Below are 115,343 nucleotides of genomic sequence, written 5' to 3' on the forward strand. Positions count from 1 at the left end.
GCAAAAACTGGTTTGAGATCAAACCAGACGAACTCAGTAGCTTGGATATCTCCAAATATCGTTTCAAAAGAGAATCGGGCTCTGTGACTTTACTTGATGATATTCGAAAAATCTACAATGGAACTATGCCTCCCCACTTAGCCAAGATTCCAGATAGTGCCTCTGTTTTAGTTTATCGGAACAATGAAAAACAACCTAAAGGAGCTGTGGCCGCTATGTGCTATGCTACCTATGATACGGAAGATAGAGAGGTAAGTAGATTACACAGGGCTTCCATCATACCTCCGTTTTTCAGAAGAAAGTATAGCAGCACAGTAATCTCAAAGTATTTGAATAAGTTAAAGCATGGTAATGTACAAATTCAGATTTCCACAACTCCCTTAAGCCCAGACTTAGGTCTGTTTGACTTTCCGGACCTTCAGTTCAATAACGATATAGTTCTGGGATGCGAAACCTCCAGTAAAGCCAATCTTCGCGTAGAAAAGCAAAAACTTGGAATGGAAAGGAAGAAATTATTGCTTTCGCCCAAAGTCGGTTTTTATACCAATGCTCCATTTACCAGACAATATATACTTGTGCCAGAAACCATACACAACAGCTTCGGCAACGAGAAGTATTTCTTGAAAGACCTTGCTGCCATGGTAGATAAAATGCACCCCACGAGCTCGGGATGGAAACCCATAGTTGTACCGTATGATGATAGAAACAAAACCAATTCCTTGGATATTGGCCTAGAAATTATTTCAAAACTAGGTGAAAACACCACTATGATGCTGGAAGGTTATGCTGTAGTAATCCTACCAAGCCATTTGGAGAGAAATAAAAAGATGCATGATGAAACCGCTGCATTGGTAGTCTCGGAATGCTTGAATGATTACAATGTTAGTGCGAGCATTATGCACACCAGAATACTCGAAAAATGTTATGGGCATGAAGAGGTAAATGGGGAGTCCAAGTATTATATCAAAAGAGGTGAAAACAAAAAACTTGAAAGGCTATATCAAGGTTACCTTTTTGGAGTGGCCGTTAACCAGGTTCTTCTCAACAATGAGCGGTGGCCCTTTATTCTAGCCACCCCTCTCCATGCCGATTTGGTAATTGGAATTGATGTTAAGCAACATATAGCCGGATTCACATTTGTAGATAAGTATTCTAAGAACATTCTACCCGCTTGGGACAAATCACAGAACAAGGAAAAGCTTTCTTCAGATCAAGTGAGCCGGATTCTTGTTGAAAATATCACAAAATTTGCGGAGTTCTCAGATCAACCAATCAAAACAATCACTTTCCATAGAGATGGACGCATCTTTCAAACCGAAAAAGCGGGTATAGAGAGCGCTATCAAACTTCTAGTTGAAACAGGAACCTTGCCTCCCGACACCTCATATACAGTTGTTGAAATACCAAAAAAATCCAAAGTGCCTTTCCGCTTATTTGACGTCACAAAAACTTTTGACATCTGGAAGGAACATGAGGACAATGGCAAAGTTCTTAATCCTCAAATGGGAACCTATGCACTCCTTAACGATTATGAAGCCTACGTATGCACTACAGGCAGGGAGTATAGTAAAAAAGGAACTTCCAAGCCATTATACGTAAAACATGTTTCTGGTTCTATGCCTTTCAAAAATGTACTGGAGGACATATTCTTTTTATCTCATCTTGCCTATACCAAACCTGATGACTGTTCGCGAAACCCAATAACCATCAAAATGACGGACAGGAGAATCAACCTTTTGGGGAGTTCCTATAATTCTCAAAAGATCAATTTAATGAAATCCATTAATCAATAGACATACAGACATGAGTGATACAGGATTGAATGCCAATATCTACTACTTGACAAGTAAGTACTTGGGACTACTTAACGACTTTATGATCGCCATAAAGAACAACTCAGAAAAAGTGCCTGCTGAGAAATATAAGGAAGTTAAGGAGTTGTTTGAGAAGCTCAAAGACGATGAGAGCATTGACCCGAGAATTCAGGTGTTAAGTGTGATAATTGAGGCTGAGCTGAGGAAAAAGAACTTCTCGAAGTCCAAGTTTTTTAATGGCATTGCGGCTGATATCAATCAAAAAAAATATGAATCGCTATCCAAGAACTTACACCATGTTGTCAATGCCTTAGACAGTGAATATTCTCATGCCTTGGCTAAAATGAGCAAAGAATCATGACTGAATACATTGATGGTGCAATAATGGAAAGCATCCAAAAATCGAGAATACTCAAAAGTAAGTTCCCCAGAGCTAAGGAGTTGAGCTTGTATTTTGACCCATTGATCGCTAAAGCTATGGTCGAAATTGAATTGATGATAGACAGGCTTTCAGCTTTGCTTTACAATCAGGACTATTCGAAACCACAGAACTTACTACATAAATTCAGCAAGTTCAAATCCATATTGAGCGAGCTTCACGTTTTGGAAAATGTGATTGTCGCAGCCATTAGCCGAAAACATGATGATGATGAATATGTCAACAAGCTGGTAAGACGCGTTTGTTCAGAAATCGAATACCCTATTCAGCCCCCTGTGGTTTCGTGCCTTTCACAGCACTATTATAGAATTTTTCCACAGTATAATTTGATGTGCATGCCGCTGTTGGAAGCTGACTTCCTGCTGCATCTTCCAGATCTCTACCACGAGCTTTGCCATCCTCTCATATCAGTGGATAACCCTACTACAGAACCTATAAGGGTCAGTATGGGGCAACTCAATCGAGATATAAAAAAACACTTTACCCAAGAGATTGCCCGGCTTAAGTTGAATAAGTTCGGTGATGGCAATAACATACGCCCTTATTATATCTGGCGTGACAGCTGGATAGAAAGCTGGGCTGAGGAGTTTTTCTGTGATCTGTTTGCCACCTATACTCTGGGGCCAGCTTTTGTCTGGAGTAATCTTCACATGTGCGCGAAAATGGATTGGAATCTTTTTGGAGTTCCTTACTATCAAAAAACCTCTCATCCACCAGCTGGTGCGAGAATGACCACTATGTTTCATGCACTAGATTTAATGGGCTTTACTCAAGAGAAAGCAGCAATAGAAAAAGAATGGAATGACTTTGTTGGAGTTCTGGATATTTCTCCCGAAACCGAATATCATATTGCTCTACCTGATCATTTCTTAAAAAGTGCAGCTACTTATTGCCTGGAAGGCATTAAAGCGCTTGGGTGCAAGATAGCTTCTGACAATACAGATACGCTGATAATAGACACATTGAATACTGCCTGGAAAGAGTTTTGGAAAAACCCCACTGGCTTTCCTGAACATGAACAGAAAATGGTTAGCTTATTAAAGAAGGAAGTATAGTTAAATTTATCCTTCATGATGAGTATTGGAAATTGATTTATATAAGGAGCTTCTATAAAAATGAACAATACGGAATTTGATGCTGCATTTGACTTTGTGGAAAACACAAACCTATCCTTTTTTCTCACCGGAAGGGCAGGTACAGGAAAGTCTACTTTCCTAAGCAAAATCACCCGCAAAATAGACAAGAACTTTGTTGTTTTAGCCCCTACTGGAATCTCTGCCCTTAATATAAAAGGGGTTACCATCCATTCGTTTTTTCAATTTCCACCAAGACCTCTTTTACCCAAAGACAAAGGAATTAAGACCTTTTGGGAGGGTTCGGAGAAGAGAAAGCTAATTGAATCACTTGACACATTAATTTTAGACGAAGCTTCAATGGTCAGGGCAGATGTGATTGATGCCATTGACTTTTCTTTACGGAAAAATGGAGGAAACCCTAATTTGCCATTTGGAGGTAAGCAGATAGTCTTAGTAGGTGACTTATATCAACTTGAACCAATCGTTCAAGGGAAAAATGAGGAAACGCAGACACTTAATGAGATTTATGGAGGGCTACGTTTTTATCAAGCTCATGTTTTCAGGCATTTAAAACTGTTTACTATCGAGTTAAAAGAGGTATATCGTCAAAAAGACCCGCTTTTTGTAAGCCTTCTTGATAAGATTAGAACTAAAACATTAACTAACGCAGAACTGGATCAATTGAATTCCAGAGTTCTACCGGTGCCAATCTCAGAAACTGGAAACCACATTTTAACTCTCACCACAAAGCTTGACGCTTCCCAAAAGATCAATCAATCCAAATTATCAGAACTTGATGGAGAATCGCGGCTTTACAGAGCGGAAATATCAGGTAATTTTGATTCAGTGGCGTATCCCTCTGACTTAGACCTTAAGTTAAAAATTGGTGCGCAGGTCATGTTTATTAAGAATAATCCAGAAGGTCAATGGGTCAATGGATCTTTGGGCATAGTCGCTGGATTATCCGACTCCATCATTAGAGTAGAGTTGGATCATGGTGGTATGTGTACCGTAGAAAAAGAAGTATGGGAGAATGTAAAATACAAGTTCAATAAAGATACGGGCAAGGTAGAACAGGAAGTGGTTGGTTCCTATAAACAATTCCCACTAAAGCCATCTTGGGCAATCACTGTTCATAAAAGCCAAGGCATGACCTTTGAAAGATTGAGGGTGGATTTTGGTGATGGTACCTTTGCCTATGGTCAGGCCTATGTTGCCTTAAGTAGAGTGACATCTTTTGAAGGGCTGTATTTGAGCCAGAAGGTTCAATTCTCTGATATACAGGTTGACAATACGATAAAAGACTTTCTCAAGAATTCGGCAAGCGACAAACTGGAATCATTCAATATTGAGGGCAAAAGGCAGTATGGCTTACTTAAGTATACAAATCCAATTTTAGTAGGAAATCATTACCTACACAATGCTTTAAATGACATAATTAAATCAGATTACACAAAGGGTTATGAACACCTTTTGCAGGCCTTTGCCTACACTTCAAATGATCAGGACTTCGTAAGAAATAATATCTTTTTGAATTTATTGTCGAAAGCAAGTGAGGCCATAAACGCCTCTTCACAGACGAGTAAACCATCATATAGGCTAAACCTCTTAAGCGGAACAGTTCAGTTTTTATCTGGAGAACATAGCTCAGCCATTCAAACCCTTAGACCCTGTTTGAAGCACGATGACTGTAGTATTGCACATTACTTTATAGCCAAGAGCCTATGGTACGCTAAGGAATTTGTTGAGTCATTAGAAATCATAGACAAGGCACTAAGCCTCATCCAAAATTCAAGAAACTTTTTTCAGAAGTCGCTGATTCTAAACCCTTATCTAATGGAGAATGAAGAAAACGATCTGATAAGCAAAAGCCTTTCCTTAGAATGTAATTTGATGGCGATTAATCTTGATACCACTAACATAGAAGCTTATAAGGAGCTTAAAGCCTTCTTAACTAGAGAAGGTCTTAATATTCAACTTCCATCGGTTGAGATATTTGAAAAAGAGATCCACAAAGAAAGCCTTGATCAAATCTTTTTTGACGATCTAATACAGTCCGTAAAGAAGCACAAGCGTAAACTAGTTCAGGCAGCTTCAAAATCTGATCGGTCAGTGGATGAAACCGGTTTAATAGACCAAACAGAAGTGTACCAAAATCTTGACATCGAAGAGTTAGATGATGATGTTTCTGAAGAAGAACTGATGGAAGATATGTTAGACGAATTTTCGGATGATGAATCTAGCGAAGATTATTAGTTTGTCGGATTACAAAAGAACAAACGAAAAGCTAGATGACCTTCAGAACCCATTTGTCCGAATAGAAATTAACTACATTTGCTGTTTCAGATGCTTTTAAAGCGTCTTAGAGCACTAAGTTAACATGTCTTTGAAATATTATATAATCTCCCTAGCCTTTCTAAATCTGCAAGAAAAAGGTTCGACATTAGTTCGGTTGGGGCTACAGAGAAAAAAGCCGATCAAATGATCGGCTTTTTTATTATATATTATTCAGCTTGGCCCTCAGCCCCAAAAAGACATCAGCAACCCTCTTAGCACTAAGTTTTTTCTTGACAGTCGGCTTTATCTGGATTAACGAACCCATCAATTAGCTATAGATGCAAAACCCATTGTTTAAAGTGAATTATTTGGTTAATCATCTTAAATTTAGACATGGACAAATCAAAGATGGATAGCAACCATGTTAAGCCCCCTATTTCGTTAAGAAAATCAGGATCTGTGAAAGTGGCCAGTATAGCCAATTTTTTATCACAAGAGGAACGCGATACTCTTTATTCAGCAGTATGCATTGAACAAGAAGCATTTCACGCCCCGAAACTTCCAGGAATGAATGATACGCTAACAAAATATCTTGAAATCAACTCAATAATAGGCGCAAACAAAAAAGCTGAGCTTGTTCAGCAAGCCGCCAATACATTAACCAAACGGATCATCGAGCAATTACCAGATCTCTGTGAAACATTAGACATTCATCCATTTCAAGCCTCCAACATACCTTTAACTTTTATCAGCGGCCTCCATGGCCACTCTGGGGATCCCCATCAAGACACCATAGATTCTCGAAACCAAATTTCCATTCTCTATTATTTTCATAAAGAACCAAAAATGTTTCAGGGAGGCGACCTTAACATCTACGCTCCTGATGCGCAGGCTCAAAATGGTTATTGTGAAAAAGCACTTTTTCAAATAGAACAGGACGACAATGTTCTTGTAGCGTTTCCTTCTCAAACTTTTCACGGAGTAAGCGAAGTCCAATGTAATTCAACTGACTTTGCCGATGGACGCTTTGTCGCTGTAGCATTTCTTAGTGCATAACTGTAATTAGCACTTCAACTCGTGATGACATATCTAGGTTGATCTTTTTTAAGATCGTTAATTCTTAAAAGCAACCAAAAACAAGCCTTTCCTCACCTTCCCTACAGAACAGCACAATTTAATTCTGCAGAAATGGTACCTTTCTTTGAAAAATCAGAAAAATACAAACTCATAACATGATCAAAAATACCAGTCTACCCCTAAAGCTCAAGTCTAGAGCAGTCAACCTAAGCAGCCTTATCTTTCTTGCTTTCATTTTTATAACATTGACACAGGCGAACTCCTTAAGCGCTCAAAAGAAAAGCGGAGGCCTTGCCTTGTATACATTAAGAGAGGCTATGGGTGAAAATCCAAAGGAAACCCTGAAAAAGGTAGCCGATGCCGGTTATGCTTATGTGGAAGATGCCGGCTATAGAGAGGGCAAATTCTATGGCATGGAGCCTGCTGAATTCAAGGAATATTTGAATAGCCTTGGCTTGAAGCCCATGAGTACTCACCAAAGAGTGGCTTCATTAGAAGATGCCGATCAGGCCATTGCAGATGTGAAAGCAGCTGGCTTTAAGTACTTTGTAGTGCCTTCTCCGCCAAGAGGTTTCTTTGAGAGAAACCGGGAGACTGGTACCACTAAGCTTGGTGGTCAGCAGAAGGAGTTTGCTGATTTTTTAAATGCCTTAGGCCAAAAGTGTAAGGCAGCTGGTTTGGAGCTTTTGTATCATAACCATGATTTCGAATACAAACCGAGCGAAGAAAATGTGGTATTAATCGACTACTTGCTTGAAAACACCAGTCCGGAGTATGTCAACTTTCAAATGGACTTGTATTGGGTAACAAGAGCCGGGGCCGATCCTTTGAAGTACTTCAACAAATACTCTGGCCGCTTTAAGACCTGGCATGTGAAGGATATGGATTCACAGGAACGTTTTGCGCCTGTAGGTCAGGGAACCATAGACTTTGGCCAAATTCTTAAACAGAAGAATAAGGCAGGAATGGAGTATTATTTTGTGGAGCAAGACAGAACCTTCGATGACCTTGAGCCGCTGGAAGCCATTAAAATCAGTAAAGAGGGCCTAAAGAAGTATGGCTTTAAATAAAATGCGGGAGTAGAAACTTATAACAGATGTAGTGCGTTCACTAGTTTGAATTTCTTAATTTTGAGATATGTCAAATAAGATCGAACGTTCTGTGTCTGAATATAATAGTGAGCTCAAACTAAAGGGCTTTAACGTTTTTCAGATCGAGGCTGATGAAAGTGCTACTAAGACTTATAGCCGAAAGGATTTCTACAAAATCTGTCTGACAAGTGGCAAAAGTATGATTCACTATGCCGACAGAAGCTTTCAGCACGAGGGCACTGTTCTTTTCTTTGGCAATCCACACATTCCGTATTCCTGGGAGACCTTATCTACTTCGTATACAGGCTATACTGTATTATTCTCAGAAGAATTCTTAAACCTTTCCAAGCGTTCCGAAATACTTCAGCAATCGCCCTTCTTTAAAATTGGAGGCACTCCAATTCTCAACATTAATGCTGAGCAAAGAGAGTCTCTTAATATGCTTTTCCGCAAGATGATTGAGGAGCAGAAGTCTGACTATCATCTTAAGGATGAGGTGATTCGAAATTATATTCATTTGATTTTGCATGAGGCCATGAAGCTTCAGCCTTCCGAAAGTATAGATCAAAAGAAGAATGCTTCTTCCAGACTTACTTCGGTTTTTTTGGAGCTTTTGGAGCGTCAGTTTCCGATAGAAACGGCTGATAAACCACTTAAACTGAAGTCTGCTCAGGACTATGCCAATAATCTCGCGGTACATGTCAATTATCTGAATAGAGCGGTAAAAGAGGTAACAGGAAAATCTACCACCACGCACATTACTGAGCGGGTTTCTAATGAGGCCAAGGCGTTGCTTCAGCATACCAATTGGAACATCAATGAAATTGCTTTTGCTCTTGGTTTCGAACACCCTTCTTACTTCAATAACTTCTTTAAAAAGCAGACGGGGCTTACTCCCAAGACGGTAAGGCTGGTAGAAGTTTGAAATTCTTAGAAACTGGTTTGAATATCATTAACCTCTGAGCTATTCTGGTCGGTAACTTTGCTTAATAATTTAAGCAATGAGTAACCGACAAAAGTTATCCGATCACAGCATCTTCCAACGGTTGAGAAAGGGAGAGTCTATTCCGATGGATGATCCTGAGTATGGCCTCATTGGCAGAGCAGTGAACAGAGCTATGTTCTTGAGCAAGAAGCTCAATGCTGCTCAAAGTGTAAATGAGGTTCGGGATTGCCTGGCTGAACTGATTGAAAATACGGTCGATAGTTCAACCACCTTGTTCATTCCCTTTTACACAAACATAGGCATCAACATTACCCTGGGTAAGAATGTGTTCATTAACCATGCCTGCAGCTTTCTGGATTTAGGAGGAATTGTCATTGAAGATGACGTGATGATTGGCCCCAGAGTCAATATCACTTCTGAGAATCATCCTACAGACATTTCGACCAGAAAAACCATGGTGCCAGCTCAGGTGGTTATTAAAAGGAATGCCTGGATTGGTGCTGGTGCTACCATTTTGCCGGGAGTTACTGTCGGAGAGAATTCTGTGGTGGCAGCAGGTGCAGTGGTGAACAAAGATGTGCCAGCGAACACAGTTGTAGGTGGCGTTCCTGCAAAAATCATTAAAGAATTAAAACCATAACCTTAGTCATATGAGATACACAAAAGCATTCATCGCACTATTGATTTTAGGACTGTCTTCTTGTGCTTCACAGAAGGCAGATACTCAAAAAGCCGAGACATCGGAAGCCGAAGAAATTGACTTCATTTTCCCGAAGGGACGTCAAGGATCGTCAGCAACTTTTACGGGTGCTGCATTTAATTATCCATTGGTAATGGATACTGCCTTAACCACTATGGTGGGTAATGTCTACTTCGAGCCGGGAGCTCGCAGCAATTGGCATACCCATCCTGCCGGGCAGATTTTGATTATCACTGACGGAAAAGGTTATCACCAAATAGAAGGTGAGCCAATTCAAGAGCTTAAAAAGGGAGATGTGGCAGTTTGCCCTCCAAATAAAAAACACTGGCATGGAGCTAGTCCTGATACAGGGATGCAGCAAATCTATATGCTTCCTAATACAGAAAAGGGAGTGGTAACCTGGATGGAGGCTGTAACAGACGAACAGTATTCGGGAAATTAATCGACAGTGTTTGGAGGTTTTGGTGGAAGCAGACATCCATTAAAAAGAAGAGATTTTAGAAAAGATTAAAGAGAGGAAAAATGATTTTACAAGAGAATTTTAAACTGTCAAATGGGGTAGAAATCCCTAAACTAGGATTAGGAACCTGGTTTATTGCTGATGATAAAGTGGCCGATGCAGTGAAGGAAGCCGTGAAACTTGGCTATAGACACATCGATACTGCTCAGGCATATCAGAATGAAAGAGGAGTTGGCGAAGGTGTTAGAAATTGTGGGCTGAAAAGAGAAGATCTTTTCGTTACCACCAAGCTGGCAGCCGAAATCAAGGCTTACGAAGAAGCGGTGAAGTCTATTGATGATTCATTGGAAAGAATGGGCTTGGAATACCTTGATCTGATGATCATTCACAGCCCAAAACCCTGGAGAGAATTCATGGGTAAGGAGCGTTTCTTTGAAGGAAATCGTGCTGCCTGGAAGGCTTTGGAGGAAGCTTACAAGGCAGGTAAACTAAAGGCGATTGGAGTTTCAAACTTCGGGAAAGAAGATTTGGAAAACATCCTTGAGTCATGTTCAGTAGCACCAATGGTGAACCAGGTACTGGCGCATATAGGTAATACTCCATCTGACCTTATCCGATTCTGTGAGAAGAATGACATTTTGGTGGAAGCCTATTCTCCAATCGGTCATGGTGCGTTGATGAAAAATGAAGAAGTGAAGGGAATTGCAGCGAAATACAATGTTTCTGTGCCGCAATTGGGCATTCGCTACGACCTGCAATTGGGATTATTGCCGTTACCAAAAACAGCGAACCCTGCTCACATGAAAACCAATGCTGACCTGGACTTTGAAATATCTGCTGAAGATATGGCCACACTAAAGTCTATGGACAGAATTGACTATGGTGAAGCCAGCATGTTTCCTGTTTTTGCCGGTTAAGAGTTAAATTGATTTATCAGAAATGCCGCCACTCATTACAGTTGGAGGCTATGACAAAACTAATTCGTTATGAAAATTATAAAAAACGAAAGTCTTCCTTCCTTCAAAGGACCGGAAGATTGGTTTACAGGATCAGTGAGAATTGATCCGTTATTTCAAAAAGAAGAAGCTACCAAAGCAGCTGGCTCATTGGTCACTTTTGAGCCGGGTGCCCGAACAGCTTGGCATACGCACCCTGCCGGCCAAACCCTGATCGTTCAGACAGGCCTGGGTTATGTGCAGCGTGAAGGTGGGCCAATTGAAGAAATTCGCCCCGGAGACATCATCTACTTTGAGCCAAACGAAAAGCATTGGCATGGTGCCTCTGCGAAGAAAGGGATGAGTCACATTGCCATTCAGGAAGAAGTAAATGGAAGTGTAGTCACCTGGATGGAACACGTAACAGACGAACAGTATAAGAAGTAAGTTATGCCACATTTTGAGATTAAAATGCTCGGAGGTAAAACTGAAGAGCAGAAACAAAAACTGGCAAGGGAAGTCATCAAAGCCGCACAAAGTGTGATTGGCTTTGGTGATGAATCTTATTCTGTTACCATCGAAGATTTCACTATGGAACAATGGAAGGATAAGGTTTATCCTGATGATATCATGGGCCGAAAGGACATCCTTTATAAGGAGCCCGGTTATAAAATGTAAGGAGGGGAAATGAGTGAATTATCGAACACTTTAAGTGTTGATGAAATAGAGCAAATTGCTGCGAAGGACGATTTTAAGATCGCGCCTTATCGGGCAGATGGAGAAACCTTTGGTACACTGACCTGGATTTGGTCAGTGGCGGTAGAAGGTAAGCTTTATGTGAGAGCATATAATGGTACCAGTTCTCGCTGGTACAAGTCGGCCATGAGCCAGAAGTTGGGGAAGATTACCGGAGCCGGACTCGAGAAAAAAGTAAGCTTTGAACCGGTGAGTGAGGCAAGCCTCAATGAGAAGATAGACGATGCCTATCGTCAGAAATATAGCAGCAGCCCCTACCTCGGCTCAATGATCAGCCAGAGGGCAAAGGCCGCCACGGTGAATATACTTTCCGCAGAATAGCTGAATGATTAAGGAAAAGCAGCAGGGTCTCGTAGCCATCGTTACGGCCAATGTCATTTTCGGTCTGAACACTCCTGTTACCAAGGCATTGATGGATGGTTGGATGACTCCCGTGGGTTACACGACTACCCGGATGGTTTTTGGTACAGTAGTGTTTTGGCTTGTTGGGTCTTTTGTAAAAACCGAAAGGATCGAAGCAAAGGATCTTTTGACCATTATGATAGGTGGTTTGATGGGTTTCATTGGTACCCAGCTGTTATTTTCTCAGTCCCTGACGTATACGACCCCTGTTACATTTTCATTGTTGATGGCCATTACTCCGGTAGTGGTGTTGGTGCTCTCAGCCTTGTTTTTAAGGGAAGTTGTACCGCTGAGAAAAGTCTTGGGGATAGTGATCAGTATTTCAGGAGCAGCTTTAATTATACTGCTGAGTGGCGCCCGTGGCGAAGGAGGAAGTAACAATACGCTGGGAATTGCATTTGCAGTGATGTGCATGTTTTGTTATGCCGGCTATTTGGCTCTCACCCGAAAAATATCAGTCAAATATCATCCGGTTGCTATTGCTAAATGGATGTTTCTGGTTTCAGCTGTGGCCGCCATTCCCATGAGTTTGGCTAATCCTGAGTTGCAAACCATTTATAGTGATGCCGGGACTGTTTCGGCCTATGGGTTACTAATTTTCTCCTTACTCTTTTCAACTACCCTGGCTTTCTTTCTAATGCCTTATGCCTTAAAAAGGCTTGAAGCCAGTGCCGTCAGTATTTTCATGAATTTGCAGCCAATTGTGGCCTCTTCAGTAGCTATTATAATTGGTCAGGACCTATTGACCTGGGAAAAGCCGGTTGCGGCCGTGCTGGTGATTATCGGGGTTTATTTGGTCACCAAAAAGAAGGCCCAGCCGAAGCCGGGTATACCTGCATAATGTAGCCTACTTCAAATGCTTATTTAAAAAGGCAATCACTTCTGTCCTGATTTCATCCACGTCATACATTGGCCCAAAGTGCGGGGCATCCTTAACGATGGTTATCTTATTGTCCACTTTATAATGGCTCAGCCAGGCACTGAATAACTTCGACTGCTTGTTAGATACAATATTGTCTTTCTCTCCATGATAGATAATAAATGGAGGGTCGTTGGCATCTATGTAGGTGATGGGGCTGGCAGCTTTGGCCAGGTCAGGTCTTTTCAAAGGCTCAGCGCCAATCAATATGGCTTCAGGCGATTTTGGGTCTTCATTACCTGGCAAAAGAGTCAAGTCGGTTGGGCCGTAGAAGTCTACCACGGCTTTGTATTCAAATGGTCTGTAGGAACCATTAAAGTATAAGTTCTCTACCTTATTGTTTTGAGAGGTTCCCATTAGAGAGGCTAAATGTCCGCCAGCTGAAAAACCCATCAAAGCGAAATTTTTTGTGTCTAAACCATACTTGGCCGCATTGTCATATAAGAAAGAGACAGCCTTATTGCAGTCTTGCAAAATGCCGGGGAAAACGGCATCCTGTGCAAAGCGATAATCGATGGAGGCTACTGCCATTCCGTTGTTCAGCATAGCCGCTACAGTTTGGGGCATATAGCCCATGTCCGAATACTTATCGTTGCCAATCCATCCGCCACCGTGAATGAATATTACTAATGGCATTTTGTTGGAAGCATTAGCCGGTACATAGATATCGAGCAAATGCTTCTTCAGGGTGTCATTGTTGTAGGGGATATTTCCATGGATGACAGTACCCTCCGGAAGCCTGTCTTGTATTCTTTTTGGGGTGGTTTGAGCCATTGCCGAATGGCAAAAAGTAATGGCCAGAGCGAAGAGAAAAAATCGTTTCATTATCATTTGAATTTTATATGTTTTTCCGATTGGGTGTAGTAGAAAAGTAGTCAATTATCTCTACGGAGTGCTTTTCATTTTTATAGCTGGCAATTGTTGGTTCCCGATGGTCTGAAATGCTTTTCCTTCAATACAGTTCAGTATGCCTGTTTTTTATCCATTTACCGGTTGCTCAGCTCCTGCTTTTTTAAATGATGCTCCCAAGGTTTGAATTATATAGCCAATGGTTTGAAAAGCTTAATCACCTGGGCGAACTGATTGCGTTATAACATCAGACAATACAAGGTCTCTATCGGCCGGATTGAAAATGAAATTATAGCAATCATGAAATACAAATTAATCTTATCGCTTGTGGCAGCCATGGTGGCTATCCCGGCATTTAGTCAAGAAGAAAACATAAAAAGAGCTGAAATGAATAGAAAAGCAGATGAATACATTTTCGAACTCAGTGAAAATGTAAGTAGACAAAAAGTAGAGTTTACAAACCGTTATGGAATTACCCTTGTGGGTGATTTGTATACACCTAAAAATGGTGGTAATGCGCTGCCGGCATTGGCTATTAGTGGCCCTTATGGAGCAGTGAAAGAACAGGCTTCCGGTTTATATGCCAACCAAATGGCAGCGCGTGGTTATGTGGTATTGGCTTTCGACCCTTCTTACACTGGTGAAAGTGGAGGGGAACCAAGATTCGTGGCTTCTCCAGATATTAATACGGAAGATTTTAGTGCGGCAATCGACTTTCTTGGTTTACAGAAAAATGTAGACAGACAAAGAGTTGGTATCATTGGCATATGTGGTTTCGGAGGTTTTGCCTTGAACGCAACTGCGGTTGATAAAAGAGTAAAAGCTGTGGCAGTAACCAGTATGTACGATATGTCCAGAGTAACTGCCAAAGGCTATTTCGATTCAATGACTCCTGAGCAACGCACTCAAATGTTGGAGCAAATGAGCCAGCAACGTTGGGCCGATGCTGAGGTTGGAAAACCAGCATTGTCTGGTCAGGGTTTACCAAGTCAGATTACAGGTAATGAGCCTGAGTTTGTTCAGGGTTATTTCGACTTTTATAAAACTGACAGAGGTTTCCATCCAAGATCAATCAACTCGAATGGATCGTGGACAGCGACTAATGCATTTTCTTTGATGAATATGCCAATTTTGACTTACATCAAGGAGATTTCTCCACGTCCGGTATTGATTATTGCGGGTGAAAATGCACACTCAAAATACTTCAGTGAAGCGGCTTATGAAGCGGCCAATGAGCCTAAGGAGTTAATGATCATTCCAGGCAAGGTACACACTGACTTGTACGACAGACTTGATGTGATTCCATTCGATAAGCTGGCGTCATTCTTCAAACAGAATTTATATAATTAATTAGCTGTTGAATTGGAGCCACGGCCGTTTTGGTTGTGGCTCCTTTTTACATATCACATCTTGGGATATTACAGTCTATCTATCCATAACATTAAGCTACTCCATGATAACCTATATACTAAAATCCGGAAATCCAGTCTCAATGGCACATCCGGATATGGGGCAACTGGCCGATACAGCTTATGAAGCATTCAGTATCCTAAATAGATTCAACCAGACATTCGATCAGAAAGAGGCCAGATCAGTTTTGGCTGAATTGATTGGGAAAGAGGTGACTGATTCTACCACAGTTTATCCGCCATTTCACACTAACTATGGTAAGAATATCTCTTTGGGGAAAAATGTATTCATCAATCACGATTGCTCCATACTTGATCTGGGAGGAGTAGAAATTGAAGACGATGTAATGATCGCCCCGAGAGTAAGTATTACCTCTGAAAATCACCCGATCAAAAATACAGAACGCAAAACCCTTGTTCCGGGAAAAGTGGTGATTAAAAGGAACGCCTGGATTGGTGCAGGCGCTACGATTTTGCCTGGAGTTATTATTGGAGAAAACTCGGTAGTGGCGGCCGGAGCAGTAGTCACTGCTGATGTGCCAGATAATACCGTGGTGGTGGGTATTCCGGCAAGAGCTGTTAAAAAGACAATTTAGATCGGCTCGGCTTGATTAGAAAATAGCAGCTTATTGATTAACGTTGGAATCTACTCCATTTAGAAAATCCTCTATCCGTTTGTCTAACTCCCCGGCTTTTTCAGCGGTACAGATTCCGGAAATAGGGAGTGCTACCAGGTGTCGGAATAAGTGAGTCAAGGAGATGCCATGCATAAAATTAACCGCGTCAGAATAGCTCAGATCCAGTCTATGGAAGTAGATTTTGGCCACCAATTTCAGATCGGTTTCAGGTTTTATCCAACCCTTGCTTTTTGCTTCTTCCAGCATTGGCACTACAAAATCTTCCAAAATGGTTTTGCGGAAGGAAATCAATAGTTCAGAAATCTTATTCGAATACATATCTATGGTATGGAGGTATACCAATTCGAAGTGGGTCAGTTCTTTCAGAATGTGATAGTAGATATGAGAAATCTTGATCAATGCGTCTTCTTCACTGTCTGATATGGCTTTGAATTGACTAAGTAGCTGTTCTATTACCCTTGTTGTTCCGGAAGTAAGGAGTTCTTCTTTGCTGGTATAATATTGATAGAGTGTCTTTTTGCTCATGCCCATTTTCTGAGCAATGTCATCCATGCTGGTACTCCTGATTCCGTATATGCGGAATAGCTCTTGAGAATTGCTTAAGATTTTTTCTTTTAAATCTTCGTTCATGACACTCTATTCATAATTGGGCTTATTAAGACTCCTCTCCCAAAATCTTAAATACCATGCCTTCCATTTCATCTGATACTCTCAATTGACACGCAAAACGACTATTGTCTGTTGCATCTGGCAGCGTATCGAGCATATCATATTCCGGATCTGATCTTTCCGGGAGGTTTTCTCCGCCATTGAGCACTTCAACATGGCAGGTGGCACAAAGCGCCATACCACCACAGGTTGCCAGAATGTTATACTCACTGGCCTTCAGTACTTCCATAAGGCTTAGACCCATATCTGTAGGCAATTCCAAGTCTTGCCTTTCACCGTTTCTGTCTTCAATAGTAATATTGACCATTTCTAATATTTTAAAAAGCCTGAACTCCGTTAACGGTAGTGTATTTGAAACTTAGCTTTTGCTCCGGGTAAACATATTTGAAAGCGCTTTGCGCCATTAGAGCAGCTTCGTGAAAGCCACAAAGTATTAATTTGAGCTTGCCTGGGTAGGTATTGATGTCTCCAATGGCAAAAATGCCCGGCACATTGGTAGAATAATCGAAAGTATCTACACTAATGGCAGACTTGTCAATATTCAGCCCCCAATCTGCAATTGGTCCCAGTTTTGGGCTTAGTCCGAATAGAGGAATGAGGTAATCTGCCTCGTGAACAGTCTCAACTTTATCGGCATCTGCAATGGTTACTTCCTGCAAGCGCTCTCCTCCACTGATTTTAACAATGTTGGATTTCAGGATAAGGTTAATCTTTCCTGCATTAGCCAGATTGAAAACCTGTTCTGCCGAATCGGGAGCTCCCCTGAATGTTTCATTGCGGTGAACCAGCGTGAGCGATCTTGCGATTTCCGCCAAATGGATAGTCCAGTCTAGGGCAGAATCTCCACCACCGGCCAGAATAATGTTCTTGTCTCTGAACATTTCAGGGTCTTTCACCATATAGGTTACCCCTTTGCCATTTTCAAAATCTTCCAGGTTTTCAATAGCCGGTTTTCTTGGTTCAAAAGAGCCAAGACCTCCTGCAATAACTATAACTTTTGATGCCACCTGAGTGCCCTCATTGGTGGTGGTGATAAAACTTCCGTCATCGAGCTTTTCAACACTCTCCACCCTTTCACCCAGGGAATAGGTAGGATGAAATGGCTCAATCTGAACCAAAAGGTTTTTGATGTGATCCTGAGCCAAAACTCCCGGAGAACCCGGAATATCATATATGGGCTTTTGAGGATAAATTTCTGAAAGCTGACCGCCCACCTGAGGAAGTGCGTCTATCAGATGGCACCTCATTTTAAGAAGACCGGCTTCAAATACTGCAAATAGGCCAACGGGACCAGCCCCGATGATGCAAATGTCTGTTTGTTTCATGTATTAATCTATTCTGTTAGGCCCCTGCATTAATAAGCCTATCATGAGCTCAAAGCGTTTCTGATAGTCCTCTTTAATGTTTTCCTGCTCATCGAAGAGTTGACTTCTCTGAATAGGCAGGCTAAAGGGCAGTGTCCAAGCTCTTAATGATTTGGCTACCGCATCCATGGCATTTATTCCCTGCATGGCCTGCACACCATCGGCCCAGCATACCAAACCAATCATTTTTCCGGTGAGGTAAGGTTGTGGAAGTTGTGCACCGTACTCCAGCCAATCCAGACAGTTTTTCATGACCCCCGTCATACTGCCATGATAAAGAGGGCTCAGCCAAATGTGTGCATCTGCCTGACGAAAAAGCAGGTTCATCATTTCTACTGATCTGGGTGTCTGGGTAATGGATAAATCAAACAAGGGAATGCTTGAATCTGCGATGTTGAAAATCTGAGGCTCAACCCCTTTTGCTTTCAATTGCTCAGCCAGATGACTGCTTATGCGCAAGGGAGTAGAGTTCTCCCTTCTTTCTAGTGCGCCATTGAAAATAAGTACTTTCATGGTCTAGGTTTCTGAGTATTAATCACTTGAGTATTACATGTTGGCTGTTGATCTGCTCTTCCAGATTACTTTTGGCAGACCCGCTTCTCCGTACATGAGACTTTGAACAATAGGGTTGAGTTTTTCAGTCATAGTCATGAACAGCGATGGATTCATTCCGGTTCTCGAACGTACCACTACTTTTTTATTTTTCAGTTCGCTGAGGTCGGCCAGCTGAATATTCTCTTTCCAAAGCATCAGATCTAGCTCGTTTGTATTGCAGTATTCGAAACGGCAGTTCACTTCTGCGAGTTTAGTGGAAATCATCATGTATACCCAGGGTGGAATAATGGTGTCTTCTGAGCAGCCAATGGCCACTGCTTTGTTGCGGAATTTCTCCCAGTTAAAATAAGCTAAGGTGTCTTTGAATTCCTTTTCCCTGATAATGAGGCCTTGATAAAGAAAACCTTTCAGGTCGAGAAAAATACTTTTCTCTTTTGGAGCATAGTCTATCAAATCAACTGTGGTAATACCTGATGACATGACTTTGTTGATAAAGCTTGAAGGATCCATAATGTATAGATTTGATGTGATGAGAAGGAACGTGTGTGAATTGGAAGGAGGAAACTGAAATGGGGAAGAAGCAGGCAAACCTTCTGTTCGGCCAACCCTTCACCCATTTGTATTCGCAACTTTGTTATCCCAGTTTGGAAATAACTTCTTCATATTTCTTCTCTACCGCTTCCCAGTTCAGTACTGACCAGAAGGCGTCCAGATAATCGGCTCTTTTGTTCTGATATTTCAGATAGTAGGCATGCTCCCAAACATCGGCACCAAGAATGGGGAAGCCCTGGTTGGTGATGTTGGTGTCCATTAGAGGGTTGTCCTGATTCGCAGTTGAGGCCACTCCAATGGTACCATTATATTTCACAAACAGCCATGCCCAACCAGAACCAAATTGAGTCATTCCGGCTTGCTTGAATTGCTCTTTGAACTTGTCTAAGCTTCCGAATACTGTATTGATCTCGTCAGCCAACTTACCTGTAGGTGCGGTTTTAGGGATTGGAGACAGAATCTCCCAGAAAAGAGAGTGGTTGTAGTGTCCGCCACCGTTGTTTCTAACTGCAGGGCTGTATTTGCTAATGTTGCGAAGAATGTCTTCCAGACTTTGGTTCTCACCTTCCGTACCGGCCAAAGCATTGTTCAGATTGGTAACGTAAGCCTGATGATGACGTTGGTGGTGAATGTTCATTGTCTCTGAATCGAAATGAGGTTCCAATGCATCTGCAGCATATGGAAGTTCGGGTAATGTATAACTCATGATTTTATGTTTTAAGTGTTACTAAATCAGTGATGCAAATCTATGCAGCACACTTAATAAAACAACCATATACTTGTTAAATTAGTTCTACAGTTTTTCAATACCTTATTGATTTTGGCAATGAGAGGCTTTTTTTGAATCAATTGTGTCTATATTTGGTTACTTTTGAGGTTGAATAAAACAAATAGTGAATTGGAAAATAAATCAACAGCAGACAGAATACTCATCCTTCTTAAGATGAATGAAGAAATGACCAGCTCAATTCTGGCTGAAGAGTTGGACATATCCAAAGAAGGTGCGCGCCAGCAACTCTTGAAACTAGAGGCTAGGGGTTTAATCAAAAGCTTCAACAAAAGCGAGGGCGTTGGTCGTCCTGTTACTTACTATGCATTAAGTGAAAAGGGACTGTCCCGATTTCCAGATTCGCACGCCCAGATTACAGTAGAATTACTCCGATCTATCAAGAGCCTGTTGGGAGAAAATGCACTCAACCTTCTTATCAGTGATAGGGAGAAACAGACTTTCAGCAGATATGATAAAGACCTGAAGGGCTTATCTACTATTGAGGCCAGACTGAAGAGACTTTCAGAATTGCGATCAGAGGAAGGCTATATGGCCGAGTGGAAAGAGGAGGAAGGAACTTACTTCCTGGTTGAAAATCACTGCCCTATCTGTGCGGCAGCCACGGAATGTCAGGGTTTCTGTCGGGCAGAACTCAAGAACTTTCGTGATTTGATGGGAGAAGACTATCAGGTGGAAAGAGTGAAGCACATTATCTCCGATGGTCAGAGATGTGTTTATAAGATTCGGGAAAAGGCTGTTACGGTTTAGTCCATTCATCACTTCTCATTCAGTATTGATAATAACAGTGCTACACATGCAGCGGCTTATTTTAGTATTATTATCAACAGCACTTAATCGGTAGAAAGGTGCTAATTTTTCAAACTAACATTGACCTATGAAAAAGATTATATCCCGAGCCTCAAGTCTATTGTTTGTGGCTCTTGTTTTATTGTCATCTATGAGTGTGTCCAAGGCTGACCCAATGAATTCAGAAAAGGAAAGTTTTAAGGTAACACTAGTAGATGCTGAGAATGGTTCATTTTCTGTAAGTCCTGCGATTCCGGCAGACGGCATGGTAGAGGCCGGTACAGAAATCACTATCACTGCAAAGCCGTCTTCTGGTTATAGTCTCGATGTAATTTATCATACAGTTAAAGGTGGCATGTGGGGAACTACCAGCTACGAGTTTTCGAGTCAAAAACAAAGATTACAGTTGACAAGGAGATGACCATAGGTGCTACTTTCATTCCTTCGGAGCTGGTTAGTAACCTCAAAATCAAGCGAGATGTGGTATTTGCTAAGCCGGGAGTAAAAACCTTAAAGTACGATGTGTATTCTCCGAAGGGAGCCAAAAACCTGCCGATGATTGTCATTATTCACGGTGGAGGCTGGTCTTCGAACAATGAAGATATTATGAGAGGCTTGGCTTGGGAGCTGACCAAAGGTGGTCAGTATGTGGTGGCCAGTGTTGATTACAGATGGGTGAATAAGGGCGATGGTGATGCAGAGCCTAATTACATGCATGAACTTTTGGAAGATGTTTTTGGAGCGATTGCTCATATTCAGGAGCATGCTTCTGAGTATGGAGGAGATGCCAACAGAATAGCCGTAACTGGCGATAGTGCTGGTGGTCATTTGTCTGCTGCGGCAGCAGTCTTCACCACAAAAATTGGTGATGGCGGATACGGTGAGAACGGTTCTTTCGAGTTTATGCCTACCTATTTGCCAAAAGGTAAATCTGCGGATCAGGTTCAGGCACAGATGACTCATGCCATTAAAGCGGCAGCGCCAAGCTATGGTGTGTTCGATGTAGCTCCACTTGATCAGTTCATTCAACAAAAGGAATCTGCTTATAGAGATGGTTTGTCTCCGATCAAAGCCGTACCTCAGGCAAGCGAAAGAGAAGTGCCTCATTTCTTGGTTAGAGGTACTGAAGATGGATTGATTCCTCATGCTGCTGTTCAAGCTTATACGGATAAATTGAAAACAGCTGGACAGAGAGCTGAGTATCTTCAGGTCGAAGGGGCTGGTCATGCTTTCTTCGATTGGAAGCCTGATGCCAGAACACGTGCTACTTTTGAGAAATACGGAGTGCCGTATGCGGCAAAGATGAAGGCCTTCTTCGACAGCGTATTTTATTAAAATCTCGTGAGGAGTTGAATCATCAGAGTCCTAAAAAGAGACTCTGATGGAGATGCGGATATTTATCGAATAACAAAAAAGGAAGGGGTGTGCTACTTTAGTACCCCTTCCTTTTTGAGTTAAAGCGGTTTGTATTCGAAGTTTTTGAATTTCACTTTGCCATTCCCTAAGGCTGTTAAGCCAATTCTCAAGCTCATAAATCCACTAAGTATATTATGGTGATAAGCGGAAGACTCAAATGAGTTTTCAATCTTGGTCCAGCTTTGTCCATCCAGACTGAAGTACATATCTACAGTGCTGTTTTCGTTCTTCAGTTTGAGGTAGGCATGCCTGTCAATAACATCTTCCTCTGTTCTGAACTGCCAGCCTCTGAGGTTTGCCAGCACATTTTTCTGGTCTGCCAGAATGCCCGAAAAGGCATTGTCATTGTAAAATAGAATCAGACCACCGATAGCATCGCCTTCAATCTCTAGCTCTACTTCTGCCGTGTAGTCATGGTCTGAAGGAATGTAGAGCATAGGTAAGGAGCCGGCAACAGAGTTTCCCTTTCCTTTGATGGTAATGCCGTCATTGTCCAGACCTACTCTGTCTTTATCGTAACCGCCAAAGAACTTCCATTGAGGGTTTAATTGTCCAGTGTTAAAAGGATCTAAGAAGCTTGTATTCAAATGTTGCTCCATACCATCCGGTAGCTCAATGGGTTTAGTAATTTCAATTCCTTCAGGAATTTTGTACCAGCCATCTGCAGTCCACTCAATAGGGACCATCATGGTTTGTCGGCCCATGTTGTAGTGTTCTTTTTCGTATCCATGGAAGATCATCCACCAATTACCATCGGCATCATCCAATACAGTTCCATGCCCGACAGACCACCAGGCTTCTTCGCTGGATGCGGTTCTTAAAACAGGGTTGTGTGGAGAGTTTTCCCAAGGACCCAAAGGCGACCTGGACCGGGCAGAGATAACCATATGTCCTGTGGCAGGGCCGGCAGTTCCACCTTCTGCCACGGTTAAATAATAGTATTCTCCTCGCTTGAAAAGTTTAGGGCCTTCCATGCAGAAACATTCGATAGACCATTTTCTTGGAATAGGCCAGCCATCGTAAACATGTTGAACCTCTCCGGTGATAGACAGGCCGTCTTTAGAAAGTGGAACATAGCTGCCGCTGCTGAAATAGAGATACCGGTTACCAGCTTCATCCACCACATGGCCCGGATCAATCATGGTAACATCCAATTGAATCGGGTCGCTCCAGGGGCCTTCAATGGAATTGGCCCAGATAACATAATTGGTATTGCTGGCGGGGAAGTAGATATAGTATTTGTTGTCGTATTTCACCAGTTCCGGTGCCCAAACTGAGCCCACATATTTATTCAGTGAGTTGACAACCGGAGTCCAGTTGAGCAAATCTTTGGAGTGCCAGATAAGCAGACCAGGATAGTATTCAAATGAGGAGTGAACGATGTAGTAATCTTCCCCATCTCTCAGAATGCTAGGATCTGGATAGTCTCCAGGGAATATCGGATTTTCAAAGGTTAATGCTGATACTTCCGTGTTCTCTTTTTGCTCCTTTGTGCAAGCCGCGAAAGCCAACGTAAAAGTTAGCAACGCTATGGCAAGTATTTGTTTCCTCATTTGTAAAGTCATCCCGAAAATTAAGTAATAGTTGTTTCGGTGAGGGGGCCTATTTGTTTCCAACAAGGTACTACAATGTCTGAGTTCTCTTTTTATACTTACTATAGTAAGCGTAAATGATTCCACTAAGTAACCATGCCGGCAAAGTGAGGAACGAAAGGAATACTCCCATTTGCACCGAAATCACATAGAATAAGACTACACTTCCAACCCAGGCAAATAGCACGGTTCCGTTGAACTGTTTACCGTTTATTTCAGCATGAAGCGATTTGAAGCCCCACTTTTCTGCAAGGAAGTAATCAAAAACGATGATGGCTCCCATTGGGGCAAGAATAAATCCGTAAACCGCTACAAAGTCTAATAACTTCATGGCGAAGGCCGGGAATAAACCGGCAATGGTGGCTAAGCTACCTGCGATGATGGTCACCCAGAAGGTTGAAGCTTTTGGAAGGATGGCCTGGAAAGCCAGCCCTGCCCGGTAAATGGTTGGGTTGGCCGTTGTCCAACCGGCAATAATAACAGCGATAATTCCGAAGATGCCAATGGCATTATAGGCTAAAGGCCCAGGAGCCACTGAAGGAGCCTGTCCACTGGCAAGCATGGCTTGTGCTTCAGGTTCTTTCAGGTATACAGCGTAAAGGAGTGCAGCGGCAATCCAGGCCATAAAATGGCCTACATACATACCGGCCGAGGTTGTCCAGCCAGCCCTGGCTGATTTTGCATATCTGAAAACAGAAAGATCTGACATACCAATGTGCATGGCACCATTACAGAACCAAGACCAGATGGCCACATGCCAGAAAGTATATTTAATCTGACCTGGGAATGGCTCAGAACCTTCGCCCCAAATGGCCCAGAAATCAGAGAATGAATGCACATCCAGTTGGCCAAGCGCTACAATTCCGCAAAGCAAAAATGCCAGTACAATGAATGGAGAAAGCACATTGGCTACTTTGGCCACTGTGGCATAACCTCTGGCGGCTACAATCGAAATTATAGCACCAACTGCCAACACAATTACTACCCAGGTAATGCCATTCGGCATGGTGTCTGTGAGCTTAGGCATGGGCATATCGAATGGAATACCTACCGCAGTGGCGGAAACTGTAACCATGGCTCCGGCCAGGAAACAGAAGAGAATTCCGTTGGCCAGATTATAGAAAATCACCAGTTTCTTTCCGCAGATTTTTTCCAGCTGATAGTAAAGCGTGAGTTTTCTGTCTACAGCTATTTTGGCGGTTAAATACCTCCAGGTAAGAACTGCCAGAAAGTTACCAACCAACAAACCAATAATCAGGTCGAAGGCGCTCACCCCTGCCGTAAGGAATAATGGTCCGATCACGAACTCGGTTCCGGCTGCATGCTCTCCGGCATACATACCCAAAAAGCTCTTCCAGCCTTTCCATGCCCTTTGGGGCACCGGTTCTCTTTCAAACTCTTCGTTGGCCTGTGGTTTAGTTGATTCTGTCATAGGTTTAAGGTTTAAGTAGATGATTTGGAAGGTCTCCTGTGTTCTCGCAGCAAACCTGTTGCATGACCTGCTGTAGTTGTTTCTTGAGAATTTGTATGGTATGCAAGCCACCTTTCTTTCCAAGTGCCCCTACACCGTACATAAATGATCTGCCCAGAAAGGTAAAGTCGGCTCCGTAAGCCAAAGTATTGGCAATATCCGGCCCTGTACGAATGCCACTATCCATCATAATGGTAGTCTTATCTCCGTATTTGGCGGCAATTCTTTTTAATGGATTAATGGTGGATTCACCCATGTCCAGCTGACGGCCCCCGTGGTTGGAAACCAGAATGCCATCCAGCCCCCAGTTGATCGATTTTTCAGCATCCTCTTCTGTGGCTACACCTTTGATCACCAGTTTGCCCTTCCACTTATCGCGGATGGCTTTCACTCTTTCTTCATTGAGCTTACCATTGAAAGTTTTGTTCATGAATAGTCCCAGATGCTTGAGGCTCATTCCTTTTGGAATGTAAGGTTTGAGTGTTTCGAAATTGGGTTGGCCATGAGCCAGAGTCGAAAGCGCCCAGTTTGGTCTGCTGGCAATTTGCATCATGTTGCGCATGGTCATTCTCGGAGGAATGGCCAGGCCATTTCTGATTTCCTTTGACCGATAGCCGAAAGAGGGGACATCTGCCAGGATGACCAGAACCTCTATGCCGGCCTCGGAAGCACGTCTCAAAATATCGTCTCTCAGAGTTTCTTCTGCCGGATGGTAAAGCTGAAACCAGGCATTGCCTTCCGTGATTTCGGCCACTTTTTCAATACTGGCAGTCCCCACTGTACTTAATGTGAATGGGATATTCTCTTCGAACGCAGCTTTGGCCAAAATTTCCGTAGCTCCAGGCCATATAAGTCCTTGCAAGCCGATGGGAGAGATACCAAAAGGGGCTGAGTATTTTTTGCCGAAGAGCTCAGTTTCCAGACTGATGTTTTTGTAGTCCCTCAGGTAATAAGGTTGAAGCTGAATATCCCTGATTTCTTTGGTGTTTCTGTGGAGGTTCACCTCAGCATTACAGCCACCATCGAGATAGTCGAAAGCGAAACCGGGAACTCTTTTCTTTGCCCTTTCGCGGAGGTAAGGAATGTCGGGAAATCTGGAATCTATGTGGTCACTCATGGCTTCAAATAGTTTGGCTTTTTAACTCTTTCCAGCTTTCAACTTTTTCAGGTGAAGCAATAGTCAAAGCGGCTCCCAGGGCCGATCCGACAGGAAATTGAGCGGGTATAAATTCTAAATTAGGTAATCCCTCCTTTAATAGATTGATGAAGATTTCATTGTCTACAAAGCCACCATCAATAAAAACAGTCTTGATCGGGGAGTGTCCGATGGCTCTTTTAATAGATTCTATCTGAAGCAGGCAAAGCTCAATGAGCAGCTGATGATAAGCTGTTTTAAATGAACCCAATGATTCCCAGCAGGCTTTAGCTTCACCACCTCCTAATGAGAAGCTGAAGTGTTTTTTGAAGTTTCCCCTCAACTCTTCAACCAGGGCTGAATCATATTTGACGTGCTTATATTCATCTTTCTTAGTGCCGAAATTGGCAGAAAGTGATTGCACCTGCTGAGCATGTTCATTGCCCAGAAACAAACGGGCAGCTTTCACTTTTCTGCCGTCTGGGCCCATAAACATGAGGCAGTCGTTTTGCAGGTCTTCAGCACTGAGTGCATTTTCCTCAAAAGGATTCAAAGAGATGTTCCAGGTGCCTGTTGAAAGCAACAAAAAGGGCTCATCATTGAGATAGATATAGGGCAGAAGGGCAGCAGAGCTGTCATGAATTCCTGTACCTATTCTGATGTTTTTACCAAAAATGTGTGCTTCAGCTACCTCAGTTTCTGTTGTAATTGGCGCCAGTTTTTCTGTAAGACCCTCACTGTAAACCCAGTGGTGATAGTCATGCTTTTGGAAATCCCAAAGCATGGTATGACAACCAATACTTGTGTAATCGCTCACTGCCTTTTTCCCGAATATAAAGCTCAGGTATTGAGGGAAGTGAAGCGACTGACTTACTCCTGAATAATCGTCATTTCTAAAATTACTCAACCAAAAAAGTTGTAGTCCGGAGTTGAGCATACCCAAATAGGGCGATGCCGTTTCCTGAGACAGCTGCCCGGTATTTCCATATTTTTGGATGAGCAGATTTTCGGCTTCTTGAGAAAATGCCTTGAGGTAATTGTATAGAGGCATTGAAGGCTTTCCATTCCTATCAATATGAACCAGACTTGCTCCATAGGCGGAGAAATTCATGGCAGTTATCTCAAATCGACCTGAATTGATAATCTTTTCAGCAGTTCGGTTCATCCATTCAGAAATGGCCTGAATGTCATCGCATGGATATCCATCTTCATCGGTTATCTCCTTAATGACAATGGACTCTTCATGCACCACACTGAAAGTGGCATCGAAGACCAGACATTTTTTATTGGTCTTACCGATGTCGAAGATCAGGATAGCTTCATTGCTCATAGGCTACAAACCGGTTGCCACTACATTTTTGCCGCGCTCGGCAATCAATTTTTCTCTGATAGACTGGCTTCTGTAGAACGAAATCGGATCTATTGCGCCACCATTTAGCCTTCTCACTTCTGCCAATATTGGTCGAACATCTGTTCTGTAAGCTTCCTGAAGAATGTCTTGTGCACGGGCAACATCATTATTCATTTGAGCTTCGGTGAGGGCTTCACGATCTACAATCAGGGCCTGGGCATAAGCCAATCTGATCGCTTCAAGCGACTGCATCAAATCTTCCAGTGGGTCTTTCAGGTTGTGGCTGGCATCAATCATCCATTCAATTGGAGGGTTACCGGCCATGTTGTTGCCCATTCCGTCTATAATTTCATTACAGATCAGGAAGAGCTGGAATGGCTTAATGCTACCACAGGTCAGGTCATCATCACCATACTTGCTGTCGTTGAAGTGGAAACCACCTAATCTACCCCTCATGATAAGGGTTGAGACAATCTGCTCAATGTTCGTATTGGGCAAATGGTGACCCAAGTCAACCAGGGTATAGGCCTGCTTACCGCAGCCTTCTGCCAGCATCAATGAAGTGCCCCAATCTTGAATAACAGTTGAGTAGAAATAAGGCTCGTAAGGCTTATATTCTATCAACATTTTCCAGTCGGTTGGTAAGCCTTCATATATCTTATGAAGCAAGTCTTCAGTATTTCTGAAGGCTCTTCTGAAGTTGTTCTGCCCGGGGAATGAAGTACCATCGGCCAACCACACGGTAATGGACTTACTGCCCAGCATTTCGCCATACTTAATTACCTCCAGGTTATGCTCAACAGCTAGGTTTCTGGCCATGGAATCGTTAGCACACAGGGAGCCAAATTTATATGTATGAGGTTGATCCCGCTGATCCTGGAAGGTGTTCGAATTCACAGCTTCGAACTTGATGCCTAGTTCACTGGCTTGCTGCTTTCTGGCTGCTGCATCTTCCGGAATATCCCATGGAATATGAAGCGATACACTGGAAGTGGCCTGGGTAATGCTGTGTAGCATCCCTACATCGTCCAGCTTGGCTTCTAATGTTCCGGGTTCTCCTCCAATGGGAAATCTGCCGAAGCGGGTGCCTCCAGAACCCAGTGCCCAGCTCGGAATGGCTACTTGTAGCTCATGCAGCTGAGACATTGTTTTTTGAACATCTATACCCCTTTTTTCAAGGGTTTCAGCAAGAAAACCGAACATCCTTGAATGTTCAGTTTCCCCACGTTGATTATATTCTTCTAGTAAATCCTTACTAATTCTCATAGAAAAGCGCTTTAGCGGGTAAATGCTTCAGGCATTCCGCCATCTACGTTAATAATGTTTCCGGTTGTTCTGGTTAGGGTAGTAACAGAGGCAAATACTGCATTTGCAATATCAGACGGCTTAATGATTTCATTCATCAGGTTGCGTTTGGCATAGAAAGCAGGTAGTTCTTCCACAGTAATGCCGTAGGCTTTTGCTCTACCTTTGGCCCAGTCACCTTCCCATATTTTGCTTCCAATAATTACTCCATCCGGATTAACTGTATTTACTCTGATTTTCTCAGGGCCTAATTCAGCGGCTAATAAGCGAGTCATGTGTTGTTGGGCTGCTTTAGCAGTTCCATAAGCCACATTATTTTTACCAGCCACGAGTCCGTTTTTGCTGGCAATGCTAATGATGTCTCCGCCTAAACCCTGAGTTCTCATAATGGCTACCGATTTTTGAGCCAACAGGAACTGACCTTTTACCAGTACATTCTGAAGAAGATCCCAGTCATCGAGAGTAGTCTCATGCAACGGTTTTGAAATAGCTAAACCAGCAGAGTGAACCAGAATATCAACTCCACCAAAAGCCAGGCAGGCTGCCTTCATGGCTTGTTCGATAGACTTTTCATCTGTTACATTAGACACGGCATAAATGGCCGCATCCTTAGAGAAGCCACTTTTTGCCTCTACCAGTCTGTCTTCGTTAATGTCGGATAGTACAACAGTAGCACCTTCTGCTACGAGTTTTTCGGCAATAGCTTTACCTATTCCGCCACCAGCTCCGGTTACGAATGCAACTCTTCTCGATAGCGGTTTTTCAGGAGGCATTCTTTGAAGTTTGTCTTCTTCAAGCTTCCAGTATTCTATGTTAAAGGCCTCTTGTCTCGATAATGCTGTATATGATGAAATAGCCTCAGAACCACGCATTACATTAATGGCGTTGGTATAAAATTCAGAAGCTACTCTCGCGGTTTGCTTATCCTTGGCAAAGGAGAACATACCTACGCCCGGATATAGAATAATCACAGGATTAGGGTCTCTCATGGCCGGGCTGTCCGGATGTTTGCAGGTATTATAATACTCTGCATATTCCTTTCTGTATTTCTCAAAAGCCGGCTCCAATTTGGTTTTAACAGCAGCAGGATCACTCAAATCTTCATTAGCATCCAGCTCCAGAACCAAAGGTTGAATTTTCGTTCTCAGGAAGTGGTCTGGGCAAGAAGTACCCATAGGAGCCAGTTTGTCAATGTCGTGGCTATTGACGAACTGAAGCACTCTTTCATCGTCAGAATAATGGCCAATCATTGGCTTTTCGGTAGAGCACAAACCTCTCAAAACCGGAGCTATTTGTGCTGCCTGATCATGTCTTTTGGCTTCTTCCAGAGATTCTACTCTTGAACCACCAAAAACATGTCTGTCTTTTCCTTCTCTATCGGCAATGTATTGTGAAGCGGCTTCAATCACTTCAAGGCTGTTCATGTAGCACTCATAAGAGGTATCTCCCCAGGTGAACAAGCCGTGGCTTCCCAAAACAATGCCTCTGATTCCCGGATTATCGTTCAGACATTTTTCCAGTTGAAGACCCAGGTCAAAGCCTGGTCTTTGCCAGGGAACCCAGCCCATGCTGTCTCCCCAAATTTCTTTTGTAATGGCCTCGCTGTCTTTTGCAGCAGCTACAGCAATCAATGCATCAGGATGCAGGTGATCAATGTGTTTGAATGGCAACAGGCCATGTAAAGGTGTGTCTATAGAAGGTGCCTTGCTATCTAAATCATACAGGCAGTGATAGTACAGAGGAACGATTTCATCTTCGAACTCGATTCCCCTGTAAACGTTCTTCAAATTGTGAATTTTGTCTACATAAAGACCTGCAATTCCCTTTCGAGTAAGTGTACCGATGTCTCCACCGGAACCTTTAACCCATAACACTTCTTTTTCTTCTCCCGTAAGAGGATCCTTTTCGAAGGTCTTGCATGAAGTGTTACCTCCACCATAGTTGGTAAGTCTCAGATCTGCTCCAAGTACATTTGATCTATATAAAAATAGAGCCACTTCATCGTTAGCGATTTCCTTAGCTTCTTTGTCATCCCAGAGGTAGCTGACGTGCTCGAATTGTTTTTGAGAAATTAGCATTTAGTCAGAAATATTTAGTTTTGAAGAGGATTTTAGCAACTAACCCCGTCTGAGCTAGTTGGTCAAATCCGTTAACTTAAAAATGATTGCATGAAAATTCACTCTCAATAATTATGTTTCATTATGAATTTTCAGATTGTAAGTTTAGCGGTCGATTGTGAGTCAACCGTTATGAACCGTCATGAACGCAATCAAAGATTTTGTATTTAAGTTACGCCTAAAGGAATTTATATCATGAGTACTTCACCAGTATTTCAGTATATACTACTAGATGATCAGTCAGCTACGCCAAAATATCAACAACTTGCCAATTCTATTATTGAAGGAGTGGCCTCTGGAAAGATTCCAAAAGATCAAATTCTGCCCTCATTGAATGAATTGAGTTTCGAACTGGAAATATCAAGAGATACCGCAGCGAGAGGCTATAATTACCTGAAGGAAATTGGAGTTTTGGGTTCGGTTCCTGGCAAAGGGTATTTTATTCGTAGCACAGATATTAACAAACAGCTCAAGGTTTTTCTCTTATTCAATAAACTGAGCACCCATAAAAAAATCATTTATGACGCGATTGTATCTTCATTGAATCACAGAGCAGCCATAGAACTCTTTATTTACGATAACGATTTTTCATTTTTCAAAAAGCTACTCTACAGTAAGAGAGATGGTTACACTCACTATGTAATAATCCCCCATTTTTTAGAAGGTGGAGAGAATGCTCATGAAGTGATAAACACTATTGATAAAGACAAACTGATTCTTCTGGATAAATTACCTACTCAGGTATCTGGAAAGTTTGGCGCGGTTTTCGAAAATTTTGAAAAAGATATTTACGGAGCCTTAAAACAAGCCTTAGGCAGGCTATCAAATTATCAAACCATCAAAATTATTTTTCCAAATTACTCTTACTACCCAAAAGAAATCCTTCAAGGTATTTCAAACTTTTGCGATACCTATGCATTTCAATACAAAGTGGTCAATAATGTGAGTGATGAAGAAATCAACCCTGGTGATGTCTTCATAAACCTGATGGAAGATGATTTGGTAACACTGGTAGAAAGAATTCTCAATACAAACCTAAAGGTAGGGCAAGATGTTGGAATCATATCATACAACGAAACTCCCTTAAAAAAAATCATATTGGATGGTATCACCACGGTTTCTACTGATTTCAAAACTATGGGGGAAAAAACCGCTGATGTAATTTTAAGTGGAAGCAAAGACCATATTGAAGTTCCTTTCAATCTTACCCTAAGACCGTCCTTATAGCAAAACATTAGGTTTATTAATCTTCAAAAGCCACACATTTTACGCGCTCTTAGCAATAGCTTTCATTATGGAAAAACTAAGTCAAAAGGGCTATTCTCATCCGTTTTTTAATCAATTCGGTCTCTCCTCCTTACCCTTCTTTAAATCAGAATGCCACTTTGATTGAGACTACTAAAAAACGGATGATACAAAATAAAAACAAGCTTTAACCCCAATCAGTACAGTTCATTATGGCTCAATACAGACCATGATAGTTAGTTAGGCAAACGTTTGCAGTTTGCGCTAGACGCTTAGGTCTATCATTAAAAAAACAAATAATCTGTATGGCTAGAATTTTTACGAAGAGGTGCCGGAGCCTTGTCTTCTTGGCATTTTTGCTGACAAATTTTTCGCTAGTAACACACGCTCAAACCCTGAGCGTTTCGGGTAAAGTTACAGACGAAAAAGGTTTGGGAATTCCGGGAACTAACGTTTCAATAAAAGGAACCACCAATGGTGTATTTACGGAATCTGACGGAAGCTATAAAATCGATGTTGATCAAAATGGAACCTTGGTGTTTTCATTTGTAGGATACATTACTCAAGAAGTAGCAGTAAATCAGAGACCCACAATAAATATTATTTTAAAAGAGAATACCCAAACACTAGAAGAAGTAGTAGTAATGGGCTATGGATCTCAAATTGAAACGCAAGTAACTGGCGCGGTTCAACAATTGGATGCCTCCGAACTAAAAGACCTTCCTGTAGCTCAGGTTTCACAAAAGCTACAAGGCCGAATGGCAGGTGTCCAAATTAATCAACAAACCGGAAAGCCTGGTCAAGGAATGAATGTCAGAATTCGAGGAGCTGTTTCAATTCTCGCTGGCAGTGATCCACTTTATGTGGTAGATGGCTTCCCGATTGCAGGTGATATTAACAATCTTAATCCAGATGAAATTGAATCCATTTCTGTTTTGAAAGATGCTGCATCCACTGCACTCTACGGCTCTAGAGCAGCAAATGGTGTTGTGCTTATTACCACTAAAAAAGGTAAAATGGGTTCTACCAGCATAACATTGAGTGCCTATACTGGTTTTCAGAAGGTTCCTCAAAAAGGCAGACCTGACTTAATGAATGGAGAAGAGTATGCCCAATTCAAAAAGGAATCTTATGAAGATTTAGGGTTGACCGTTCCAGAACCTTTTCAAAACCCAGCACAATATGGTGAAGGTTATGACTGGTATGGAGGGATGCTTCAAGTAGCCCCTATCCAAAATTATAGTGTTTCATTAAACAGTGGCGGAGAACGTTCCAGAACCTCTGCAGTATTAGGTGTATTTGACCAAGATGGTGTGATGAAAAACTCTGGATACACGCGCTATTCACTTCGGGTAAATACAGACTTTGAAATTAATGATGATGTATCAGTAGGTTTTAATGCCGCTCCAACTTATTCGATCAACAATATACCTAGTTCTGACGGTGCCTTTTATGCAACTAATGTTAATGCTGCTGTTCCCGGTGGGCTGTTGTTTAACTCAATGCTTACCTGGCCCATTCTACCTTACGAGAATAAAGATGGTACTTTACCTTTAACGGCTTATATTCCCGGAGTTAGTGCATTCCCAACACCAAACTGGTACAGGGCTTTAAATGAAATCACCAATGAAACCAAAACCATTAGGTTACTTTCCAATGCCTATGTGCAATATACTCCAGTTGAAAATGTAACCGTTAAGTCAACTTTCAATATTGACATGAGCAATGCGGCTTTCATGAACTTTCAGCCGAGTACAGCTTCAACCATTTTTACATCGCTACCTCCAGTTGTGGCTACATCTCTTAGAAGAAACAACAACTATCTTTCATGGCTTAATGAAAACACCATTACCTATGTAAAAAAAGTAAATGATCATTCATTTGATGTTTTAGGAGGATTTACAATTCAGAAATTCAGAGGTGAAACCGAGCAACTTAGACTTACAAATTTTCCTGACGACAGAATAAGAACCATAGAATCAGCAATTAACATTGACAGAACCCAGTCTTTCTCTGATGTTCAAGAATGGAGTTTATTATCATACCTAGCTAGAATGAACTATAGCTTTAAAGGTAAATATCTGTTGACCTTAGCCATACGTAGAGATGGTTCTTCACGATTTGGATCAAATAACCGATGGGGTAATTTTCCCTCTGCATCTCTAGGCTGGATCATTTCAGACGAGGAGTTTATGCCTGCAAAAGAAGCAATCTCATTCGCGAAAATAAGAGCTAGTTATGGAATAGTTGGCAACAACAATATTGGTAACTATACTCAATATGCCACTGTAAGCACTACAACCAACTCTGTATTTGGTGGTGTTATTGTTCCTGGAGCGAGCGTTGTTTCACTTTCAAATAATAATTTAGGATGGGAAACGACAAAACAACTCGATATGGGATTGGACCTGGGTTTCTTGGATGACAGAATCACCTTTGGCTATGACTACTATTTAAAAAATACTTCCAATCTACTTTATAATGTTGCAATTCCTCAAGAGTTAGGTTTCACCAACTTTAATGGAAACATAGGAGAACTAAAATTCTGGGGACACGAATTCACCGTGAATTCTAAAAACTTAGTAGGCGATTTCACCTGGACCACAAGTGCCAACTTATCTGTAAATAGAAATGAAGTTGTAGAACTATCTGATGGTGTAGACAGAATTTATGGTGGAGCTGGTAACTTCCAAACGGTTACACAAGTAGGCTCACCAATCGGTCAGTTCTGGGGGCTTATCCATGAAGGTGTTTATGTTGATCAGGCAGATTTCGATGGTTCACCAAAAGCCGATGCTTCTGAAGTTGGAACTGCAAAATACCGCGATGTAAATGGAGACGGTCAAATAACCTATGGAGGTGGTGAAGACGACAGAACTTTCATAGGTAACCCTTTCCCAGACTTCATCTACGGAATCACAAACACTTTCTCATATAAAAATTTCGATTTAAGTATTGTGGCCTCTGGTTCTCAAGGCAACGATGTTTTAGTAATGACTGAGCAAGGAACAACTAATTTGGATGGCCCCTTCAATGTACTTAAAGGAGTAAAAGACAGATGGCGTTCCCCCAGCAACCCAGGAAACGGGAAGTATGGTAAAACAACTTCCGCCACTTGGATGGAAAGAGACTGGGAAAGCACCAGATTTGTTAGTGATGGCAGCTACCTAACCATCAGAAATATAACTCTTGGCTATAATGTACCAATCACTAGCCAGTTTATTCGCTCTCTCAGAGTATATGGTAGCATTCAGCAGGTATACACTTTCACCAAATATCGTGGCTCAAACCCAGAAGTAAGTGCATCTTCTCAAGGTACCACCCCTACCGCATTAGCATTGGGAATGGATTGGGGTACTTATCCTGTTCCAAGAACATACACTTTCGGGCTAAACTTGGGGCTCTAAGCCCCAGCGATAATGTTTAAATCATTAATTCGAAATCATGAAATATCATAAAATATTATTTGGTTCTGCTATTGTGGGATTCACGGCATGTAGCAGCGATGACTTTTTAAGCTTGCCCTCTGAAACCGATTTGGTAACCGAAACCTTTTTTCAGTCCCAAGCGGATTTTGAAAAAGCAGTGAACGGGGCTTATGCCCCACTTCAAAATGTCTATAATGATGCTTGGGCCATGGGAGAAATGCACTCTGACAATGCCCACTTCTACTTTAACCCAAGCTACAGAGCAGATATTGACGAAGAACAAATTGCTAGTTTTATCTATAACCCGGCAAGTGGCTTGGTAACAGTAAAATACACCGCCAATTACCTTATCATTGCTAGAACAAACGAGGTAATAGACAAAATTGAGGGAGTGGACTTTGACCAAAATGTAAAAGATAACCTTAAAGGTCAAGCATACTTTTTGAGAGCTTTGGCATACTTTGATTTGGTACAATACTTTGGTGAAGTGCCATTGCATTTAACTCCAGTTTCATCGCTTGATGAAGTTGCTCTACCTCCTTCTCCTATAGCAGATATTTATGCACAAATTGAAAGCGATGCTTCGCTAGCGGCCTCATTGCTTCCTCCTAAATCTTCTCAAGACGCAGGAAGAGCTACGGCAGGTGCTGCAAACACACTTTTGGGCAATCTCTATTTGGTAATGGAAGAATTTTCTTCTGCAGAAACTGCCCTAAGAGCTGTTATTAATTCAAGCGAATATCAGTTGCTAAATAATTATGCCGATGTATTCGACCCTAATAATAAGAATCATAGTGAATCGGTTTTTGAAGTTCAGTATAAAGAAGGAACAGAAGGGTATGCTAGCAATTTCATTTATTCATTTATTCCTCAACCCGTAACTGCTGCTGAGTTAGGCGTTATTTTTCAGAATTATGGTGCAACACCTTCCAATATTCAAGCATTGGCTCAGGAATCCTTCAATGCCCCCACACCAGACTTGATTCAAGCTTACGAACCTGGGGACACTAGGTTAGATGCTTCGATTGGATATGGAATGGCAAATGGAAAAAACTATCCATTCATTATCAAATACTTAAATGATCACGCCACGAGCAACATCACCAATGATAACTGGCCTGTTTACAGATATTCTGAGACATTATTGCTTTTAGCAGAAGCTTTAATTGGCCAGAATAAGGCAGCAGAGGCTCTTCCCTTTATAAATGAAGTAAGAGAACGAGCAGGATTAGCCGATATCACTTCTACGGCAAATCTCGATGCAGCACTTCTTCATGAACGTAGAGTAGAACTGGCGTTTGAAAACAAAAGATGGCTGGATTTGGTCAGAACGGAGAATGCAGTCGATGTAATTTCTGCCTATGGAGCTAGGGTAAAAGCTAATCCTCAGGACTACTACTACCCAACTGGGTTTTCTCCTGTTCCAGCTTCATTTACCGATATACAACTCACATTCCCACTTCCGGCAAGTGAATCTCAATTAAGTCCTTATTTCTAAATCAGGATGTTGTGTTAAGCAAAAAAAGGCTGTCTTTTTAAAGACGGCCTTTTGCACTATCAAACTCACCTTTTAAATTATAGTTACTTAACATTTACCAATGAATAAGCTATTTAAACTAACCCTGTTCTTCGTTCTAATTCTCGGACAAAGTCTTCACGGTCAAGAAATCCGTGAAGATTTACTTCAAAATCCATGGAAAGCCCGATGGATCACCGGACCTGGAGATATCACAAACCCTTACAGAATCGCATCAGACAAGTCTTTGAAAGAGTACGCTGTATACAAATTCAGAAAGACTTTTAATCTCAATTCCAAACCAGGATCTTTTGTGGTTCATGTTTCAGGAGATAACAGATATAAACTCTACGTAAATGGAACACAGGTTGTACATGGACCCGCCCGTGGCGATTTATATTTCTGGAATTTTGAGACAATAGACATAGCACAGTATTTAAAAGCCGGATCAAACGTGGTTTCTGCTGTTGTATGGAATGATGGCGAAGTAAAACCTGAGGCTCAGATTACTTATCTAACCGCATTTATTCTTCAAGGAGACACCGAAAAAGAAGAAATTATCAATACTGATGATAGCTGGATTACTATAAAGGATGAAAGCTACCAGCCAAGGTCAGTAAGTGTTCCGGGTTACTATGTGGCCGGTCCGGGTGAGTTTGTTGATATGAACAAACATGTTGAAAACTGGACCGATGCGAGAATAGATGAGTTAGGTTGGTCGAAAGCGCGTAGCATGGGAGCCGGAACTCCAAAAGAAGCCGCAAGAAATGGTAGAGGCTGGATGTTGGTGCCATCGCCAATTCCTCATATGGAAATGAAAATGGAAAGACTTCAGTCTACCAGAAAAGCGACTGGTGCACAGGTGCCTTCAACGTTCCCTGCTCAGAAAACGAGCTTTACTATTCCTGCCAATACTACTGCTACCATTCTTTTAGACCAAGGACATTTGACTAATGCTTATCCTACCATTGAGTTTGGTGGAGGCAAGAATGCCGGAATTAAAATGGCTTATGCAGAAGGGCTTTATGCCCCGGGTCAAAATGGGCGTCCGGGTCCAAAAGGAAATAGAAATGAAGTCGAAGGAAAAATCTTTATTGGAAAAGCAGATAGCGTTGTCTCGAATGGAAAAGCAGATCAGAGCTATACACCTAACTGGTACAGAACTTACAGATATCTTGAACTTTCAGTGAAGACCGGAGCTGAACCGCTAACTATCAAAGATCTTTATGGAACGTTTACCGGCTATCCATTTCAAAAGGTTTCTAATCTGGTTGTTGATAATGATGACATGCACAAAATTGTTGAAATAGGCTGGAGAACAGCCAGACTATGTGCACATGAAACCTATATGGACTGCCCTTACTACGAGCAATTACAGTATATAGGTGATGCCAGAATTCAGGCCTTGGTTACCATGTATAATACGAAAGACCACAGGCTTGTTCGCCAGGCTTTGGATCTGATGGATCATTCAAGACTTCCTGAAGGAATTACTTTGAGCCGTTATCCAACTGATCTGGATCAACAAATCACTACTTTCTCATTATGGTGGGTAGCGATGGTTTATGACTACTATATGTATGGTAACGATCCTGAGGCCATAAAAAAACTGCTTCCAGGCACACGTCAGGTCATGTCTTTCTATGAAAGATATCAGTTGGCAGATGGTTCTATTAAGGACCTTCCTTACTGGTTGTTTACCGACTGGAACAGTACAGAGGGTTGGGATTTCGGCCAGGCTCCAATTGGTGAAAACGGTGAGTTTTCCGTGCTGGACCTGCAACTTATTTATGTGTTGAGACTTGCAGCTGCTGTAGAGAAAGGTGCGGGAATCAATGAATTAGGCCAAGACTATCTAGACAGAGCAGATCAGCTTGAAGCTACTGTTAAAAGAAAGTACTGGGATGCTGCTAAAGGTCTTTTTGCCGATACAGAGAAGCATGATCTTTACTCTCAGCATGCCAATTCATTGGCTATTATCTCTGGCGTTGTAGAGGGTGCCGAGGCCAGAAGCATTGCTGAAAAGATGCTTTCAGACTTATCAATTGCACCGGCAACCATTTACTTCAAGTTTTACCTGCACCAAGCTCTGACTATGGCGGGATTGGGTAATGACTACTTGAACTGGTTGGATATATGGAAAGAGAACATAGATATGGGACTTACCACCTGGGCCGAGACTTCTGAAGTAAGCACTTCAAGATCAGATAGTCATGCCTGGGGTTCTAGCCCTAACATTGAATTCTACAGAATTATCTTGGGTATAGATACTGATGCGCCTGGCTTTGCAAAAGTAAAAGTAGAACCTCATTTAGGTGATCTGAAATCTATCTCTGGAACAATGCCTCACCCTAAAGGAGACATTGCTGTATCGTATAAAGTGAATAACAACAAGCTTTCAGCTGAAATAAACTTGCCTTCAGGAGTTGATGGAACCTTCGTTTGGAAGGGCAAAACACACAGCTTGAAAGCTGGAAAAAATTCATTCAGTCTATAAAATGAAATAAGCCGTCAGCAAATGCTGGCGGCTTGTCTTACTCAATCACTATAAGGGCCCAAATTGCTAAAGGTTAGCTTATAATCTTCCTACGGCTCTCCACATTTTCAATTCTTCGGAGAACCTGTCTTTAATCACTTCACAGTTTTCATCGATTCGCATGGTTGCTCTGTCGTTGAGTGTGTACTCAGGCCAGTTGGGCACTCCCTTGGCTGCAGGTTTACCTGTTTTGGCAAAGGTGGCCCAGAGCTCAGCCATTTTTCTTGAGGCTTCGAATCTCTCAGGTCTGCTTCCTCCAAAGCCCATTCTTGGTTGTTCCCCTTCCTTAGGCGGAACCTCATTGTTGAACTTAAAGCTGATGTCCATGGCATGTGGGGTACCCATGGCGTAGTCTGTACCCGGAATCTTCATGTCGGACTTATAACCGAAGTTATAGAGGTAAACAGGGGCGCCCTCTTCTTTCGCCTTTTTCTCAGCAATTTCTATGGAGCCTAATCCCATCATTACAATGGAATTAACTGCCACCAGAATATCCGGTGCAGAAGCATTTGGTCTGGCTTTTCTGTAAGTATCAATAATGGTCTGCGCATCTGATCCAAACTGAGGTTCCAGCTTTGCCTTCAACCCATCAAAATCTATTTTAAATGATTCTGTATCTCGTCTTTCCCAGGCAAAGAAGGTGAACTCATCTTCGTTCCAGCCTACCATGAGCGGTTTGTTCTTTGAGAACTCAGGCGGGGTAGGATCAAAGGGATCTTTTGGCAGCACCAGGCCATCTACTACGGGGCCAAAACCACCTGCTTTGGGCTCAGTAATTCTTCCGGCTCTTTTGGCAATAAAAGGAGGTACAAACGGCATGTTAGACTGAATAGCATGGAGTTCCATAGGAGGAACTTCCAGCAACTTCTTCCAATTGTTTTTGGAGATATTCAGCTTTTGAAGCACCATTTCGGTGGTAGCTGCGGCCATTTCCAAAGTACTCATTCTTACCCCCGGCCCACTTTCTATGGACGCCTTATTGAAATAAGGTGCGGCCTCCGGCATAGCATACAGGCAGGAAGTTTTAGCTCCACCACCCGACTCACCGAAGATCATCACGTTGTTGGGGTCGCCACCAAATTCAGCAATATTTTCATTCACCCACTTCAGTCCGGCTGCAATGTCCAGCATGCCCATATTGCCCGATTCGGCATATTCTTCACCGGCCAGTTCGCCAAGGTACATGAAGCCCAATAGGCCAAGCCGGTGATTGGTTTCTACTACCACCACATCGAAATTTCTGGCCAGGTTGCTACCATCCTGTCCGCCAGCCGCTCCGGAGCCAATCACAAAACCACCTCCGTGACTGTAGAACATCACTGGTCGCTTCTTATTATCATTGGCTGGTGTCCACACATTGAGGAAGAGGCAATCTTCTGCCGGGGCAGGCTCACCTCTTCTTGGTGGTTGAATAGATGGTGGTCCAAACTCAAGTGCATCCCTTACCCCTGTCCATGGTTGCAGAGGGGCAGGTCTTTTAAATCTTTGGTTTCCTGAAATCTTTCCGGCATAAGGAACCCCCTTAAAAAGGTTTACACCCTCAATTCTGGCTCCTTTTACTGTACCATACACCGTCTTTGCTTCCACAAAATCTGCGGTGCTGAATAATTTTGAGATGGAGCTGAAAGGCAGGGCAAGTGCACCCGAAGTGAGTGCCATCTGATATAAAAATTCTCTTCTGTTAGAGTTCATGCGTCTTAAAAATGGTCAACCTGAAATCAATTAAGGCAATTCAAATGCTTTAACAGTGATGAGCTTTGCTGACTCAGGTCTGACTTTATTTGATGTAAATGATATCGTTCGATAGTTCAAATTCATAGGTTCCTGAACCAAGCTCGAATTGAGCCACCTGAACATTATTTCTAGTGGTTTTACCAATGAATTCAACTCCTTCTGCACTGGAGAAATCGTTCACCTTGTTACTCACAGGAAGAAACAGTGTAGCGCTGGTATTGGCCGGAACCGTGGTCCTGTACAGGGTAATATCTCCCTGGTTGTTTTGTTCCCAGGCACTTTTCACAACTTCGTAATTCGACTCGTAGCTTCCTTCTAAAGCGGTAAACTTTCCTCCCGCCTGAGGCTGCAATACAAAATGCTTGTATCCCGCTTCTCCATTGGCATGGTCACTGGCTATTCCCAGTTGATACTCATACATCCATTGCCCCACAGCGCCTAAAGCAAAGTGGTTGAAAGAGTTCATGAAGTTCTGATTGTTCACTTGAAAGGCAGCTTCATAACCGTTCCATCTTTCCCAGATAGAGGTGGCACCCATGGTGACAGGGTAAAGCCAGGAAGTATAATCTGTGCTGGAGAACAGTTTGTAAGCATCTTCAACATTTCCGGCCTTGCTGAGGGCAGGCAGAATGTTGGGGGTACCCGAGAAACCTGTGGTGATGGTGTATGGGAGGAAATCTTCTGGTTTGGCCGGGCTTCCGCCAAAGCTGAATCCGGTTGATTCGGGATACTTAACTCTACTGCCATCCAGGTGAGTATTGCTTTTGGATGGGTTGGCCGTAAGTTCTGCCAGGTAAGCTTCTGCTTTGGCTTTATTGGCATCGCTGAACGCATTGAAGTTCAGCGGTGTGGCATAGGAGGTTTGCGAGTGTATGATGGTACCGTTGGCGTCTCTCGTTCTGCCGGTTTCCGGATCCACATACACCTGGTTCCATTCTGCTTTTGCCTTGGCATGGCGATCTCTTAAGGTAGCGGCATAGTCATCTCTGCCAACGGCTTCGGCCATTACAGCGGTCACTTCCATCATATAAATGTAAATGGCATTGTTGGCTAACTGAGATGGTGTCCGGCTGTCCATAGCCAGCCAGTCGGCTAATCCGGTCGTTTTCGAGGAAAGGTAGGTGTATTCATTACTGAAGTCATAGTGATCCATTCCATTCAGCCAGGCCATCATGGTTTCCATATTTTCTTCAATGATCTGCGTGTCGCCATATTGGTTATAGAGCTGCCAGGGCACCTGACAAACAGCAGCGGCCCAGGTGGTACCGTCTGCAAACTGTGTTTCATCGGCCATGTTGAAGGTAGGCACAGTGCTGCCAATTCCACCGGCTACATCGGTTTCGCTACCCACTCCCTGATCGTCTCTGAGTGCCACCATCCATTGTCTGAAGAAGTTTCGGACATCTGAATTATAGGTGGCGGTTCTGGTGTATGCCTGGGCATCGCCTGTCCAGCCCATGCGCTCATTTCTCTGAGGGCAGTCGGTAGGGATAGTGAAGAAATTCCCCAACTGGCTGCGCTGAATATTGCTGAACAGCTGATTGACCAGCTGACCCGTTGTGCCATCTGAAGTAGTGGCATGATAAGTTCCGGCCTGTAGTTTATCGGATGAAAGCACAATGCCTTTCACATTTTCCAAAGGCAGACTTCCCTGATGTCCGGGAATGGTGATTTCTATGAACTGATAGCCCCTGAAAGTGGTGCTGGGTTGAATAGTCACTGCCTCGCTGTTTTTAGCGGTATAGAAGTCGGTAGACATGGCAGCCCGGTAAGTTTCGGTCAAAATTCGGCCGGCAATGTCTTTTCCATTGCTTCCATATAAGGCCACATATTCTGGCTTGTCGCCAGCCAGTCCGGGATATACCTGTTCGCCATATCGGATAATGACTTCATCACCTTCACTCAACCAACCGGCCGGGATGCTGATGGAGGGCACGCCCACCATATTCACGCCCATGTCATAGGTGTAAGTGGTTTCATCTTCACTATGAATTGGCATCAATTGCTGAGCCCTTAAGGTTTCAGCCACTCTTACGGGCTGGTCATAACGGGCCATCAGGTCGAAGTCTATCCAATCTCTGGGTTTCACTACTTCTGCGGCCAGCCATTGGCTGTCATCATAGGCCGTAGTAGCCCAGCCATTCACGTTTCCGTCTACTGAAATAGCCGCTTCCTTTTGAGCATTGTATCGTTCGCCCTGGAAGAAACTTCCGTTTTCAATCGGTCCGTTTTTGTAAACTTTCCAGGTGGAAGGGTCGGTAACCACCGTCTGTCGGCTGCCATCGCTGTAGGTAATGACCAGCTTGGATAATAGTGCTTCGGTGTCTCCGAAGAAGTTGAGGTTAGCAGGTGTAAAGGTCATGTAGCCTGTATACCAACCCGGATTGAGAATAGCGCCCATGGCGTTTTCGCCACTTCGCACCATGTGGGTAACGTCATAGGCCAGGTAGCCTAAGGTTTCTCTGAATTGAGTGTCTCCTGGCCCGAACCAGTCTTCACCTACCTTCTCACCATTGATGAACATTTCATTCGAGCCCATTGAGGTGACATAGAGTTTGGCCTTTTTGATCTTCTTGCCTGAAGTGGTTTCGAACTCACTTCTCACCATGGTTAATGAACCGTGACTTGGATCGGCATAGGCAACAGAAAGTGTATTGGAGTTGTTAGCGACAGTAATGGTGCTTCCATTTACTGAAACGCCTTCCAGGTCATCGAAAATGGAGTAACCATCCCCGGTATTCGCGTCAAAAGCTACATTGTTGTTCGGATTGCTTCGGCCCTCATAAGTTATCTGGTAGTTAGTGAATTCTACCTCACTACCCGGTTCGCTTCCAAAACCAATTGAGTTCAGGTTAGGAAAGGTGCCATAGTTATTTCCGCCACCGGCAGAGTTGAGCGTGTGGAAAGCCAGGCGGTCGCGGTATTCACCTTCAGATCCGGTAAAGAAACCTGAACCACCTCTTCCGGCCGATGCAGCCACTGTACGGAGTGTTTCCCCGTCAATTTCTATCATGATGTTACTGGCCTCTACATAAATGGCCAGCTCGTGAACATTGTTCTTATTTCGTGGAGTGATGATCTGGTTAATGTTTGTCTCAGGGAAGGTTTTTGAAGAGATTGATTTGAAAGGAACATCGGCTTTATCTTCTTTGGAGTGGCCCACCCGATAGAAATTCAAAATGGCACCCTGCGCTTTTCCTACTCCGGACAAATCCAGCTCAACCCGGACGTAGTTTTCTCCGCCTACTCTTTCGTTGTTCAGAAAGCTATTGTTATAGCGGAAGTCATTCGCGCCAAAAACCAGCGATGCTTTGTCTCCTTTTTTAATCTGGAAATTGGTTTTGATTTCGAAAAGGATGGCAGAAGCAGCATCAAGAATCAGATCATTGCTTCCCACGAATTGGGCTCCATTCCAGGCACTTAGTTCAGGGTTCATGAGACCTGTTTCGAAGTAAGATTTCTCCTTGAATGTTTTGTCATTGGCATCCCAGACCGTTAGTTCCCAGCTATAGGCCGATTCGGCTTTGAGCGCCTGCCCGTCATAAACAATTCCCTGAGAAAGGCCGCTGTCCACTTTTTTGCTGTCCCAGACCACCATATTGGTCTCAGAGTTTTTCACCACAATCTGATAGGCATTCTGTTTTTGTCCTTTGGTGTCGGACTCCATTTGCCAGCCGAATATTGGATGCTGATCTTCAATGGCCAGCGGCTCTACATTGTACTGTACCCTTAGATGGGTGATTTCAGTGGAAGTGCTGGTACAGGAGACTACAAAAAGTAGAACGATAAGGCCGGTAAAGGCACTTTTGAAGGTTGATAGATTCATGGGTGATGAGTTCTGTGAATATTCAAAACAGCAAAAAAATACGGATTAACTGTTCTGAACTGGTGTGAACCTCAATTGAATAATGGCATTCAAAATTATCAATCTACATTCCATCGAATGCATAAAAATGAAAAACCACCCGCTTCTTACGGGTGGTTTTTTGTACTGCGAGTTCTTTAGAAAAGGTTAACTAAAAAAAGCATTAATGAGATCTTTTTGACTCATAGCAACATAACTTGTTAAATGAGCTAAAAGATTGAGCATATAGGCTGGCATATGGGTTTCAGTAATAATATAATTTGGAAACATACTGTGCACTGGATTCTCCCCTTCTTTATTCAATTCCTTAGCATTTTCGGCCATATACTTCTTTACATCTTCATTTTCTCTTACTGAAGAATCTAGCTTATCAAAAAAGCCATTGTATGGGCCATAATGAACAAGCAATAAATCAACTTTGCGAGCGCTGATACCAAACCAGTCGTTTTGCAATACCGACATTTGCTTCTGCTCAAATACAGAGACCCCATTGTAGTTGTCGCAATTACTCCAAATAGTTTTCAGAAAGTCTTCAAAACCATCTGATTCAAAAATCTGGTTTTTCATAAAGTACCTCAATTCAGTATCCAATTGCTTATCATCTAAGTCTGAATATTTATGATAGCCATCACTTAAGTTTCTGTCTTTAGCTTTTTTACCACTTTGGTATGGTGTATAGCCGAAATAAGTTGGAATCCATGTATCTACAATCACATTCATAAAACCAACCTCTGAGTTGTTTGTATCTCGGCTTACGCTTCGTAGAGCGTTCACAAAAACCAAAGCTTTATCAATGTCATCATAAGCAAGTGCATTCAACAGGCCATTATCTTCAATAGCTCCACCATCAGCAAATTTGGTTAAGGAACTGTTTGGCTTTGCTTGCTGTGGCGACCAATAATTGTATGAAGGATCCATACCACCCAACTTAGGTAAGGCTGTAGCAAAGAAGGCGCTACTATTTGCTGTAATATCGGTTAATGAAAAAAGATCGTCTTGCGGAACGGTCACCCCTACCTGACTACCATCCTTCACAGGATTCAAACTATTGAAGGCATAACTTGACACAAGGCCACCACCTACTGGTTGTCGGGCATCTCCAGTTGACTTATCGGGCACCCCAATATTACTGGCAAAAATTCCTGTACCAATGGCAGTAGACTGAACCGAAGCCAGCATATTACCCGATTTTTCTGATCCTTCTTCACCAGTAGTGGTAGGATCTATAAACATCGAAGTATTACAGAGATGATACGGACGCTTCAAATGTTTGTCATCTTGCTGAGCATACATAAAACAAGGAATATTAGCCAGTTCAGGATTATCCTTGATCACTGTCTGTCTGTGATTTTCATCATAAGCAAACCAGTTCGTAGCAATGTGATAATTAGGCTTATCCGTACCGATAATCAACTTGTTAGCCGATCCCAAACCAAAAGGTTGAAGGATGTACTTGGCAATTAAATAATTCCAAACCTTGTAGTCAGGAAATTCCTTGTCCATCAAAAGAACAGCTGCCTCCTCGGCCATCGATTCCCATTTGATGCCCTCTGCGGCCACAGCTTTTCCCATGTAGTTGGTGCCAATCGCACTGAGGTCATTTTGTTCGCCATTACTGCCATCCATTCTCAATTGTGAAGGATCTGACACGTAAGTTCCAAGCAACTCATCATCTGTAATATGTTGAGGTAGATAAGTAAAAAGAACAGTAGCCCAACTTCCTCCTGAAACAGTTGAAATGGTTCTAGCTTTATCCAGAACGCCCATTTCTTTTAGCGCTCTCAATTGCCCCAAAGTTGACATCATTGAAACGGAACCACCACCAGAAATACAGATTGCCACATTGCCGGGGGTTTCTCCTGGATCGACAAAGTCAGAGATCTTTCGCGGTGTTTGTGTAGGCATTAAATTGCCTTTGATCGAAAGGTTTACAGTGTTTTGATTATTAGAGTCCATTATTAAAAAATTTAGTGATCATTGTGAAATTCATGAAAAAACATTGAAATCAATCAATGATTACCCTGCATAATTCAGCCAAACCTGTGTAAATACCTGCCAAATCACGTATTTCTACGCAGGCCGAAAACCATTAAATTCTTATGAGAAGAGGGAAATTACACTTGAGCTTTGATCCAAGCCTTGGGAGTCATTCCAGTCGACTTTTTGAAGAACTCATTGAAAACAGACTTAGAGTTGAAGCCACTTTCATAGGCTATTCCAAGAATAGTGAGGTGCTTATTTTCGGGGAGAAGCGCCATTCTTTTGAAGGTCTCCAAACGGAATCCGTTGATGTACTCATTGAACCCTCGCCCCAAACGTTTATTGATTAACCAAGACAGCTTATTGGGATGTAATTCCAGCTTTTCGGCAACCATGCTTAAACTGAGCTGAGGATTTAAGAACAGAGTTTCTTCGTCAATACAGTTTGTCAGCTCATCAATATACAAGTCGCATTCTTTCTCGCTGAGCATATCACTAGCATGCGTTTCTTGTTCAACAGCTTTAGGACTTACACCTTCGCCTATAAAATGATTTTTAAGGAAAATAAAATCTTTCTGAGCGTTTAAAGGCTTCAGCATAGGATCGTTCATAAAGTTGATAAACTGTCCAGCTCTTCGTTCTACAGATGATTTTAAATCAGCCAGAGCTTGGTTCAGATCACCTTGAATTACGAGACCATAAGTAGCCAATCGCTCCTCATTGCTCTGCCAAACGGATTCATTTTTATCGCCCTTCTGCAATCTCCAAAGTTGAAATAAATCATGTTGAAGCTTGTTTGGCAAACTCTGTACAAACGCCTGAAAGTTATCGTCTTGTTGAAGCTTCATCAGAGACAAAGCTTTTAATACTTGAGCCTTTTCGCGGTTTTCATCCAAAGAAAGACACTGATTCAAACTGAGTACAGCTTTGCTAAAATCTCCCTTCAAATAGAAACTTGTAGCCTTCACCAAATGATGATTCGGTGAATTCGGGCTCAAGACCAAAGCCTTTTCGATGCATTCCAACGCTACTTTGAAATTTCCTGTGGCGTTATAGAGCTCTGATTGAGCCTGCAAGGCATCGGCATAATTGGGGTTCAAACTCAAAGCCTTTTGGAAGAACTTTTCAGAAGTTTCAAACTCCCACTTTCCCAATAAATGGAAAATGCCTTTAGTGTAGTGATACTCCGGAATATAAGCATGCTCCTCTCCCAGTTTGCTCATAAAATGGTGCGCCATAAACAAACCTTTCAGCCTGTCCATCAAATTCCACGAAGCCATATACACAAAACACTGGCTGATGGCCAAATACGGCATTGGATAATTAGGGTCTTGCGAAATGCTTTCTTTGTACGCTTTTAACGCCTTTTGAAGACTTTCATGTGTCCATTGAAGCTGGAAATACCGCCCCTTCAAATAACTATTGTAGGCATCTAAATTAGAAGTTCGAGCCGTAATCAGTTCGTCTTCAATAATCATATGGCCGAAATCTTCACGAATTCGCTCGGCAATCAAATGACTGATTTCGTCTTGCAAATCGAAAATATCGACAACGTTTCTATCGAAACTCTGTGCCCAAATTTGGAATCCAGAATCGGCTTTAATCAGCTGCGTGGCAATACGAACCCGGTCTCCTGCCCGCCTGACGCTACCTTCCAAAACCGTTGAAACACTCAATTCTTTGCCTATTTGGCGAATATCGAGTTGAGTATTTCTATAACCAAAAGAAGAAGTTCGCGATGTCACCTTCAAACCATTAATCTTACTCAGAGCATTGATGATTTCTTCAGAAATACCATCCGCGAAATACTGGTTCTCGGGGTCGGAACTCGTATTGTTAAAAGGCAAAACCGCTATGGATTTCTGGTTGATCAACGTGGACATTACTTACACTAAAAAATTAAGGTTGCTATAAAAATAAACCTTCAATGGTATATCAATACTTATTATTTAATTTCATCATTCAATATACCACAAACCATGAAGGTAGACCAATTCAAACTTTTTCAGCAACAATTTGAGTACCTTAAAGAAGACATCGCAGACAAAACCAAGGCCTCGATGATTCTACTTTTTACAAGCAGGGCAAATTTAGAAAATCCTGACTGGTTTGGCCTACTTCAGGGTCAATATCCCAATTGCCCAATCATTTCATGTTCCACTTCTGGTGAAATATATGAAGCTGATGTTTTTGATGATTCGCTTAGTGCAGTGGCCATTGAATGGGAGAAAACACCATTTGAGATTCATTCCATCAACTTGAGTGAACATGAAAACAGCTTTTCTACAGGAGCTCATTTGGCTCAGAAATTTAAAACCGAAGACCTTAAACACATTTTGCTCTTCAGCGATGGTTGGCTGGTAAACGGTGCTGAACTGATTCAAGGGATGTACAGCAAACTTCCTTCAGAAACGAATATCACAGGCGGAATGGCCGCAGATGGCGCCAACTTCGCACAAACCTTAGTCGGTCTTGATCGCAATATTTCTGAAGGAAACGTTGTGGCAATTGGGCTTTATGGAGAAAATATCGAAGTGGGATTTGGTTCACACGAAGGCTGGAATGAATATGGAAACCCTTTAAAAATCACCAGATCCGAAGGAAGGGAGATTTTTGAACTCAACGGAAAAAGTGCTTTAAAGGAGTATAAAGCCTATTTAGGAAAAGATGCCGATGGACTTCCTGGTACAGCGCTTCTCTATCCATTGGCGGTTACCGAACCTGAAAGCGAAAACCATGTGGTACGGACGGTTTACAACATTGACGAACTTAATGGCAGCATTATTTTGGGTTCTGAAGTGAATGAAAAAGCTCAAGCTCAGTTTATGAAAGCTAAATTTGACAACATTCTTATCGGAGTCGAAAAAGCGGCTATCGAAGCTCGTCAAGATTTAAGCTCCGAGCCTCAGCTGGCTTTAATTGTAAGCTGCATTGGCCGAAAGCTTCTTTTCGATCAACAGATTGACGAAGAAATAGCGAGCACAAAAGCGCATTTGGGAAATGACACTTCTATTATCGGGTTTTACAGCTACGGAGAAATTTGCCCGATTCGCAAAGCCTTAGCCGAACTGCATCACCAAGCTTTAACCATTACTACTTTGGTAGAAAAGTAATCATTTCAAAATCTCAATGGATCTTAAAAACTCCACCGTTTCCAGCATAGTCTTCTGAAAGTTTTCGGTGTTTTTGTAATTGAAGAAGCCGTGCCCAACGCCTTCGTAAAGTTTCAGTTCACAGGTATTTCCAGCTCGTTTCATAGACACAGCAAAATACTGAGCCGTTTCCAGTGGGATTAAATGATCTTTTGTACCGATAAGAAATAGAGTTGGCGGCAAATCAGCACTAATATTATGTAGGGGCGAAAATTCTTTATAAGCTGCATCAATTCTTTCGAAACCATAACCAGCAGGACCATTGTCAATTACCGGATTGAAGAGCAGCATTGCATTAGGTTTGCAACTGATAGAAAGATCATCTGAAGCATCGTTAAAGCCATCAATCATGGCAGTAGCTGCAGCCAAATGGCCACCTGCAGAAGCGCCAGCCGCCACAATTTGATTGGGATCAATTGAGAACTGTTCTGCGTTCTTCCTTACAAATCGCATGGCAGATTTGGCATCTTTCAGCGATTCGAAGGGCGTAGTATGATGCTTCGTTTCTATTCGGTAATCTGCCAGAAAACAGACCATCCCCTGTTCTGCTAAATATTCGGCCTGATGTAAAAACTGAGAGCGATTTCCGGTTTGCCAACCTCCGCCAAAGAAGAAAACTACAGCTGGGTATGTTTCTGTGCTATCGAAATCTGCAGGTTTAAGAACTTCCAGGTAGAGCTTTGTGGTATCCGCCTGTTTGTATAGAACCAGATCATTCTGCGCAAAACTTACCGAGCCTGAAAGGATCAGGATAAGGAATGTTAGAAGCCTCAATCTTTTGTGCATTCGCCTTTATTGAGATACCGGATAAAATAGGCCTTGCTAAAACATAAGGCCTATTTTTCCGGCATGACATACTTTTTCAGTTAAGAACCTGCGTATATAATAGTGCCAATTCCGGCCACGAAAAGGATAAACATCAACGCTAAAAGCATATTGATTTTGCTCGAAGCTCCTTTGAATTCTTTCCAAACAAACACACCCCAAAGTGCAGCAATCAAAGTGGCTCCTTGGCCAAGTCCGTAAGAGATGGCAGCACCAGCTTTTCCGGCTGCAATCAAGTTGAGCGAGTTACCCACTCCCCAAATCAATCCACCTAAAACACCCACCATGTGAATGCTGAATTTCCCACTGAAATATGCTTTGTAATTGGTTGGCTCTCCGCTGATCGGTTTCTTCATCAGAATGGTGTTGAAAACGAAATTACTGGCCAGAATTCCAAGAGAGAAGATCACCACTGCGGTATAAGGCGTCATTTTGCCCACTTGAGGATTCACGAAGTTGTCCAAATCCATAGACACCGCGATAAACTTGTAGAAGAACGACATGAGCAAACCACCAACAATAGAAAGCATAATTCCCTTCTTAGTTACGGTTTGGCCTCCACCAGACATTTTTCTGTATGAAAACGCATTCACCAAAATGGCTATGGTGATCATTAGAACGCCTAAAAAGAGGAACATTGGATCACCTTTTTGCGCTCCGATGTAGTTGACGATTACACCAACCACCAAGGCCAAACCAATCCCGATCGGGAAGGCTACTGACATACCGGCAATGGCAATGGCTGCCGAAACCAAGATGTTGGCCAAATTGAAAATGATTCCTCCTAAGAAGGCACTGCCAATGTAAGACATGTCGGCTTGAGATAAATCTTCAAGGAAAGGTCTTCCTACATCGCCAAAGCTTCCCAAAGTGAAAGCTGAAATGAGCGAAAGCAGCACTATGCCTATGACATAGTCCCAGTAAAACAGTTCGTAGCGCCAGGTTTTACCGGCAAGCTTTTGAGTATTGGCCCACGATCCCCAGCAAAACATGGTGATGACGCAAAAAACAACGGCCAGCGAATAACTTTCTACAACAAACATTTCTGATAATATTTTGAATAAAAATTGATTTCTATTTGACTTTAAATGGCCCTGTGTAGTCAGGGTTTTCTTCCATCATTTTAGCCGAAACATCTTCTCTCCAAGCCTGCAACATATCTCTCAGCTCATCTACTTTTTCAGGCATTTCTTTAGAAAGATCATGCATTTCGCCAATGTCTTCTTTCAGGTTGAAAAGCTGAACGGTATTGTTTTCATAGTACTCCAGCAACTTGTAATCGCCAAAGCGAACAGCACCTCCAGGGCTTTGCATACCGTGATTACTGTAGTGTGGAAAATGCCAGAACAGCGGATGCATTTCTCCCTTGCCTTCACCTCTTAAAACTGATGCGAAACTGTGCCCATCTTTCGTTTGTTTTTGCTGAGCCGGAAGACCAAGCATATCCAAAATTGTTGGGTACAAATCTGGAGAAGTAACCGGCAGATTAACAGCTTCCTGATGCTTAATTTTGCCCGGCCATTTCACGATAAGCGGAACGCGAATTCCACCTTCATACAACCAACCTTTCGCGCCTCTTAATGGCAGATTCGAGGTTGAAAAAGCTTTATCCAGGTTTTTAGGATTAATCTGACGTTCAGGATCGTAGTAATTTCCAGCAGCCATTCCTCCGTTGTCGGAATAGAAAACCACCAAAGTGTTTTCAGCAATACCGAGTTCTTCGAGTTTCGCCATTACGCGACCAAGGCTTTCGTCCATGCTTTCTACCATGCTTGCAAACTGCACATTGTCCTGATGCTGTTTGATTTTCACCATGTTATTCGGCAATACACCATACCCTGAATATTCAGAATCACCGAGCAATTCCACCTTTTCCTCATAAGAGAAATCAGGTTGAACATCTGGATTTTCTTCTAAGATATAAGCTGGAGAATCGCTTTCCTTCTGGCTAGCCAGCTTCCCTTTGTACTTTTCTACCAAGTCTTCCCTTCCCTCAATCGGGTCGTGAACGGCAAAGTGAGAAAGGTACAGGAAGAAAGGTTTGTCCTTATTTTCTTCCATATATTGAAGAGCTCTGTCGGTCAATTTATCGGTCAAATATTCACCTTCTTTTCCTTCGAGACCTTCCAGTCTGAAAGGCGCATGATAAGTCAGCGGCCAGCCTTTGTTCCAATCAGGAACCTGCAAATCGAAGCCCTGAGAAGTTGGTCCATAAGGATCTTCACCCAAATGCCATTTCCCCATAATGGCCGTGCTGTAACCTTGATCTTTCAGCGCTTCGGCCAAAGTGTACTCTTCATCTGGCAATTGCTGATTAATTGGAACATTCAGCAGTTTCTGAAATGGAAAATCCTGACGACCAGGCAACCAGTCTGTTAAGTTCACAGAAGCCGGATATTTGCCCGTGAGAATACTGGCGCGGGTTGGTGAACAAACGTGCGCAGCGGCATAGGCATCGGTAAAACGAACTCCTTCTGCAGCCATTCTATCGATGTTTGGCGTTTCGTAGAACGAACTTCCATTCACTCCAATATCGCTCCAGCCCAAGTCATCTACCAGAAAGAACACCACATTGGGTGGCTGAACTTGTTCTTCTTTCTTATCACACTGCAAAACGAGCAGCGCCACTAGTAGTACCGAGCATTTCTTCAACAGACTTCTCTTCATTTCCTCGATCGTTCAGGTTAACAATTCAATTAAAATTTAATCTCGTATGGCTTGTCATCGTAGATGACCGCATACAGCACTTCAATCTGTGCGTAATCCACAGGATTCAGCGTTTTGATCACCACTTTGTGCTTACCGCGTGGCAATTGATATTTCCAGAAAGGAGTGAATCTTCTTTCGTTGGTAATGGTCGGGATTTTAGCTTTTTCAACAAGCTTTCCATCGATGTACATTTCGGTTTCGAAAACCATGTTCTTCTTCCCGTATTCCTTGATGTTTGGAGGGCCAGCTAAAGCGAAACCAATGCCTTCGAACTCGAATGAAATTTCAGATTTTGAAGTTTTAGGCACCACCTGACGAACAGGATAATGGCCTTCGAAAGCAACTTCCAGAGGAATTTGAACAGACTTCTGTACTTTGATTTCTACTTCATCACCAGCAGTACTTCCACCATTGCGCTCGATCATATCCATGGCATGACGGAAAGACATATCGTAAGCATCGAGCAAGGAGATTTTAGTACCCATAAAGTGCTTGTCTTCTATTTTTTCAATGCCTTGAGTCCAGAATTCCGGAATGCTATTGTAGCCTTGAATTGCGGCCAAAATTCCACCTGCAGTAGCTGGGTTACAGTCAGCATCATCACCACATCTGGTAGCGATTTCGAAGGTTCTGGTGTAGTCGCCATTTCCGTAAAGAAGGCCAACTAATACCCAAGCCGCATTGATTTTCGCATCGATATTGAAAGGTTTGAAAACCCCTGTTGGCGAACCAATATCGCCTGACCATTTTCTGCTGGTTTTGAACCAGGTTGCTTTCCAGTCGTCAGGATTTTCTTCGTGCCATCTAATAACATCGCTCATGCATTGAGCGAATTTACTTTCAGGAGGAAGCACTTTTAGTGACTCTTCCACAATCCATGGAATGTCTTCCAAGCCATCACTAATCAAAGCATGAGCGTACAAGCTGGCTACGAAAACACCACCATAATAGCCATCTCCATAGTTCATAATGTGCCCCACTTTGTCGCAAATATCCACAGCAGAATTCACCATTCCGGGAGACATTAAACCTGCAAAGTCTGCTTCAATTTGAAAGTCGATATCATCGGCACAAGGGTTGTTCAACCAGTGACCTGATTCAGGTGGAGTCAATCCATTCAGGATGTTGTAACGGGCAGTTTGGTTAGCAAACCAAAGTTTATAATCTGCATGAGCGAATGAGTTGGCAAAAGCCTGAGCTGGCGCATCAACTCCTTCATCTTCAATCACCTGCATAAAGCTTAGGTCCATGTAGATGTCATCGTAAGTACCAGGCAAATCGCGGTACATATTCGACATGGAAGAATCGTTCCATTCCAGTTTCTGGTAGTCTTGAATGTAGGTTGAATTGTATTTGAACTCAGCTGGCAAACCGAAGGTAACCCCAATGGTTTGGGCAGCCCATGCTCCTTTGATTTTATCTTGAAGCACCGCTTTGCTCATCTTTATTTTGTCTGGAACAGACGTTGCAGTGCTGGTTTCCTTTTCCTGTTTCTGGCTACCACAGCCCATCAAAATCAGGATGATTGCCAGAAGGTTTAGTTTTCTCATAGCTCGATAATTAAATGTCTATTTGATGATGAGTTTGGCCGAGGCTTTTCCTCTTGGCCTAATGATATAGAGGCTCGGTTTTAAGCCAGAAACATTAATTTCTGGACCTTCTCCCGCTAAAACCAACTCTCCTTTTTGATTGAAAATATGAACCGGAGTATTCGCATTAATTCCTTCGATATAAATCATATCCTTGGCTGGGTTGGGATAAAAGCTATAGGCAGGTTTCTTTTCAGCCAAAAGCGTTGCGTTGGAATCGTTTGCTGCCGAGCCCGTAGGAATAGGTAGGAAGGTAGGTGTGTTCAAGTATTCGATTTCCGGTTTCATAATGGTTCGCCAGTCACGTTTGCCAACCTGAACTTTATCCAAGAACATCCAAGCGGTTTCGTAGCCTCTGAACTTGACTTGGTAATTGTCCGATGTACTTCCCGTTAACGGAGCTGAAGTGGTGTACCATTCCCAATTCGTAGTTAGGTAAACTTCACCCACATTCATCCAGTCATTATTGTCCGTATTTTGCACCCAAGACACTAGCTTTTTACCATCTGCTGTGGCTCTAGCCCAAAAGCTAACGGTTACATTCTGTCCATTATCCAAGTGAAATTTTTCATCGGCTTTGATAATATAATTACTACCTCCGCCCATATCAGTAACTACTGAACGAAGCCCTTTGCTACCGCCTGTTCCCAAGCCGCTGCCGATGGTTACTACCTGATCCGTAGTTTTTGGAACGCCAGACCAGCCACCGCTTTCCATATCGCCCGTGGTGATATAATTGATGTTGGTAAGTAATTGATCGTTGAAAACCACATTATCGAAAACAAACCCGTTGAAGAAGTCATTAGGATCGGTGCCTATAAATTGGTTGGTGAAGTCGGTGCCCATGGTCATATCCACATCCCAATCTTTTAAGTAGAGACCGTGAACATCTGAATCTGTAAATGGATCGGGAGCCATGTTGAAAACAATCGGCACTGGGTTTTCAGTTACCACATCTTCAATCAGCCAATTTTCAACCAAAGCATAGCGGCCAGCATCGTGATAATGGTTGCCTACTAAGCTTAAAAGTGCGGTATTAAATCTTGGTTTGTCCCATTCTGCACGAAGAACATCCACCCTTTTGATTTCAACATCTTTACTGGTAGAACCGCCAACAGCGCCACCCCAACCCATTTGGATAATGCCACCATTGTTGAGTTGCCAAACCACCATATCTTCGAAAGTGATGGAATCGCGGTAGACTTTAATGGCGTCATCATTGGCCCAAATAAAGCTTTTGCTAACCGTAGAACCTTTGAAGGCAGCAATTCCATCGCAATTGTATACCCAGCCACCAATTACTTTGGTGTAGCTCACATCATTGTCCGTTCCGATTAAACGAACGGCAAAATATTTAGGATCGGCCACCACTAGCCCTTCAATAGTAATGTTGTTACTACCATTAATTGCCTCCACACAATGGGTCTCTCTATAGTTGAATTTGTATGATGAAAGCACTCCCCTTCCGTAAATCTTCACATTAGGATTAGCATCCATCTTCAGTGCTCCATACACCCAAGCACCATCTTCGAAATACACATTTTTGATATGGCTGGGAATATCGAATTCTCCAATATCATGAACTCCTCTTCGGAAATAAACTCCATTATAGCTGGTCGGAATAGAAGCCACATCTGAGGCATCGGCATCATACAAAACCAAGTAATCAGGATCGGATTGGCTTGGGATGTCAGTCTCTTCCGGATCTGCAAAAATCACCAATCCGTTTTTATAGCCATTGGCACCAATTTCCACAGAATATTGGCCAGGCTCGGTAATGGTAAACGAAACCACATTGCCACTTGTAGTGGACGTAATGCCATGCCTTGAAGGCAGAATCCGAACCGTTTCTCCACTCACCGGAACTTTGGTCGTGTTGGTGACTTTTACATGCACGGTTATTGGGTCGTCAAAACTGAACTTGGCCCAGTTGATAGTTCTACCGGCAAAAAGATCCAAAGGGCCTTTATCTTTCGATTCCATATTCTGATATCCCAACTGATATGCTGGTGCAGAATTTCGGAATACATTCACCGGCCAAGACTTTCCGTTTTGGGCCACGGTAACTTCATAAATCCCTGATTGATTGACATCTTCATAATCAACAGGGCCAATCTGAACGTCATCGATATACATGGTTCCTGTGTTATAGCCTCTGAATTTAAGCTTATAATTATTAGAAGTTTGTGAGCTAACGCTTACCGTAAAAGTGTACTGTTTCCAGCTTGTAGTGAGGTAAGCATCCCCGAAATTCATCCATTGAAAACCATCAGATTCTTGAGCCCAAGGTTGCAGACGCATATTATCTACCGAACCTTTTGCCCAAAAACTAACCGTGATTTTATCACTTTGGGTCATGTGAAAGAGGTCGTCACAACGGAGAATGTAATAGCTATCTCCGCCCATATTGCTGGTCGAAGTCACATAGCCGGTGGTTCCGTCTAGTCCTTGGCCAGATGAAAATGAGGTACTAAGGTTTGTATTGCCAGGCACACCACTCCATCCACTGCTTTCCATATTCCCTGATGTGATGAAATTGTATGTTTGCCCCGAAGCCGTTGTTATTGACAGCCACATGGCCAAGGCGAGCATACAAAATCTCGAATAGTTTGATGATTTTTCCATAGTTGAGTTATCGGTTAAGTGAGTTTAATTACATCGCGTTCTTATAATTTAGGCGGGTTTCAGATTTGATTTTTTCGTTTTCAGACATGAGCATTTTCACTTCTTCCACCGTAGGAATTGAAGGCTGAGCGCCCATTCGGGTTACGCAAAGAGCGGCCGCAGCAGAAGCGTATTGAGCGGCTAGCGGTAGTGAATCGCCATGACTCAATCGAGCGGCTAAGGCTCCACAAAAAGTATCGCCAGCAGCAGTGGTATCAACCGTTTTCACTTCATAGGCTGAAATGAATTCGTACCCTGATTTGCTCTGAATAATGCTTCCCTTTTTACCCAGGGTAAGAATCACATGCTTCACACCTGTATTCAGAAGATCGGTGATCAATGCATTTTCGCCTTCGGCAGAAATCTTGCGTTTGGTGATGGTTTCAATCTCCGTTTCGTTCACTACCAGAATGTCTACATACTGGCAAAGCTCATCGTCAATGGCCATGGCAGGCGCCACGTTCAACATTACTTTCACCTTGTGTTGCTGAGCGAGTTGGCAAACTCTTTTCACAGAATCGTATGGAATTTCCATTTGAAGCAGAACAATGTCGGCAGAGGCAATTTCTCCTTCCATCCGCTCTATGTACTCCACCGACAATTCTGCATTCGCACCGGGAATTACCACTATGGTATTTTCCCCTTCATCGTTCACCATAATCATAGCAGTGCCCATGGGCACGTCATCTACAATGGACGAAGAAGAAACATCTAGCCCTTGATCTTGAAAGTATTCTAGGGTGTTTTTGCTGTTCGCATCCTGACCCAGGCAGGTAATAAACTTCACATCGCCCCCTAGGCGATGAGCAGCCAAAGCTTGGTTGGCTCCTTTTCCTCCGGGAACTTGACTGAACGAATTTCCAATGATGGTTTCTCCAGCCAAAGGAAGTTTATTTACCTGAGCGATTAAATCTGAATTCGAACTACCTATTACTAATATCTTACTCATTATCTGGTTTCTTTTCTCTAAAAATCAATGACTTACTTACTCTCTTTGACTTGGCCGGATTTCACTCCTTCAATCAATTTTTTCAGTTCCTTTACTTTTTTAGGTTCTTGTTGGTAGAGGTTGTTTTGCTCCATAGCATCGGTACTGATGTGGTATAGCTGATTCTCGAAAGCACTTGGGCCTTCAGGAAAATAGGTTTCGGGCCACATGCCTTTTGGCGAAGCTTCAATCAGCTTCCAGTTGTCTTTAAAAGCTACCATTGCACCACTGGCTCCGCCCACTAAAACCATAGATTCCCGAACCTGAGGGGCGTTGTTGTTTTTCAAATTGGAAAGGAAACTGTAGCTGTCTTCACCTTGGCCGGCTGCCAATTTGGAGTTTGTAGCATCGGCAATAGTTGCCAATAAATCCACTGTAGTGATGGTATTTGAATTTACCTTACCCGGCTTTATATGTTCTGGCCAACGTACAATAAATGGCACCTTGAAGCCGCCTTCCCATGAATCGGTTTTGAAGCCTAGATTGTCTCCTGCAGCTTTATGACCATAGGTGTACCAACCTTTACTCCAGATTTTATTGCCTTTTTCATTGATCAGCTCAGGTTTGTAATCGTCAAAATATGTTTCGTGAAGCCCTTCTCCAGCATAATCTTCACCTTGATAATTATCTACCCAAAGCGCAGGATCACCCGGACGAGGCCCGTTATCGGAAGTGAATATGAGCATGGTGTTATCGTAAACGCCATTTGCCTTAAGCGCCTTTACAATTTCACCCACCGTCCAGTCAAGCTCCACCACAATATCTCCACGCAAGCCGGCCTCACTTTTACCCTTGGTAAAAGTTGGAAGGGCCGGCCGGTGGATCGCGCTTGTAGGAAAATATAGGAAAAGCGGTTGATCTCTTTTTTCGGCAAAATGCTCGTTGATTACACTTACCGCTTTATAGGTTAAATCTTCATTGATTTTATTGATATGCCAGTTGGGCGCTCTTTCTGCAGGACCATAGTGGTCGTATTCTTTTTCAGGAACTGAAGGAGCCATTACCACATGATCATTTTCAATAAAGGCGTAAGGCTGCATGTTGTTGGAACCCGCCATTCCATAGAAATAGTCGAAACCTCTATCGTTTGGCCCATTTTTAATCGGCTTATCGAAATCGATATACCTATGCAAGTTGATATCCCATGAATTGAAAACCGACTTCTCTGCATCTTCAGGCGCAGAATCATTCAATGGCCAATCCATTCCCAAATGCCATTTCCCCACAGCCGCGGTATAATAGCCTTGGTCTTTCAGCATTGATGCTATCGTGGTTGTTCCTTCATCGATCAGTGGTTTTTCATAATATTTCAGAACACCAAACTTGAGTCGGGTTCTCCAAGAATAGCGCCCTGTAAGAATGCTATAGCGCGAAGGAGAACAAATGGAGGAAGAAACGTAGGCATCGGTAAACCTCATTCCTTCTTTAGAAATTTGATCAATTTCTGGTGTCTGAATCTTTTCAGCACCATAAGCACTGATATCGCCATAGCCTAAATCATCGGCCACAATCAATACAATATTGGGTTTCGACTGTGCTTTTTTCTGTGCGGCACTGGCGATAATTATGGCCATGAAAACAAGTGAAAGCGAAAGGCCTACCTTTCCAAACCTTGTTTTAAAGAAGCTATTTTCTGTTCTTTTCATCTTCTACCTTATTGCTTTTCATGTTCAAAAGCACCCAAATCCACCGCTTTAGTGGCACTGATGGGTTTATTATTAAAATCTACTTTATAGCCTAAAGGCTGACCCTTTTCTATGGCCATACTTGTAGATTGAATTGCATAATCGTCCGGTGAGTTGGCTTGTGTATAATTTTTGAACTGCGGATTACCAAATACAGGCAACGCTCCTGGTCCTTCAAGCCCAATGTTCAGTGTATCTGCTGCAGCGAAAAAGAGATTGTTTTCTATAATGTTGTGAGGTTCGGCATTGCCCAAACGCCCCAAATTGAAAATCGGGATATTTTTTTCCGTCACTACAATGTTGTTTCTAATGTAGTTTTGGCCGTTGTACTGCGTAATGTTGAATACCCCCCAATCATTCTCGTTTATCTTTCTGCGAACAATGGTGTTATTATCGATTTCGAAACCAGCACCACGCCAAAGCGCCACAAACTGCTGAAAATCATCACTGATATTGTGATGAATTTTGAAGTTGATGTACTCCGGATTTTGTTGAACGTCCGTCCAAGTAACTTCCAAAAAGCCTTGGTTATCGCGCGTATAATTGTGGTGAATCGAAATATCCGACTTTGGTACTCGTGCATCGTCAATTTCAATGGCACTTCCATCTGCTCCACCACCATAGCTGTTAGGCCCCCAGGTGATATTTGGATTTATGGCACTATAATTAACAATCGTATTGTGGCTAACCTCTTGATGGTCTCCACTGAGCCAAACGCCAATCGGACCCCAGCTCCATTCCTTCAACACACGATTACAGTCATGAATATAGTTATCTTCTATCAAGGCAAACGGCCCATAACTTTTCACCCCAACTCCGCAATCTTCTATTTCATTATGTTTCACCACACAATGGCTGGCCGACCTATCGATATAGATTGCTCCCAATTCCCACATGGTGAGGAAACCGCCCGTTTCGGACGGCAAATCGGCAGGTGTCCCATGGAAATACAAATCTTGTACAACCAAGTAATCACCTTTTAGGCGAATGCAATTGCCGAATTCCTTTTCTGCTTCGTTAAATAATGGATTTGTGAAACTTGGCGCAGGTTGACTGTCATCTCCATAATCATCAAACACAATCGCCTGCAATGCACTACCTGAAGCCGAAATGGTCAAAGTTCCGTTGTATTCCGAACCTCTTTTGAACCTTACTGAATCGCCAGGAACCAAGGTGGCTTCTTCCACTCGTTGCAGTGATTTCCAAGGCCTATCCTGAGAAAGTCCATCATTCTGATCGCTTCCCAATTCACTATCAACATAGTAAATATGAGTGAGTACATCTTCCGAAGGACGATCGGAACAACCGAAAATCAGAAGCACTAAAAGGCAATATGTGGCGCGCTGCCAAAGCATGTTTTTAACTGAAAGTTGAGGTTTTGGCGGAGCCATTGCGCCCCGCCACATCCAATTGATTGTATTAATTATGAGAGTTCTTAGTATCCATCGTTTTGCTGCAAATTCGGGTTGGCAGCTAAAGCAGTACTCGGAATCGGCATCAATTCAGTGTATGATCCTAGGTTAGCAGGCTTGCCGAACCAGGCGTTTTGCCATTTCCCAAAGCGAATCAAATCTTGACGTCTGTGACCTTCCCAAGCCAATTCTCTTCCTCTTTCGTCAAGCAATTCGTCAAGCGTAAGTGTGCTTGTGGTATAATCGTGATCTGCATTACCAAAAGCTCTTTCTCTTACCTGATTCACTAAATCAACGGCATCGCCAGTGGCCGTTCCAGCATTTTGTCTCATCGACGCCTCGGCTTTCATCAAAAGCACATCGGCATATCTAAGAAAGATCCAGTCGTTATTCATAGACTGTTGTTTTTGAAGGTCTCTGGTAAATTCCCATTTCGCCATTCTAGCACCTTGAGCTTCGCCTGCAGTTTGCAAGCCATCAATTTCTGGCGTAAAAGTCAGGATGTCCCCCGAAGAGTTTTTCAATGGATTTCCATTCACATCGTATTGAGGACCAACCAACCAGCTTTTGATTCTATCATCTTCCTGCGTATAAAGGTTGTAGAACGACTTAGTTGTGCTTACGCCATTCCAAATAGGAGCTGAATAGTTATACACAGGACCAAACGCTGGGTGAAGCGTCATAGAGTGCACCATCCATCCCCAACCTTGCAGCCTGTCGTAAGGCATAGCAAAAATGGTTTCTCCAGAATTCTGATTTTCGATAGAGAAATTAGCGAAGTAGTCAGACTCTAATTTATATCCACCATTAGAAATCACCTTGTCGCACATGGTGGCAGCTTTGTCGTACATTGGTTGACCTAACCATTTTTCAGCATTCAAATACATTTTGGCCAAAATGGTGTAGCCCACCGCTTGCGTACATCTGCCGTAATTTTCAGTAGTCGGGTGCTCATCTAACAAAGGCGTGTTTTCAATAAGCTCTTGCTCAATAATTTTGAAAGCTTGTTCACGGCTCAGTTGCTCTGGCAAATCCGTATCGGTGAATTCCAGAGTTACAGGAATATTGCCGAACAAATCGATAGCGATGTAGTAGTTGTAAGCTCTTAAAACTTTCAGTTCTGCAATGAATTTTGCCTTAAGTGCCTCATCTACGGGAGCATTTTCAATTTGATAAATGATCTGATTACTAGCGGCTATGGTTTCGAAACAGAAATCCCAAGAACCGAATACCGTTGGCAAAGTTGGCAAAAAGGCATGCTGATTAGTTTTCAAGAAAACACCGTTGTTTTTCAAGAAAGCGCCTTTGCTTCGGTATGGTGCAACGGCCTCATCGGTACTGAGCACTTGCGCGCCCCAAAGTCCCCACAGGTTAGAACCACGATATTGCATGGTTGTGTAGGCATTTCCCATGGCCTGAATAATCTCTCGTTCGTTCTTGTAGAAATTATCTTCAATGAGCGTATCGTAGACTTCCTCATGTAAATCTGTACAAGATTGATTGATCAACAGAAAGCCAGTTAACAATAGGTAAATGATCTTTTTCATGTCTCAGTAGATTTAAAATTTGAGGTTTACGCCTAACAAATAAGTTCGGGTATATGGGTAGTAATTCAGGTTATTGGTTCCCGAAGTAGACGTACTCGTGTTAAAGTCAGGAATAGCGTATTCCGGATCGGCCCCTGAATAATCGGTAATGGTGAGCAGGTTTTGACCTGTTACGTAGAACCTGATTATTTGCGAGTTGCCGATTGGCAGGTTGTAACCCAAAGTCAGGTTATCTAGCTTAATGAAAGAAGCATCTTCGATATAGCGTGAATCATAACGTTGAATTCCGGTGAATTCTGGATGATCCAATTGAGATCGAAGAATGTTACCACCAGCAATAAATGGCTGCCAGTTTTCTTTGAATAACCTTTCGTAATTCAATGCGCTTTGGCCAAATGAACCTCTGAAGAAGAAATTCAAATCGAAGTTTTTGTACTTCAAGGTATTGCTCCAACCCATGGTAGTTACCGGGTATTGATTACCCACCACAGCGCGGTCAGCTTCAGAATCCACATCCACAGTACCATCTCCGTTTACATCTTTATAAACAGGGTCTCCATTATCGTCAACACCATCATAAATCGGGGCAACCCAGTTTCCTACAGATTGGCCTTCAGTCACCAACTGTGTCCAGGTTCCTGCCGCAGGCGTTATTTTCAAGTATTCTAATTCATATCCTCTTGAAGGATCTGAAAAAGCAATCATTTTATTGCGATTGTGAGCGTAGTTCACAGAAGTAACCCACGAGAAATCCCCTGTATTTACGGCTTGAATATTCACTTGGAATTCCACTCCGTTGTTTCTCATTTTACCTACGTTGGCATAAACATTATTGAAAACATTTGGAGGAACAGGCACCGCATACCACCATAATAGATCGGAAATATTTCTTTGGTATACTTCTACATTACCGGAGATTTTGTTTTCGAAAATCCCGAAATCAAGTCCAAAGTTTAGCTCCGCTTTTCTTTCCCATTTCAAATCAGGATTTGGGTTACTAGCAGGCTGATAAGCATTCACAAACCTTCCGTTATAATAGAATTGGCGGTCGCTCACGGCCAATCTTGAAAGCGATAGATAATTCGGGATATCTTGGTTACCCGTAACACCATAACCCACTCTCAATTTCAAGTTCGAGAGCCACGATAAATCTTTGGTAAATTCCTCTTCATTGATTCTCCAACCTGCACTAACCGCAGGGAACACACCCCATTTGTTATTATCTCCGAAACGGGAAGAACCTTCGTATCGAACAGAGCCTGACAACAAATACTTATCGTTGAAATTGTAAGAAGCTCTACCATAAAAACCGATAAGTTTATTCGAGTTTTTGTAAGAATCTACAGTGGCCAAACCATCCAAAATGGCCATTCCAGCACCAATATTGTGGTAAGAGAAATCGTCTACATCAAAGTTGTAATTGTTGATAGAGAAGCCTTCGTTTACATTTTCGAAGTAAGAATAACCCGCAAGAATATTGAAGTTATGTTCGTTGATGCTGAAGTCGTAATTCACATCAGGCTCGAAAAGCACATTGTAGTTTGAAGCTGTGGAAACGGTTGCATCACCATCCGTACCAACATTTGGATAGAAGCGTGTAAGGTATTGCCCTTCATCGGTTCTTCTGCTGTTGTAGCTAAATCTGGTTCTGAATTTTAAGCCTGGAAGAATTTCGTACGAACCATTGATATCGCCAGTAACAAACCCTGCTTTACTTTCATTGGTGCGCTCATTGAGCATGGCCACCGGGTTCAAAAATCCATCGGCAGAAATTACGGTGTAATAACCTCCGTGAGCAACATCATTCGGATCGTAAATAGGCTGGGTTGGGTTTCGCGAAAGCGACTGACTGATTACAGAATTGCTTCCTCCTCTATTTCTTTTGATATCTGAATAAACCAATTTGTAGTTCAGGCTCAGCTTGTCGTTTAAAGCCGTTTGGTTTACAGAAATACTTGGCGTAATAATTCTTGAACCTGTGTTATCAATCAGTCCTTGATTGTCTTTAATATAAAGATCGGCTCGTACACTTACGTTTTTCGATCCGCCCGAAGCAGCAATACTATAGTTTTGACTGATTGGGTTTCTTGTAACCTGATCGAATGCATTCGTACTTTGGCCAGCATCGAGCGATGAAGCTAAGTTTGGATAATAAGTATTGATTGCATCTCTGTATTCTTCAGGAGAAAGGTAGCGGTTCTGCTCAGAAGCCTTTTGAGTAGACACGAAAGTTGAGAATTCGAAATTCAACTTCTCTCCCTTTTTGGCCTTTTTCGTAGTGATCAAAATCACACCATTTGTAGCTCTTGTACCATAAATCGCAGCGGCTGAACCGTCTTTCAACACGTCCATCGACTCGATTTCGTTTGGGTTGATCAAGTCCAATGAGTTGGTCCAAATCGCTCCATCAACTACAATAAGTGGGCTTTTGCCTCCAGAAAGAGAGTTCAAACCTCTCAATCTAACCTGAAAACCTCCATTGGGGTCTCCACCATTTCCTCTCACAATATTCAGCCCAGGCACCTTGCCCTGAACCAAGGACATAGGACTAAGCATATCTCCTTTGTTAAAGCTTTCTTCGCCCACAGAAGCCACAGCTCCCGTAATTTCCTTTTTGGTAGTGGTATTATAACCTACTACAACCACTTCGTCTAGTTCCGAAGTAGCCATTTTCATGGTTACATTCACTGTAGTGCGGTTATTCACATTAACAGACTGCGAAACCATACCTACAAAAGTGAATTCCAAAACAGCGTTGGGAGAAGAAACATTCAAGCTATACTTTCCATCTACGCCTGTAACCGTTCCGTTTGAAGTCCCCTTTTCAAGAATAGAAACACTCGGCAGCGTTCCTCCTTGCTCATCGGTGACCGTACCTTTTACGGTCAGCTCTTGCGCACAAACGATTTGTGCAAAAAGAAGAAAAACAACAGATAACATTGCTCTCCATCTGTAAAAGTCTCGTATCATATTCTTTAAGATTACTAGGTAAAAAACCTCATTAAAAGCTTTTAAGAACTTATTTTATAAAAAATCAAAGCACTCAACAGCAAGAAATCCCGGATTGTGAAGCCAATGTATAGGAATAAAATGAATTGCGCAAACGTTTGTTCAAAATAGCGCAAAAGTTTCTTTTAACGGTAAGTACCAGTGTAGATATTTGCTCGCAGATGGCTCTAATCCCGAAATAATTGATTAATATATTATCAGATTGGTAAATAAACGTTCTGCAATGCAAACCATAGCACAACATTTTGCGCTCTTATTTGTGCATAATTGGAGATAACATTTACTTTGTGTCAGTTAAGCCCCTAACTAATTTTTAATGAGAAAACCCGGCATTAAGGATATTGCGAAGGAAACCAACCTTTCTGTATCTACCGTTTCGAGAGTTATTAATGGAAAAGCCAAAGAGTTTCGCATAGGCGAAAAGTCACAAAAGCTTATACTCGATGCCGCCAAAAGGCTTAACTACAGCCCCAATCATGCGGCTGCCATGCTAAAATCTGGCAGAAGCCAAACCATAGCTTTGGTGGTTCCAACGCTTAGCAACCCCTTTTTTGCCAGCCTTGCCAGTGAAATCAATAAAGATTTGAGAGAACAAGGCTATACCACTATTCTGAGCGAAAGCGGAGAAGATCTAACCCTTGAAAAGGAAATTCTAACCACACTTCTTTCACGTGATATTGAAGGCCTAATACTTGTACCTAGCGGAAAAGAATACGATCACATCATTGCTTTGCAAAAACAGGGGCTTCCCGTGGTTTGCATGGACAGATACTTCGATCAACCGGATTTACCCTATGTTTCTACCGACAATTATCAAGGCGCATATGAGGCCACGAAACTATTAATAGAAAATGGCCACAGGAATATTTTGGGAATTCAAGGCGTAAAAAACTCAGTCCCCAACCAACAGCGTGCTCTTGGATTTCAAGCGGCACTAAAGGACGCTGGCATCAACCAAATCAGAATCACAGGTAACGATTTCAGTGTTCAAAACGGCTATCTCGAAGCCAAACTGGCATTTCAGAGCCCAAATCCGCCAACTGCCATATTTGCTTTCAGCAACACCATTGCTTTGGGCTGCCTCAAAACTTTGAAAGAAGAACAATTAGAAATCCCGGAAGATGTATCGCTCATTTGCTTTGACGACCACCCATATCTTGATTTCCTTTCTACCCCACTCACCTGTGTAGTTCAGCCCGAAAGCGACATTGCAAGGCTATCTACCAGGTTTTTATTTTCCATCATCAACAATTCACCACTTGAATCGCGACAAGTACTTCTTCAACCTCAGATTAAAGAAAGAAAATCGGTAAAGCGAATTTCTTAAAGTTCTCAACCCCCCAGAAAGGGACACTATATTCTCATAGAACAATCTGTAGCAAACGTTTTCTATTAAAAGGAGAAATCGCAGAACCTTTATTGCCCCATAAAGTGTTTTCGAATCATCACATCTATCTCCCATTCATTAATGACAATTTCTAAGTCTCAGGTGTACATTCTGGCTTCAGCAGCTGGAATTAGCGTAGCCAATATTTACTACAGCCAACCCATCCTTTCCGTTATCGCTAACGATCTTGGCTTGAAAGAAGGAGAAGCCGGTAGTCTTCCCATATTTTCTCAGGCGGGTTACGGTTTAGGGCTTTTACTGCTTACTCCACTGGGCGATAAAATGGATAGAAAGAAACTGATTATCATCTTTCAAATCCTGCTCATCGCCACACTAATGGCCATTACGATGGTGCAAAACATCTATTTTCTCTATCTGCTCAATTTTATGATTGGCTTTTTTGCAGTGGCCACTCAAATCATCATGCCATTTGCCGCTTCAATGGCCGGCAATGCAAAAGGGAAAATTGTGGGCATTGTTTTCACCGGGGTTTTGGTAGGTATTCTTGGCGCTAGAACTATCAGCGGTTTTATTGCCGAACAATGGGCTTGGCAAGACGCATATCTGGTTTCTGCGGTCATGCTGGCCATTACCAGTGTTCTAATTGGGATGTTTTTACCTTCAGCAAAAGGAACTTATCAAGGCTCATACGGTTCTTTAATTATGTCTTCCATTGGCCAGTTGAAACGTTTCGCTACCCTAAGAAGATCAGCAGGTATTGGCGTTTTGGTTTTTGGCGCATTTTGCTCCTTCTGGACCACCCTTACCTTTCACCTTTCGGGAGAACCTTTTCAATACGATAGCAACACGATTGGGCTGTTCGGGATTTTAGGCATTGGAGGTGCCTTGATGGCTCCTATTTTCGGAAAAATGTCCGACAAACATAGTCCTTCCAAAATTCAGGTTTGGACGATTTCTTTGGTACTGATCAGCATTGCTGCTATTGCTTTTCTACCCACAGAAATAGCCGCGTTTGTGGTCGCCATTATTTTGTTGGACGTGGGCGTTCAAGCCACTCAAGTAATCAATTTAGCGACCAATTACACGCTTGACGAAACCGCGCACAGCCGAATCAACACCATCTATATGACACTGATGTTTATAGGCGGAGCCATTGGAACCTTTGTAGGTGTAAAAGCTTGGCAATGGTACGGTTGGGCAGGCGTTTGTGCTCAATTGGCCATTTGGTGTTTAGGCGCTTTGTTGATTGCCTCATTTTCAAAAAGAAAAACTCACATAAACTCATAAAAAATGAAATACAATTACATAGGAAACACCGGGCTGATGGTTTCGGAACTCTGCTTTGGTACCATGACTTTCGGTGGGCAAGACGCAGGCATGTGGACGAACATTGGCCAGCTTCAGCAAAAAGAAGTGAATGAAATGTTGAGCGCGGTAGTAGAATCGGGCATCAACTTTATCGACACGGCCAATGTCTATTCTTTTGGTCAATCGGAGCAACTTCTAGGACAAGGATTGATCGACTTGGGTGTGAAACGCGATGAAATCGTAGTCGCTACCAAGGTTTTAGGTCGAATGAATGACAAGCCCAATAGCACAGGGCTTTCTCGCTACCATATTTTCAATTCTGTTGAAGCCAGCTTGAAAAGGCTACAGATGGAATACATCGATGTACTTTACGTACACGGTGTCGATCCAAAAACTTCTTTGGAACAAATCGTAAAATCATTGAACGACATTGTTGAAAGTGGAAAAGTGCGATATATCGCCATTTGCAACTGGCCTGCCTGGATGGTAGCCAAGGCTCAAGCAATCGCTCATTTTAATGGCTGGCAGAAGTTCATCGGTTTGCAATATTACTATTCAGCGGTAACCCGAGACATTGAACACGAACTGGTTCCTATGGCCGAAGACCATCAATTGGCCATTTTTCCTTGGAGCCCATTGGCTGGCGGCTTTCTTTCAGGGAAATTTACCAGAGAAGGAAGCAAGGAATCAGATTCCCGCAGAAGCAAGTTTGATTTCCCTCCTATAGACAAGGAAAAGGCTTACGATTTGGTAGATGTCATGGCTGATTTGGCAGAAAAACACAACGTTACCACAGCTCAAATTGCTTTGGCTTGGGTACGCCACCAAAAAGGTATTACCAGCACAATTATCGGAGCCAAAACGCTGGAACAGCTGAAATCGAACATCGAATCTACTAAAATCGAATTGACCGCTGAAGACCTTCAGAAAATCAATGAAGTGAGTCCGTTACCCAACCAGTATCCAGGCTGGATGGTAGAAAGACAATCTTCTTATAGGTTATAACACCATTGAGCCTTGCCAATTCTTTTTTGGCAAGGCTCAATCTACTCTATCAGAATTTTAATAGATCCTTCCGTGTTTTGACTTTGAACCTTCAGTAAATAAAGCCCAGAAGGCATGGATCGAACATCGAGCTCAATCACCTCAATGGATCGATTAGCAAAAGCATTAACATCCTTTAAAACTTTCTGCCTCCCATTTAATGATTGAAGTGTGATTTTCACCTCTCCCTTAAATTCAGTCGACAACTTTACCCTAAGAAAATCTTTTGCCGGAACTGGAAAAACCTTCAATTGAGGGGCTTCCGCTAAAACATCAATTCCTGTAACAATATCTTCAATCTCAATTGCCATGGGCTCAGAATACACAAGCCCACGAGAATTTTCAGCAGATATTATCACCTCTAAAATATCCGAGTCAATCCCCTCCAAGCTCTTTGCCAAAAGAAGTTGCCCTTCATTATTTTTCAAATAAGCCGCATCTTTTCCTGCTATTGAGTAAACATATTTTTCCTCTTCCGGTCCACCATCAACTCCCAGTATGCCCACAATAAACTCTAATGACTTATTTCGCTTCACTGTATGAGACGACAGCGAAATATCAAGAGAAAGGTCTAACTCTTCAAAAGAAGCCTTCCAAAGGCCGTCTCCGTCAAGTCCCGCATACATATCTTCTTCAAATTCACAAAGTGAAAACACTGCTGAGCTACCCTCCGAATTCACATCCATCCTGTACCAAGAATCACCCTTATCCTTAGTATAAAAAACTCGTCCTTGCGCAGTACCCACAAATAGAGTTGATCCCTTCACGAATAAAGAACTGATATGAGAGTCCATACTTGGCATTCTACCCTGAGGGCTCCAGTTATGTCCCCGATCACTACTGACAAACAATCCATTCCTTTTAGTACCAGCGAACAAAACCCCATTCAAAAACTCTAGTTGTGTTATGACGTCATTGGGTAAGCCATCGCTGGCTTTAATCCAACGTCCATCAACATCAGACAACCTATAAACACCATCGCCAAGACTCCCCAAATAGACGTTTTCACCATCATTGGCAAGAGTCATAATATTGCCGTCCTTCAAACCTTTGTTAACAGCTTTCCACGTTGCTCCGGAGTCTTCAGAGATAAAAACCCCTTTATCTCCACTGCCCGCAAAAAACTTTCCATCGGAATATGTAAAAGCCTGAATCCATTTGCTTTTCAGCCCACTATTAGATGCTTGATAACTCTTTCCTCCGTTGGTGGACCTAAAAACCCCCAACATATCCGTGCCTACTAAAACTGTATTACCGACTGAGATTACACCTCTATTCTCAACAGTCCATATATCAGAGTGTCTTTCCCAGTTCTCCGCATTGGCAGTTCTTGAATAGAAGCCTGAACCTCGAGTACCAACCATCAAACGTCCGTTACTCTTAGCAAGCAACCCTACGTTCGACCTTATCTCTCCATCAAAAACAAGCTCCCAATCGTCACCTTCCTCTTTTCTATAAATATGACCAGCTTTTGTACCTAAAATAAGCACATTATCAAAAGCATATATGGCCCACAAATTCTTATCATCAAAATCCAGTTGAATATGCTCCCAGTTCCCCCCATGATCAAACGACTTAAAAGCACCATTACCAGAAGTTGCCGCATAGAGGACCCCATTCAAAAAAGAAAATCCCTTCACATTAGGTAAATTGCTAGAAACAGGCTCCCAATTCTCACCTTTATCCGAAGAAATAAACATCCCTTTTGAGAGGGTTCCCAAAATAGTTTTGTCATCAAAACTAAAAACAGACATAACGCTATTTTCAGTTAAACCATTGTTGGCCCTGCCCCAGGTCTCACCCATGTCTGTTGATTTCAAAAGCCCATCCAAGTAAGTACCAGCGTACACTTGAGACCCATCACTATTCAAATAATATACGTATTCCGCAGAGTAACCTATGTTCAACTCGTCCCAGGATTCACCGAAGTTCTTAGATCTAAAAATGCCTTTTAGATAGGTGCCAGCAAAAAGCACATTATTATGAACAACAATAGACTTTACATAAACCCCTTCCAAAGCCCCGCCTGCAACCTCCCAGGACTTACCTTGGTTTTTTGATCGAAATACGCCCTCGTCAGTTGTTACCAGAACATAATCTTCAAATGAAACTATAGATTTTGTATCATGACTCGATAGGCCGCTATTCCTAAACTCCCAATGTTCACCTTCATCCAAACTCACCAAGACACCACCTCCAGTTGTAGCAAAAATTGCATCCCCATCAGATGTAATTTCCCTAATGTACCCGCCCGCTGGTTCATTTAAAGACCTCCATTGTCCAAACGCACTTGAACAGAAAAAAGCCAATAGACCAATTGTTAATTTTATTTTAAGCCCCATGCTATGTATTGAGATTTATTAAACTTTCAATGATTTTAACAGAGAAATGAATTCTATTAAATACAAAAAACTAAAAAACCATAAGATGTTTTAAAGTAAGTAAAGAACTCACAATTACTATATTTCAAACCATTATATTTATATAGAAGAATCTCTCACTTAAGAAGACCATTATAGTCTCAATCCCTTTCAACAAAGCAACTTTGGACTTTTCAACAAAGTGACCAAGGCTCATTCATACCGAAATTTGCATTCAGAAAACTGGTAATAAATGGAAAAGCAAACGGTATTGGTAACGGGAGGATCTGGATTTGTGGGATCACATTGCATTCTTCAACTTTTGGAACAAGGCTACTTGGTGAGAACCACAATTCGCTCAATGAGCAAAAAAGAGCAGGTTTTAGAAATGATGCGCAATGCACAAGCTCCCAATATTGAAAATCTCAGCTTTATTGAAACCGATTTGTTGGAAGATAAAAACTGGCCTAAAGCCATGGCCGGGTGCGACTATGTTTTGCATGTTGCTTCACCTATTTTTCTGCGCTTGCCGAAGGATGAAGACGAAATGATAAAACCGGCTGTTGAAGGTACGTTGAGAGTATTGAAAGCAGCTTCGGAAGCTCGGGTGAAGCGAGTAATTATGACATCGAATTTTGGCGCTGTTGGTTACAGCCACAAAGACCCGAGCAAGCCCATCACGGAAGAAAGCTGGACTGACCCAAATGAACCAGGGCTTTCTATCTACAACAAGTCTAAAGTTTTGGCCGAAAAAGCAGCATGGGATTTCATTCATAAGAGTGGAACCGAACTCGAATTCGCAACCGTGAATCCTATGGGGATTTTCGGGCCAGCTCTAGATGCTACACTCTCCAGTGGCCATGGATTATTGCAAAAACTGCTTAATGGCTCTATGAAACGCATTCCTGACATTAGTTTGGGAATTGTAGACGTACGAGATGTTGCAAGTTTGCATATCAAAGCCATGACAAGCCCACATGCTAAAGGTCAACGATTTTTGGCGTTAGCAGGCGGCAATATGACCTTGATTGAAATAGTTCATTACCTGAAGAAAACTTATCCAGCACTTGCAAAAAAAGCGTCTGACAAACCGCTGCCAACCTGGCTTTTGAATATCGCTGCGCTATTCAATAATCAAGCAAAGGCGATTAAACCACTTGTTGGCATCAACAGAAATGCGACCAATGAAAAGGCTCGCACACTGCTCAATTGGCAACCGAGAACTAATGAAGAAGCCATTGTGGCTGCGGCTGAAAGTTTGAAAAAATACGGCCATCTTTAATGTAAAGAATATCTTTAGGTTATGTATGGAATGAAAGCCAGCGAAATTTCCTCATGCTACATTGGTCCGCAGATATCGCCTGAACAGTTCGTGCCAGAGCACTTTTTCCTGTATCTGATCAAGGGCAAAATCAACGGTTACGATGGCGATAGCCATCAGACCATGAAACCCGGACAATATTGCCTTGTTCGCAAAAACCATCTCGCTCGTTACAACAAAACTCCTAACGCTGGGGCTTTTGAAAAGGTGGTCGTGATTTTCGATGAAGCCTACTTAAAATCTTTTCTCAATCGACATGAAGTCGCTATACCAGAAGCACAATTAGATGGCGCTTTTATCGGACTGCCAAAATCTTCTATGATCACCAACTTCATTCATAGCCTAGCACCTTATTATCAGCAAGGAGGTCAAATCAATGAGAAATTTGCGCAAGTAAAGCGTGATGAATTACTGCTTATTCTTCTGGAATTGAACCCCAATCTAGCCGCCTCACTTTTCGATTTTGGCGCACCCCAGAAAATCGACCTGAAAGTTTTCATGCAGAAACATTACAAATTCAATGTTTCCATCGAGCGATTTGCCTACATGTCTGGCAGGAGTGTTTCCGCTTTTAAACGAGATTTCAAAGACATTTTCAATGCAACACCCAGTAGATGGCTCATTCATCGTAGACTGAAGGAAGCGCATTTTCTTTTAGAAAAAGAGCACAAAAAACCTTCAGACTTTTACCTCGATCTGGGTTTTGAAGACATCTCCCATTTCTCATATGCTTTTAAAAAGCAGTACGGAGTTTCTCCAACTCAACTCTATAAGTGACTGTTTGAACAAAGCAAAATCGACCGTTTGAACAAAATGAGTTTATGTTTTTGAGATGAACTTTGATTCATCAAAAAGCATAAAATGAAACAAGAAATTCAAGACAATTACAATGGTGCGTTGCAACAACCTATCAACTCAGGATTTGGGGAACGCTCCACAACAGATGTTGTAATCAAAGGCATTCAATTAACCGGAAAAACCGCCATTGTAACAAGTGGTTATGCCGGAATTGGTTTAGAAACCACGAAGACTTTGGTAAATGCAGGAGCCGAAGTCTGGGTACCTGCACGTAGCATTGAAAAAGCAAAAAATGGCTTAAAAGACCTTCCGAATGTTCATATCGAAGAAATGGATTTGATGAAGCCTGAAAGCATCGATCGTTTTGCTCAGAAGTTCATTTCTGAAAGAAAATCACTGGATTTACTAATCAACAATGCGGGAATTATGTGGGTGCCTTTAAGGAGAGACAGCCGAGGTTATGAATCGCAATTTTCCACCAACCATTTAGGCCATTTTCAATTGACTGCGAGACTTTGGCCAGTTTTGAAAGCCGCTCAAAATGCCAGAATCATCAACGTTTCTTCTTTCGGGCATCAGATTGCACCTTTCAATTTCGAAGATCCAAATTTTGAAAATCGAGAATACGAAACACTTCAAGGTTACGGACATTCAAAAACAGCCAACAATCTTTTCACTGTAGAATTGGATCATCGCGCCAAGCATTTCGGCATTCGGGCTTATGCCGTTCATCCAGGCTCTGTTTACGGCACCGATTTAGGTCGAGAAGCTTCTATGACACTTTTCCAGCAAATGGGAACGCACGATGAAAATGGAAACATATTTCCGGAAGTGGAGCAAAATCTAAAAACCATTCCGCAAGGTGCTGCAACCACGGTTTGGTGCGCCACAAATCCAGCATTGAATGAAATTGGTGGCGTTTATTGCAATGATGTGGAAGTGGCAGTATTGGATTCTGGGCAAATTGAGCACATATTCTCCGAGCCGAGTTCACTTCATGGCGTAAAACCTTACTCGCTAGATGCAGACAATGCCAAAAAATTATGGGAATTGAGCGAGAAACTCACCCAAATATCTTTTCCTGTTAATTAATTTGTTACTGAAACCGACTGATGTCAGTCGGTTTCTAATTCATTTTCAGCCATGTCACACGAAGCCTACAATACTCAATATCTGTCTCCCGATCTGAAACTTTCAAACTTTATTGGGAAGGAATTAAAAACAGAGGTGATGTTTGAACAGCACATGCTGGTTTGGCTCATTTCGGGGGAAACCAAGATTGTTTTGGCCGATGTCACCCACTTTCTGAAGTCAGGTGATATCTTTTTGATTCCGAGAAATCAGTTGGCGAATATCATTAGTAGTTCTATCGAAAATCGCCAACACAAAGCAGTTGCCATGCATTTCAGTCTAGAATTTCTGAAGGATTTTTACAGCAAGAACGAACCGAAAAGCCTTTCTAATCCGATAGATCAGATTCGTGTTTTTAGCAAACACCCTTTACTAGAAAGCTGTATGGCTTCACTTATTCCTTATTTCGAATTGAAGGAGCAGTTGCCAATTGAACTCGCTAACCTGAAAATTGAAGAGGCCCTTAAAATCCTTAGAAATATTGAACCCGATTTGGATGGCTCGCTTGCCAATTTTGAAGAGCCCGGAAAAATTGAGCTTTCAGCGTACATGGAAAGGCATTTTATGTTCAATATGCCATTGGAAAAGTTCGCCTATTTAACCGGACGCAGCCTCACGACTTTTCAGCGTGATTTCAAGAAAATCTATCAAACCACACCGCAAAAATGGCTCACCCAAAAACGGCTTGAATTAGCACATTATCAAATCAAGGAAAAGCATCTTAAACCCAGCGATGTTTACTTCGAAACAGGCTTCGAAAATCTCTCACATTTCTCATTTGCTTTTAAAAAGCAGTTCGGAGTAGCACCAAGTCAGTTAATTGTTTGAACGTAGATTATTGAGATTACTGGATTTCGCTGATTATTAATTCGCGCAATCCAGTAATCTACATGAATCTGTAGCCCTTACTTTACACGCATTATGTGTATCTTCAATAATGACACACACAGAGTATCCACCACTACAACTCTCTCCTGCAAACCAAAAATGCCCTGATGAACGTGATCGAAGGCATTGATAACCAGGTCACCAATGACTTGTGGACATGGACATCCATCAGGCCTTGCACTACCTCGGTGAGATAACTGGCTAAATCACTACAGATAATCTGTTGGCGAATATTTTCTCGAAATTTTGTATTGGAAAGTAATTACATTTTCCTTGATACGCTAAACCCTTCTTTTACTTGCTTTTAGGCTGTTTTTACTTCCTTTACTTGTTGCTAATTTTCCTATTTTTTCCTATCTTTCGTTTCTAATTTGTTGCTGAACAATCAATATTTGTTGTTAGCAACAGATTTTTAAGATAGAGGCGAGATAATGTTACATACAGATACATCCTGATACAAAGGGATACACTCTGATACAGAAACAAGCCCAAAAAGGAAACACCATGAGCAGCAACATTCGAGTTCCCAAAATCTGTCAGCATTGCGGTACTGAGTTTATCGCAAAGACAACTGTGACCAAATTTTGTGGTGATAACTGTGCCAAGCGTGCCTACAAGAAACGCAAGAGAGACCAGAAGGTGCAGGAGATTGCCCCTACTGCGGTACAGAAACAAGAATACAATCAGGAGCAAGTCAAAGACAAAGACTTTCTAAGTATTGCCGAAACCTGCAAACTACTTGGAGCAAGTAGAATGACTTTGTACCGTCAGATCAAGAACGGAAAAATTCAAGCTGCGAAAATTGGTAGCCGTACCATCATCAAGAGAGAAGAAATCGAAAAACTGTTTCAGGCATGAAAGTAACACTAAGAAAACGCAATCAAGGTGGCAAGACCAGTCTATACCTCGACTACTACCACAAAGGGAAAAGGAAAACCGAATACCTCAAATTATACCTTTCTCCTAATGCCAAAACCAAGGAAGAAAAGGAAGTCAATAAAAAGACCCTTCAATTAGCTGAGACTATTAGAGCACAGCGACAAATCGAAATCCAAAACGGTGTTTATGGATTCCGAGACAATGAGAAATTAAAAGGCAGCTTCCTTGCATATATTGAGCTACTTGCCAACCAGAGACAAGACAGTCCAGGCAATTACGGCAATTGGACAAGTATGCTGAAACATCTAAAGGCTTTCTGTTCCTATGAGGTATCCTTCTCAGATATTGACCGACAGTTTATTCAGGATTTCAAATACTACCTTGATAAGAAGGCTATTGCACATGGTGACCAGAAACTATCTCAAAATTCTAAGTACTCCTACTTTAACAAGCTGCGAGCAGCTTTAAAGCAAGCAGTGAAAGACGGTATTCTACCTACCAACCCAAGTGAAGGAGTTGACGCCTTTAAACAAGGTGAACCTGAAAGAGAATTTCTGACTTTGGAGGAACTGCAAGCAGCAGCCAATACGGAATGTGAAATACCTCAGATGAAAACGGCATTCATATTTTCATGCCTTACAGGTCTGAGGTGGTCAGACATTAATAAGCTACTCTGGTCAGAGGTGCAGCACTCAAATGATAACGGGTATTACATCCGATTCAGACAAAAGAAAACCAAAGGAGCAGAAACCCTCCCTATTTCAGAACAAGCCTTTGGCTTGCTTGGTGAAAGGCAAGCACCCGAAGAACGAGTATTCAAAGGATTGAAATACTCTGCATGGCATAACCTGAAATTGCAACAATGGATGATGAAAGCTGGTATCTCCAAAACCATCACTTTCCACTGTGCTCGTCATACTTATGCCACTTTGCAGCTTACGGCAGGAACTGATATTTACACAGTCTCAAAGCTCTTAGGCCATAAGGAATTGAAGACCACCCAAGTCTATGCCAAAATCATAGATGAAAAGAAACAGGAAGCAGCCAACAAAATCAAACTTGACCTATGAGCAATCAAACCAAATTACTTGATGACATCCTATACCAAGAGCTTCGCCCTTGGTTAGGAAAAAACAGCATTGATCAAAAGTATGCTTCCAAACTCAGCAGCGTAAAGGAAGCCTCCACAGATTTTCAATTCAAATATGAGATCAATTTTCACAGGCCATTCGATCACAAAACAAAGTACTATTCCAAACTGATATTGAATAATGTCAAAGCGGAATGTGTCAGGCTTGTGGAACTAATCAAGGAGGACAACAACGAAAACTTAATCAAGTATTGGCTTGAAGACACACTCAACAAGCGGATTAAAACGCGTTTAAAAGACCTTGGAAAACTCATTAAAGAAAAGGACTATGCACTGACGTACATAGATCCTAAAAAAACATCCTTTGAATTAGACCAAACCCACAAGGCAAACACATTCATCTTACAGCTTCTAAAGCTTGCATACATGCAGCTATATTTAGAAATCCAAAATGCTTTCAGCACTTGGATAGATGATCAATTCATACTGGAGGACTTTTACAGCCAACTACTATTAGAACCAGTCCCGGACAAACATTTCTTGAAACCAGTTCACGTAATTGAAGTTGAATCCAAACCAGTACCAGCAGCCAAAACGGAATCCACAGCAACGGTAAATTCATTTCATTCATTTACCTACAAACAGTTACCCACCAACCCAGATAAATTGACCGATCTATGGGATAGTCTAAAGCTGAATCATTTCATTAGCAAATCCACAACCCTACTCAACTTCAAAAAGGTATTCTCAGGAGGTGAAATCAAAACGCCTATAGAATGGACAGGAAATATCAGCGAGCTATTCTATTTCATTAAGCTGATATACTCTGAGCATAAGTTGGTGGAGGATCTAAAGCAAAAGCAATGGGAAGTGACTTGCCTATGCTTCGTTGATACTGATGGGAATTCCTTTGACAGGTCAAAGTTCAGGTCTTTAAAAAGACCGAACCTATCAGGAGATAAAATAGAAAAGGCAGTTTCGCACCTGATATAGTCCACTCTGCACTATACTCCTTTTATCTTTTTTCTGTTTTTGTTTAGTCCTCTTTTACCTTAAAAGTGGGCTATCAATTTTTACAGCCCACTCTGCACTCTGCACTCTACACTGCACCATGCTTTAGAGCCTCATAACGCCCCTTTTAGCCTCATACTTTAGCATCGTATTCGACAATCGGATATGACTTTTGGCCAAGAGTCCATTCATTAATTCTTAATACGATTTAAGATGGACGAAATAATTGAACGTCTTGAAAATCTCCAACGCCTAATTGAGAGCCAGGGGATTTATACGAAAGAAGTTTTAAACTTCAATGAGGCTTGCCAGTACTTGGAACTTTCACAGTCACACTTGTACAAGTTGACAAGTGCAGGGAATATTCCACACTACAAGCCAAATGGAAAAAAGCTCTATTTCAAGAGAACTGAGTTAGAAAGCTGGTTGCTACGCAACCGCAATGCCACTCAGGAAGAAATAGACCGTAGAGCTGCGGATTACCTAATCAAGAAAGGGAGGGTAAAGCTATGACAGAGGGTTTCGATATGCTCTTGACAGTAGCTCAAGACATAAAAACAATCAAAGCATACCTCCTCAATTTCCATAAGTCACGATTGGAGCAATTCAGTGACGAATGGATTGATGGTCAGGTAGTGATGCAAACGCTGCACGTTAGTAAAAGAACCCTTCAATCCCTTCGGGATAGTGGGGTTCTTCCCTACAGCCGAATCAATGGCAAGTTCTATTATAAAGTTTCCGACATGGAGGCTTTATTGGAATCCAACTACTCACCTTCAAAATCAAAGCATTATGGAGATCAGTAGAGAGGCCATTTTGAGTAAGACACACTATGGGCTAAATATCTATGCCCATGTGTTACGCCACTACTATCAGGGTGAAACAGTTCTTTCCCTTTCGGGAAGGGACTGTAAACCTGCTAAGAATCCATTCAATGCGGACAAGCCCACATTGATGGTGAAAATAGTTGATGGTATTGCTACGCATACCGATACAGAAGAAGCCATTGCACAAGGCAATGTCTTTGATTTTGCTTCATTGCATTTCAGCCTCGAAGGGCAAGCCCTTCTCGATAAGATCAATGAAGAACTATACCTGAGAATTGGAAAGGAAAGAGTTTTTTATCATCAAGAGGAAACGCAACCTGCGGTTGCTATTCCTGAAATTCAAAAGCCTACACCGCCAGTTTTTAGCTATTTCAAAAAGCCTGTATCCAATGTGAAGCCAAGTCGCCAAGTCTCCTTGATTGAGGTGTACCACCTCATCAAAGGCAATGATTTTGCTTCGTGTACAAGTACACTTCGCAACATCTCAGAGCCAAAGGATGCCCGAAAGTACAAGGCTCAAAACTTCGATTATGTGACTTTCTCAGGCTCATTCTCTAAGCGGAATGATGGAAACCTCCAAAGACATTCAGGTTTGCTCACAATCGATTTTGACCACATTGAGGACATCCCTACACTCAAGCAATCATTACTCAGCGACCATTATTTTGAAACGGAGCTACTGTTTGTATCTCCTTCAGGCGATGGATTGAAATGGGTAATACCGATTGACTTGACGCAGGCAAAACACCAGGACTATTTCAAGGCAGTGGCAAACTACGTTTCCCACACCTATCAATTAGAAGTAGACCAATCAGGAAAGGACATTTCAAGAGCATGTTTCCTTCCGCATGATACAAACATATTCATCAACCCTAAATACATATAGGTTATGGAGCGAAAAACATTCAATCCGTTGGAATGGCTTGATAAGCCAGACCAACAAGTAAAAGTTACAGAGCAAAGCAATTACACTACAAATACACAACTCGAAGAAGTTGAACGAATCATTCAAGGCATTGAGGCCAGCCGTATAGATGTTACCTCCGCTTACAGCGATTGGGTAAACATCGGCTTTGCCTTTGCGGATGAGTTTGGTGAGACAGGTAGAAACCTGTTCCACCGTGTTAGTCAATATCATCCTGAGTATTCCACACAGGAATGTGACAAGCAGTTTGATAATTGCATGAAGGCAAGAGGTCAGGGAGTTTCCCTGAAAACCTTCTTCTATCATGCCAAGGAAGCAGGAATACCATTGACTACACCAAAGCAGGAAAGACAGACTTACAGCCCTGCAAGCAGGTCTGAGAATCAAAGCAAGAATCTCAATACTCAGGCAGAAATCAAGAAAGAACCGGAACAAATGCCAACCTTTCATGATTCCTTGTTTCCTGAACTTCCTGAGTTTTTGCAAAAGGTAATACAGATAGCCACTTCCAATGAGGAAAGGGATATTCTACTCCTTGGCTCCTTAGTGGCCATTAGTGCCTGTTTACCCAAAGTGTCAGGGATCTATGATGGCAAGCGTGTCTACTCCAATCTGTTTCTATTCATTACCGCCCAAGCCTCAGCAGGTAAAGGTCGTTTGGTGCATTGTCGCCAATTAGTGAATCCAGTACACAAAGAGTTCAGGGAGCAAGCCAAACTCCACAAGCAACATTACGAACTGGAATTGGCTGAATACAACACCAACAAAGGGAAAGTTGAAGGTATCGAGAAACCTGACAAGCCACCTGAAAAGATGCTCTTTATCCCTGCCAATAACAGCTCCACAGGAGCTTATCAATTATTAGGTGATAGTGATGGTAAAGGACTGATATTTGAAACTGAGGGTGATACACTTGCACATGCTTTTAAGAGCGATTACGGAAATTATAGTGACGGCTTTAGAAAAGCTTTTCACCATGAAACCATTTCCTACTATCGCAGGACAGATCGTGAATATGTGGACATAGAAAGCCCTTGCCTTTCTACTGTCTTGTCAGGTACACCCAAGCAAGTAGCGGCATTAATCCCGAATGCTGAAAACGGCTTATTCAGCCGGTTCATCTTCTATTATATGAATGTTCGTCCAGAATGGAAGAATGTATTTGCTTCGCAAACTACAAATGGATTAGACGACTACTTTGATGCGTTAGGTAATGAGTTCTTTAGCCTTTACAGTTCGTTGAAAGCTGGACAGGATATTCAATTCTTTCTCACCGCTGACCAGCAAGAACCAATTCAATCAGTTCTTTGGTCAGATACAAGAAAAGTATATGAGCATTCAGGGAATCGACTATATGGCAACCATCCGAAGATTAGGATTGATTGCCTATCGTTTCTGCATGATATTCTCCGCTTTGCGGATCATGGAGACAGGTGAAACATCATCAAAGATGATTTGTGAAGAAAGAGACTTTCAAGCTTCGCTTGCTATGGTCAAAGTGTTGGTAAAGCATTCGAGTAAAGTGTTTGCAGAACTGCCAGAGGACATTCAGAAACCTACTCGATTAAATAGGAAAGAGAAATTCTTGAATAAGCTACCCAAGCACTTCAATCGCCAAAAGTATCTTGAAGCGGCAGCAGCTTTGAGCATTCCTCAGAAAACGGCAGAGGGTTATATCACTGACTTTTGTAAATCAGGACTGATTCACCGTGAGTCTAAGGACAACTACATAAATACCTCGATTGAGGAAAGTCAGGATTCTGAGGAAATCAAGGAAGAACAAGCCTGATAGGCTTTTCTTCCGAAGATTCGACCACACCTATAAAATCAATCTCTTGTGGTCATACTAAGGAAAATTAATCCTTGGTATCCTCCATTTCCTTAAAATCCTAAGTCGTAGTTAATGGATTTATTTTCTTTTTCTAACCTTTTATTTTCTTATATTAGCCAAATATTGACAAGTCATAAAATAACAGGTCATGCAATTTGGTGAACGAATTAGGCAACTACGGGAGGACAAAGAGCTACTGCAAAGACAACTTGCAGCAAGCTTGGAAATAGACACTCCCATGTTTAGCAAGATTGAAAGAGGTGAACGCAGGGCAAAAAGAGAGCAAGTTTTAAAACTTGCCGAATTATTGGGTACAGATGTGAATGATTTACTGACACTGTGGCTTGCAGACCAGGTATATGATCTTGTAAAGGATGAAGATACAGCGAATGCAATTTTAAGGGAGGCAGAAGAAAAGGTAAAGTATGCAAGAAAGTAAAGGCATAAAAGTAAATACTGAACTGACTCCAAAAGAAATGGAGTTACCGAGTGATTATGCTGATCGCTTAGGATTGATATATGCCAAGGAGTCATCTGATGTTGACAAGAAATCAAAGGGTCAGTTCTTTACCCCTCTTGCCATTGCAAAATTCATGGCTTCAATGTCTACATGTCAAAGTGAAGCTGTTTCCATACTCGATCCGGGTTGCGGTACAGGAGTATTGTCAATCTCTTTAGCCGAACATTTCAAATCCATAAACCCTGAATTGAAAAACATTCGGCTTGTGGCATACGAAACAGATGTCAAGCTTATAAAATATTCGCAACTCACACTTGCATACTTGAAAGAATGGCTTTCCCAACACAATATTAAATTCGAATACATACTTCATATAACTGATTTCGTATTAGATAATCGTGATGCTCTGGATGCTTTTACAAACCTTTTTGGAAAGAAACTTGATTCGTTCGATTACATCATTTCAAATCCACCGTATTTCAAACTGCCTAAGAATGATGAAAAGACAAAAGCTGCGAAAGGTGTAGTAAATGGGCATGCGAATATCTATTCTATCTTCATGGCAATAGCCGCACAGCTTCTTAAAACCAACGGTGAACTGATTTTCATTACACCCCGCAGCTTTAGCTCTGGGAGCTATTTTCAAGTATTTCGAAATAACTTTTTCAAGAAAGTTGACATAATTCAAGCTCATCTTTTCCACTCTCGAAAAGATACTTTTAGTCGTGACAAAGTACTGCAGGAAACAATCATTATGAAATGCCAGCCTAAGACGCAAGGCACGAATAGAAATGAGATATTAGTTACCTCCTCAAGCGGAACAAGAGACTTAGACAATCTGGAAACTTTGACTCTGCCTTCCAATCTCGTCATTGAATATGATTCTGCGGATAAAATTGTTTTCCTTCCAACCACCCAAAGAGAACGAGAAATTGTTGAGTTATTTCGTACATGGAACGGTAGCCTGAACAAATACAACATACAAATCTCTACTGGACCAGTGGTAGCCCATAGAGCTTGGGATTATATCCAAGAACAGCCCCAAAATGAATCTTCTGAAATTGTTCCGCTTTTCTGGCTACACAATGTTTCTAAAATGGAGTTAACATGGCCTATTGAAAAACCCAATAAAGGCCAGTACATCAAGTCTGAACAAAAATCTCGCTCTATCTTGATTGAGAATAAGAACTACCTGCTATTGAGGAGATTCAGCAGTAAAGATGATAAAAGCAGGTTGATTGCAGCTCCATATTTTAGTAATGCAATCACAGCAAATTTCATTGGAGTAGAAAACAAATTGAACTACATCTATCGTCCAAAAGGGCACTTGGATAGAGCTGAAATCATTGGTTTAGGTGCATTATTAAACAGCACTTTATTTGATCAATTTTTTAGAATAATAAATGGAAATGTGAATGTGAGCGCAACAGAATTACGCTTTATGCCTCTGCCTCCTCATGAGCAGATCATCGAGATTGGCAAACAACTCATTCTTGGCAATTCCTTCGACAATACAACTATTAACAATTTAATCATAGCATCTTTTGAGCTTGAAACTATTTACTGACCAAATGAGCAAACTAGAAGAATCACAACAAATCTTAAAGGAACTTGGGTTACCACCTGCTCAGCAAAATGAAATCTCTGCCTATACCCTACTTGCATTGGCAAGTATTACAGAAGAGGACAATTGGAGTGATGCTACTAAAGAGAGTAAGAAAGTCACCAAAGGGATTATGCAGTTCATTGCAGAAGTCTATAAAAGAGAATATGCTCCAAATACACGTGAGACCGTAAGAAGGCAGGTTCTTCACCAATTCGTTCAGGCAAGAATTGCCGACCTCAACCCCGATATTCCTGACCTGCCAGTAAACAGCCCAAGGACTCATTATGCTTTAACGGATGAAGCTCTTGAAGCTATCAAAACCTTTGGTTCAAAAGGATGGGAGAAGGCTTCAAAGGCCTTCGTAGAAAGTGTAGGCTCTCTACAAAAGCTGTATGCTAAGGAAAGGGAAAGCGCATTAATTCCTGTCAAGCTAAGTGATGATACTGAAATCAACCTTAGTCCAGGCAAACACAATGAAGTACAGAAAGCCATAGTGGAAGAATTTGCACCCCGATTTGCCAAGAAATCGAAAGTGCTGTACCTCGGAGATACCGCTAAAAAAGACTTGTATGTAGACAATGAGTCATTAGCTTCATTAGGTATTCCAATAGACCAACACAGCAAGTTGCCCGATGTTGTGATCTATGATGAAGAAAGAAATTGGCTATATCTCATTGAAGCTGTTACCTCACATGGCCCGGTTTCACCAAAAAGAGTGATTGAGCTTGAAGCTTTCCTAACAGACTGCACTGCTGGGAAAATTTATGTGACCGCATTTCCTGATTTCTCAGAATTTAAAAAGCACTCAAAAGAAATTGCTTGGGAAACCGAGGTTTGGATTTCTGAAATGCCTGATCATATGATACACTTCAATGGTGACCGTTTTATGGGGCCGAGATAATTAATTTGTTAGCCATGAAATAATCTAATAGCACAATGTCCAGCCATACCTTCAACATACTCACATTCAATCACCCTCAGGAAGAGCAAACCTTTTACTTCACTGACCAGGAACAAGCCAACCTCACAAGGATGTACAAATCGCTTGTACCTGATGAGGTTATTGAAAAGTATGGAGAGCAAGACCATTATTACACATCATTTACAGTCGAGGAGGAAGGTTTTTTAGCAATATCAAAACCAACAAGTCCGAAGTTTGAAACCAAGACAAATGAGGCAGGTGAAGAACACTCATATGCTGTTCGCAATTCTACCTTCTCATCTTCAGTACTAAAGCGATATTACAATTCGCTTATTCATAGTCATTTCAAAGGGAAAGGATTTTTAGTAAAGCCCAATTTTATAAGTGATACGGAAGTTTGGCTTCCAAGCGAAAAACAGGATACAACTGGTCAGTACAAGATATTTGACCGCTTCTCACTCAAAGTACAGTTTAAGACCGTTTCTGATAGTTTAGAATTGTTGGTGACATTTGAAGGTAAATCCAAAATCTTCAAAGTTCCTGTCTCCATCCTATTAGAGGATGTATCACCGACAGATATTAATTGGGTAGTGTATGAAAAAGGACTGTACCGATTTGATGAGTTGCCTGATAGTGGCAAAAGAGAATATGACAAGGTGTATCCAGTATGGAATTTGGAAATCAGAGATGCATTAATGCAAGGAACGGAAGCCCCGGACAAAACCAATAAGTACAAAAAGTTTAGAGAGGGAATCGACAAGTTCTACAATCAATACCTGAATACAGAGGAGTTCAAAGCAATCATTCCAATTACCTCCAATGGATTCATACCAGTTAATAAAATCAATATCGGGTCAGTCAACAATTCCAGTAACCGCCTTTTATTCGGTGAAGAAAAGGCTGGAATCGTGCCAATGGATGGAATGAAAGAGCATGGTCCTTTCGGATTAAGCCCTACTACTAAAATTCACTACTTTTTTATCTTTCATAAAGATGATCAGCCCATCGCAGAGAAGATGGACAGTTATTTCAAAGGAACTGAATTTGGCTTTAAAGGATTGGTCAAGTTTATTCATACAACTTACCACACCGAAAAAGGATTCAGTATAAGGTTTGATGACAGAGATGATCCATGGCCAGAAATCTATGAAGCCATTGCCAATAAACACTTTGAATCTGACATTCAGTACATCGCCATTTATATCAGTCCATTCTCCAAGAATGCACCTGATAAATCAAGAAGGAAGATATACTACAAGCTGAAAGAATTGCTACTGAAAGAAGGCGTATCCTCACAGGTAATTGACGGAGAAAAGGTGTTGACCAACGAAAAGTACTATTACAGCCTACCGAATATTGCTATCGCCATTTTAGCCAAATTGAACGGTACGCCTTGGAAACTGGATACAAAGCTCAAAAACGAATTGATAGTTGGGATTGGAGCATTCCGCAATTCAGAAGTTGACATACAGTATATAGGTAGTGCTTTTAGCTTCGCTAACAATGGGAAATTCAACCGTTTTGAGTGCTTCCAAAAAGACCAAACAAAGGAGTTAGCAGGTTCGATTATCAGAGCAGTAAAGGAGTATGCGAATGTAAATACAGGCATCAAACGGCTTGTGATACACTTCTACAAGAGCATGAGGCAAGATGAACTACAACCGATAGAAGACGGCCTCAAAGACCTTGGATTAGACATTCCGGTATTTATAGTATCCATCAACAAAACAGAATCCTCAGACATTGTTGCATTTGACAACAGTTGGAAAGACCTTATGCCAATGAGTGGCACATTCATAAAGGTTGGGTACAATAAATTCCTGCTATTCAACAACACAAGATACAACCCAAAATTTTACAGCTTCCATGACGGTTTTCCGTTCCCGATAAAACTGAAAATATTTTGTACAGAAAAAGAGCTGGTACAGGAATATAAGACAGTAAAGGAACTGATTGACCAGGTATATCAATTCAGCCGTATGTATTGGAAATCAGTAAGACAACAGAACTTACCAGTTACCATCAAATACCCTGAAATGGTCGCAGAAATGCTCCCTCATTTTGATGGTAATGAAATACCTGAATTTGGAAAAGACAACCTTTGGTTCTTGTAATGGACAGAATAGAAGAAATATTTAAAATTAAGGACGTAAAGCCGACTGCTGTAAGGATAGTAGTACTGCGCTACCTATTAGAACAAAAGAAAGCACAGTCTTTAAAGGACATTGAAGTTGGTCTCGATCAATCAGACAGAAGTTCAATTTTTCGCACACTAAAAACTTTTGAAGATCATAAGGTGATCCATAGTATCGAAGATGGCTCAGGGATGACCAAGTATGCTGTATGTGTAGAAGGCTGCAATTGCGATCCAGAAGACCTTCATTATCATTTCTATTGCACTTCATGTGAAATGACTTTTTGCCTTTTAGACCACCCTATTCCTTTAGTCAATCTACCAAATAATTTTAAAATGGCACAAGCTAACATGGTCATTAAAGGATTATGCGATAAGTGTAACCAATAACCTTTGCAATCGGGTTGCACTATCACTTCTTTATATTTGCAACCAATGAAGTATTTATCTTTGATATTCGCCACGTTTACGCTGATGCTCTCCACAGTCCCTATTGAGGGAGCTTGTCGTAGTAACTCGTATGATGGTGTTTACAACTACTCAAATACAGAATCTAGTCAGCAGGAGAGCGGAAATCAGGATAACGAAAATTGCCCCCCACTCTGCGGTTGTCAATGTAGTCATGTACATGCAATCTCTTTTGGAAACAATAGGGTAATTATCAATCTGGTATTTGCGGATAATAATAAGTTGCCCAGAAACTACAACAATGGTATTTCTTTTAATTTAATCAATGCCATTTGGCATCCCCCAAAGTTCTCCTAATAGGTTATTGCTTACTTATTCAAAGGTATTAACACATGTGATTTTCAAGTCACATGTGTGATATTCAATAACCACCACTACGCCTACAGTCCAATAGAACAGTACGGCTTGTATTTCCAAATCAACATGTTTAAAAGTCATAAACATCAGGACTTCTTTATCAAGAGATCCTGATAAAAGTAAAGCTATGATTAATCAAATAATTTCATTTTCGATAAAGAATAAATTCATCGTGGGCCTGCTCACGCTGGCGCTCATTGGGGTCGGGATATACTCCATGTCCACCGTCAATCTGGGCTCTGTACCCGACATTACCAATAATCAAGTGCAGGTAATTACTGTATCAGAAAACCTGGCCACTGAGGATATCGAACAGTTTGTTACTTACCCTGTAGAGTTGGCCATGGGCAACCTGCCGGGAGTAGATGAAATCCGTTCTGTTTCGAGGTTCGGCCTCTCTGTCGTTACCATTGTTTTTGAAGACGATATGGGTACCTATCTGCCCCGCCAACTGGTACAGGAAAAACTAATCGAATTAAAAGAGACCATACCGGAGAAATTTGGAAGCCCATCAATGGGTCCCATTTCCACTGGTTTAGGCCAAATCTATGAATACACCATTGAACCACAAGAGGGTTATGACTCGATGTATTCACCTATGGAGTTGCGCACGATTCAAGAATGGATTGTAAAACGGCAATTAACTTTGCTTGAAGGTGTGGTTGAGGTGAATTCTTTCGGTGGCTATATTAAGCAATATGAAGTGGCCATTAACCCGGATAAACTCAATGCACAGAATGTGAGCATCTCTCAAGTATATGAGGCTCTGGCCAGAAACAATGTTAATACCGGTGGGGCTTACATTGAGAAGAACAGGATGTCTAATTTCATCCGTGGAGAAGGCTTGGTGCGCTCTCTGGATGATATCCGAAAAATCGTCATAAAAACAGAAAATGGGATCCCGGTTACGGTAGGTGATGTAGCCTCTAAAGTACACTTCGGCAGCCAGGTGCGATATGGGGCTTTCACACAGGATGGAAAAGAAGCTGTTGGCGGCATTATTATGATGCTAAAAGGCTCCAATCCCAATGCAGTCATTCAGAATGTAAAAGAGCGTATGGAAGAGATAGAAAAATCTCTTCCGGAGGGATTAGCGATCAATACGATAATTGATCGTAGTGATTTAATTTCCAGGACTACCGATACTGTAAAAACCAATCTTATAGAAGGGGCGCTGATTGTCATTTTCGCCCTGGTGATTCTGTTGGGTAGCCTTCGTGGCGGTATTATCACTGCGACTACCATTCCGCTTTCCCTACTGTTTGCCTTCATTTTAATGAAGCAGTTCAATGTGTGGGCCAACCTGATGAGCCTTGGGGCCATTGATTTTGGGATCATCATTGACGGGGCGGTGATCATTATAGAGGGCACAGTGTATGAAATCCAAAAGCGCATCCGGTCAGGGAAAATCAAATTCAACCAGGGCGTAATGGATGAGGTTGCTTATGATGCGGGCAGTACAATGATGAGTTCGGCCTTTTTCGGACAGATTATCATCCTCATTGTATTTACCCCCATCTTATTCCTTACCGGGGTGGAAGGTAAGATGTTTCAGCCCATGGCCTACACTTTTGGCTTTGCCATGATTGGTGCCATTTTCCTTTGTCTGACGTATGTACCGATGATGTCGGCCTTGTTTATGAAACCTGTTCAAAACAAAAAGAACTGGTTTGGACGATTTGAACGCTGGCTGGAAAAGGTTAGTGATAAAATAATAGATGGCATTCAATGGGTTTATTTGCCTTTGCTAAAAGGTGCGCTGCGTTTTAAAGCAATTGTGATCACCGTAGCTATTGTGCTACTAGTAGCAGCCGGTTTCATTTTTTCACGTATGGGAGGGGAGTTTGTGCCACAGCTTGATGAAGGAGATATCGCGATGCAGGCACTCATCAGGCCCGGAAGTTCCCTAAGTGAGTTTAAAGAGGTATCAATCAAGATTGAGAACCTGTTGCTGGAAAGTTTTCCCGAAATAAAAACAGTAACTGGCAGGATCGGGGTGGCGGACATCCCTACCGACCCCATGCCGATGGATATAGCCGATATGTACCTCATATTGGAAAAAGATAAAGATAAATGGGTTTCAGCTGAAACCAAGGACGAGCTAATTGAGCAAATCAAGGAAAAGCTGGAAACCAATCTGACCGGGGTTAACCTGGTATTTACCCAGCCGGTAGAGCTGCGTTTTAATGAGTTGCTGGAAGGGGTACGGGAGGACATTGCCGTAAAACTCTATGGCGAAGACCTGGAAGTGCTTTCCGCAAAAGTGCAGGAAATGGCGGATATAATTTCTACCGTGCCAGGAGCCGGTGATGTAAACCCAGAACGTACATCAGGACTTCCCCAAATGACCGTTCGTTACAATCGGGATAAAATTGCCCAATATGGATTGGACATTCAAAAGATCAATGAGTATGTGAGTTCAGCCTTTGCAGGTGGTGTGGCCGGGGTGATTTTTGAAGGTGAAAAAAGATTTGATCTGGTCATCCGCTTTGATGAGGCGCACCGGAAAAGTATTGATGACCTGCGCACACTCTACATTGATTTACCCGATGGTACCCAAGTTCCGATAAAAGAAGTGGCCGACATTAGCTATGTGCCTGGCCCCATGCAGATCTCCCGGGACAATACGTATAGACGCACTTATGTGGGGGTCAATACAAGAGGTCGTGATGTGGAATCAGTAGTAAACGATATTCAGGAAAAACTGGATGCACAACTAGACTTGCCTCCGGGTTATTATATTTCCTACGGTGGGGAGTTTGAAAATCTGGAAAGGGCTAAAAGCAGATTAGCAATTGTTGTACCCATTGCTCTCTTTCTCATCTTTGTTCTGCTCTACTTCGCCCTGAAATCATTTTCTCAATCCATTATGATCTATATAGCTATTCCACTGGCAGCTATTGGGGGAGTCTTTGCACTATGGGTTAGAGATATGCCATTTAGTATTTCAGCGGGAGTTGGTTTTATTGTGCTTTTTGGTGTAGCTGTCCTGAACGGTTTGGTATTGATCAACCGATTTAATTCCCTAAAAGAGGAAGGAGTCACCAGCATCAGAGACCGCATTTTTACAGGAACTAAAGAACGGATCAGGCCTATTATGCTTACCGCAACCACGGATATTCTCGGATTTCTTCCTATGGCATTTTCAGCGTCTGCAGGAGCAGAAGTGCAGCGGCCTTTGGCTACTGTGGTAATTGGTGGTATGCTTACTGCCACCTTGCTTACGCTGGTAGTGCTGCCGGTGCTTTACACTTTTGTAGAAGGAAGAAGCGATAAAAGAAATAATCTGAGTGCACCAAATGTCAATGTCATCATCATATTGATTATTTGTGGTGGATTGTTTGGTGTACCGGCTGTGGCAAATGCACAGCAGCAGGGACAGGAGAAAGACAGCCTACCTACGATCACATTAGAACAGGCCAGAAAGCGGGCTGTAGAAAGTTATCCTAAAATTCAATCGGCACGTCTGGAAATTGAAAGCCAGCAGGCTCTCAAGAAAACAGCTTGGGACTTAGGGAATACCCAAATATTTACTGGTAAAGAGGAAGTGGGCAATGGATCGGATGGTGTCTACACACAATTTGGCATCCAGCAGCAGCAGATTGATGTGTTCGGTATAGCACCACGTTTGAAATTGCAAAAGGAACGGGTGGCATTGGCAGAAGCCGCTCTGGATTTGTCTGTAATAGAACTGGAAAGGGAAGTAAGTCAGGCCTGGGCGCAGGTATATGCTTCAAAGAATAATTACCAGGTGTATGAGCAGTTGGATTCGGTTTTTACCGATATTGAAAGAGCCGCACGAATCCGCTTAGAAACAGAAGCCACTTCCAAGCTGGAATATTTGGCTACTTCCAACCAGGCCAATCAGGTACAGATACAGAAGGAGCAGGCGTACAGAGATTATCTCAGCGCCTTGCAGCGGCTCAACCTTTGGTTTGCCAATGATACCCTCTTTACCGTGCCGGATATCCCGGCCACTCACTTGGATGAACCGCTGAATTATGTAGCCGATTCCCTAATGAACCATCCTATTTTGAATGTTTCAAAACAACAGGTAGATGTAGCGGATGCGACCATAAAAGAAAGGCGTTCGCAGTTTTTTCCACAGTTGCAAGGCCAATATGGACGACAACAAGTTGATGGGCAATCAGGATTTTATCAGTACCAAATTGGTATTCGGATCCCTTTGTTTTTTGGGCCTGAGCTTGGCAGAACACAATCGGCCAAAATACAGCGGGATATTGCAGGACAAAACCTGCGACAAAACCAGTTGGAGTTGAATGCAGCTTATCAGGAAATGAAAGAGCAGTATCTGAAATGGCTTTATTCATGGAACTACTACAGGGATGAAGCACTACCCCTGGCGCAGGAACAACGAGCCGGAGCTATTTTGGCTTATCGGGAAGGGGCCATTGACTATGTGACTTTTCTGCAAAACATCAGGGATGCCATTCGCATAGAGGTGGACTCATGGAATGCCTTCGGCAACTACCTGAATAGCCGCTATCAACTGGAATACTATTTAAAAACATCAAATTAAGCATTTAATAAAACCTGAATGGATAATCAGATTAAAAATATAAACACAATGAAAAAGCAAATCATATATATACTGGCATTGGTACTGATGGTATCGGTATTTACGGGCTGCGATAACAACTCGGCTGATAACTCAGGTGATGCCTCTCACGAAGAACACAGTGAGGGCGAGGCTGGGCACGAGGGTGAAGAAGGAACTAATGAAGAAGGGATGGCTGAGCTTCACCTTTCGGATCTCAAGTTTGAAAGTCTGGGCATTAAAATTGACACACTACCCATTCGCTCACTATCGGGCGTGGTAGAAGCAAATGGCCAGTTAGAAGTGCCACCTCAGCATGAAGCAACCGTTACAGCTATTCTGGGAGCCAATGTTACTTCCATCAAAGTGATAGAGGGAGACCAGGTTAGCAAAGGGCAGGTATTGGCCTATATTTCTCATCCCAACCTGACCAGGTTACAGACTGACTATGTAAGGGCTTATAGCCAATTACAGTTTCTGGAAAAAGAAAACCAGCGGCAGAAAAGGCTCTATGAAGAAGAGGTAGGTTCCGGAAAAACTTATCAGCAAATTCAGGCGGACTACCAGGCCATGAAAGGTGAGGTAAAAGGCTATGAAGCCCAATTGAAGCAGCTAAGCCTGAATGTGGAGAAGATACGGAGTGGGGAAATCTATGAGTACGTACCTGTAGTCAGTCCCATCTATGGATTCATACAAAAAGTCAAGGTTCAGATTGGTCAATATGTAGACCCTCAGACCGAGATGTTTATGATTGTCAATACCGACCACATTCATGCCGACCTGATGGTGTTTGAAAAGGATATCTATAAAGTAAAGGTAGGACAAAAAGTGTCCTTTACTGTGGAGTCTGTTCCGGGAAATACGCTGACTGCCAAAATTTATTCGGTAGGCAAACAATTTGAACAAAATCCGAAAGCGGTGCATGTGCACGCAGAGATAGACCAAAAAGAAGATTTTTTGATTCCGGGCATGTACATCAATGGTAAAATTAGAGCGGGGGACAATCAGGTTAAAGCCTTGCCGGAAAGTGCCATCATAGAAGAAGAAGGCAAGCCTTATATTTTTATGGCGGAAGCGCATGAAGAAGATGGCAAAACCGAATGGGCGTTTAAAGCCATAGAAGTACGAACAGGTATCACAGAAGACGGATGGGTAGAAATTAAATTGTTAGAGCCACTTCCTGAGGGCACAAAAGTAGCCTGGAACAACGCTTATTACCTAATTTCTGAAATGAAAAAAGGGGAGACTGGTGACGATGATTAAATTCTATTTGGCAATAAGTAGTTGGCACTAGGCAATTGGGCATGTGCTCATAGGATAATTACCAACTACCGTTTGCCCATTTTCAATTTTATTAAAGAATTAAAAATTAAAACGACTAAAAAGATGAAAGAAATAAAAGCATTTATAAAACCGAAAAGAGTGCAGGTAGTGGTAGAATCCCTGCGCGATGCAGGCTTTGAAAGTGTCACACTATCCAAAGGAGAAGGTACAGGAGCTCATAAAAATCCCGCTGCATCTCCTTCTCTGGATTTTCATTTTACTGATAGCCCGATAGTAAAGCTGGAGTTGGTTTGTCAGAATGAAGAAGTGGAAAAAGCAGTACAATTAATATGCGGCAAGGCCAAAACACCAAAGCCGGGCGATGGGATCATTTACGTTTCTGAAATAGATGATGCGTATAGAATGAAGACCGGAGATTCTCTAAAACAATAACCACAAGCTGATGATAAAAGATTTAGAAGAAAATCTATTACAGCACAAGATAAAACCCACAGCCATGCGCTTGTTGGTGCTGGAATACCTGCTGGATCGTGAGATAGCAGTAAGTCTTACTGATCTATACAAGAATTTTGTGAAATCAGACAGAACTACCATCTACAGGACGCTAAAAGCGTTTGAGGATAACGGATTGGTACACAGCATTGATGATGGTACCGGAGTGCCTAAGTATGCCTTGTGCGAAGCAGGTTGTAAATGTGAAGTAGAAAGGGATCTGCACCTGCACTTTCATTGCAGAAAATGTGGCGAAACCAAATGCCTGTATAGCTACAAAATACTGGAAATTATACTTCCACCCAACCATCAGGCAGAAGAAGCCAACCTGATGGTAAAGGGTGTTTGCTCACAATGTAGTGGCTAAAGGTATTCTTCAAAAGTAAAATCATTTTGAACTGTTTGCATTATGACAAAAAAGAAAAAAATAAATCTGAGAGATCTTAATAAAAAAAAGGTATCTACCGGGAATCCTGCGAGTAAAATGAAGTTAGGAACGTATGTTCCGGCAATAGCCAGTTTTGCAATGCTGACAGTCGGTATCTCACTTGATTACTTTAATCTACTACCATTTTTTAAGGGGTGGGTTCGCCCTGTATGGTACGGCTTGGCCTATGCTCCCGTGGGCTTTCCTGTGATCAAAGAAGGCTGGGAAAGCATCAGGAAAGGTGATTTTTTCACTGAATTCTTCCTGATGTCCATTGCTACATTAGGAGCGTTTGCCATAGGTGAATACCCGGAAGGTGTAGCCGTGATGTTGTTTTATGCCGTAGGTGAACTCTTTCAAAATGCTGCCGTGACACGAGCTAAAGGCAATATAAAGGCCTTACTCGATGTGCGGCCTAATATAGCTTTGGTATATAGGGACAATGATTTTGTAGAGGTAAACCCGGAAACGGTGCATATCGGTGAAAAGGTTCAGGTGCGAACAGGAGAAAAAATACCTTTGGATGGCATCCTTTTGTCTGAAAAGGCCAGCGTCAATACCGCAGCCATCACAGGGGAAAGTAAACCTGACACTATATATAAAGGAGATAAGGTTTTTGCGGGGAGTATTAACCTTGAAGGCGTAATCGAACTGGAAACGACCAAAGAATTTAACGACAGCTCCATTGCCCGGATTTTGGATATGGTACAAAATGCCACGGCAAGGAAATCAAAAACGGAGCTTTTTATCAGGAAGTTTGCACGAATCTATACCCCTATCGTGGTACTTCTTGCCATCTGCCTCACCGTTCTCCCCTACTTTTTTGTAGATAATTACGTATTCCAGGATTGGTTATACAGAGCGCTTATCTTCCTGGTAATCTCCTGTCCCTGTGCATTGGTAATTTCTATTCCACTGGGCTATTTCGGGGGCTTAGGTGCGGCCTCAAGAAACGGCATCCTGTTTAAGGGAGCCTCATTTCTTGATGCCATGACTAAAGTAAATACAGTGATCATGGATAAAACAGGCACAGTAACTAAAGGGGTGTTTAAGATCAAACAGATCAAACCGATAGCTATTTCTGAAAGTGAAATGATGTCATATTTGTTGGCGTTAGAGGGTCAGTCCACCCACCCGATTGCCCGTGCCATTATGGAGTATGAATTAAATGGGCAGCATTATACAGCGTCTGATGTAAGCGAAATAGCAGGGAAGGGGTTAAAAGGTAAAGTCAATCATAAAACGGTTTTAGTAGGCAATAAAGCATTAATGACAACTCATGGCATTGATGTTCCGGAAGAGACTGATGCCATCGTTGAATCTATCGTGATGATCGCCATTGATGATCTATTTTCCGGCTACGTTACCATTGCCGACCAACTGAAAGAAGATGCGGTAGAAGCGGTAAGGCAAATGCATGATGCCGGCATTAAGAAAATTATTATGCTGTCGGGCGACAAGCCATCAATTACTGAAAAAATTGGAAACGAATTGGGCTTAGAACAAGCCAAAGGTGGTTTGTTGCCGGAGGATAAGCTTCATGAGGTGGAGGAAATGAAGAAAGATCCATCAGTCAGCATTGCTTTTGTGGGTGACGGGATCAACGATGCACCCGTTTTGGCAGTCAGTGATGTGGGGATAGCCATGGGTGGGCTCGGAAGTGATGTGGCGATTGAAACGGCTGATGTGATCATCCAGACAGATCAGCCTTCAAGGATTGCAAGGGCTATAAAAATAGGTAGATCTACACGTAAAGTGGTCTGGCAGAATATTGCCCTGGCCTTCGGGGTAAAATTAATAATGATGATCCTGGGAGCCGTAGGGTTAGCATCTTTGTGGGAAGCCGTATTTGCAGATGTAGGTGTGGCCTTTCTGGCTATTTTGAATGCTATCAGAATCCAGAAAATGAAGTTTTAAACCAAATTGTAGTGTGTTTAACAGATAGCTAAATGTAATTAGAGAGGTTTTAAAGGACTAAATAGAAATGATAAGAAACTCATTATATACATTTTTTACGGTAGGTGTACTGCTTTGTATTTTTTCGTATAATGTAATGGCAAGCAAGGATGATAGTAGCCTGCGAACCACCATTCATTTGCTGGATTACATTTCAAGGGACTATACCGCAGCTGTACAAAACGGGCAAGTTATAGATGAAGCAGAGTTTGCTGAAATGCAGGAATTCAGTGACAAAGTGTATTTGCTCATTGAAGAAAGTGATCTGCCGCAGGATAACAAGCTGCTTATTCTGTCACAGTTAAAAGAATTAGGAAAGCAAATAGAAAATAAATCTCCTCATAAAAGTATTTCTACCTTAGCCCAACAGGCCAGACGAGAAATTATCAAAACGACCGGTCTTAAAACGGCTCCTCTGATATGGCCTGATCTCAAAAACGGAAAAAGCTTATATGTACAGAATTGTACTTCCTGCCATGGAGTGAATGGATCGGGAGACGGTAGGTTGGCGGCAGGCTTAAAACCGGCTCCTACCAATTTTCTCAATGCTAACCTGATGCAGGAAATCTCGCCCTTTCAGGCATATAACACTATAAAACTGGGTGTGGAAGGCACTGCCATGCAAAGTTTTGCCACCTTATCCGATAAAGAAATTTGGGATTTGGCATTTTATATAAAATCTCTCCGCTTTACAACTCAAGCTGACCAAAATACTGAACTGCAACAGAAGTTTGATCTGGCAAACAATACAGTGAATTTGGAGGAGGTGGCTACCCTTTCAGATGTGGAATTGCTTAAAAGTCTGAGGAATGATTATAGTGCTGATACTGAGCTGTTGCTAATGGGCCTGAGAACACAATCTCCCGAGGATAATACACAAAAATATTCGCTTGATAAAGCAAGAAATTATTTAAAAAGCGCTTTACAAAATTATACTTCCGGCAGCTACTCCTCTGCACGAGAAGATGCCCTGGCAGCTTACCTGGAGGGTATCGAGCCATCGGAGGCAAGACTAAAGGCCAATGCCCCTGCTTTTACAGCCAGCCTGGAGCAGCAAATGTTTAAGATCCGGGAGGTAATCGAAAGTAAAGGTGACAAAGCACAAGTTGAGAAGGAAATTGACAATGGTCTTGCCATGCTGGGGCAGGCAGAGGAAATGATGCAGGACAAAAAGCTTAATTATTGGATGTCATTTGCATTGTCAGCTTCAATTATGTTGCGAGAGGGGCTGGAAGCATTTTTGATCCTGGCCCTTATCCTAGCTCTTATTCGTTCATCAGGACTAAAAAAGGCTATACCCTGGGTACACGGAGGGTGGATAACCGCCATATTGTTAGGAGTGGCAGGATGGTTTTTCACCGATTGGGTGATTGGTATAAGCGGTAAAAACCGGGAGATCATGGAAGGAATGATTTCGCTGGTGGCAGTAATCGTCCTGGCCTTTGTAGGGTTCTGGTTGCATGACCACTCACATGCTAAAAATTGGCAAAAGTTTATTGAAGAAAAAATACGCAAACAGCTAAAGAAAGACAAAATGTTTGGTATTGCTTTTTTCTCCTTTATGGTTGTGTTTCGTGAAGCCTTCGAATCCATTTTGTTTTTACAGGCTATCAGCCTGGAAACGCAACCGGCTCATCAATCATCCATTGGTTTGGGTGTTTTAGCTGCTTTTGCATTAATCGCACTGTTTGCAATCCTGTTTGTAAGGTATTCAAAGAAGATACCTGTTCGGCAGTTGTTTCGCTATTCCGCCTGGGTAATTACCCTGCTAGCATTGATCCTGATCGGTAAGGGTGTCCATTCCATTCAGGAAGCTGGATGGCTATCCATTACCGGTTTTCCTGTATCGGTGAGCGTAGATTGGCTGGGAATATATCCCACTATTGAAACAGTAGCGGCTCAAATCATCTTATTTGTCATCATGTTATTGCTCTATTATGGGAGTAACCGTAAAACCAGATTAAACCAACAGATTGAATCAAATGCTACTAAATAAAAGAATATCCATACTTGAAGGCTCTACTCTGGTAGTAGTGTATAATGCGTTGAGATTGTTGGCTTATAAGAAGTGAGGAAATTGAATATGTAAAGTGTTGAAAGCTAAAAGGAGTTAGCAAAAAGTCTTAGGAAAAGCAACAGGTTGGGGTGCCTGAAAACTGAACCCTAACGGCTCAATGGTCAACTTTAATTTAAAAAACATACGAATATGGAAAAATTTGATGTAACTATAATAGGCTCTGGACCTGGCGGGTATGTAAGCGCCATTCGATGTGCTCAATTAGGATTGAAAACGGCAATTATTGAAAGGTACAGCACGTTGGGAGGCACCTGCCTTAATGTGGGCTGTATCCCGTCAAAAGCCTGGCTTGAAGCCTCTGAGCATTACTACAAACTCAAACATCAATTTGAAAATTTTGGGATTGATGTAAAAGAAGCCAATGTCGACATCAAAAAAATGAACCAAAGGGTACAGGATGTGGTACAGGAAATCATCAATGGCGTTGACTATCTGATGAAAAAGAACAAAGTTACCGTCTATGAAGGCCACGGCACCATCAAGGACAAAAACACGATTGAGATTAAGGCCGAAGCTAAAACGGAAACTATAGAAACCGATAAAATTATCATTGCCACAGGGTCCAAACCCGCCTCACTGCCCAATATTGAAATCGATAAAAAGCGTATCATCTCTTCTACGGAAGCCCTTGCCCTACGCGAAATTCCCGACCATTTATTGGTCGTTGGTGGAGGCGTTATCGGGGTTGAGATAGGTTCTGTTTTCGCCCGCCTGGGCTCTAAGGTGTCAATTCTGGAATATTTTGATAGCCTTATCGCCACTATGGATGGCGCACTGGGACATCAACTGCACCGTTCCCTAAAAAAACAAGGAATTGAATTTTATTTGAAACATAAGGTGACAGATGCATCAGCCATGGATAATAAGGTGGAATTGAAAGCGGAAAACCTTTCCGATAAAGAAGAAATATTGTTAGAAGGCGACTATTGCCTTATGGCCATTGGCCGGAAACCGTACACTACCAACTTAGGCCTTGAAAACATTGGCGTGAAAACCAATGAGAAAGGACAGATAACGGTAAATGAAAACCTCGAAACCAGCGTACAGGGTATATATGCTATAGGGGATGTGATCCAGGGAGCAATGCTTGCCCATAAAGCCAGTGAAGAGGGCGTTTTCGTAGCCGAACGGATTGTTGGCCAAAAGCCCCATGTCAATTATTCGCTCATCCCAAATATTGTGTACACCCAACCCGAGGTTGCAGGAGTAGGATTGACAGAGGAAGAATTGAAGAAGGCCAATAAAAATATAAAAACAGGATCTTTTCCGTTCAAGGCCAATGCAAGGGCAAAAATAAGTATGGATACGGATGGTTTTATCAAGGTAATCGCAGATAAGCAGACCGATGAGATATTGGGCGTGCATATGATAGGCCCTCGCATTGCAGACAGCTACACCGAAGCGGTGGTAGCGATGGAATTTCGGGCAGCTGCCGAAGACATTGCAAGAATGTCACACGGGCACCCCACATTTTCCGAGACCTTTAAGGAAGCTTGTCTGGCCGCTACAGAAGACAGGGCATTGCATATTTAATATTTACAATAACCGGCACAATAAAGAATAAAAGAGATGAAGAAGCTTCAGCGATTGACCAAGGAAATTAACGAATTGACATTGAGAATTGAGCAGGAATACCCCGAACTATACCAATATCTTGATGAAAACCCTATTACAATCCCTGATTGCGAAACACCCGAGATTTCCGTTAACTCGTTCGTGGACTATTTAGATAGCCTGAAGTCACTCTTGGAAAGATATATAGAATCGCATAAATAAATGAAGTACAGATGGACGAATTTAAAATAAGATTCAACAAGCTCTTGGTCAATAAATTTGGAATACATCCGAATCAAATAAGACCGGAAGCGAATTTTACGAAAGACCTTGGTGCGGATATGTTGGATATGGTCGAATTGATGCTAGAGTTTGAAAACGAGTTCAATATAGCCATTCCAGATAATGAGGCAGAAAAATTAAACACCATTGGCCAAGCCGAGACATACATTAGGGATATGATTAAAAATACGGATTCGTAACAAAAAATTAAAAAATTAGCGCTTCCAATAAAGCAAAAAGAATCATTAAATAAAATTATCTAGTAACAAATAATAATGAAAAAAAGCACTTTTATAATAACTAAAATGGACTGCCCTTCAGAAGAGCAGATGATTCGAATGAAGTTGGAGTCTTATGCTCAAGTAAAACACTTGGATTTTGATATTCCCAATAGAAAATTAGAAATATATCACGTGGACGGTGTTAAAGCAATACAAACGTCTATAGCCAGCTTAAAACTTGGGGATTCCTTTGAGGGAACCACAGAAGCCGAAACACCCGTAATGGAAGACCAATCCAAACAAAAAAGAATCCTTTGGTGGGTCTTGGGCATCAACTTTGGATTTTTCGTTATCGAAATGACCACAGGTTGGATTTCCTCTTCTATGGGACTTGTGGCGGATTCCTTGGATATGCTGGCAGATTCCATCGTATATGCGTTGAGCCTATTCGCAGTAGGTGGTGCCATTTCAAGAAAAAAGAAGGTGGCAAAATTCAGCGGATACTTTCAGATGGCATTGGCAACACTTGGGTTTGCAGAGGTCTTGCGAAGGTTTTTCAGCGAAAGCGAAACACCGCTGTTTCAATGGATGATAGTTATAGCAATTCTGGCCCTTATCGGCAACTTGGTTTCCCTATGGTTGATCAATAAAGCCAAAAGCGATGAAGCGCACATGCAGGCCAGCGCGATATTTACATCTAATGATATTATAGTGAATGGAGGGGTAATACTAGCTGGGATTCTGGTTTATTTTCTAAAAAGTAAATGGCCGGATCTGGTTGTTGGTGGTGTTGTTTTCTCCTTTGTTATGCGTGGTGCTTTTCGAATATTGAAATTGGCAAAATGATTGATTCTAATCCCACCTCTCACCCATGTGCCTCCAATAGGTTCATTCCGTTCGTTCGTACCTCCCTCTCTTCATTCACCCACTTCCTGCACCGCACAGCAAGAGCACTCCTTCATTCCTTTCCGTTGCACTCCAATCCATTCAGTCATACACTTGCTTTTCCCAACGCACACCCCAACGCAGGTAAAGCGGTGTTTGTCAGTCGTTCCGTTTTGTTCCGCAAAAACATATCTGCAAGGGTGTAATAAACTCCCTTCGGTCGCCCTTGCATATACCGTTCACTTACCAGTTCGTTTGCGCTCCAGTAGGTGCTCACTCACTGCCGTTCACTTGTTTTGCTTCACACACTCTCTCCATCCTCACTCGCAGCTATTTCATCCCCCCAAACCCCTTCTAAGGTGTTCGCTACTCTCACAATATTTTTTATTGGGGGTCTGCCGCTGCTTATTGTTTTTGCTCGCCTGCGGGTCGCTGCGGGCTGATCGGGCTGTCATGCTTTTTGCTTTCTGCCATGTGCCTCCAGTCGCTTCATTTCAGTCACTCGTTCCTCATTCCTTTCATTCAGCCACTTTCAGCACCGCACACAAGAGTAGCTCATTCACTACACTACACGAGCTAACGCAAAGTCATTCCGCAATCTGCCTGCAATTCTCCTTCAATGTATTTGTATGGCAATTGAAATCTACAAATACTCCCCATGCTATTGCAGGCAGTTATTGCTCCATTCCTTTCCAACAATCGTTTCGTTCCGTTCAGTCGCTACCCTTGCCTTTGCCGACCCTGATGCAAAAAATCACGCCAGCCCTGCCGTAAACGGTAGGCGTCTGCCGCCCTCATTCTTCGGGCTTTTGCAGCCACCACCCTTGCTCCGCTCGCAGGCGGCTCGCAGAAATGGCTTCGCCTTGGTTTACCTGCGTTTCCACCTCTCCCGAGAAAAGCAAAGGCTCATAGAGTAATTATTAAGCATTTGCTTAAATAAGAAAACTATTTGTATCTTTGCTGCGTTATTAAATCCCAAACAGGAAGATTATGGAAAACAATCAATCGTGTATCAGAGTGTTTGCCGACAAGGTTCAAATAGACAATTGTAGAGAAATACTTCAAACCAATGACAAGGCATTCAGCCAACTGAGTGGACTTTTAGCATTGGCAGGAAACGAAGTAAGGTTAAAAATCTTATTTCTCTTAGAAGAAGAAAACGAACTTTGTCCTTGCGACCTTTCAGACATTCTCGGAATGAGCATCCCTGCCGTTTCGCAACACCTCAGAAAACTAAAAGACGGAAACGTCATTGAAGGTAAAAGAGAAGGACAAACCATTTTCTACTCTTTGAAACAGGAGCAACTTACTTTACTTCGTCCATTTTTTAAACACATCATAAACAATTCAAAAAAGGAAACAGTATGAACAAGAAAAACAACAGACTTGTCGGAGCGGGTGTGCTTTCGGCAGTAGCAGCATCACTTTGCTGCATTACACCTGTATTGGCTCTTATTTCAGGAGCTTCAGGAGTGGCATCTACCTTTTCATGGATGGAACCAGCAAGACCTTATCTAATCGGTATCACCGTTTTGGTATTGGGCTTTGCTTGGTATCAGAAACTCAAACCCCGATCAGCAGAAGAAATCCAATGTGATTGCGAAGAAGACGAAAAGAAATCTTTTATGCAGACCAAAACATTTTTGGGAATTGTAACCGTGTTTGCAGCCTTGATGCTTGCATTTCCAAAATACGCACACATTTTCTATCCTTCAAACGACAACAAGGAAGTTATAATCGTTAATGCCTCTGACATCCAAACAGTAACTTTTGATGTAAAAGGAATGACTTGCAATGGTTGTGCTTCGCACGTAGAAAATGACGTGAACAAATTACCAGGCATTGTTAAGGTAGATGCAATTTATGAAGAAGCGACTGCCAAAGTAGAATTTGACCAAACCAAAGTGAGCGTTGCTCAAATTGAAGAAGCCATCAACGGTACAGGTTATAAAGTGGTTGGCAAGAAATAGTATTTTTTTGCTTCTCGTATTTAAGAACTTAATTAAATAATTATACAATGAAAAAGAATTTAATTCTATTGAGTGCTTTGTTTCTAATTGGAATAGCTCAGGTCAATGCTAAATGTTGCAAACCGACTGACAGTAAAGCACAAACGGCATATACAACCCAGCAAGAAGGTAAAACCCTGAAACTGAAAATCACGGGAATGACTTGTGCAGGTTGTTCCAACCACATTTCAAATGCCCTCAAAGAAGTGGACGGCATTATAGAACACAAAGTGGAATATCCGGGCGATTTGGCAACTATCCAGTACGACCCAAAGAAAACAAATCCTGATGCTATCATCAAGGTTATTGAGCAGACAGGCTATAAAGCCGAAATCATTAAAGAAAATAAAAAAGAGAAATCATAATGAACAAAGAAACCATAAAACTTAACATCACAGGTATGACCTGCGACCATTGTGCCACAGGCATTGAAAAACTACTTTCTAAAAATGAAGGTGTAAAAGAAGCAAATGTGAGCTATCCAAAAGCTACTTGTGAATGTTCTTTTGACCCTGCCAAAACCAGCAAAGAAGAAATCATCAACACCATCAACGGTACAAAAAACTATCGTGTAAAAAGTGAACTTCCAGAAAATGGAAGCAGTGGCAAAAACCAATTTGATTTAATCATTATCGGTGGTGGTTCGGCTGCATTTTCGGCAACCATTAAAGCCGAAAGTTTAGGATTATCGACCTTAATGGTAAACGGTGGTTTAGACTTTGGCGGTACTTGTGTAAATGTGGGTTGTGTGCCATCTAAAAACCTAATTCGTGCAGGTGAAACGGTTTATCACGCTACGCATTCCAACTTTGAAGGCATCAAACCAAAAGGTGTTGACATTGATTTCGCACAAATCATTAAAGCCAAGAAAAAATTAGTAGCGACACTTCAGGAGAAAAAGTATATGGATGTGGTAAGCGATTTTGAAAACCTGACTATGCTAAAAGGTTGGGCAAAGTTCAAGAACAACAAAACCATTGAAGTAGACGGCAAAGAATACAAAGCCATCAAATTTTTAATAGCCACTGGAGCTACTACCAACATTCCGACTATTGAAGGATTGGACAAAATTGACTATTTGACCAATGTTTCCCTATTCGACTTGGAAGAAAAACCCGAAAGCCTGACCATTATGGGAGCAGGTTATATCGGATTGGAAATCGCAATGGCTTACAATCGTTTAGGCGTAAAAGTCCGCATCATTGAATTTACCGACCGAGTATTACGTACACAAACCCCAGACATCAGCGAAGCATTGGAAACCCAAATACGAAAGGAAGGCATAGAAATTTTACCCAATTTCAGAGCCGTAAAATTTAAAAAGCAAGGAAATGAAACTATCATCCATTGCAAATGTCCTGATGGTTCATTTACTCAAATAGTAGAAAAAGGAAGGGTGGTAATTGCCACAGGAACAAAAGCCAATACAAATCAATTAGGATTGGACAACATTGGTTTGGAACTCACCCAAAGCGGACACATTGCAGTAAATGAAAAGATGGAAACCAATCTATCCAACATTTACGCAGCAGGTGACGTAACCAACACCCCTGCATTTGTTTACACAGCCGCTTTTGAAGGTAAAATTGCCGTTGAAAATGCTTTCTCAGGAACAGAAAACAAAGCCGATTATTCCTCTTTACCTTGGGTGGTTTTTACTGACCCACAAATTGCAGGCGCAGGTTTAGATGAAGCACAGGCAGAAGCAAAAGGCATTCCGTTTGAAGTTTCAAAATTGGAACTCAAAGACGTGCCGAGAGCCATAGCAGCAAACGACACAAGGGGTTTTATCAAACTCATTCGTAACACCGAAACCGATAAACTCATTGGTGCAAGAGTAGTCGCACCCCAAGGCGGAGAACTTATCCAACAATTAAGTATGGCAATCAAATACGGAATAACGGTGAAAGACTTAGCAGACAGTTTCTACCCTTATTTGACTTTGGGAGAAGGAATAAAATTAGCAGCCATAACTTTCGGAAAAGACGTATCGAAATTAAGTTGTTGTGCAAGCTAAATCAAATTCCTTCAATTCTATGTTTTCGATTCCCATTCATGCATTGCCTTGCTATTCAAATAGTACTGGTTCATAGAATTGGCATTTAATAGCCATAAATAGTCAATAATCACTCAAACATAAAGCAAAGTTACAGGCGTGCGGATGCGAGAGCTGCAAGGGCTCGCTTCGCCTGTTAGGAAAAAAAATCTCCACCCTTCGGGTAGTATTTTTTTCCCACAGCCCTTGCTGCAATCGCACCGTTCTGTAGTGTGAGGGCATTATGTTTAAGTTATTATTCAGAGTCCGTTTCGGCAGCCGGTGGTTGTTGGCGGGCGTTCGCACCTCAGGCCTTCCGTTCCATGCAGGCATTCAGCGTTGTGGTATCACAGATTATACGCTTCGTGTTTTTTGGTTCGAGTTGTGCATTTCAGAGCTTCCTTTTTAGGGGGCTCTTTTTTTTACTCGTTAAGGGAAAATTTTAAAAAGAGAAAAGCAAAGATAGGCGGGCTCGCACATGCCCATCGCACTTTCGGACAGTCAAGGTCAAACCCTACGGGTTTTGAAAAAAATCTCCACCCTTCGGGTAGTATTTTTTCCAAAAACCTTGACAGCCGAGCCGCACCCGCCTGAAAGACAGCTTTCTCTTTTCTTTTTTTCCCTTTTTTCTTTTCTCTTTTGAAAAAATATATGCGAAGCGCAGCGAGCTAAACTTTAATGGCTCACTGTATGAAATCGTTTCGTATCAAAACACACCGACTGGAAAGCAGCTACCAACAGCCGCACTTCTTTATCCTGAATAAAGGATTGAACAGCGGAAAACCGCTCAACCAAGCTTGCCCGAATTGCTTTGTTTGCCTCACCGACAACCAAGAGGACAGGGAATTTCTCTTTTGGCTATGCTTTGGATTGTGGAGGTCAAAATCATTTCACTATCTCCTGAAAGGCTCCGTGATTCCATTTGTGACTATTGATGAAATCCGAAAGCTGATTCGGGAAAGCTCCACCAAAGCAAGCTGCAAAGACCAGGCATTTCAGAAGGCAATTCAAGCCCTTCAACTACTCGATACCAACGAGCAAAAAATCAAGGTCACACTAAAGATGATTGATACTGCCAGACAAGCCATATTTTTTGACTTGATGAAAGAAACAGGTACAGGATAGATTCCTGCCCTGCCAAAAAAACAGCGCAACAAAAGCAAAATAAAGCACACTACCGCAACAGCACCCAAAAGAGAACTACCGCTTAATTCTTGAAGTAATTTAGTTGGCGAAGGGCAAATCCATGGTAAGTCCGTGTCAAGTCCAAGCAAATGTTTAACTCCTTAAAAATCGTAAAGAGATGGGAAAAATTAATCAAGGTATTCTCGGTGGTGTCTCAGGACAGGTTGGGAATGTAATCGGTGGAACTTGGAAGGGCATCGATTACCTGCGCATCAAACCTTCCAGTGTAGCGAACCCAAGAACTGAAGGTCAGGTTGACCAGCGTTCTAAATTCTCAACTGTCCTAAGGTTCTTGCAACCAATGACAGACTTCCTGAGAGTTGGTTTCAAGTTGTATGCAAACCGTATGACCCAATTCAATGCGGCCATGTCTTACAACCTGAACAATGCAGTTACCGGAGCTTATCCAAACTTCATGATTGACTATGCAAGTGCGTTGGTTACTCGTGGTAACTTGACAGGTGCGGCCAACGGTGCAGCGACTTCTCCAAGTGCTGGAAACGTAGAAGCAACCTGGACAGACAATTCAGGAAGCGGAAGTGCTCAGGCAACAGACAAGGCTCTGATTGCTCTTTTGAACACTACCCGAGGGGAAGCAGTGTTCACCACTGCGGGACCAGCAAGGTCTGCCGGATCAGCGACCATTCCAGTGCCTTCTGAGTACTCAGGAGAAGATGTTGAAGTCTTCTTAGGGTTTGTATCAGAAGACGGAACTAAAGTCGCTAACAGCGTTTATTTAGGCTCTGTAACAGTTGCGTAAAGCGATTGGTGTTTTCCTTGAAAACCGCTTCCTTTGTGGAGCGGTTTTTTTATGCCCGTACCCCTCGATTTTTCCTTTCTTTAGTCCTTAATTAGCCTAATATCAACACTTCTTGTTGCTAATATGTTGCTAATAAGATGTAACTACCTGATATACAGGTATTGAAAAGATATTGTATCAGGAAGTAGGTCTACAAGCTATCCGTCTTTGAAACAAATGTGACAATAACCATAAACTCACAGCTACGTCCCATGAAAGAAGATAGTTCACATGTAAACTCGAAACTAGCAGAGAACAGCATTGTCAAAGAACACATTTGAAAACTGGGATACAAAGTGTAGTTTATGCCAAACTTCAACGATAAATAGAATTATGTCAACGGCCTCAAACTTCAACGAAGCATCTCAAGTCCTGGGTGGATTATCTAAACTTAGCGCATCATATCCGCAAGCATCAGCTTTCTTTTCTGCAGCCTCCATTGTTACTGGTATTTTTGGAAGTCTGTTTGGGCCTAGTGCGGCTGAAAAACAGGCAGAGGCAACCGCCAAGTTTCGCAATGAAGTTCTACAGGGACTTAATCATATCAGTCAGCAACTAGACGATATAAAAAGTGAATTAGGGACTATTGAAAGTGAACTACAGGAAATATCGAAACAACTATCTGAGAATAATGAAGAAAGGCTTGATATTCTCTTCGGATACATTGACTCCGACTATGAAAATCTCTATGCCGACAGCCAGTCTAAAAGCTATGCCCTAGCAGTGTTCAATAATTCCAACTCTACTCTTTATGCCCTAAACACGCTTAATGAAATACTCACCTCCTCGGTTTTTAATAATCAGCCTTTACTCCAAGGCGGCCTGAGTCTTCCAGGCTACATGTATATAAAATCCAAGATGATACAGGGCTTATATCTGATGGGTTATGCAACCAGCATTGCAGAAAACGGCCGCGACTTTGGAAGTGATTTCAAACTATGGTCTCAGCATTTTGCTGATCACCTAAAAACAATAATAGAATACGGCAAAGCAAACCCTAATCAAACCGGCTTCAATACCGCGCACTTTGCCGCAACATGGTTTGGTATGCAACAGGTCAACGGACAGGATAAAGAAACTACTACTCCAATCTATTGTACTGATACCATTTGTTTCTCTCCAGCTATCACCCCAACCATGCCACAAAAGATTCATTTGGCTGCTATGGCTGAAGACAGTGGATATACCTCATACTTTACAGACAATAAGTTCATTAATATTTACCCTGACTACCAAACTTCTGAATTTAATTCAGCATGGTGCCTGGACGAAGGACAAGAAGTTACCTGCTCCAACGTAAGACTTAATAATGGCACTTATGGTCCTATTAAAATTCTTATTAACCAAGCAGGGGATGACCTTACCTCAGCACTATTGATTACTGAACCGGATTGGGTTCAACCTGGGGAATTCAATACAGGTCTTTTTCTGGCACCAGAAACACATCTCTTATCAGCCAGTGGCGATCTCTATATGGGCTCAGTTGATGGTATTCTCAATACCCTTCCCTATGTCAGTCAGAATCAATACTTGCCACTTCATGCGTTCATTTATGATGGTACCACTAAAGAATCACTTCTGCAGGCAGAAGCAGGATCAAGTTCCCCTGGCTCAGTTAAGCTAAGTGATATCAACTCCTTAAGTAATTCAGCAGTTACTATAAATTTTAGTTCCTTCAGGGAAGACGGATTGCCTATCGTTTCTATAGTCTTCACTTCTACTGGTCAATATCTTTGGTTAAATGATGAAGGAAATTGGACCCTTGTAAACAACTATGAACAAACCATGCTCATCGCTTATGATGGTTCTATTTTTTCTCAGGCAATTCAATCGCCCTATGATATGAAACCTGTACCTATAACCTTGGTTAACCAGCAAACTGGTAAAGCGAGACAAGTAATTATTCATCAGTCTCCTTTCGATTGAGAATTTTAACTTATGTGATAATTAAAGGATTGAAGGCTTTCCAATCAATGTTTGTTATTCCAATCATTAAGCTGCAATAAAGACGTTAATGCTTGCTTTTACATTAACATCCTCAAACAGACCAATGAGTGGCTAATCTTAATAATCCGATCGATGGAATCAATCTTCCCTTCTTTCAGTTGTATCATCTGAATTGATAATTGACCCACTATGAATATTGAGATTTGGAGCGATGTAATGTGCCCGTTTTGTTATATCGGGAAACGCAATCTTGAAAAGGCACTTTCGGAATTTTCAGGAGCCGACTCTGTGGAAATCACATGGAAAAGCTTTCAGCTAAACCCGAATATGCCCGATAACATCAACGAGAGTGTTTATGAATATTTGGCCAAATCGAAAGGCATTAGCTATGATCAATCGGTTCAAATGCATGCTCGGGTAGAAGAAATGGCCAAGAATGCAGGTTTGGATTATCACTTCGAAAAAGCTGTAGTTGCCAATTCATTTAAGGCGCATAGAGTGCTTCAATTAGCAAAACGCAGCAAATTGGGTGATGCTATGAAAGAGCAATTGCTTCATGCTTACTTCACCGAAGGCAAAGACATCAGCGATGGAAAAGTTTTGGTAGAATTGGCCGAAAGAGTTGGTTTAACTGCCGAAGATGTAGAGCTCGCTTTAACCAATGAGGCTTTCGCCAACTACGTTAAAAACGATATTGAAGAAGCTCAACAAATCAGGGTTCAAGGTGTTCCGTTCTTTGTTTTCGATAGAAAATATGCGGTTTCAGGTGCTCAACCACCAGAACATTTTTTATCGGCCTTGGAGCAATCATTTACCGAATGGCAAGAAAAGCAAAGTGCAGAAGGCGAAAGTTGTTCTATTGATGGTGAGTGTTAGAGGCTAAAATTCATAAAAGAAGAGGCTGTTTCAAAAACTAGCATTACGTCACCCTGAACTTGTTTCAGGGTCTTTGGATCAATTATAACCATAACTAACAGATTCTGAAATGAATTCAGAATGACGGTTTTTGGAGTTCTTAAAACAGCCTCCTTTGTACTTCCTGCTTTATTCAACTATTCATCTTTCAATATTTTTGTTGGATTGGACATGGCTGCTCCGATTGTTTTAAAGCTCATGGTTAAAAGAGAAACCACCAAAGTGATTAAAGCCGCAAATGCGAAAACTTGCCAGCCAATTGAAGTCTGATAAGCGAAAGTGGCCAACCAGGTCGACATAATCCAGTACGAAACGGGGATAGCCAGCATCAAAGCAATACCAAACAATTTGATAAAGTCGAGGGACAAAATGGATACTATTCGCTGAATAGAAGCGCCCAACACTTTTCTAATTCCTATTTCCTTGGCTCTTTGATTGGTCGTATAAATTGTAAGACCGAACAAACCCAAACAGGCAACAAAAATGGCCAACACAGAAAAGGAGTAAAAAACCATCCCAAAACGTTCATCTGCCTCATATTGATCATTAAAACTCATATCGTTAAAATGGGCATTAAAAGGATAATTAGGTACATTTTCCTTCCAGATAGCTTCCAATTCGCTGAGGGTTTGTCCAAAATCATTAGATTTCAACTTGACGGAAAACTTTTCTGTGTCGTACCAAATTGAATACCTTAAAGTCAAGGGTTCAACCTCATTGTGTAAAGAGACATAATTAAAGTCCTTAATCACCCCTACAACCTTTCCTTCACGCCCCCATTGGCTGAAACGCTTACCTACAATCTCTTTGGGATCGCTATAACCAAAAAGCTTTGCAGCAGCTTCATTCACCATTAAGGCTGTAGTAGAATCAGTGGGAAAATCCCTCGAGAAATTTCTTCCAGCAATGATTTCCATATCATAGGTGGGAACAAAGTCCTCATCTATTTCATAAATGGCTGGCGATCCGCTGACTCGCTCCCCAGTTGGCCCTTCAATCGTAGTTCCAGCATTTGGGAAGAAATCTCCGGGAGTTGCTCGTGAATAAGACGCTGACTCTACCGCACTATGTTTTAACAATTGAGTTTTAATGAATTTGATATTCTTCTGCACCTTAGGATCTGCACCATAATCAATAACCAGCACTTGCTCAGGCTCAAATCCCTTATCAAAATCTCTAATATAATCGAGCTGTTGGTGAACAATGGCTGTTCCGGCCAACAACATAATGGAAAGCCCAAATTGTATAACCACTAATGATTTTCTGAGCCAAACTCCTTTCGATGAATTCTTAAACGAGCCTCTTAGAACCTGTAGCGGCCTGAAATTCGACAAAACTAATGCAGGATAAAGACCTGCAAGAATTCCCAATAAAAACACCAACAACACGCCCGTTAACAGATTGACAGGAGAAAACAACCAATCCAACAAAAGTGGTTTACCAATTAAAATTTCGAGATATCGGTGTCCAACGGAAACCATCACCACAGCCAATAAACCGGCAAAAAAAGTAATCAATACAGATTCAATAAGAAATTGAGAGATCAATGGGCCTTTGCTAGAGCCCAAGGTTTTTCTAACCGCAACTTCTTTGGCCCGATCAATAGACCTAGCCGTTGAAATATTGATAAAATTGATACAGGCGATCAACAGGATAAAGAAGGCCACCGAAACGAACAGATAAATATTGTTTTTGCTGCCAACTGGACCTGGCTGACGCTTCGCCTCTGAATTTAAATAAGCATCTTTTAAAGCTTCAAACCGAATGGTAAAACCGTAACTATCGGTGTAATGAGCATTCAAAAATTCAGGGATTTTCGCACTGAGTTTCTTAATATCCGCCTGTTCATTCAAGGTGAAATAGGTGTAGAAATCAACATATCCCCATGCTTCAAAAATCTCGGACCTAGAGCCATAGAAAGAGGACATGGAGATAATGGCATCGACACTAAAGTGAGAATTGGCTGGAATGTCGTAAACCCCTGTGACTTCGTAGAGATACTCGCCATCCATTAGCAGCAACTCACCTACTGGATTTTCTTCGCCAAAATATTTCTCGGCCAGCTTTTTACTCAGAATAATGGTAGACGGCCTAACCAAAGCCGTTTCAGCATTTCCTGCAAGCCAATCCCAAGAAAATATCTTGTAAAAAGTAAAGTCACCAAAAACCACATTCTTTTCCTGAAAGCGCTTTCCCTTATACTCAACCAGCCAATTGAAATGGCTCGTAAAGCGGAAAACACTCTCAACCTGAGGATAAAATTCTTTCATTGCTGGCCCAACAGGAGCAGCTCCCCAAACCTGATACTCGGAAACAGGCAACACAACATCTTTTAAATCAGCATCCCTTCCTCCGTAATGGTGTATGATTCTATAAGTGCGATCATAATTGGCATTGTAAGTATCGTATGAAAGTTCATTCTTCACATAAATAAGAATGAGAAGGCAGCTCGCTAAGCCTACACTTAAGCCTGTGATATTGAGAATTGAGAAAACCTTGTTTCTCAGTATGCTGCGCATACCAATTTTGAAGTTGTTTTTGACCATACCGTAATTATTGAGTTTTTGAGTTCCTTCTAAGCTTCGGACAATACCGGGTCTGAAAAACCTCAGAATCGTCCAGATGTATTTCCATCTCGCTTTAAACAGGCCTTTGGCTTCTGCCTCCTCGTAAAAGGCTTCTTCCAAATCGCCCAGAATGCTTTCCTGCAATGGTGCTTTACAGTACCATTTAAAGAATCTGGTGAATAAGCGAGGCGGTTGTATTTCAGACATGGCTGAATTTCAACTGTGGAGTAAGCTCCCAAAGTTTGTTTCTGGCGTCCTTCATTTCCTGAAGAATTGCCTTGCCCGCGTTTGTGATTTTGAAATAGCGTTTCTTTCTTCCTCCCCTCACATTGGTTGCTCCACCATAATGCGACTCCAGATAGCCTTTATCTTCCAATCGATAGAGCGTAATGTGCACCGAGCTCAGGTTGACCTCCCTGTTCTGATGCTCTTTAATTCCGTTCACGATTGTGTTACCGTAGGCATCATCATCCAGAATCAATACCATGGTTAATATTAACTCCTCGAATTCGCCTAAATAAGTTGTTCTACTCATTACTATTGAATTTGTAAAACAAACATACACAACATTTCTATATAAGTTGTAAAAGAAATAGAGGAAATGAATTGCTCCGGAACTTAACCACCTATTAATCAAATCATTTGAGATTCAATGACTGATACTAAT

93 protein-coding genes (1 of these 93 running past the window's edge) are annotated in these 115,343 nt (G+C 42.1%); 63 read left to right on the forward strand and 30 right to left on the reverse strand.

From position 1 onward, the window contains the following. The 14 genes from ACXACJ_RS15600 to ACXACJ_RS15665 form a co-directional block, all read left to right on the forward strand. On the forward strand, positions 1–1,793 hold the 3' portion of the coding sequence (locus ACXACJ_RS15600; protein ID WP_062303332.1) for an argonaute/piwi family protein. Its footprint begins 637 nt before the window's first position; the window shows 1,793 of its 2,430 coding nt (coding positions 638–2,430); its start codon lies beyond the left edge, outside the window; the stop codon is at positions 1,791–1,793. A 10-nt stretch (positions 1,794–1,803) separates the two neighbouring features. Continuing rightward, on the forward strand, positions 1,804–2,175 hold the full coding sequence (locus ACXACJ_RS15605; protein ID WP_475135344.1) for a hypothetical protein: 372 nt from the start codon (positions 1,804–1,806) through the stop codon (positions 2,173–2,175). Continuing rightward, on the forward strand, positions 2,172–3,308 hold the full coding sequence (locus ACXACJ_RS15610; protein WP_475135345.1) for a hypothetical protein: 1,137 nt from the start codon (positions 2,172–2,174) through the stop codon (positions 3,306–3,308). The genes ACXACJ_RS15605 and ACXACJ_RS15610 overlap by 4 nt, the downstream gene beginning before the upstream one ends. A 60-nt stretch (positions 3,309–3,368) precedes the next feature. Next, positions 3,369–5,585: an ATP-dependent DNA helicase gene (locus tag ACXACJ_RS15615; RefSeq protein ID WP_062303327.1), complete on the forward strand. Its 2,217-nt coding sequence runs from the start codon at positions 3,369–3,371 to the stop codon at positions 5,583–5,585. 414 nt (positions 5,586–5,999) lie between these two features. After that, a complete protein-coding gene (locus ACXACJ_RS15620) occupies positions 6,000–6,662 on the forward strand; it encodes a 2OG-Fe(II) oxygenase (RefSeq protein ID WP_475135346.1) in 663 nt (220 codons plus the stop codon). 176 nt (positions 6,663–6,838) lie between these two features. Continuing rightward, the gene (locus ACXACJ_RS15625; protein ID WP_475135347.1) at positions 6,839–7,753 is read left to right on the forward strand and encodes a sugar phosphate isomerase/epimerase family protein; all 915 of its coding nucleotides are present in this window, start codon (positions 6,839–6,841) and stop codon (positions 7,751–7,753) included. Between the two features lie 67 nt (positions 7,754–7,820). After that, complete coding sequence (locus tag ACXACJ_RS15630) at positions 7,821–8,699, forward strand: helix-turn-helix domain-containing protein (protein ID WP_475135348.1); 879 nt, start codon at positions 7,821–7,823, stop codon at positions 8,697–8,699. Positions 8,700–8,775: 76 nt separating this feature from the next. Beyond that, positions 8,776–9,360, forward strand: a complete 585-nt coding sequence (locus ACXACJ_RS15635; RefSeq protein ID WP_475135349.1) for a DapH/DapD/GlmU-related protein — start codon at positions 8,776–8,778, stop codon at positions 9,358–9,360. Between the two features lie 10 nt (positions 9,361–9,370). Continuing rightward, complete coding sequence (locus ACXACJ_RS15640; protein WP_475135350.1) at positions 9,371–9,862, forward strand: cupin domain-containing protein; 492 nt, start codon at positions 9,371–9,373, stop codon at positions 9,860–9,862. Between the two features lie 80 nt (positions 9,863–9,942). Continuing rightward, positions 9,943–10,797: an aldo/keto reductase gene (locus ACXACJ_RS15645; RefSeq protein WP_475135351.1), complete on the forward strand. Its 855-nt coding sequence runs from the start codon at positions 9,943–9,945 to the stop codon at positions 10,795–10,797. 69 nt (positions 10,798–10,866) lie between these two features. Continuing rightward, positions 10,867–11,262, forward strand: a complete 396-nt coding sequence (locus ACXACJ_RS15650; protein ID WP_475135352.1) for a (R)-mandelonitrile lyase — start codon at positions 10,867–10,869, stop codon at positions 11,260–11,262. Positions 11,263–11,265: 3 nt separating this feature from the next. Next, positions 11,266–11,493 carry a tautomerase family protein gene (locus ACXACJ_RS15655; RefSeq protein ID WP_475135353.1) on the forward strand — a complete coding sequence of 76 codons (228 nt, stop codon included), beginning with the start codon at positions 11,266–11,268 and terminating at the stop codon, positions 11,491–11,493. A gap of 9 nt (positions 11,494–11,502) precedes the next feature. Further along, on the forward strand, positions 11,503–11,892 hold the full coding sequence (locus tag ACXACJ_RS15660; protein ID WP_475135354.1) for a DUF2255 family protein: 390 nt from the start codon (positions 11,503–11,505) through the stop codon (positions 11,890–11,892). Positions 11,893–11,896: 4 nt separating this feature from the next. After that, the gene (locus ACXACJ_RS15665) at positions 11,897–12,814 is read left to right on the forward strand and encodes a DMT family transporter (RefSeq protein ID WP_475135356.1); all 918 of its coding nucleotides are present in this window, start codon (positions 11,897–11,899) and stop codon (positions 12,812–12,814) included. A 6-nt stretch (positions 12,815–12,820) separates the two neighbouring features. Here the strand turns inward: ACXACJ_RS15665 and ACXACJ_RS15670 are convergent, their stop codons facing one another. Continuing rightward, positions 12,821–13,717, reverse strand: coding sequence for an alpha/beta hydrolase fold domain-containing protein (locus tag ACXACJ_RS15670; protein ID WP_475135357.1), 897 nt, complete (start codon positions 13,715–13,717; stop codon positions 12,821–12,823). A 324-nt stretch (positions 13,718–14,041) separates the two neighbouring features. On the opposite strand from ACXACJ_RS15670, the gene ACXACJ_RS15675 reads away from it, so the two are divergent. Continuing rightward, complete coding sequence (locus tag ACXACJ_RS15675; protein ID WP_475135358.1) at positions 14,042–15,091, forward strand: alpha/beta hydrolase; 1,050 nt, start codon at positions 14,042–14,044, stop codon at positions 15,089–15,091. Between the two features lie 103 nt (positions 15,092–15,194). Next, complete coding sequence (locus ACXACJ_RS15680; RefSeq protein ID WP_475135359.1) at positions 15,195–15,746, forward strand: DapH/DapD/GlmU-related protein; 552 nt, start codon at positions 15,195–15,197, stop codon at positions 15,744–15,746. Between the two features lie 30 nt (positions 15,747–15,776). On the opposite strand, the gene ACXACJ_RS15685 is transcribed toward ACXACJ_RS15680, so the two are convergent. From ACXACJ_RS15685 to ACXACJ_RS15710, 6 genes are all read right to left on the reverse strand, one after another. Beyond that, complete coding sequence (locus ACXACJ_RS15685) at positions 15,777–16,418, reverse strand: TetR/AcrR family transcriptional regulator (protein ID WP_475135360.1); 642 nt, start codon at positions 16,416–16,418, stop codon at positions 15,777–15,779. Between the two features lie 25 nt (positions 16,419–16,443). Continuing rightward, a complete protein-coding gene (locus ACXACJ_RS15690; protein ID WP_475135362.1) occupies positions 16,444–16,764 on the reverse strand; it encodes a 2Fe-2S iron-sulfur cluster-binding protein in 321 nt (106 codons plus the stop codon). A 10-nt stretch (positions 16,765–16,774) separates the two neighbouring features. Beyond that, the gene (locus ACXACJ_RS15695) at positions 16,775–17,782 is read right to left on the reverse strand and encodes an NAD(P)/FAD-dependent oxidoreductase (protein WP_475135363.1); all 1,008 of its coding nucleotides are present in this window, start codon (positions 17,780–17,782) and stop codon (positions 16,775–16,777) included. 3 nt (positions 17,783–17,785) lie between these two features. Beyond that, entirely contained in the window at positions 17,786–18,334 is a 549-nt protein-coding gene (locus tag ACXACJ_RS15700; RefSeq protein ID WP_475135364.1) for an NADPH-dependent FMN reductase, read from the reverse strand. A 33-nt stretch (positions 18,335–18,367) separates the two neighbouring features. Continuing rightward, positions 18,368–18,886, reverse strand: coding sequence for a DUF2480 family protein (locus ACXACJ_RS15705; protein ID WP_475135365.1), 519 nt, complete (start codon positions 18,884–18,886; stop codon positions 18,368–18,370). 124 nt (positions 18,887–19,010) lie between these two features. Next, entirely contained in the window at positions 19,011–19,634 is a 624-nt protein-coding gene (locus tag ACXACJ_RS15710; protein WP_475135366.1) for a superoxide dismutase, read from the reverse strand. 192 nt (positions 19,635–19,826) lie between these two features. On the opposite strand from ACXACJ_RS15710, the gene ACXACJ_RS15715 reads away from it, so the two are divergent. From ACXACJ_RS15715 to ACXACJ_RS15725, 3 genes are all read left to right on the forward strand, one after another. Beyond that, positions 19,827–20,465 (forward strand): helix-turn-helix transcriptional regulator, encoded by a 639-nt coding sequence (locus ACXACJ_RS15715; RefSeq protein ID WP_475135367.1) that lies wholly within the window; start codon positions 19,827–19,829, stop codon positions 20,463–20,465. A gap of 190 nt (positions 20,466–20,655) precedes the next feature. After that, positions 20,656–20,925 (forward strand): InlB B-repeat-containing protein, encoded by a 270-nt coding sequence (locus tag ACXACJ_RS15720; RefSeq protein WP_475135368.1) that lies wholly within the window; start codon positions 20,656–20,658, stop codon positions 20,923–20,925. Next, on the forward strand, positions 20,922–21,839 hold the full coding sequence (locus ACXACJ_RS15725) for an alpha/beta hydrolase (RefSeq protein WP_475135369.1): 918 nt from the start codon (positions 20,922–20,924) through the stop codon (positions 21,837–21,839). Before ACXACJ_RS15720 ends, ACXACJ_RS15725 begins: the two co-directional genes overlap by 4 nt. 119 nt (positions 21,840–21,958) lie before the next feature. Here the strand turns inward: ACXACJ_RS15725 and ACXACJ_RS15730 are convergent, their stop codons facing one another. From ACXACJ_RS15730 to ACXACJ_RS15755, 6 genes are all read right to left on the reverse strand, one after another. Continuing rightward, the gene (locus ACXACJ_RS15730; RefSeq protein ID WP_475135370.1) at positions 21,959–23,473 is read right to left on the reverse strand and encodes a family 43 glycosylhydrolase; all 1,515 of its coding nucleotides are present in this window, start codon (positions 23,471–23,473) and stop codon (positions 21,959–21,961) included. Positions 23,474–23,543: 70 nt separating this feature from the next. Continuing rightward, a complete protein-coding gene (locus ACXACJ_RS15735; protein ID WP_475135372.1) occupies positions 23,544–24,944 on the reverse strand; it encodes a purine-cytosine permease family protein in 1,401 nt (466 codons plus the stop codon). A 4-nt stretch (positions 24,945–24,948) separates the two neighbouring features. Next, the gene (locus ACXACJ_RS15740) at positions 24,949–26,100 is read right to left on the reverse strand and encodes an alpha-hydroxy acid oxidase (protein WP_475135373.1); all 1,152 of its coding nucleotides are present in this window, start codon (positions 26,098–26,100) and stop codon (positions 24,949–24,951) included. A 4-nt stretch (positions 26,101–26,104) separates the two neighbouring features. Beyond that, positions 26,105–27,448: an FGGY-family carbohydrate kinase gene (locus ACXACJ_RS15745; RefSeq protein ID WP_475135374.1), complete on the reverse strand. Its 1,344-nt coding sequence runs from the start codon at positions 27,446–27,448 to the stop codon at positions 26,105–26,107. A 3-nt stretch (positions 27,449–27,451) separates the two neighbouring features. Continuing rightward, a complete protein-coding gene (locus ACXACJ_RS15750; protein ID WP_475135375.1) occupies positions 27,452–28,735 on the reverse strand; it encodes a sugar isomerase in 1,284 nt (427 codons plus the stop codon). A gap of 11 nt (positions 28,736–28,746) precedes the next feature. Continuing rightward, positions 28,747–30,852 carry a bifunctional aldolase/short-chain dehydrogenase gene (locus ACXACJ_RS15755; protein WP_475135376.1) on the reverse strand — a complete coding sequence of 702 codons (2,106 nt, stop codon included), beginning with the start codon at positions 30,850–30,852 and terminating at the stop codon, positions 28,747–28,749. 234 nt (positions 30,853–31,086) lie between these two features. Here ACXACJ_RS15755 and ACXACJ_RS15760 point away from each other — a divergent pair, with 234 nt between their 5' ends. The 4 genes from ACXACJ_RS15760 (at position 31,087) to ACXACJ_RS15775 (ending at position 39,577) form a co-directional block, all read left to right on the forward strand. Then, positions 31,087–32,118, forward strand: coding sequence for a GntR family transcriptional regulator (locus ACXACJ_RS15760; protein ID WP_475135377.1), 1,032 nt, complete (start codon positions 31,087–31,089; stop codon positions 32,116–32,118). Positions 32,119–32,492: 374 nt separating this feature from the next. Next, positions 32,493–35,543, forward strand: a complete 3,051-nt coding sequence (locus tag ACXACJ_RS15765) for a SusC/RagA family TonB-linked outer membrane protein (RefSeq protein ID WP_475135378.1) — start codon at positions 32,493–32,495, stop codon at positions 35,541–35,543. Between the two features lie 37 nt (positions 35,544–35,580). Further along, positions 35,581–37,062 (forward strand): RagB/SusD family nutrient uptake outer membrane protein, encoded by a 1,482-nt coding sequence (locus ACXACJ_RS15770; RefSeq protein ID WP_475135379.1) that lies wholly within the window; start codon positions 35,581–35,583, stop codon positions 37,060–37,062. Positions 37,063–37,162: 100 nt separating this feature from the next. Continuing rightward, complete coding sequence (locus tag ACXACJ_RS15775; protein ID WP_475135380.1) at positions 37,163–39,577, forward strand: alpha-L-rhamnosidase-related protein; 2,415 nt, start codon at positions 37,163–37,165, stop codon at positions 39,575–39,577. Positions 39,578–39,655: 78 nt separating this feature from the next. Here ACXACJ_RS15775 and ACXACJ_RS15780 read toward each other — a convergent pair whose 3' ends face one another. The 4 genes from ACXACJ_RS15780 to ACXACJ_RS15795 all read right to left on the reverse strand — a co-directional run bounded on the left by ACXACJ_RS15780 (position 39,656) and on the right by ACXACJ_RS15795 (position 49,078). Further along, on the reverse strand, positions 39,656–41,308 hold the full coding sequence (locus ACXACJ_RS15780) for a carboxylesterase/lipase family protein (protein WP_475135381.1): 1,653 nt from the start codon (positions 41,306–41,308) through the stop codon (positions 39,656–39,658). 85 nt (positions 41,309–41,393) lie between these two features. Further along, positions 41,394–45,176, reverse strand: coding sequence for a family 78 glycoside hydrolase catalytic domain (locus tag ACXACJ_RS15785; RefSeq protein WP_475135382.1), 3,783 nt, complete (start codon positions 45,174–45,176; stop codon positions 41,394–41,396). A 186-nt stretch (positions 45,177–45,362) separates the two neighbouring features. Then, entirely contained in the window at positions 45,363–47,171 is a 1,809-nt protein-coding gene (locus ACXACJ_RS15790) for a hypothetical protein (protein WP_475135383.1), read from the reverse strand. Between the two features lie 158 nt (positions 47,172–47,329). Then, positions 47,330–49,078, reverse strand: coding sequence for a helix-turn-helix domain-containing protein (locus ACXACJ_RS15795; protein ID WP_475135384.1), 1,749 nt, complete (start codon positions 49,076–49,078; stop codon positions 47,330–47,332). A gap of 96 nt (positions 49,079–49,174) precedes the next feature. Between ACXACJ_RS15795 and ACXACJ_RS15800 the strand changes: the two genes are divergently transcribed. Then, positions 49,175–50,308 (forward strand): FIST signal transduction protein, encoded by a 1,134-nt coding sequence (locus ACXACJ_RS15800; RefSeq protein ID WP_475135385.1) that lies wholly within the window; start codon positions 49,175–49,177, stop codon positions 50,306–50,308. On the opposite strand, the gene ACXACJ_RS15805 is transcribed toward ACXACJ_RS15800, so the two are convergent. The 10 genes from ACXACJ_RS15805 to ACXACJ_RS15850 all read right to left on the reverse strand — a co-directional run bounded on the left by ACXACJ_RS15805 (position 50,309) and on the right by ACXACJ_RS15850 (position 66,736). Beyond that, positions 50,309–51,133, reverse strand: coding sequence for an alpha/beta hydrolase (locus ACXACJ_RS15805; RefSeq protein WP_475135386.1), 825 nt, complete (start codon positions 51,131–51,133; stop codon positions 50,309–50,311). 80 nt (positions 51,134–51,213) lie between these two features. Further along, a complete protein-coding gene (locus tag ACXACJ_RS15810) occupies positions 51,214–52,215 on the reverse strand; it encodes a GRP family sugar transporter (protein ID WP_475135387.1) in 1,002 nt (333 codons plus the stop codon). 31 nt (positions 52,216–52,246) lie between these two features. Beyond that, complete coding sequence (locus tag ACXACJ_RS15815) at positions 52,247–53,839, reverse strand: sulfatase (RefSeq protein ID WP_475135388.1); 1,593 nt, start codon at positions 53,837–53,839, stop codon at positions 52,247–52,249. Between the two features lie 29 nt (positions 53,840–53,868). Next, on the reverse strand, positions 53,869–55,431 hold the full coding sequence (locus ACXACJ_RS15820) for an ADP-ribosylglycohydrolase family protein (RefSeq protein WP_475135389.1): 1,563 nt from the start codon (positions 55,429–55,431) through the stop codon (positions 53,869–53,871). 18 nt (positions 55,432–55,449) lie between these two features. After that, on the reverse strand, positions 55,450–58,095 hold the full coding sequence (locus ACXACJ_RS15825; protein ID WP_475135390.1) for a T9SS type A sorting domain-containing protein: 2,646 nt from the start codon (positions 58,093–58,095) through the stop codon (positions 55,450–55,452). A 28-nt stretch (positions 58,096–58,123) separates the two neighbouring features. Beyond that, positions 58,124–59,083 (reverse strand): ribokinase, encoded by a 960-nt coding sequence (gene rbsK / locus ACXACJ_RS15830; RefSeq protein WP_475135391.1) that lies wholly within the window; start codon positions 59,081–59,083, stop codon positions 58,124–58,126. 32 nt (positions 59,084–59,115) lie between these two features. Beyond that, entirely contained in the window at positions 59,116–60,768 is a 1,653-nt protein-coding gene (locus tag ACXACJ_RS15835; RefSeq protein ID WP_475135392.1) for a sulfatase family protein, read from the reverse strand. An 8-nt stretch (positions 60,769–60,776) separates the two neighbouring features. Then, positions 60,777–62,162, reverse strand: a complete 1,386-nt coding sequence (locus ACXACJ_RS15840; protein ID WP_475135393.1) for a right-handed parallel beta-helix repeat-containing protein — start codon at positions 62,160–62,162, stop codon at positions 60,777–60,779. Positions 62,163–62,242: 80 nt separating this feature from the next. Continuing rightward, positions 62,243–63,766 (reverse strand): RagB/SusD family nutrient uptake outer membrane protein, encoded by a 1,524-nt coding sequence (locus ACXACJ_RS15845; RefSeq protein ID WP_475135394.1) that lies wholly within the window; start codon positions 63,764–63,766, stop codon positions 62,243–62,245. A gap of 12 nt (positions 63,767–63,778) precedes the next feature. Then, positions 63,779–66,736: a SusC/RagA family TonB-linked outer membrane protein gene (locus tag ACXACJ_RS15850; protein ID WP_475135395.1), complete on the reverse strand. Its 2,958-nt coding sequence runs from the start codon at positions 66,734–66,736 to the stop codon at positions 63,779–63,781. Between the two features lie 355 nt (positions 66,737–67,091). Here ACXACJ_RS15850 and ACXACJ_RS15855 point away from each other — a divergent pair, with 355 nt between their 5' ends. The 3 genes from ACXACJ_RS15855 (at position 67,092) to ACXACJ_RS15865 (ending at position 70,436) form a co-directional block, all read left to right on the forward strand. Next, complete coding sequence (locus tag ACXACJ_RS15855) at positions 67,092–68,102, forward strand: LacI family DNA-binding transcriptional regulator (RefSeq protein ID WP_475135396.1); 1,011 nt, start codon at positions 67,092–67,094, stop codon at positions 68,100–68,102. A gap of 141 nt (positions 68,103–68,243) precedes the next feature. Further along, positions 68,244–69,410 carry an MFS transporter gene (locus ACXACJ_RS15860; RefSeq protein WP_475135397.1) on the forward strand — a complete coding sequence of 389 codons (1,167 nt, stop codon included), beginning with the start codon at positions 68,244–68,246 and terminating at the stop codon, positions 69,408–69,410. A 3-nt stretch (positions 69,411–69,413) separates the two neighbouring features. Beyond that, positions 69,414–70,436: an aldo/keto reductase gene (locus ACXACJ_RS15865; protein ID WP_475135398.1), complete on the forward strand. Its 1,023-nt coding sequence runs from the start codon at positions 69,414–69,416 to the stop codon at positions 70,434–70,436. A gap of 41 nt (positions 70,437–70,477) precedes the next feature. Here the strand turns inward: ACXACJ_RS15865 and ACXACJ_RS15870 are convergent, their stop codons facing one another. Further along, on the reverse strand, positions 70,478–72,817 hold the full coding sequence (locus ACXACJ_RS15870; RefSeq protein ID WP_475135399.1) for a T9SS type A sorting domain-containing protein: 2,340 nt from the start codon (positions 72,815–72,817) through the stop codon (positions 70,478–70,480). 271 nt (positions 72,818–73,088) lie between these two features. On the opposite strand from ACXACJ_RS15870, the gene ACXACJ_RS15875 reads away from it, so the two are divergent. The 36 genes from ACXACJ_RS15875 to ACXACJ_RS16050 all read left to right on the forward strand — a co-directional run bounded on the left by ACXACJ_RS15875 (position 73,089) and on the right by ACXACJ_RS16050 (position 112,070). After that, entirely contained in the window at positions 73,089–74,117 is a 1,029-nt protein-coding gene (locus ACXACJ_RS15875) for an SDR family oxidoreductase (protein WP_475135400.1), read from the forward strand. A 30-nt stretch (positions 74,118–74,147) separates the two neighbouring features. Continuing rightward, complete coding sequence (locus tag ACXACJ_RS15880) at positions 74,148–74,933, forward strand: helix-turn-helix domain-containing protein (protein WP_475135401.1); 786 nt, start codon at positions 74,148–74,150, stop codon at positions 74,931–74,933. Positions 74,934–75,017: 84 nt separating this feature from the next. Then, positions 75,018–76,046 carry an SDR family NAD(P)-dependent oxidoreductase gene (locus ACXACJ_RS15885; RefSeq protein ID WP_475135402.1) on the forward strand — a complete coding sequence of 343 codons (1,029 nt, stop codon included), beginning with the start codon at positions 75,018–75,020 and terminating at the stop codon, positions 76,044–76,046. Positions 76,047–76,097: 51 nt separating this feature from the next. Continuing rightward, positions 76,098–76,913, forward strand: a complete 816-nt coding sequence (locus tag ACXACJ_RS15890; protein WP_475135403.1) for a helix-turn-helix domain-containing protein — start codon at positions 76,098–76,100, stop codon at positions 76,911–76,913. Between the two features lie 564 nt (positions 76,914–77,477). Further along, on the forward strand, positions 77,478–77,831 hold the full coding sequence (locus ACXACJ_RS15895) for a helix-turn-helix domain-containing protein (protein WP_115869583.1): 354 nt from the start codon (positions 77,478–77,480) through the stop codon (positions 77,829–77,831). Then, the gene (locus ACXACJ_RS15900) at positions 77,828–78,922 is read left to right on the forward strand and encodes a site-specific integrase (RefSeq protein ID WP_014022280.1); all 1,095 of its coding nucleotides are present in this window, start codon (positions 77,828–77,830) and stop codon (positions 78,920–78,922) included. The genes ACXACJ_RS15895 and ACXACJ_RS15900 overlap by 4 nt, the downstream gene beginning before the upstream one ends. Next, positions 78,919–79,935, forward strand: coding sequence for a hypothetical protein (locus ACXACJ_RS15905; RefSeq protein ID WP_475135404.1), 1,017 nt, complete (start codon positions 78,919–78,921; stop codon positions 79,933–79,935). The genes ACXACJ_RS15900 and ACXACJ_RS15905 overlap by 4 nt, the downstream gene beginning before the upstream one ends. A gap of 231 nt (positions 79,936–80,166) precedes the next feature. Then, on the forward strand, positions 80,167–80,466 hold the full coding sequence (locus ACXACJ_RS15910; RefSeq protein WP_475135405.1) for a helix-turn-helix domain-containing protein: 300 nt from the start codon (positions 80,167–80,169) through the stop codon (positions 80,464–80,466). Beyond that, entirely contained in the window at positions 80,463–80,759 is a 297-nt protein-coding gene (locus tag ACXACJ_RS15915) for a helix-turn-helix domain-containing protein (RefSeq protein WP_475135406.1), read from the forward strand. Before ACXACJ_RS15910 ends, ACXACJ_RS15915 begins: the two co-directional genes overlap by 4 nt. Continuing rightward, positions 80,746–81,666, forward strand: a complete 921-nt coding sequence (locus tag ACXACJ_RS15920; RefSeq protein ID WP_475135407.1) for a BT4734/BF3469 family protein — start codon at positions 80,746–80,748, stop codon at positions 81,664–81,666. The genes ACXACJ_RS15915 and ACXACJ_RS15920 overlap by 14 nt, the downstream gene beginning before the upstream one ends. Positions 81,667–81,669: 3 nt before the next feature. Beyond that, a complete protein-coding gene (locus ACXACJ_RS15925) occupies positions 81,670–83,142 on the forward strand; it encodes a DUF3987 domain-containing protein (RefSeq protein ID WP_475135408.1) in 1,473 nt (490 codons plus the stop codon). A gap of 13 nt (positions 83,143–83,155) precedes the next feature. Further along, on the forward strand, positions 83,156–83,494 hold the full coding sequence (locus ACXACJ_RS15930) for a hypothetical protein (RefSeq protein WP_475135409.1): 339 nt from the start codon (positions 83,156–83,158) through the stop codon (positions 83,492–83,494). 190 nt (positions 83,495–83,684) lie between these two features. Beyond that, entirely contained in the window at positions 83,685–83,975 is a 291-nt protein-coding gene (locus ACXACJ_RS15935) for a helix-turn-helix domain-containing protein (protein ID WP_475135410.1), read from the forward strand. Continuing rightward, positions 83,962–85,563, forward strand: coding sequence for an Eco57I restriction-modification methylase domain-containing protein (locus ACXACJ_RS15940; protein ID WP_475135411.1), 1,602 nt, complete (start codon positions 83,962–83,964; stop codon positions 85,561–85,563). The genes ACXACJ_RS15935 and ACXACJ_RS15940 overlap by 14 nt, the downstream gene beginning before the upstream one ends. A gap of 4 nt (positions 85,564–85,567) precedes the next feature. Beyond that, entirely contained in the window at positions 85,568–86,503 is a 936-nt protein-coding gene (locus ACXACJ_RS15945; protein ID WP_475135412.1) for a BsuBI/PstI family type II restriction endonuclease, read from the forward strand. A 35-nt stretch (positions 86,504–86,538) separates the two neighbouring features. Further along, a complete protein-coding gene (locus ACXACJ_RS15950) occupies positions 86,539–88,638 on the forward strand; it encodes a Piwi domain-containing protein (protein WP_475135413.1) in 2,100 nt (699 codons plus the stop codon). Beyond that, a complete protein-coding gene (locus tag ACXACJ_RS15955; protein ID WP_014022288.1) occupies positions 88,638–89,048 on the forward strand; it encodes a Fur family transcriptional regulator in 411 nt (136 codons plus the stop codon). The genes ACXACJ_RS15950 and ACXACJ_RS15955 overlap by 1 nt, the downstream gene beginning before the upstream one ends. A 45-nt stretch (positions 89,049–89,093) precedes the next feature. Then, positions 89,094–89,423, forward strand: coding sequence for a DUF6660 family protein (locus tag ACXACJ_RS15960; RefSeq protein WP_394333878.1), 330 nt, complete (start codon positions 89,094–89,096; stop codon positions 89,421–89,423). A gap of 187 nt (positions 89,424–89,610) precedes the next feature. Next, positions 89,611–94,023 (forward strand): CusA/CzcA family heavy metal efflux RND transporter, encoded by a 4,413-nt coding sequence (locus ACXACJ_RS15965; protein ID WP_475135414.1) that lies wholly within the window; start codon positions 89,611–89,613, stop codon positions 94,021–94,023. A gap of 48 nt (positions 94,024–94,071) precedes the next feature. Next, positions 94,072–95,304 carry an efflux RND transporter periplasmic adaptor subunit gene (locus tag ACXACJ_RS15970; protein WP_233756340.1) on the forward strand — a complete coding sequence of 411 codons (1,233 nt, stop codon included), beginning with the start codon at positions 94,072–94,074 and terminating at the stop codon, positions 95,302–95,304. Positions 95,305–95,427: 123 nt separating this feature from the next. Further along, positions 95,428–95,757 (forward strand): P-II family nitrogen regulator, encoded by a 330-nt coding sequence (locus ACXACJ_RS15975; RefSeq protein WP_475135415.1) that lies wholly within the window; start codon positions 95,428–95,430, stop codon positions 95,755–95,757. A gap of 10 nt (positions 95,758–95,767) precedes the next feature. After that, on the forward strand, positions 95,768–96,184 hold the full coding sequence (locus ACXACJ_RS15980) for a Fur family transcriptional regulator (protein WP_475135416.1): 417 nt from the start codon (positions 95,768–95,770) through the stop codon (positions 96,182–96,184). 42 nt (positions 96,185–96,226) lie between these two features. Further along, positions 96,227–98,161 carry a heavy metal translocating P-type ATPase gene (locus tag ACXACJ_RS15985; RefSeq protein ID WP_475135417.1) on the forward strand — a complete coding sequence of 645 codons (1,935 nt, stop codon included), beginning with the start codon at positions 96,227–96,229 and terminating at the stop codon, positions 98,159–98,161. A 67-nt stretch (positions 98,162–98,228) separates the two neighbouring features. Further along, positions 98,229–100,196: an FTR1 family protein gene (locus tag ACXACJ_RS15990; protein ID WP_475135418.1), complete on the forward strand. Its 1,968-nt coding sequence runs from the start codon at positions 98,229–98,231 to the stop codon at positions 100,194–100,196. Between the two features lie 210 nt (positions 100,197–100,406). Further along, entirely contained in the window at positions 100,407–101,810 is a 1,404-nt protein-coding gene (gene lpdA / locus ACXACJ_RS15995; RefSeq protein WP_475135419.1) for a dihydrolipoyl dehydrogenase, read from the forward strand. 36 nt (positions 101,811–101,846) lie between these two features. After that, positions 101,847–102,053, forward strand: a complete 207-nt coding sequence (locus ACXACJ_RS16000) for a hypothetical protein (RefSeq protein WP_008610953.1) — start codon at positions 101,847–101,849, stop codon at positions 102,051–102,053. 11 nt (positions 102,054–102,064) lie between these two features. Next, entirely contained in the window at positions 102,065–102,313 is a 249-nt protein-coding gene (gene acpP / locus ACXACJ_RS16005; RefSeq protein WP_008610952.1) for an acyl carrier protein, read from the forward strand. A 75-nt stretch (positions 102,314–102,388) separates the two neighbouring features. Then, positions 102,389–103,180, forward strand: coding sequence for a cation efflux transmembrane domain-containing protein (locus tag ACXACJ_RS16010; protein WP_188462895.1), 792 nt, complete (start codon positions 102,389–102,391; stop codon positions 103,178–103,180). A 1,029-nt stretch (positions 103,181–104,209) separates the two neighbouring features. Next, positions 104,210–104,587 carry an ArsR/SmtB family transcription factor gene (locus ACXACJ_RS16015; protein WP_475134208.1) on the forward strand — a complete coding sequence of 126 codons (378 nt, stop codon included), beginning with the start codon at positions 104,210–104,212 and terminating at the stop codon, positions 104,585–104,587. Next, a complete protein-coding gene (merTP, locus tag ACXACJ_RS16020) occupies positions 104,584–105,189 on the forward strand; it encodes a mercuric transport protein MerTP (protein ID WP_382386583.1) in 606 nt (201 codons plus the stop codon). Before ACXACJ_RS16015 ends, merTP begins: the two co-directional genes overlap by 4 nt. Before the next feature lie 47 nt (positions 105,190–105,236). Beyond that, a complete protein-coding gene (locus tag ACXACJ_RS16025) occupies positions 105,237–105,593 on the forward strand; it encodes a heavy-metal-associated domain-containing protein (protein WP_382386582.1) in 357 nt (118 codons plus the stop codon). Continuing rightward, on the forward strand, positions 105,593–107,245 hold the full coding sequence (gene merA / locus ACXACJ_RS16030) for a mercury(II) reductase (protein ID WP_475135420.1): 1,653 nt from the start codon (positions 105,593–105,595) through the stop codon (positions 107,243–107,245). Before ACXACJ_RS16025 ends, merA begins: the two co-directional genes overlap by 1 nt. 708 nt (positions 107,246–107,953) lie before the next feature. After that, the gene (locus ACXACJ_RS16035; protein WP_475135421.1) at positions 107,954–108,388 is read left to right on the forward strand and encodes a DUF6943 family protein; all 435 of its coding nucleotides are present in this window, start codon (positions 107,954–107,956) and stop codon (positions 108,386–108,388) included. 178 nt (positions 108,389–108,566) lie between these two features. After that, a complete protein-coding gene (locus ACXACJ_RS16040) occupies positions 108,567–109,208 on the forward strand; it encodes a DUF6266 family protein (RefSeq protein ID WP_382386579.1) in 642 nt (213 codons plus the stop codon). A 372-nt stretch (positions 109,209–109,580) separates the two neighbouring features. After that, a complete protein-coding gene (locus ACXACJ_RS16045) occupies positions 109,581–111,173 on the forward strand; it encodes a hypothetical protein (RefSeq protein ID WP_475135422.1) in 1,593 nt (530 codons plus the stop codon). A 210-nt stretch (positions 111,174–111,383) separates the two neighbouring features. Continuing rightward, positions 111,384–112,070 (forward strand): DsbA family oxidoreductase, encoded by a 687-nt coding sequence (locus ACXACJ_RS16050; protein WP_475135423.1) that lies wholly within the window; start codon positions 111,384–111,386, stop codon positions 112,068–112,070. Between the two features lie 176 nt (positions 112,071–112,246). Here the strand turns inward: ACXACJ_RS16050 and ACXACJ_RS16055 are convergent, their stop codons facing one another. Both ACXACJ_RS16055 and ACXACJ_RS16060 read right to left on the reverse strand, forming a co-directional pair. Next, a complete protein-coding gene (locus tag ACXACJ_RS16055; RefSeq protein ID WP_475135424.1) occupies positions 112,247–114,883 on the reverse strand; it encodes an ABC transporter permease in 2,637 nt (878 codons plus the stop codon). After that, positions 114,876–115,211: a PadR family transcriptional regulator gene (locus ACXACJ_RS16060; RefSeq protein ID WP_475135425.1), complete on the reverse strand. Its 336-nt coding sequence runs from the start codon at positions 115,209–115,211 to the stop codon at positions 114,876–114,878. The genes ACXACJ_RS16055 and ACXACJ_RS16060 overlap by 8 nt, the downstream gene beginning before the upstream one ends. Positions 115,212–115,343: the final 132 nt, after the last annotated feature.

The sequence above is a fragment of the Roseivirga sp. AWQ4_251 genome, from assembly GCF_056158225.1.

Excerpts from the sequence above, each read along its gene's own strand:
- ACXACJ_RS15640 (WP_475135350.1), top strand. The coding sequence starts at position 9,371 with ATGAGATACACAAAAGCATTCATCGCACTATTGATTTTAGGACTGTCT.
- ACXACJ_RS15780 (WP_475135381.1), bottom strand. The coding sequence starts at position 41,308 with ATGAACTCTAACAGAAGAGAATTTTTATATCAGATGGCACTCACTTCG.
- ACXACJ_RS15615 (WP_062303327.1), top strand. The coding sequence starts at position 3,369 with ATGAACAATACGGAATTTGATGCTGCATTTGACTTTGTGGAAAACACA.
- ACXACJ_RS15955 (WP_014022288.1), top strand. The coding sequence starts at position 88,638 with ATGGACAGAATAGAAGAAATATTTAAAATTAAGGACGTAAAGCCGACT.
- ACXACJ_RS15990 (WP_475135418.1), top strand. The coding sequence starts at position 98,229 with ATGATAAGAAACTCATTATATACATTTTTTACGGTAGGTGTACTGCTT.
- ACXACJ_RS15670 (WP_475135357.1), bottom strand. The coding sequence starts at position 13,717 with ATGAAACGATTTTTTCTCTTCGCTCTGGCCATTACTTTTTGCCATTCG.
- ACXACJ_RS15635 (WP_475135349.1), top strand. The coding sequence starts at position 8,776 with ATGAGTAACCGACAAAAGTTATCCGATCACAGCATCTTCCAACGGTTG.
- ACXACJ_RS15875 (WP_475135400.1), top strand. The coding sequence starts at position 73,089 with ATGGAAAAGCAAACGGTATTGGTAACGGGAGGATCTGGATTTGTGGGA.
- ACXACJ_RS15655 (WP_475135353.1), top strand. The coding sequence starts at position 11,266 with ATGCCACATTTTGAGATTAAAATGCTCGGAGGTAAAACTGAAGAGCAG.
- ACXACJ_RS15800 (WP_475135385.1), top strand. The coding sequence starts at position 49,175 with ATGAAGGTAGACCAATTCAAACTTTTTCAGCAACAATTTGAGTACCTT.
- ACXACJ_RS15835 (WP_475135392.1), bottom strand. The coding sequence starts at position 60,768 with ATGAAAAGAACAGAAAATAGCTTCTTTAAAACAAGGTTTGGAAAGGTA.
- ACXACJ_RS15675 (WP_475135358.1), top strand. The coding sequence starts at position 14,042 with ATGAAATACAAATTAATCTTATCGCTTGTGGCAGCCATGGTGGCTATC.
- ACXACJ_RS15810 (WP_475135387.1), bottom strand. The coding sequence starts at position 52,215 with ATGTTTGTTGTAGAAAGTTATTCGCTGGCCGTTGTTTTTTGCGTCATC.
- ACXACJ_RS15920 (WP_475135407.1), top strand. The coding sequence starts at position 80,746 with ATGGAGATCAGTAGAGAGGCCATTTTGAGTAAGACACACTATGGGCTA.
- ACXACJ_RS15945 (WP_475135412.1), top strand. The coding sequence starts at position 85,568 with ATGAGCAAACTAGAAGAATCACAACAAATCTTAAAGGAACTTGGGTTA.
- ACXACJ_RS16000 (WP_008610953.1), top strand. The coding sequence starts at position 101,847 with ATGAAGAAGCTTCAGCGATTGACCAAGGAAATTAACGAATTGACATTG.
- ACXACJ_RS15915 (WP_475135406.1), top strand. The coding sequence starts at position 80,463 with ATGACAGAGGGTTTCGATATGCTCTTGACAGTAGCTCAAGACATAAAA.
- ACXACJ_RS15725 (WP_475135369.1), top strand. The coding sequence starts at position 20,922 with ATGACCATAGGTGCTACTTTCATTCCTTCGGAGCTGGTTAGTAACCTC.
- ACXACJ_RS15925 (WP_475135408.1), top strand. The coding sequence starts at position 81,670 with ATGGAGCGAAAAACATTCAATCCGTTGGAATGGCTTGATAAGCCAGAC.
- ACXACJ_RS15850 (WP_475135395.1), bottom strand. The coding sequence starts at position 66,736 with ATGATACGAGACTTTTACAGATGGAGAGCAATGTTATCTGTTGTTTTT.
- ACXACJ_RS15690 (WP_475135362.1), bottom strand. The coding sequence starts at position 16,764 with ATGGTCAATATTACTATTGAAGACAGAAACGGTGAAAGGCAAGACTTG.
- ACXACJ_RS15650 (WP_475135352.1), top strand. The coding sequence starts at position 10,867 with ATGAAAATTATAAAAAACGAAAGTCTTCCTTCCTTCAAAGGACCGGAA.
- ACXACJ_RS15795 (WP_475135384.1), bottom strand. The coding sequence starts at position 49,078 with ATGTCCACGTTGATCAACCAGAAATCCATAGCGGTTTTGCCTTTTAAC.
- ACXACJ_RS15785 (WP_475135382.1), bottom strand. The coding sequence starts at position 45,176 with ATGAATCTATCAACCTTCAAAAGTGCCTTTACCGGCCTTATCGTTCTA.
- ACXACJ_RS15965 (WP_475135414.1), top strand. The coding sequence starts at position 89,611 with ATGATTAATCAAATAATTTCATTTTCGATAAAGAATAAATTCATCGTG.
- ACXACJ_RS15685 (WP_475135360.1), bottom strand. The coding sequence starts at position 16,418 with ATGAACGAAGATTTAAAAGAAAAAATCTTAAGCAATTCTCAAGAGCTA.
- ACXACJ_RS15735 (WP_475135372.1), bottom strand. The coding sequence starts at position 24,944 with ATGACAGAATCAACTAAACCACAGGCCAACGAAGAGTTTGAAAGAGAA.
- ACXACJ_RS15705 (WP_475135365.1), bottom strand. The coding sequence starts at position 18,886 with ATGGATCCTTCAAGCTTTATCAACAAAGTCATGTCATCAGGTATTACC.
- rbsK (WP_475135391.1), bottom strand. The coding sequence starts at position 59,083 with ATGAGTAAGATATTAGTAATAGGTAGTTCGAATTCAGATTTAATCGCT.
- ACXACJ_RS15880 (WP_475135401.1), top strand. The coding sequence starts at position 74,148 with ATGAAAGCCAGCGAAATTTCCTCATGCTACATTGGTCCGCAGATATCG.
- ACXACJ_RS16050 (WP_475135423.1), top strand. The coding sequence starts at position 111,384 with ATGAATATTGAGATTTGGAGCGATGTAATGTGCCCGTTTTGTTATATC.
- ACXACJ_RS15620 (WP_475135346.1), top strand. The coding sequence starts at position 6,000 with ATGGACAAATCAAAGATGGATAGCAACCATGTTAAGCCCCCTATTTCG.
- ACXACJ_RS15930 (WP_475135409.1), top strand. The coding sequence starts at position 83,156 with ATGATTTGTGAAGAAAGAGACTTTCAAGCTTCGCTTGCTATGGTCAAA.
- ACXACJ_RS15825 (WP_475135390.1), bottom strand. The coding sequence starts at position 58,095 with ATGGAAAAATCATCAAACTATTCGAGATTTTGTATGCTCGCCTTGGCC.
- ACXACJ_RS15745 (WP_475135374.1), bottom strand. The coding sequence starts at position 27,448 with ATGAGCAATGAAGCTATCCTGATCTTCGACATCGGTAAGACCAATAAA.
- ACXACJ_RS15970 (WP_233756340.1), top strand. The coding sequence starts at position 94,072 with ATGAAAAAGCAAATCATATATATACTGGCATTGGTACTGATGGTATCG.
- ACXACJ_RS15865 (WP_475135398.1), top strand. The coding sequence starts at position 69,414 with ATGAAATACAATTACATAGGAAACACCGGGCTGATGGTTTCGGAACTC.
- ACXACJ_RS15775 (WP_475135380.1), top strand. The coding sequence starts at position 37,163 with ATGAATAAGCTATTTAAACTAACCCTGTTCTTCGTTCTAATTCTCGGA.
- merTP (WP_382386583.1), top strand. The coding sequence starts at position 104,584 with ATGAACAAGAAAAACAACAGACTTGTCGGAGCGGGTGTGCTTTCGGCA.
- ACXACJ_RS15950 (WP_475135413.1), top strand. The coding sequence starts at position 86,539 with ATGTCCAGCCATACCTTCAACATACTCACATTCAATCACCCTCAGGAA.
- ACXACJ_RS15980 (WP_475135416.1), top strand. The coding sequence starts at position 95,768 with ATGATAAAAGATTTAGAAGAAAATCTATTACAGCACAAGATAAAACCC.
- ACXACJ_RS15905 (WP_475135404.1), top strand. The coding sequence starts at position 78,919 with ATGAGCAATCAAACCAAATTACTTGATGACATCCTATACCAAGAGCTT.
- ACXACJ_RS15790 (WP_475135383.1), bottom strand. The coding sequence starts at position 47,171 with ATGGACTCTAATAATCAAAACACTGTAAACCTTTCGATCAAAGGCAAT.
- ACXACJ_RS16045 (WP_475135422.1), top strand. The coding sequence starts at position 109,581 with ATGTCAACGGCCTCAAACTTCAACGAAGCATCTCAAGTCCTGGGTGGA.
- ACXACJ_RS15890 (WP_475135403.1), top strand. The coding sequence starts at position 76,098 with ATGTCACACGAAGCCTACAATACTCAATATCTGTCTCCCGATCTGAAA.
- ACXACJ_RS15845 (WP_475135394.1), bottom strand. The coding sequence starts at position 63,766 with ATGAAAAAGATCATTTACCTATTGTTAACTGGCTTTCTGTTGATCAAT.
- ACXACJ_RS16035 (WP_475135421.1), top strand. The coding sequence starts at position 107,954 with ATGAAATCGTTTCGTATCAAAACACACCGACTGGAAAGCAGCTACCAA.
- ACXACJ_RS16015 (WP_475134208.1), top strand. The coding sequence starts at position 104,210 with ATGGAAAACAATCAATCGTGTATCAGAGTGTTTGCCGACAAGGTTCAA.
- ACXACJ_RS15760 (WP_475135377.1), top strand. The coding sequence starts at position 31,087 with ATGAGTACTTCACCAGTATTTCAGTATATACTACTAGATGATCAGTCA.
- lpdA (WP_475135419.1), top strand. The coding sequence starts at position 100,407 with ATGGAAAAATTTGATGTAACTATAATAGGCTCTGGACCTGGCGGGTAT.
- ACXACJ_RS15985 (WP_475135417.1), top strand. The coding sequence starts at position 96,227 with ATGACAAAAAAGAAAAAAATAAATCTGAGAGATCTTAATAAAAAAAAG.
- ACXACJ_RS15665 (WP_475135356.1), top strand. The coding sequence starts at position 11,897 with ATGATTAAGGAAAAGCAGCAGGGTCTCGTAGCCATCGTTACGGCCAAT.
- ACXACJ_RS15770 (WP_475135379.1), top strand. The coding sequence starts at position 35,581 with ATGAAATATCATAAAATATTATTTGGTTCTGCTATTGTGGGATTCACG.
- ACXACJ_RS15840 (WP_475135393.1), bottom strand. The coding sequence starts at position 62,162 with ATGCTTTGGCAGCGCGCCACATATTGCCTTTTAGTGCTTCTGATTTTC.
- ACXACJ_RS15680 (WP_475135359.1), top strand. The coding sequence starts at position 15,195 with ATGATAACCTATATACTAAAATCCGGAAATCCAGTCTCAATGGCACAT.
- ACXACJ_RS15730 (WP_475135370.1), bottom strand. The coding sequence starts at position 23,473 with ATGAGGAAACAAATACTTGCCATAGCGTTGCTAACTTTTACGTTGGCT.
- ACXACJ_RS16010 (WP_188462895.1), top strand. The coding sequence starts at position 102,389 with ATGAAAAAAAGCACTTTTATAATAACTAAAATGGACTGCCCTTCAGAA.
- ACXACJ_RS15935 (WP_475135410.1), top strand. The coding sequence starts at position 83,685 with ATGCAATTTGGTGAACGAATTAGGCAACTACGGGAGGACAAAGAGCTA.
- ACXACJ_RS15910 (WP_475135405.1), top strand. The coding sequence starts at position 80,167 with ATGGACGAAATAATTGAACGTCTTGAAAATCTCCAACGCCTAATTGAG.
- acpP (WP_008610952.1), top strand. The coding sequence starts at position 102,065 with ATGGACGAATTTAAAATAAGATTCAACAAGCTCTTGGTCAATAAATTT.
- ACXACJ_RS15720 (WP_475135368.1), top strand. The coding sequence starts at position 20,656 with ATGAGTGTGTCCAAGGCTGACCCAATGAATTCAGAAAAGGAAAGTTTT.
- ACXACJ_RS15900 (WP_014022280.1), top strand. The coding sequence starts at position 77,828 with ATGAAAGTAACACTAAGAAAACGCAATCAAGGTGGCAAGACCAGTCTA.
- merA (WP_475135420.1), top strand. The coding sequence starts at position 105,593 with ATGAACAAAGAAACCATAAAACTTAACATCACAGGTATGACCTGCGAC.
- ACXACJ_RS15695 (WP_475135363.1), bottom strand. The coding sequence starts at position 17,782 with ATGAAACAAACAGACATTTGCATCATCGGGGCTGGTCCCGTTGGCCTA.
- ACXACJ_RS15975 (WP_475135415.1), top strand. The coding sequence starts at position 95,428 with ATGAAAGAAATAAAAGCATTTATAAAACCGAAAAGAGTGCAGGTAGTG.
- ACXACJ_RS15605 (WP_475135344.1), top strand. The coding sequence starts at position 1,804 with ATGAGTGATACAGGATTGAATGCCAATATCTACTACTTGACAAGTAAG.
- ACXACJ_RS15820 (WP_475135389.1), bottom strand. The coding sequence starts at position 55,431 with ATGAGAAAACTAAACCTTCTGGCAATCATCCTGATTTTGATGGGCTGT.
- ACXACJ_RS15630 (WP_475135348.1), top strand. The coding sequence starts at position 7,821 with ATGTCAAATAAGATCGAACGTTCTGTGTCTGAATATAATAGTGAGCTC.
- ACXACJ_RS15755 (WP_475135376.1), bottom strand. The coding sequence starts at position 30,852 with ATGCTAATTTCTCAAAAACAATTCGAGCACGTCAGCTACCTCTGGGAT.
- ACXACJ_RS15710 (WP_475135366.1), bottom strand. The coding sequence starts at position 19,634 with ATGAGTTATACATTACCCGAACTTCCATATGCTGCAGATGCATTGGAA.
- ACXACJ_RS15645 (WP_475135351.1), top strand. The coding sequence starts at position 9,943 with ATGATTTTACAAGAGAATTTTAAACTGTCAAATGGGGTAGAAATCCCT.
- ACXACJ_RS15660 (WP_475135354.1), top strand. The coding sequence starts at position 11,503 with ATGAGTGAATTATCGAACACTTTAAGTGTTGATGAAATAGAGCAAATT.
- ACXACJ_RS15870 (WP_475135399.1), bottom strand. The coding sequence starts at position 72,817 with ATGGGGCTTAAAATAAAATTAACAATTGGTCTATTGGCTTTTTTCTGT.
- ACXACJ_RS16055 (WP_475135424.1), bottom strand. The coding sequence starts at position 114,883 with ATGTCTGAAATACAACCGCCTCGCTTATTCACCAGATTCTTTAAATGG.
- ACXACJ_RS15815 (WP_475135388.1), bottom strand. The coding sequence starts at position 53,839 with ATGAAGAGAAGTCTGTTGAAGAAATGCTCGGTACTACTAGTGGCGCTG.
- ACXACJ_RS16060 (WP_475135425.1), bottom strand. The coding sequence starts at position 115,211 with ATGAGTAGAACAACTTATTTAGGCGAATTCGAGGAGTTAATATTAACC.
- ACXACJ_RS15960 (WP_394333878.1), top strand. The coding sequence starts at position 89,094 with ATGAAGTATTTATCTTTGATATTCGCCACGTTTACGCTGATGCTCTCC.
- ACXACJ_RS16040 (WP_382386579.1), top strand. The coding sequence starts at position 108,567 with ATGGGAAAAATTAATCAAGGTATTCTCGGTGGTGTCTCAGGACAGGTT.
- ACXACJ_RS15805 (WP_475135386.1), bottom strand. The coding sequence starts at position 51,133 with ATGCACAAAAGATTGAGGCTTCTAACATTCCTTATCCTGATCCTTTCA.
- ACXACJ_RS15750 (WP_475135375.1), bottom strand. The coding sequence starts at position 28,735 with ATGAGAATTAGTAAGGATTTACTAGAAGAATATAATCAACGTGGGGAA.
- ACXACJ_RS15740 (WP_475135373.1), bottom strand. The coding sequence starts at position 26,100 with ATGAGTGACCACATAGATTCCAGATTTCCCGACATTCCTTACCTCCGC.
- ACXACJ_RS15940 (WP_475135411.1), top strand. The coding sequence starts at position 83,962 with ATGCAAGAAAGTAAAGGCATAAAAGTAAATACTGAACTGACTCCAAAA.
- ACXACJ_RS15700 (WP_475135364.1), bottom strand. The coding sequence starts at position 18,334 with ATGAAAGTACTTATTTTCAATGGCGCACTAGAAAGAAGGGAGAACTCT.
- ACXACJ_RS15895 (WP_115869583.1), top strand. The coding sequence starts at position 77,478 with ATGAGCAGCAACATTCGAGTTCCCAAAATCTGTCAGCATTGCGGTACT.
- ACXACJ_RS15855 (WP_475135396.1), top strand. The coding sequence starts at position 67,092 with ATGAGAAAACCCGGCATTAAGGATATTGCGAAGGAAACCAACCTTTCT.
- ACXACJ_RS15860 (WP_475135397.1), top strand. The coding sequence starts at position 68,244 with ATGACAATTTCTAAGTCTCAGGTGTACATTCTGGCTTCAGCAGCTGGA.
- ACXACJ_RS15610 (WP_475135345.1), top strand. The coding sequence starts at position 2,172 with ATGACTGAATACATTGATGGTGCAATAATGGAAAGCATCCAAAAATCG.
- ACXACJ_RS16025 (WP_382386582.1), top strand. The coding sequence starts at position 105,237 with ATGAAAAAGAATTTAATTCTATTGAGTGCTTTGTTTCTAATTGGAATA.
- ACXACJ_RS15625 (WP_475135347.1), top strand. The coding sequence starts at position 6,839 with ATGATCAAAAATACCAGTCTACCCCTAAAGCTCAAGTCTAGAGCAGTC.
- ACXACJ_RS15885 (WP_475135402.1), top strand. The coding sequence starts at position 75,018 with ATGAAACAAGAAATTCAAGACAATTACAATGGTGCGTTGCAACAACCT.